105 protein-coding genes and 2 pseudogenes (1 of these 107 running past the window's edge) are annotated in these 114,149 nt (G+C 71.5%); 62 read left to right on the top strand and 45 right to left on the bottom strand.

Annotation, left to right across the window (positions count from 1 at the left end):
• From H295_RS0100530 to H295_RS0100510, 5 genes are all read left to right on the top strand, one after another.
• On the top strand, positions 1-101 hold the 3' portion of the coding sequence (locus H295_RS0100530; protein WP_020133383.1) for an inositol monophosphatase family protein. The gene continues 745 nt to the left of window position 1, outside the view; 101 of the gene's 846 nt are visible here — the last part of the coding sequence; its start codon lies beyond the left edge, outside the window; the stop codon is at positions 99-101.
• A 240-nt stretch (positions 102-341) separates the two neighbouring features.
• On the top strand, positions 342-1,754 hold the full coding sequence (locus H295_RS0100525) for a phytoene desaturase family protein (protein WP_020133382.1): 1,413 nt from the start codon (positions 342-344) through the stop codon (positions 1,752-1,754).
• A gap of 72 nt (positions 1,755-1,826) precedes the next feature.
• Complete coding sequence (locus H295_RS0100520) at positions 1,827-2,336, top strand: O-acetyl-ADP-ribose deacetylase (protein WP_020133381.1); 510 nt, start codon at positions 1,827-1,829, stop codon at positions 2,334-2,336.
• Positions 2,337-2,520: 184 nt separating this feature from the next.
• Positions 2,521-3,108, top strand: a complete 588-nt coding sequence (locus H295_RS0100515) for a hypothetical protein (RefSeq protein WP_020133380.1) — start codon at positions 2,521-2,523, stop codon at positions 3,106-3,108.
• A gap of 253 nt (positions 3,109-3,361) precedes the next feature.
• Entirely contained in the window at positions 3,362-7,222 is a 3,861-nt protein-coding gene (locus H295_RS0100510; protein ID WP_020133379.1) for a glycoside hydrolase family 2 TIM barrel-domain containing protein, read from the top strand.
• Positions 7,223-7,276: 54 nt separating this feature from the next.
• On the opposite strand, the gene H295_RS0100505 is transcribed toward H295_RS0100510, so the two are convergent.
• On the bottom strand, positions 7,277-7,645 hold the full coding sequence (locus tag H295_RS0100505; protein WP_028808904.1) for an ArsR/SmtB family transcription factor: 369 nt from the start codon (positions 7,643-7,645) through the stop codon (positions 7,277-7,279).
• 35 nt (positions 7,646-7,680) lie between these two features.
• On the opposite strand from H295_RS0100505, the gene H295_RS0100500 reads away from it, so the two are divergent.
• The 5 genes from H295_RS0100500 (at position 7,681) to H295_RS0100480 (ending at position 13,120) form a co-directional block, all read left to right on the top strand.
• Positions 7,681-9,660: a heavy metal translocating P-type ATPase gene (locus tag H295_RS0100500; protein WP_199788544.1), complete on the top strand. Its 1,980-nt coding sequence runs from the start codon at positions 7,681-7,683 to the stop codon at positions 9,658-9,660.
• A gap of 100 nt (positions 9,661-9,760) precedes the next feature.
• Entirely contained in the window at positions 9,761-11,281 is a 1,521-nt protein-coding gene (locus tag H295_RS0100495; protein ID WP_020133376.1) for an AlkA N-terminal domain-containing protein, read from the top strand.
• A gap of 9 nt (positions 11,282-11,290) precedes the next feature.
• A complete protein-coding gene (locus tag H295_RS0100490) occupies positions 11,291-11,773 on the top strand; it encodes a methylated-DNA--[protein]-cysteine S-methyltransferase (RefSeq protein ID WP_020133375.1) in 483 nt (160 codons plus the stop codon).
• Between the two features lie 73 nt (positions 11,774-11,846).
• Positions 11,847-12,716: an FHA domain-containing protein gene (locus tag H295_RS44595; RefSeq protein WP_078616528.1), complete on the top strand. Its 870-nt coding sequence runs from the start codon at positions 11,847-11,849 to the stop codon at positions 12,714-12,716.
• A gap of 20 nt (positions 12,717-12,736) precedes the next feature.
• A complete protein-coding gene (locus H295_RS0100480) occupies positions 12,737-13,120 on the top strand; it encodes a hypothetical protein (protein ID WP_020133373.1) in 384 nt (127 codons plus the stop codon).
• 45 nt (positions 13,121-13,165) lie between these two features.
• Here the strand turns inward: H295_RS0100480 and H295_RS0100475 are convergent, their stop codons facing one another.
• Positions 13,166-13,903: an SIR2 family NAD-dependent protein deacylase gene (locus H295_RS0100475; RefSeq protein WP_020133372.1), complete on the bottom strand. Its 738-nt coding sequence runs from the start codon at positions 13,901-13,903 to the stop codon at positions 13,166-13,168.
• 219 nt (positions 13,904-14,122) lie between these two features.
• On the opposite strand from H295_RS0100475, the gene H295_RS47065 reads away from it, so the two are divergent.
• A complete protein-coding gene (locus H295_RS47065; protein ID WP_158691000.1) occupies positions 14,123-14,335 on the top strand; it encodes a hypothetical protein in 213 nt (70 codons plus the stop codon).
• Between the two features lie 15 nt (positions 14,336-14,350).
• On the opposite strand, the gene H295_RS0100465 is transcribed toward H295_RS47065, so the two are convergent.
• The 8 genes and pseudogenes from H295_RS0100465 to H295_RS44590 form a co-directional block, all read right to left on the bottom strand.
• Positions 14,351-15,592 (bottom strand): sugar transferase, encoded by a 1,242-nt coding sequence (locus H295_RS0100465; RefSeq protein ID WP_020133371.1) that lies wholly within the window; start codon positions 15,590-15,592, stop codon positions 14,351-14,353.
• A complete protein-coding gene (locus H295_RS45110) occupies positions 15,589-16,149 on the bottom strand; it encodes an RNA polymerase sigma factor (RefSeq protein WP_158690999.1) in 561 nt (186 codons plus the stop codon). Before H295_RS45110 ends, H295_RS0100465 begins: the two co-directional genes overlap by 4 nt.
• A 595-nt stretch (positions 16,150-16,744) precedes the next feature.
• On the bottom strand, positions 16,745-17,239 hold the full coding sequence (locus H295_RS0100455; RefSeq protein WP_020133369.1) for an NUDIX domain-containing protein: 495 nt from the start codon (positions 17,237-17,239) through the stop codon (positions 16,745-16,747).
• A gap of 279 nt (positions 17,240-17,518) precedes the next feature.
• Positions 17,519-18,001, bottom strand: a pseudogene (locus tag H295_RS42510) (ADP-ribosylglycohydrolase family protein); the annotation flags it as partial.
• Between the two features lie 222 nt (positions 18,002-18,223).
• Positions 18,224-19,798: a hypothetical protein gene (locus tag H295_RS0100445; protein ID WP_020133367.1), complete on the bottom strand. Its 1,575-nt coding sequence runs from the start codon at positions 19,796-19,798 to the stop codon at positions 18,224-18,226.
• Between the two features lies 1 nt (position 19,799).
• On the bottom strand, positions 19,800-21,428 hold the full coding sequence (locus H295_RS0100440; protein ID WP_020133366.1) for a hypothetical protein: 1,629 nt from the start codon (positions 21,426-21,428) through the stop codon (positions 19,800-19,802).
• 59 nt (positions 21,429-21,487) lie between these two features.
• Positions 21,488-22,021 carry a hypothetical protein gene (locus H295_RS0100435; RefSeq protein WP_158690998.1) on the bottom strand — a complete coding sequence of 178 codons (534 nt, stop codon included), beginning with the start codon at positions 22,019-22,021 and terminating at the stop codon, positions 21,488-21,490.
• A 38-nt stretch (positions 22,022-22,059) separates the two neighbouring features.
• The gene (locus tag H295_RS44590; protein ID WP_028808902.1) at positions 22,060-24,669 is read right to left on the bottom strand and encodes a TIR domain-containing protein; all 2,610 of its coding nucleotides are present in this window, start codon (positions 24,667-24,669) and stop codon (positions 22,060-22,062) included.
• A 219-nt stretch (positions 24,670-24,888) separates the two neighbouring features.
• On the opposite strand from H295_RS44590, the gene H295_RS0100425 reads away from it, so the two are divergent.
• Complete coding sequence (locus H295_RS0100425) at positions 24,889-25,071, top strand: hypothetical protein (protein WP_020133364.1); 183 nt, start codon at positions 24,889-24,891, stop codon at positions 25,069-25,071.
• A 140-nt stretch (positions 25,072-25,211) separates the two neighbouring features.
• Complete coding sequence (locus H295_RS0100420) at positions 25,212-26,585, top strand: helix-turn-helix domain-containing protein (RefSeq protein WP_199788543.1); 1,374 nt, start codon at positions 25,212-25,214, stop codon at positions 26,583-26,585.
• A 283-nt stretch (positions 26,586-26,868) separates the two neighbouring features.
• On the opposite strand, the pseudogene H295_RS47720 reads toward H295_RS0100420, so the two are convergent.
• Positions 26,869-27,038 (bottom strand): annotated as a pseudogene (locus tag H295_RS47720) (ADP-ribosylglycohydrolase family protein); the annotation flags it as partial.
• A 218-nt stretch (positions 27,039-27,256) separates the two neighbouring features.
• On the opposite strand from H295_RS47720, the gene H295_RS0100415 reads away from it, so the two are divergent.
• Positions 27,257-28,375, top strand: coding sequence for a glycerate kinase (locus H295_RS0100415; RefSeq protein ID WP_020133362.1), 1,119 nt, complete (start codon positions 27,257-27,259; stop codon positions 28,373-28,375).
• Between the two features lie 136 nt (positions 28,376-28,511).
• On the opposite strand, the gene H295_RS0100410 is transcribed toward H295_RS0100415, so the two are convergent.
• On the bottom strand, positions 28,512-29,741 hold the full coding sequence (locus H295_RS0100410) for a PucR family transcriptional regulator (protein WP_020133361.1): 1,230 nt from the start codon (positions 29,739-29,741) through the stop codon (positions 28,512-28,514).
• Between the two features lie 180 nt (positions 29,742-29,921).
• On the opposite strand from H295_RS0100410, the gene H295_RS0100405 reads away from it, so the two are divergent.
• Genes H295_RS0100405 through H295_RS0100385 form a run of 5 tightly spaced genes read left to right on the top strand, consistent with a single transcriptional unit; the run spans position 29,922 to position 34,724 of the window.
• Positions 29,922-30,716: an ABC transporter ATP-binding protein gene (locus tag H295_RS0100405; RefSeq protein ID WP_020133360.1), complete on the top strand. Its 795-nt coding sequence runs from the start codon at positions 29,922-29,924 to the stop codon at positions 30,714-30,716.
• A 4-nt stretch (positions 30,717-30,720) separates the two neighbouring features.
• Positions 30,721-31,485: an ABC transporter ATP-binding protein gene (locus H295_RS0100400; protein WP_020133359.1), complete on the top strand. Its 765-nt coding sequence runs from the start codon at positions 30,721-30,723 to the stop codon at positions 31,483-31,485.
• Positions 31,482-32,372, top strand: a complete 891-nt coding sequence (locus H295_RS0100395) for a branched-chain amino acid ABC transporter permease (protein ID WP_020133358.1) — start codon at positions 31,482-31,484, stop codon at positions 32,370-32,372. The genes H295_RS0100400 and H295_RS0100395 overlap by 4 nt, the downstream gene beginning before the upstream one ends.
• Complete coding sequence (locus tag H295_RS0100390; RefSeq protein WP_020133357.1) at positions 32,365-33,456, top strand: ABC transporter permease subunit; 1,092 nt, start codon at positions 32,365-32,367, stop codon at positions 33,454-33,456. The genes H295_RS0100395 and H295_RS0100390 overlap by 8 nt, the downstream gene beginning before the upstream one ends.
• Positions 33,453-34,724, top strand: a complete 1,272-nt coding sequence (locus H295_RS0100385; protein ID WP_020133356.1) for an ABC transporter substrate-binding protein — start codon at positions 33,453-33,455, stop codon at positions 34,722-34,724. Before H295_RS0100390 ends, H295_RS0100385 begins: the two co-directional genes overlap by 4 nt.
• Before the next feature lie 253 nt (positions 34,725-34,977).
• Here the strand turns inward: H295_RS0100385 and pssA are convergent, their stop codons facing one another.
• The 9 genes from pssA to H295_RS0100340 all read right to left on the bottom strand — a co-directional run bounded on the left by pssA (position 34,978) and on the right by H295_RS0100340 (position 45,896).
• Positions 34,978-35,796, bottom strand: a complete 819-nt coding sequence (pssA, locus tag H295_RS0100380; RefSeq protein ID WP_028808900.1) for a CDP-diacylglycerol--serine O-phosphatidyltransferase — start codon at positions 35,794-35,796, stop codon at positions 34,978-34,980.
• 22 nt (positions 35,797-35,818) lie between these two features.
• The gene (locus tag H295_RS0100375) at positions 35,819-36,475 is read right to left on the bottom strand and encodes a phosphatidylserine decarboxylase (RefSeq protein WP_020133354.1); all 657 of its coding nucleotides are present in this window, start codon (positions 36,473-36,475) and stop codon (positions 35,819-35,821) included.
• 170 nt (positions 36,476-36,645) lie between these two features.
• A complete protein-coding gene (locus tag H295_RS0100370) occupies positions 36,646-37,851 on the bottom strand; it encodes an acyl-CoA dehydrogenase family protein (protein WP_020133353.1) in 1,206 nt (401 codons plus the stop codon).
• A 5-nt stretch (positions 37,852-37,856) separates the two neighbouring features.
• Entirely contained in the window at positions 37,857-38,363 is a 507-nt protein-coding gene (locus H295_RS0100365) for a MaoC family dehydratase (RefSeq protein ID WP_007385824.1), read from the bottom strand.
• Between the two features lies 1 nt (position 38,364).
• Positions 38,365-39,324, bottom strand: a complete 960-nt coding sequence (locus tag H295_RS0100360; RefSeq protein ID WP_020133352.1) for an HpcH/HpaI aldolase/citrate lyase family protein — start codon at positions 39,322-39,324, stop codon at positions 38,365-38,367.
• The gene (locus tag H295_RS0100355; RefSeq protein ID WP_028808899.1) at positions 39,321-41,369 is read right to left on the bottom strand and encodes a protein meaA; all 2,049 of its coding nucleotides are present in this window, start codon (positions 41,367-41,369) and stop codon (positions 39,321-39,323) included. Before H295_RS0100355 ends, H295_RS0100360 begins: the two co-directional genes overlap by 4 nt.
• 17 nt (positions 41,370-41,386) lie before the next feature.
• Positions 41,387-42,730 carry a crotonyl-CoA carboxylase/reductase gene (ccrA, locus tag H295_RS0100350; RefSeq protein WP_020133350.1) on the bottom strand — a complete coding sequence of 448 codons (1,344 nt, stop codon included), beginning with the start codon at positions 42,728-42,730 and terminating at the stop codon, positions 41,387-41,389.
• 390 nt (positions 42,731-43,120) lie between these two features.
• Positions 43,121-43,951: a TetR family transcriptional regulator gene (locus H295_RS0100345; protein WP_028808897.1), complete on the bottom strand. Its 831-nt coding sequence runs from the start codon at positions 43,949-43,951 to the stop codon at positions 43,121-43,123.
• A gap of 139 nt (positions 43,952-44,090) precedes the next feature.
• On the bottom strand, positions 44,091-45,896 hold the full coding sequence (locus H295_RS0100340) for a 3-hydroxyacyl-CoA dehydrogenase family protein (protein WP_020133348.1): 1,806 nt from the start codon (positions 45,894-45,896) through the stop codon (positions 44,091-44,093).
• Positions 45,897-46,274: 378 nt separating this feature from the next.
• On the opposite strand from H295_RS0100340, the gene H295_RS0100335 reads away from it, so the two are divergent.
• The gene (locus H295_RS0100335) at positions 46,275-46,850 is read left to right on the top strand and encodes an adenylosuccinate lyase (protein WP_028808896.1); all 576 of its coding nucleotides are present in this window, start codon (positions 46,275-46,277) and stop codon (positions 46,848-46,850) included.
• Positions 46,851-47,016: 166 nt separating this feature from the next.
• On the opposite strand, the gene H295_RS0100330 is transcribed toward H295_RS0100335, so the two are convergent.
• The 4 genes from H295_RS0100330 to H295_RS0100315 all read right to left on the bottom strand — a co-directional run bounded on the left by H295_RS0100330 (position 47,017) and on the right by H295_RS0100315 (position 50,793).
• Positions 47,017-47,556 carry a GNAT family N-acetyltransferase gene (locus H295_RS0100330; protein ID WP_020133346.1) on the bottom strand — a complete coding sequence of 180 codons (540 nt, stop codon included), beginning with the start codon at positions 47,554-47,556 and terminating at the stop codon, positions 47,017-47,019.
• 40 nt (positions 47,557-47,596) lie between these two features.
• Positions 47,597-47,995, bottom strand: a complete 399-nt coding sequence (locus H295_RS0100325; RefSeq protein WP_020133345.1) for a RidA family protein — start codon at positions 47,993-47,995, stop codon at positions 47,597-47,599.
• A gap of 56 nt (positions 47,996-48,051) precedes the next feature.
• The gene (locus tag H295_RS0100320) at positions 48,052-49,620 is read right to left on the bottom strand and encodes an alpha/beta hydrolase (RefSeq protein WP_020133344.1); all 1,569 of its coding nucleotides are present in this window, start codon (positions 49,618-49,620) and stop codon (positions 48,052-48,054) included.
• Positions 49,621-49,755: 135 nt separating this feature from the next.
• Entirely contained in the window at positions 49,756-50,793 is a 1,038-nt protein-coding gene (locus H295_RS0100315) for an Rv2578c family radical SAM protein (RefSeq protein WP_020133343.1), read from the bottom strand.
• A 134-nt stretch (positions 50,794-50,927) separates the two neighbouring features.
• On the opposite strand from H295_RS0100315, the gene H295_RS0100310 reads away from it, so the two are divergent.
• From H295_RS0100310 to H295_RS0100295, 4 genes are all read left to right on the top strand, one after another.
• Positions 50,928-51,371, top strand: a complete 444-nt coding sequence (locus H295_RS0100310; RefSeq protein WP_020133342.1) for an SRPBCC family protein — start codon at positions 50,928-50,930, stop codon at positions 51,369-51,371.
• 166 nt (positions 51,372-51,537) lie between these two features.
• Positions 51,538-53,895 (top strand): DHA2 family efflux MFS transporter permease subunit, encoded by a 2,358-nt coding sequence (locus tag H295_RS0100305; protein WP_020133341.1) that lies wholly within the window; start codon positions 51,538-51,540, stop codon positions 53,893-53,895.
• Between the two features lie 132 nt (positions 53,896-54,027).
• Positions 54,028-56,493 carry a SpoIIE family protein phosphatase gene (locus H295_RS0100300; protein ID WP_020133340.1) on the top strand — a complete coding sequence of 822 codons (2,466 nt, stop codon included), beginning with the start codon at positions 54,028-54,030 and terminating at the stop codon, positions 56,491-56,493.
• 135 nt (positions 56,494-56,628) lie between these two features.
• On the top strand, positions 56,629-57,354 hold the full coding sequence (locus H295_RS0100295; protein WP_020133339.1) for a class I SAM-dependent methyltransferase: 726 nt from the start codon (positions 56,629-56,631) through the stop codon (positions 57,352-57,354).
• A gap of 21 nt (positions 57,355-57,375) precedes the next feature.
• On the opposite strand, the gene H295_RS0100290 is transcribed toward H295_RS0100295, so the two are convergent.
• Entirely contained in the window at positions 57,376-58,518 is a 1,143-nt protein-coding gene (locus tag H295_RS0100290) for an acyltransferase family protein (RefSeq protein ID WP_020133338.1), read from the bottom strand.
• 146 nt (positions 58,519-58,664) lie between these two features.
• Here H295_RS0100290 and H295_RS0100285 point away from each other — a divergent pair, with 146 nt between their 5' ends.
• The 6 genes from H295_RS0100285 (at position 58,665) to H295_RS0100260 (ending at position 64,792) form a co-directional block, all read left to right on the top strand.
• A complete protein-coding gene (locus tag H295_RS0100285; RefSeq protein WP_020133337.1) occupies positions 58,665-59,498 on the top strand; it encodes a M55 family metallopeptidase in 834 nt (277 codons plus the stop codon).
• Complete coding sequence (locus H295_RS0100280; protein WP_020133336.1) at positions 59,491-60,795, top strand: M20/M25/M40 family metallo-hydrolase; 1,305 nt, start codon at positions 59,491-59,493, stop codon at positions 60,793-60,795. Before H295_RS0100285 ends, H295_RS0100280 begins: the two co-directional genes overlap by 8 nt.
• A 16-nt stretch (positions 60,796-60,811) precedes the next feature.
• Positions 60,812-62,761 carry an LpqB family beta-propeller domain-containing protein gene (locus H295_RS0100275; protein WP_020133335.1) on the top strand — a complete coding sequence of 650 codons (1,950 nt, stop codon included), beginning with the start codon at positions 60,812-60,814 and terminating at the stop codon, positions 62,759-62,761.
• Positions 62,758-63,681: a S66 peptidase family protein gene (locus H295_RS0100270; protein ID WP_020133334.1), complete on the top strand. Its 924-nt coding sequence runs from the start codon at positions 62,758-62,760 to the stop codon at positions 63,679-63,681. Before H295_RS0100275 ends, H295_RS0100270 begins: the two co-directional genes overlap by 4 nt.
• A gap of 290 nt (positions 63,682-63,971) precedes the next feature.
• Positions 63,972-64,211, top strand: coding sequence for a LapA family protein (locus tag H295_RS0100265; RefSeq protein WP_028808895.1), 240 nt, complete (start codon positions 63,972-63,974; stop codon positions 64,209-64,211).
• Positions 64,212-64,228: 17 nt separating this feature from the next.
• On the top strand, positions 64,229-64,792 hold the full coding sequence (locus tag H295_RS0100260) for a GNAT family N-acetyltransferase (protein WP_020133332.1): 564 nt from the start codon (positions 64,229-64,231) through the stop codon (positions 64,790-64,792).
• Here the strand turns inward: H295_RS0100260 and H295_RS0100255 are convergent.
• Entirely contained in the window at positions 64,764-65,111 is a 348-nt protein-coding gene (locus H295_RS0100255) for a DUF6204 family protein (RefSeq protein WP_028808894.1), read from the bottom strand. The genes H295_RS0100260 and H295_RS0100255 overlap by 29 nt on opposite strands.
• Positions 65,112-65,169: 58 nt before the next feature.
• Between H295_RS0100255 and H295_RS0100250 the strand changes: the two genes are divergently transcribed.
• On the top strand, positions 65,170-66,069 hold the full coding sequence (locus H295_RS0100250; protein WP_020133330.1) for an arginase family protein: 900 nt from the start codon (positions 65,170-65,172) through the stop codon (positions 66,067-66,069).
• A 40-nt stretch (positions 66,070-66,109) separates the two neighbouring features.
• Entirely contained in the window at positions 66,110-68,038 is a 1,929-nt protein-coding gene (locus H295_RS0100245; RefSeq protein WP_020133329.1) for a DUF5107 domain-containing protein, read from the top strand.
• Here H295_RS0100245 and H295_RS0100240 read toward each other — a convergent pair.
• Positions 68,035-68,385, bottom strand: coding sequence for a VOC family protein (locus tag H295_RS0100240; protein WP_020133328.1), 351 nt, complete (start codon positions 68,383-68,385; stop codon positions 68,035-68,037). The two genes, H295_RS0100245 and H295_RS0100240, sit on opposite strands and share 4 nt — an antisense overlap.
• A gap of 128 nt (positions 68,386-68,513) precedes the next feature.
• Here H295_RS0100240 and H295_RS0100235 point away from each other — a divergent pair, with 128 nt between their 5' ends.
• Positions 68,514-69,002 carry a phage holin family protein gene (locus tag H295_RS0100235; RefSeq protein WP_020133327.1) on the top strand — a complete coding sequence of 163 codons (489 nt, stop codon included), beginning with the start codon at positions 68,514-68,516 and terminating at the stop codon, positions 69,000-69,002.
• 33 nt (positions 69,003-69,035) lie between these two features.
• Positions 69,036-70,052 carry an SDR family oxidoreductase gene (locus tag H295_RS0100230; RefSeq protein ID WP_020133326.1) on the top strand — a complete coding sequence of 339 codons (1,017 nt, stop codon included), beginning with the start codon at positions 69,036-69,038 and terminating at the stop codon, positions 70,050-70,052.
• 70 nt (positions 70,053-70,122) lie between these two features.
• On the opposite strand, the gene H295_RS0100225 is transcribed toward H295_RS0100230, so the two are convergent.
• Positions 70,123-71,214: an enolase C-terminal domain-like protein gene (locus H295_RS0100225; RefSeq protein ID WP_020133325.1), complete on the bottom strand. Its 1,092-nt coding sequence runs from the start codon at positions 71,212-71,214 to the stop codon at positions 70,123-70,125.
• A 3-nt stretch (positions 71,215-71,217) separates the two neighbouring features.
• Positions 71,218-72,177 (bottom strand): LLM class F420-dependent oxidoreductase, encoded by a 960-nt coding sequence (locus H295_RS0100220; RefSeq protein WP_020133324.1) that lies wholly within the window; start codon positions 72,175-72,177, stop codon positions 71,218-71,220.
• A 167-nt stretch (positions 72,178-72,344) separates the two neighbouring features.
• Between H295_RS0100220 and H295_RS47055 the strand changes: the two genes are divergently transcribed.
• Genes H295_RS47055 through H295_RS0100155 form a run of 13 tightly spaced genes read left to right on the top strand, consistent with a single transcriptional unit; the run spans position 72,345 to position 80,675 of the window.
• A complete protein-coding gene (locus H295_RS47055; RefSeq protein WP_020133323.1) occupies positions 72,345-72,509 on the top strand; it encodes a hypothetical protein in 165 nt (54 codons plus the stop codon).
• Positions 72,506-74,362, top strand: a complete 1,857-nt coding sequence (locus H295_RS0100210) for a transketolase (RefSeq protein WP_020133322.1) — start codon at positions 72,506-72,508, stop codon at positions 74,360-74,362. Before H295_RS47055 ends, H295_RS0100210 begins: the two co-directional genes overlap by 4 nt.
• A complete protein-coding gene (ligD, locus tag H295_RS0100205; RefSeq protein ID WP_020133321.1) occupies positions 74,359-75,288 on the top strand; it encodes a non-homologous end-joining DNA ligase in 930 nt (309 codons plus the stop codon). Before H295_RS0100210 ends, ligD begins: the two co-directional genes overlap by 4 nt.
• Positions 75,289-75,333: 45 nt before the next feature.
• Complete coding sequence (locus H295_RS42500; protein ID WP_028808893.1) at positions 75,334-75,702, top strand: gas vesicle protein; 369 nt, start codon at positions 75,334-75,336, stop codon at positions 75,700-75,702.
• A gap of 55 nt (positions 75,703-75,757) precedes the next feature.
• Positions 75,758-76,183 (top strand): gas vesicle structural protein GvpA, encoded by a 426-nt coding sequence (locus H295_RS0100195; RefSeq protein WP_028808892.1) that lies wholly within the window; start codon positions 75,758-75,760, stop codon positions 76,181-76,183.
• Complete coding sequence (locus H295_RS0100190; RefSeq protein WP_020133318.1) at positions 76,180-76,950, top strand: GvpL/GvpF family gas vesicle protein; 771 nt, start codon at positions 76,180-76,182, stop codon at positions 76,948-76,950. The genes H295_RS0100195 and H295_RS0100190 overlap by 4 nt, the downstream gene beginning before the upstream one ends.
• Before the next feature lie 6 nt (positions 76,951-76,956).
• The gene (locus H295_RS0100185; RefSeq protein WP_020133317.1) at positions 76,957-77,220 is read left to right on the top strand and encodes a gas vesicle protein GvpG; all 264 of its coding nucleotides are present in this window, start codon (positions 76,957-76,959) and stop codon (positions 77,218-77,220) included.
• Complete coding sequence (locus tag H295_RS0100180; RefSeq protein ID WP_028808891.1) at positions 77,217-77,954, top strand: hypothetical protein; 738 nt, start codon at positions 77,217-77,219, stop codon at positions 77,952-77,954. The genes H295_RS0100185 and H295_RS0100180 overlap by 4 nt, the downstream gene beginning before the upstream one ends.
• Positions 77,954-79,111 carry an SRPBCC family protein gene (locus H295_RS0100175; protein ID WP_020133315.1) on the top strand — a complete coding sequence of 386 codons (1,158 nt, stop codon included), beginning with the start codon at positions 77,954-77,956 and terminating at the stop codon, positions 79,109-79,111. The genes H295_RS0100180 and H295_RS0100175 overlap by 1 nt, the downstream gene beginning before the upstream one ends.
• Positions 79,108-79,443: a gas vesicle protein gene (locus H295_RS0100170; protein WP_020133314.1), complete on the top strand. Its 336-nt coding sequence runs from the start codon at positions 79,108-79,110 to the stop codon at positions 79,441-79,443. The genes H295_RS0100175 and H295_RS0100170 overlap by 4 nt, the downstream gene beginning before the upstream one ends.
• Entirely contained in the window at positions 79,440-80,210 is a 771-nt protein-coding gene (locus tag H295_RS0100165) for a GvpL/GvpF family gas vesicle protein (RefSeq protein ID WP_020133313.1), read from the top strand. The genes H295_RS0100170 and H295_RS0100165 overlap by 4 nt, the downstream gene beginning before the upstream one ends.
• Positions 80,207-80,389, top strand: a complete 183-nt coding sequence (locus tag H295_RS0100160) for a gas vesicle protein (protein ID WP_020133312.1) — start codon at positions 80,207-80,209, stop codon at positions 80,387-80,389. Before H295_RS0100165 ends, H295_RS0100160 begins: the two co-directional genes overlap by 4 nt.
• A gap of 1 nt (position 80,390) precedes the next feature.
• On the top strand, positions 80,391-80,675 hold the full coding sequence (locus tag H295_RS0100155; protein WP_020133311.1) for a gas vesicle protein K: 285 nt from the start codon (positions 80,391-80,393) through the stop codon (positions 80,673-80,675).
• A gap of 38 nt (positions 80,676-80,713) precedes the next feature.
• Here H295_RS0100155 and H295_RS0100150 read toward each other — a convergent pair whose 3' ends face one another.
• The gene (locus H295_RS0100150; RefSeq protein WP_028808890.1) at positions 80,714-81,547 is read right to left on the bottom strand and encodes a class I SAM-dependent methyltransferase; all 834 of its coding nucleotides are present in this window, start codon (positions 81,545-81,547) and stop codon (positions 80,714-80,716) included.
• Between the two features lie 122 nt (positions 81,548-81,669).
• Between H295_RS0100150 and H295_RS0100145 the strand changes: the two genes are divergently transcribed.
• The gene (locus H295_RS0100145; RefSeq protein WP_020133309.1) at positions 81,670-83,292 is read left to right on the top strand and encodes an ABC-F family ATP-binding cassette domain-containing protein; all 1,623 of its coding nucleotides are present in this window, start codon (positions 81,670-81,672) and stop codon (positions 83,290-83,292) included.
• Positions 83,293-83,322: 30 nt separating this feature from the next.
• Here H295_RS0100145 and H295_RS0100140 read toward each other — a convergent pair whose 3' ends face one another.
• On the bottom strand, positions 83,323-84,438 hold the full coding sequence (locus tag H295_RS0100140) for a Vms1/Ankzf1 family peptidyl-tRNA hydrolase (RefSeq protein WP_020133308.1): 1,116 nt from the start codon (positions 84,436-84,438) through the stop codon (positions 83,323-83,325).
• 65 nt (positions 84,439-84,503) lie between these two features.
• Between H295_RS0100140 and H295_RS0100135 the strand changes: the two genes are divergently transcribed.
• Complete coding sequence (locus H295_RS0100135) at positions 84,504-84,785, top strand: DUF6158 family protein (RefSeq protein WP_020133307.1); 282 nt, start codon at positions 84,504-84,506, stop codon at positions 84,783-84,785.
• Positions 84,786-84,892: 107 nt separating this feature from the next.
• On the opposite strand, the gene H295_RS0100130 is transcribed toward H295_RS0100135, so the two are convergent.
• From H295_RS0100130 to H295_RS0100110, 5 genes are all read right to left on the bottom strand, one after another.
• Entirely contained in the window at positions 84,893-87,034 is a 2,142-nt protein-coding gene (locus H295_RS0100130) for a catalase (RefSeq protein WP_020133306.1), read from the bottom strand.
• Positions 87,034-87,576: a type 1 glutamine amidotransferase domain-containing protein gene (locus tag H295_RS0100125; protein WP_020133305.1), complete on the bottom strand. Its 543-nt coding sequence runs from the start codon at positions 87,574-87,576 to the stop codon at positions 87,034-87,036. The genes H295_RS0100130 and H295_RS0100125 overlap by 1 nt, the downstream gene beginning before the upstream one ends.
• 49 nt (positions 87,577-87,625) lie before the next feature.
• Positions 87,626-88,078 carry a CBS domain-containing protein gene (locus H295_RS0100120; protein ID WP_020133304.1) on the bottom strand — a complete coding sequence of 151 codons (453 nt, stop codon included), beginning with the start codon at positions 88,076-88,078 and terminating at the stop codon, positions 87,626-87,628.
• On the bottom strand, positions 88,075-88,461 hold the full coding sequence (locus H295_RS0100115; RefSeq protein WP_020133303.1) for a DUF2795 domain-containing protein: 387 nt from the start codon (positions 88,459-88,461) through the stop codon (positions 88,075-88,077). The genes H295_RS0100120 and H295_RS0100115 overlap by 4 nt, the downstream gene beginning before the upstream one ends.
• 277 nt (positions 88,462-88,738) lie before the next feature.
• A complete protein-coding gene (locus H295_RS0100110) occupies positions 88,739-90,535 on the bottom strand; it encodes a thiamine pyrophosphate-requiring protein (RefSeq protein WP_020133302.1) in 1,797 nt (598 codons plus the stop codon).
• A gap of 247 nt (positions 90,536-90,782) precedes the next feature.
• Here H295_RS0100110 and H295_RS0100105 point away from each other — a divergent pair, with 247 nt between their 5' ends.
• The 4 genes from H295_RS0100105 (at position 90,783) to H295_RS0100090 (ending at position 95,036) form a co-directional block, all read left to right on the top strand.
• Positions 90,783-91,580: an RNA polymerase sigma factor SigF gene (locus tag H295_RS0100105; RefSeq protein ID WP_028808889.1), complete on the top strand. Its 798-nt coding sequence runs from the start codon at positions 90,783-90,785 to the stop codon at positions 91,578-91,580.
• 281 nt (positions 91,581-91,861) lie between these two features.
• Positions 91,862-92,554 carry a hypothetical protein gene (locus H295_RS0100100; protein WP_020133300.1) on the top strand — a complete coding sequence of 231 codons (693 nt, stop codon included), beginning with the start codon at positions 91,862-91,864 and terminating at the stop codon, positions 92,552-92,554.
• A 191-nt stretch (positions 92,555-92,745) separates the two neighbouring features.
• Positions 92,746-93,990 carry an aminotransferase class I/II-fold pyridoxal phosphate-dependent enzyme gene (locus H295_RS0100095; RefSeq protein WP_020133299.1) on the top strand — a complete coding sequence of 415 codons (1,245 nt, stop codon included), beginning with the start codon at positions 92,746-92,748 and terminating at the stop codon, positions 93,988-93,990.
• Positions 93,987-95,036: an MBL fold metallo-hydrolase gene (locus H295_RS0100090; RefSeq protein ID WP_020133298.1), complete on the top strand. Its 1,050-nt coding sequence runs from the start codon at positions 93,987-93,989 to the stop codon at positions 95,034-95,036. The genes H295_RS0100095 and H295_RS0100090 overlap by 4 nt, the downstream gene beginning before the upstream one ends.
• Positions 95,037-95,115: 79 nt before the next feature.
• Here the strand turns inward: H295_RS0100090 and H295_RS0100085 are convergent, their stop codons facing one another.
• Together H295_RS0100085 and H295_RS0100080 are read right to left on the bottom strand one after the other, a co-directional pair.
• Positions 95,116-95,736 (bottom strand): DedA family protein, encoded by a 621-nt coding sequence (locus H295_RS0100085; RefSeq protein WP_020133297.1) that lies wholly within the window; start codon positions 95,734-95,736, stop codon positions 95,116-95,118.
• A complete protein-coding gene (locus H295_RS0100080; protein ID WP_020133296.1) occupies positions 95,733-96,506 on the bottom strand; it encodes an MBL fold metallo-hydrolase in 774 nt (257 codons plus the stop codon). The genes H295_RS0100085 and H295_RS0100080 overlap by 4 nt, the downstream gene beginning before the upstream one ends.
• A gap of 83 nt (positions 96,507-96,589) precedes the next feature.
• Here H295_RS0100080 and H295_RS0100075 point away from each other — a divergent pair, with 83 nt between their 5' ends.
• From H295_RS0100075 to dnaK, 7 genes are all read left to right on the top strand, one after another.
• A complete protein-coding gene (locus H295_RS0100075) occupies positions 96,590-96,991 on the top strand; it encodes a hypothetical protein (protein WP_020133295.1) in 402 nt (133 codons plus the stop codon).
• Between the two features lie 73 nt (positions 96,992-97,064).
• Complete coding sequence (locus H295_RS0100070) at positions 97,065-99,113, top strand: phage holin family protein (protein ID WP_106960730.1); 2,049 nt, start codon at positions 97,065-97,067, stop codon at positions 99,111-99,113.
• 178 nt (positions 99,114-99,291) lie between these two features.
• Entirely contained in the window at positions 99,292-100,353 is a 1,062-nt protein-coding gene (locus H295_RS0100065; protein WP_020133293.1) for an ATP-binding protein, read from the top strand.
• A gap of 56 nt (positions 100,354-100,409) precedes the next feature.
• Positions 100,410-102,143 (top strand): DUF2201 family putative metallopeptidase, encoded by a 1,734-nt coding sequence (locus H295_RS0100060; RefSeq protein WP_078616542.1) that lies wholly within the window; start codon positions 100,410-100,412, stop codon positions 102,141-102,143.
• A 62-nt stretch (positions 102,144-102,205) separates the two neighbouring features.
• Entirely contained in the window at positions 102,206-102,634 is a 429-nt protein-coding gene (locus H295_RS0100055; protein ID WP_020133291.1) for an OsmC family peroxiredoxin, read from the top strand.
• Positions 102,635-102,717: 83 nt separating this feature from the next.
• The gene (locus tag H295_RS0100050; protein ID WP_020133290.1) at positions 102,718-104,100 is read left to right on the top strand and encodes a hypothetical protein; all 1,383 of its coding nucleotides are present in this window, start codon (positions 102,718-102,720) and stop codon (positions 104,098-104,100) included.
• Positions 104,101-104,222: 122 nt separating this feature from the next.
• A complete protein-coding gene (gene dnaK, locus H295_RS0100045) occupies positions 104,223-106,109 on the top strand; it encodes a molecular chaperone DnaK (protein ID WP_020133289.1) in 1,887 nt (628 codons plus the stop codon).
• Between the two features lie 12 nt (positions 106,110-106,121).
• On the opposite strand, the gene H295_RS0100040 is transcribed toward dnaK, so the two are convergent.
• The 4 genes from H295_RS0100040 to H295_RS0100025 form a co-directional block, all read right to left on the bottom strand.
• Positions 106,122-106,586 carry a nitrate reductase molybdenum cofactor assembly chaperone gene (locus tag H295_RS0100040; RefSeq protein ID WP_020133288.1) on the bottom strand — a complete coding sequence of 155 codons (465 nt, stop codon included), beginning with the start codon at positions 106,584-106,586 and terminating at the stop codon, positions 106,122-106,124.
• Positions 106,587-106,865: 279 nt separating this feature from the next.
• Entirely contained in the window at positions 106,866-107,660 is a 795-nt protein-coding gene (locus H295_RS0100035; protein ID WP_020133287.1) for an SAM-dependent methyltransferase, read from the bottom strand.
• Positions 107,661-107,704: 44 nt separating this feature from the next.
• Positions 107,705-108,568 (bottom strand): helix-turn-helix domain-containing protein, encoded by an 864-nt coding sequence (locus H295_RS0100030; RefSeq protein ID WP_028808888.1) that lies wholly within the window; start codon positions 108,566-108,568, stop codon positions 107,705-107,707.
• Between the two features lie 123 nt (positions 108,569-108,691).
• A complete protein-coding gene (locus H295_RS0100025; RefSeq protein ID WP_020133285.1) occupies positions 108,692-109,516 on the bottom strand; it encodes a helix-turn-helix domain-containing protein in 825 nt (274 codons plus the stop codon).
• A 213-nt stretch (positions 109,517-109,729) separates the two neighbouring features.
• On the opposite strand from H295_RS0100025, the gene H295_RS0100020 reads away from it, so the two are divergent.
• Both H295_RS0100020 and H295_RS0100015 read left to right on the top strand, forming a co-directional pair.
• A complete protein-coding gene (locus H295_RS0100020) occupies positions 109,730-110,035 on the top strand; it encodes a 4a-hydroxytetrahydrobiopterin dehydratase (protein WP_020133284.1) in 306 nt (101 codons plus the stop codon).
• Positions 110,036-110,039: 4 nt separating this feature from the next.
• Positions 110,040-110,783, top strand: a complete 744-nt coding sequence (locus tag H295_RS0100015) for a class I SAM-dependent methyltransferase (protein WP_020133283.1) — start codon at positions 110,040-110,042, stop codon at positions 110,781-110,783.
• A gap of 22 nt (positions 110,784-110,805) precedes the next feature.
• Here the strand turns inward: H295_RS0100015 and H295_RS0100010 are convergent, their stop codons facing one another.
• The gene (locus H295_RS0100010; RefSeq protein WP_020133282.1) at positions 110,806-113,463 is read right to left on the bottom strand and encodes a cellulose binding domain-containing protein; all 2,658 of its coding nucleotides are present in this window, start codon (positions 113,461-113,463) and stop codon (positions 110,806-110,808) included.
• Positions 113,464-113,744: 281 nt separating this feature from the next.
• Positions 113,745-114,149, bottom strand: a 405-nt coding sequence (locus tag H295_RS42495; RefSeq protein ID WP_043216834.1) for a glycoside hydrolase family 48 protein, incomplete at its 5' end; no start/stop codon positions are given.

Raw genomic sequence — 114,149 nt, 5'->3', positions numbered from 1 at the left:
AGCCCTTCCGCGTCACGGGAGGCAACACCCTGCCCTTCACCGCGGCCCGGGACGCGGCGACGGCGAGGAGGATTCGGGGGGTGCTGGCGGGGGAGGGCTGACGGGGAGGACTGAGGGAGGCTGCTGACGGGGGTGCGCACGGAAACCCGGGCTCACCGCCCGCGCACGGAAACCCGGGCTCACCGCCCGCGCACGGAAACCCGGGCTCACCGCCCTCCAGCCCTCCCCCCGAGGGCCCGGAGACCCCTCCCGAATTGCCCCCGAACCCCAGGACTGTCGGTCCCCCGGCATATCCTGATCCTCTGGCCATCGGCTGACGAAGGGGTCCGAAGGTGCCGTCGATGCTCGATGCGGTCGTGGTGGGTGCGGGGCCGAACGGACTGACGGCCGCCGTGGAGCTGGCCCGGCGCGGCTTCTCCGTGGCCGTCTTCGAGGCCCGCGACACCCTGGGCGGAGGCGCCCGCACCGAGGAGCTGACCCTCCCCGGTTTCCGGCACGACCCCTGTTCCGCGGCCCACCCCCTCGGCATCAACTCCCCGGCGTTCCGCGCGCTGCCCCTGGAGCGCTACGGACTGGAGTGGCTGCACGCGGAGCTGCCCATGGCGCACCCGTTCACCGACGGCACCGCCGCCGTCCTGTCGAGGTCGGTCGCCGAGACGGCCGCCTCCTTCGGACCGCGTGACGCGGGGACGTACCGAAGGCTCGTCGAGCCGTTCCTGCCCAAGTGGGACACCCTGGTCCACGACTTCATGTCCCTGCCCCTGACCGCGCTGCCCCGCGACCCGGTCACCCTGGCCCGCTTCGGCCTCGCCGGACTGCCCCCGTCGACCCTGCTGATGCGCCGCTTCCGCGACGAGCGGGCCAAGACCCTGTTCGCCGGCCTGGTCGCGCATGTCATGGCCCCGCTCAGCGGGTTCGCCACCGGTGCCATCGGCCTGGTCTTCGCCCTCGCGGCACACGCCCGGGGCTGGCCCGTCGCCCGCGGCGGCTCCCAGTCCATCTCCGACGCGCTCGCCGCGTATCTCAAGGACCTCGGCGGCAGCGTGCACACCGACTACGAGGTCAAGCGGCTGGACGACCTGCCACCGGCGCGCGCCTACGTCTTCGACACCTCACCCACCGCGCTTGCCCGCATCGCCGGCTTCGGCGACTACTACCAGGGCTACCGCTACGGCCCGGGTGTCTTCAAGGTCGACTACGCCCTCGACGGCCCGGTGCCGTGGACCGCGAAGGAGGCGCGCAGCGCGGGCACCGTGCAGATCGGTGCGAACAGCGCGGAGATCGGCAGGGCGCTGCGGGCCGCGTCCCGGGAGGGCCGGGCCCCCGACAGGCCGTTCATGATCACCGTGCAGCCGAGTGTCGTGGACCCGGGCCGGGCCCCCGACGGAAAGCACGTGTTCTGGGCCTACGGCCATGTCCCCAGCGGCTGGACCGGCGATCTGACCGACGCCCTGGAGCGCCAACTGGAGCGTTTCGCACCGGGGTTCCGCGACCGGGTCCTCGCCCGCGCCACCGCGGGACCGCCCGAACTGGCCGCCCGCAACGCCAACTACGTCGGCGGCGACATCGGCTCCGGCGCGGTCACCGGCCTCCAGATCATGCTGCGCCCCAAGCTCTCCCTCTTCCCCTACGGCACTCCTCACCCGGCCGTCTTCATCTGCTCGTCGGCGACCCCACCGGGTCCCGGTGTGCACGGCATGTCGGGCCACAATGCCGCGAAGGCCGTGTGGCGACGGCTCCGGCAGGAGACCTGAAGCGCAGCCGGCCCCTTGCACAAGCCCCACACCGAGCCGACCTGAAGCGCACCCTGCTGGAAGAGTGGGTGCATGACCACCATCCGACTCGTCCAGGGCGACATCACGCGGGAGAGCGCCGACGCGATCGTCAACGCCGCGAACTCCTCCCTCCTCGGCGGCGGAGGCGTCGACGGTGCCATCCACCGGCGCGGCGGCCCCGCGATCCTGGCGGAGTGCCGCAGGCTGCGCGCCGGGCACTACGGCAAGGGCCTCGCCACCGGCCAGGCCGTCGCCACCACGGCGGGCGACCTGGACGCGCGCTGGGTGATCCACACCGTCGGCCCCCGGTACAGCCACGAGGAGGACCGGTCGGCGCTGCTGGCCTCCTGCTACCGCGAGTCCCTGCGCGTCGCCGACGAACTCGGGGCCCGGACGGTCGCCTTCCCCGCCGTCTCCGCCGGCATCTACGGCTGGCCGATCGACGACGCCGCCCGGATCGCGGTGGAGACGGTGCGGGAGTCCGGGACCACGGTCGAGGAGGTCCGGTTCGTGCTGTTCGACGAGAAGGCGTACGACGCGTTCGCCCGGCAGCTCGACTGACATCCGAGTCCCCTGACGGCGGAACGCGCCCAAGGGCGCACAGCGGGCCTGTGTCTCAGGAAAATACCTGGTCAGAGCCGTCCGGCCAGGAGGTGCGGGGCAGGGGCGGGTCACCTGACCGGTTGCGCGCCACGCGGGCGCTTCCCACGGTGGGGCCAACGAAGTCATTTCGAAAGGAACGTGCATGCGCCCCCTCGTCTCCCGCGGCCTTCTCCTGCCGCCCCTGGTCTGTGCCGCGCTGATCCTGGGCCCGGTCGGCACCGCGGCCGCCGTCACCGACGCGGGCCGCGCAGCGTCGAATCCCGGGGTGTCGCAGCCGGTCGCCCCGTCCGACCAGGCCACCCTGGTGGACCGCCTCGACGCACTGGACCGTGCCGAGCACGGCACCGTCCTCGCACCGCTCCTGGACGCGGTCACCGACGTCACGGCGCTGGACGCCACCACCCTCGACGCGGACAGTGTGGCCACCCACGCCAAGGCCGTGGCGGCCGCCAGCGCGCGGGTCCAGCAGGAGCTGCGGCGGCTGAGCGCCACCGACCGGTCCGCGGTCGCCGCCGCCGACCCGGTCTCCGACCTCCTGGCCTCGCTCCAGTCCACGGTCGACGACCTCCTCGGCTCGCTGACCTCGCTGGACCTGGGCGGCATTCTGAGTGCGGTCACAGGACTCCTGGGGGACGTGCTCGGGGCCGTGACCGGACTCCTGGGCGGCGGCCTGCCCTCGCTGCCCGCCCTGCCGGAGGTGCCCGCCCTGCCGGAGCTGCCGGCCACCTGATCCACCGGCAACACCACCGGCAACACCGCACCGCACCACGGCACCCCCGCGTGATCACACGCGGGGGTGCCGCCTGTCGTCATGTCCCCAGGACCTCACAGAATCCTGCACAGTCATTGCCAAGTCATTGCCTGGCGGGCCTTCGGGATCTAGGTTGAGTCGCATCCTGTGCCTCAAAGTCACCATTAGCGCACAGGAATTGACGCTCCCTCAGTACGTACACCGCACTGTCGTCCCGAGGAAGGTTCCGCTCATGCCCCACCCGTACCTGCCCGCCCCCATCAGCCGCAGGCGCCTGCTGGAGGGAGGGGCGGCCGTCCTGGGCGCCCTCGCCCTCTCCTCCGGTCCCCTGGCCGGCCGCGGCCACGCGGTGGACGGTTCCCCGGAGTGGAACGGCGCCATCGACCTCTTCCGGGTGGGAACCGAGCCCCCGCACTCCACCCTGATGCCGTACGCCACCGTGGGCCAGGCGCTGGCCGCCGACCGCACCCGCTCGCCGTACCGGCTGAGTCTCGACGGCAGGTGGAAGTTCGCCTACGCCGACCGGCCCGCCGACCGTGACACCGACTTCTACCGCACCGACGTGGACGACAGGGACTGGGACACCATCCCCGTCCCTTCGGCATGGCAGGTGCATGGCTACGACTTCCCGATCTACATCAACATCACCTATCCCTGGTGGGGCCCCAACGGCCTGGGCGAGGAAGCCCAGCCGCCCGCCGCTCCCACCCGCTACAACCCCGTGGGCCAGTACCGGCGCACCTTCACCGTGCCGAAGGACTGGTCGGGGCGGCGGACCTTCCTGCACTTCGAGGGCGTCAAGTCGGCGCACTACGTGTGGATCAACGGCGCACTCGTCGGCTACCACGAGGACTCCTACACGGCCGCCGAGTACGACATCACCCCGCATCTGAAGCCCGGCACCAACCAGATAGCCGTCGAGGTCTACCGCTACTCCGACGGCGACTGGCTGGAGGACCAGGACATGATCCGGCTGAGCGGCATCTTCCGCTCCGTCTACCTGTACTCCACCCCGGCCGTGCACCTGCGCGACTTCAAGCTGGACACCCCCCTCGGCGACGACTACACCTCCGCGCAGCTCTCCGTCACCGCGAGCGTCCGCGACTACGGCGGCGGCGACGCGGGCCGCTACACGGTCGAGACCCAGCTCTACGACAGCGGCGGCCACGCCGTCTGGTCCCGGCCCCTCCAGCAGGCCGTGACCCTCGACGCCGGCGCCGAGACGACCGTACAGGCGTCGAAAGCCGTGCCCTCGCCGAAGCTGTGGTCGGCCGAGCACCCGAACCTGTACACCGCCGTCCTGCGGCTGCGCGATCCCGCGGGCAAAGTGATCGAGACGCTCTCGCACCGGGTCGGACTGCGGGAGTTCGCGCTCAAGGACGGGCTCATGCGCATCAACGGCAGGCCCGTCTCCTTCCGCGGCACCAACCGTCACGAGATGCACCCCGACCGCGGCACCGCGCTCACCCGTGCGGACCTCGTGAAGGACATCACGATCATCAAGCGGCTGAACATCAACTCGGTGCGCACCTCGCACTACCCCAACAACCCGCAGTGGCTCGAACTCGCCGACGAGTACGGCCTCTACCTCGTCGACGAGACCAACCTGGAGACCCACGGCATCCGCGGCGAGTACCCCGGCGACCACCCCGACTGGAGCAGGGCCTGCGTGGCCCGCGCCCAGAACATGGTCCACCGCGACAAGAACCACGCCTCGGTGGTCATCTGGTCACTGGGCAACGAGGCCGGCGGCGGCAGCACCTTCGTGAACATGCGCGACTGGATCAAGTCGTACGACCCCACCCGTGTCGTCCAGTACGAGGGCGACGACCGGCCCACCATCAGCGACATCCGCTCGGAGATGTACGACAGTCCCGCACGGGTCGAGCAGCACGCCAGGAACACCGCCGACACCCGGCCGTACGTGATGATCGAGTACTGCCACGCGATGGGAAACTCCAACGGCAACTTCAAGAAGTACTGGGACATCATCCGCCGCTATCCCGTTCTCCAGGGCGGCTGGATCTGGGACTTCGTCGACCAGTCCCTCACCGAGCCCGTTCCGGTGCGGCAGTTGCTCACCGAGAGCGGCCCGGGCGCGCTGACGGGTGAAGTCCTGCCCGCGAGCGCCCGGTTCGACCGGGACAAGGGGGTCTCCGGGGCCACCGTCTTCGCCCGCGACCCCCGCCTCGACCTCACCGGCTCGCTGACCCTGGAGGCCTGGGTCACCCCGAAGGTGACGGGCTATCACCAGCCCATCATCGCCAAGGGCGACACCCAGTACGCCCTCAAACAGTCCGACAGGACACTGGAGTTCTTCATCTATGGCGGCGGCCAGTGGATCACCGCCACCTGGGCGCTCCCGGACGACTGGACGGGCCGGGAACACCACGTGGCCGGGGTCTTCGACGCGGCCGCGGGCACCCTGACCCTCCATGTCGACGGCCAGGTCAGGGCCACCCGGACCACCACCCAGAAGCCAAGCCGCACCACCGCCCCGCTCGCGCTGGCCGTCGATGTCGACAACCCCACCAGGGAGTTCAGCGGCACGATCAGGAAGGCGCGCGTCTACGCCCGGGCCCTGAGCGCCGCCGAACTGGCCTCCGACAGCCGGGGACCCGGCGACGAAGGCGTGCGCTTCTGGTTCGACGCGGCGACCGTGGGGCTCACGGAGAAGCGGGCCGCGCAGAAGACCTTCTTCGCGTTCGGCGGCGACTGGGGCGACAACCCCAACGACGGTGCCTTCGTCGCGGACGGCATCGTCACCGCCGATCGCGGCCACACCGGCAAGGCCGCCGAGGTCAAGCGGATCTACCAGGCGATCCAGGCGAGCTGGGCCCCGGGCGGGACGGCGGTGACCCTCACCAACGAGTACCTCTTCACCAACCTCCGCGAATACGAGGGCAGTTGGACGCTGTCCGCCGATGGCAAGGTCGTCCAGCGCGGCAGGCTCACCCGGGACCAGCTGAACGTGGCCCCGCTGTCGAGCAAGGACATCACTGTGCCGTACCGGCTCCCGAGCGCCCCCGCGCCCGGCACCGAGTACTTCCTCCGGCTCTCCTTCACCACCAGGGAGTCCACGCCCTGGGCCCGGTCAGGCTTCGAGGTCGCCGCACAGCAGCTCGCGGTGGACGCGGGAAGCCCGGCGGTGACTCCGGTGCCGCTCGCGGAGGTGCCGGCGCTGACGTACAAGGACACCTCCGCCCAAGTGGCCGTCAACGGCAAGGACTTCTCCCTCGTCGTCGACAAGGGCAGCGGAACCATCACGTCGTACCGGGCCCACGGCACCCGGCTCCTCACCTCCGGTCCCGTGCCCAACTTCTGGCGGGCGCCCACCGACAACGACCACGGCAACGGGCAGCACGTCCGCAACCAGACCTGGCGCGACGCCGGCGCCCACCGCACGGTGACCGGCGTCAGCGTGCGGGCGGTGGGGGAGCGGGCCGTCGAGATCAAGGTGAGCGGCACCCTGCCGACGACCACCGAGTCGTCGTACACCACGACCTACACGGTCTTCGGCAACGGCGAGATCAAGGTGGACAACACCCTGCACCCGGGGGCGAGTTCACTGCCGTACATCCCGGAGGTCGGGACGATCCTGTTCCTGCCGCGCGCGCTCGACCGGCTGCACTGGTTCGGACGCGGCCCCGAGGAGAACCACTGGGACCGCAACGACGGTACGGACGTGGGTCTTTGGTCCGGGACCGTGGCCGAGCAGTGGACGCCCTACATCCGCCCGCAGGAGAACGGCAACAAGACCGACGTGCGCTGGGCCGCGCTGACCGGTCGCGACGGTGTGGGGCTGCTGGTCTCCGGCGAGCCGCTGCTGGAGGTCAACGCCTCGCACTTCACCCCGGAGGACCTGTCCAACGGGGTGCGCCACGACTACCAGCTCACCCCGCGCGACGCCGTGGTCCTCAGGGTGAACCACCGGCAGATGGGTGTCGGCGGTGACAACAGCTGGGGCGCGCACACCCACGACGAGTACAAGCTGTTCGCCGACCGTGACTACGCCTACACCTACCGGCTGCGGCCCCTTACGGATGTGAGCTACGCCACGGCAACCTCGCGGCGGCCGACGGCAACCAACTGACACGACAGGAAGCACGCGGCGTGCGAGGAGTGAGGCGTCCCGTTCAGGGGCGCCTCACTCTGTTTCCGCCTCGGCCGGGTCGCTGAGCCCCAGCCTCAGATGCTCCACGTGGTAGACGGCCTGGTCGAGGAGTTCGGCGACATGGTGGTCGTGCAGCGCGTACACCACCGACCGGCCCTGGCGCTCTCCCACGACAAGACCCAGGTTGCGCAGCAGGCGCAGCTGGTGCGAGCACGCCGACTGCTCCATGCCCACCTCGGCGGCCAACTCCGTGGCGGGCAGCGGCCCTTCGCGCAGCCTCGCGAGGATCAGCAGCCGGGACGGCGTGGAGAGGGCCTGGAGCGTGGTGGCCACCTTGGCGACATTGGCCGCGTCCAGGCGCACGCGCTCTTCGTCGGTGGTGGTGACGGCTCCATGACCCATGGGCGGTATCTTACCCATCACGCATGAACGAATGAATGAGTCTTCATGTGTTCCTGTATGGTGCCGGGGTGTCCACGACTCTCACCCCTGTCCGTGTCCCCCCGACCGCACACCAGGCACCCCGGCACCGCACCCGCATCCTCGCCCTGGCCGAGGCCCGCTGGGCGCTGGCCTCGACCGTCGCGTTCCTGCTCGGCCTGGCGCTGGACCTGAGCGGCATGCCGTGGTGGGCGTACGGCCCGCTCTACGCCGTCGCCTATGCGACCGGCGGCTGGGAGCCGGCCCTGGAAGGGCTCAGGGCGCTGCGCGAGCGGACCCTGGACGTCGACCTGCTGATGATCGTGGCGGCACTGGGAGCGGCCGCGATCGGGCAGGTCCTGGACGGCGCCCTGCTGATCGTCATCTTCGCCACGTCGGGCGCCCTGGAAGCCCTGGCCACCGCCCGTACGGCCGACTCGGTGCGCGGCCTGCTGGACCTCGCGCCCACCCTGGCGACCCGGGTGACGCGGGACGGCGAGGAGACGGTCCCGACAGCCGAACTCGCCGTGGGGGACGTCCTGTTGGTCCGCCCTGGCGAGCGCATCGGCGCCGACGGAGTGGTGGTGGACGGGGCGAGCGAGGCCGACCAGGCCACCATCACCGGCGAACCCCTGCCGGTCGCCAAGGGCCCCGGCGACGAGGTCTTCGCCGGCACCCTCAACGGCACCGGAGCGCTGCGCGTCCGCGTCGGGCGCGACCCCGCCGACTCCGTCATCGCCCGCATCGTGACGCTCGTGGAGGAGGCGTCCCGCACCAAGGCGCCCACCCAGCTGTTCATCGAGAAAGTCGAGCAGCGGTACGCGGTGGGGATCGTGGCCGCCACCCTCGCCGTGTTCGGGGTGCCCCTGCTGTCCGGCGCCGACCTCGCCGACGCGCTGCTCCGTGCGATGACCTTCATGATCGTCGCCTCGCCGTGCGCGGTCGTCCTCGCGACCATGCCGCCCCTCCTCTCCGCCATCGCCAACGCCGGCCGGCACGGCGTCCTGGTCAAGTCCGCGGTCGCGATGGAGCGGCTCGGGGAGGTGGACGCGGTGGCCCTCGACAAGACGGGCACGCTGACCGAGGGAGCGCCGGAGGTGACGGCCGTACGACCGCTGCCGGGGGCCGGCCTCGACGAGGACGAACTGCTCGCCCTGGCCGCCGCGGCCGAGCACCCCAGCGAGCATCCGCTGGCCCGGGCGATCGTCGGCGCGGCACGGGCCAGGGGGATGCGGATCGAGAACGCGACGGACTTCGTGGCCGCGCCGGGGCGTGGGGTGACGGCGGTGGTGGACGGCCGCGAGATCGAGGTCGGCCGGACGGGCCCGGAGGACATCTCCGGCCCCGGTCGTGTGCCCGCGGACGGGGACACCGTCGTCCTGGTGACCCGGGACGGTGTCCCGCTCGGGACCCTCGCCCTCTCCGACCGGCTGCGCTCCGGCGCCCCCGCCATGACCGCCGCGCTCACCGCCCTGACCGGTACCGCCCCCGTCCTGCTCACCGGGGACAACGCGCGGGCCGCCGCCCGGGTCGCCGGGGCCACCGGGCTCACGGACGTCCGCGCGGACCTGCTGCCCGAGAACAAGGTGGAGGCCGTACGGGAGCTTCAGGACGCCGGGCGCAAGGTGCTGTTCGTCGGTGACGGCGTCAACGACGCGCCCGCGCTCGCCGCCGCCCACTCCGGCGTCGCGATGGGCAGGGCGGGCTCCGACCTGGCGCTGGAGACGGCGGACGCGGTCGTGGTGCGCGACGAGCTCGCGACCGTCGCCGCGGTCGTACGGCTGTCCCGGACCGCCCGCCGGCTGGTGGTCCAGAACCTGGTGATCGCGGGGACCTTCATCACCGGACTCGTCCTGTGGGACCTCCTCGGCCACCTCCCGTTGCCGCTCGGCGTCGCCGGGCACGAGGGCTCGACGGTGCTCGTCGGGCTGAACGGGCTGCGGCTGCTGCGCGAGTCCGCGTGGCGGCCCGGACGGGGCCGGGATCTGCGAGGCTGAGCGCGCCGGACCGGCCCGGGCCCAGGCCCCGGCCCTGCTGGGCGAGGTTGATGTCGGATTCTCGCCAGCCCGGGCCCGGGCGGTGGCCCATGCTGGACGTATGCAGACGGGGATGTACACCGAGACCGAGCGCTGTGTGCGCGCCGTGCAGTCCAAGGACGCACGGTTCGACGGCTGGTTCTTCACGGCTGTTCTGACGACCCGCATCTACTGCCGGCCGAGCTGTCCGGTCGTCCCGCCCAAGCCCGAGAACATGACGTTCCATCCGAGCGCGGCGGCCTGCCAGCAGGCGGGTTTCCGGGCCTGCAAGCGGTGCCGGCCCGACACCAGCCCGGGCTCGCCCGAGTGGAACCAGCGGGCCGACCTGGTGGCCCGCGCGATGCGGCTGATCGCCGACGGGGTGGTCGACCGCGAGGGCGTACCGGGCCTCGCCGCCCGGCTCGGCTACAGCACCCGGCAGATCGAACGCCAGCTGCTCGCCGAACTCGGCGCGGGCCCGCTCGCGCTCGCCCGCGCCCAGCGCGCCCAGACGGCGAGGATCCTCATCGAGACCACCCCGCTCCCGATGGCGGACGTCGCCTTCGCGGCCGGCTTCTCCGCGATCCGCACCTTCAACGACACCGTGCGCGAGGTCTTCGCGCTGTCCCCGAGCGAGCTGCGTACCCGGGTGCGGGGGAGGGCGGCGGCGACCGCGGTGGCGGACCCGGTGCCGGGGGCGGCCGGTCCCGGCACACCCGGAGTGCTGAACCTGCGGTTGCCGTTCCGCGCCCCCCTCAACCCCGACAACCTCTTCGGCCACCTCGCGGCGACCGCCGTCCCGGGTGTGGAGGAGTGGCGGGACGGCGCCTACCGACGCACGCTGCGACTGCCGTACGGACACGGTGTGGTGGCCCTCGCCCCGCGGCCCGACCACATCGCCTGCCGGTTGCGGCTGAGCGACCTGCGGGACCTGACCGTCGCCATCAGCCGCTGCCGCCGGATGCTCGACCTGGACGCCGATCCGGTCGCGATCGACGACCAACTGCGCGGGGACCCGGTGCTGGCCCCGCTGGTGGACAAGGCGCCCGGCAGGCGCGTCCCGCGCACGGTGGACGAGGCGGAGTTCGCCGTCCGGGCTGTGCTGGGGCAGCAGGTCTCCACGGCGGCGGCCCGCACCCATGCGGGCCGCCTGGTCACCGCACACGGCGAGCCGGTGGACGACCCGGAGGGCGGTCTCACCCACCTCTTCCCCACGCCCGAGGCCCTGGCCACGCTCGACCCGGCCTCACTCGCGATGCCCCGCACCCGCCGGACCACCTTCACCACCCTGGTGCAGCAACTGGCCGACAGCACGCTCCAGTTGGGCGTCGAGAGCGACTGGTCGGACACCCGGGCCAGGCTGCTCTCGCTGCCCGGCTTCGGCCCCTGGACTGCCGACATCATCGCCATGCGCGCCCTCGGCGACCCGGACGCCTTCCTCCCGACCGACCTCGGAATCCGCCGTGCCGCCCGGGAACTCGGCCTGCCCTCCACCCCGGCCGCGCTCACGGCCCGCGCCGCGGCCTGGCGGCCCTGGCGGGCGTACGCGGTCCAGTACCTGTGGGCGACCGACAGCCACCCGATCAACTTCCTTCCCGTGTGAGGATGTTCCGTGAAGCAGCACACCGTGATCGACAGCCCCTACGGCCCGCTGACCCTCGTCGCCGACGACGGCGTCCTCTGCGGCCTCTACATGACCGACCAGCGCCACCGTCCACCGGAGGAGTCCTTCGGTGTGCCGGACGCGAGTCCCTTCGGTGAGGCCGAGGAACAGCTGGACGCCTACTTCGCGGGCGAGTTGAAGGAGTTCACCCTCGAACTACGGCTGCACGGAACGGAGTTCCAGGCCGCAGTCTGGCAGCAGCTCCGCCGGATCCCGTACGGCGAGACCCGCAGCTACGGCCAACTCGCCGACACCCTCGGCAACTCCAACGCCTCCCGGGCGGTCGGCCTCGCCAACGGCAAGAACCCGATCGGCATCATCCTCCCCTGCCACCGGGTCGTGGGAGCGGACGGCGGCCTCACGGGGTACGGCGGGGGGCTGGACCGGAAGCGGCGGTTGCTGGACTTCGAGCGGGGCGCGGCGCTGTTCTGAGCGGCACCGCGAGGCAGGGAGTCCGCGCGGCACTCCCTGCCCGGCGGTGTATTATGGTGATGAATGGCACGTTATGTGGTGGTTTATGCCTCAACCGCCATGGACAGTACGAGACAGTACGAATCCTCCGTCCACTCCTCACGGGGGTGGGATCATGGCGACTTCTCCAGATCGCTCCGGTCCCCAGCTCACTTTCATTCGTCCCTCGCGTCTGTACGGATCCCCGCTTCGCCTGTCCGCCGCGAGATCGGTGCTCGGGAGGGATCCCGGCTGCGACATCCGGATAGACGATCCGTATGTGAGCGGGAGACACGCGATCCTGAGCCGCTCGGGCGCGGATGTGGTGTTGGAAGACCTCGGCTCAGCCAACGGCACGTCGGTGAACGACCGCCCGCTCGCCGCCCCGCAGGCCCTGCACGACGGTGATGTGCTCACCCTGGGAAGCGTGAGCATCCGCTACGAATGGCCGGAAGGTGCCGCGCGAGAGCGCGAAGCCGCACAGGGCACCGTGATGATGCCGACGGTGGGCAGCGCCCCGCGATTCGACGTGGGTCGGCAGTACGGGGCCAACATCAACAATGTGGGCGGTCACCAGTACGTCGACCAGAGACAGGAGAGCTTTCTCCGGCAGATCGCGGCAGCTCGCACCAGAGCCCGAAGAGTCATTCTGTTCGGGTTCGTCCTGTGCCTGATCGGCTGCGCTGTCTTCGCCTACGGACTTCTGCGATTCATGGGCCGTATCGGGGAGCCGGTGTCCGACAACCCCGATGAATGGCCCGATCCGGGAGACATGTTCGGCGCGGAGATCGGTGGCTTCCCGGTGTTCCTTCTGGGTTGGGTGGCCGCCGGCATCGGCTCGGTCCTGATGATGACCGGGCTGGTGATGCACATCGTCGCCGCCTCGCGTCAACGCTCGTTCGACGCGGCCGTGCGCCGCCAGTGACTCACGGGAGAGGACATCCGGTGACCTTCAACATCGGCAGCCAACAGGGCAACATCAACAACGTCGCCGGCGACCAGACCATCCACGGCGGCCAGCACGGTCAGTTCGCGGCGACCGCGGATCCGCGTGCCATGCTCGGGGTGCTGCGTACGGAACTCGACCGGCTCGCCCTGCCGCCCGATGTCGCGCGGCAGGTGAACACCGAGGTCGAGTCCCTCGACGCCGAACTCGCCTCCCCTGCTCCGGACCGCCCCACCATGGCCGACCGTCTGGTGCGGATCACCAGGCTGGTGACCGCCGCGGGTGCGGCCGTCACCGCCGGCGGGACCCTCGCCGGAGCTCTCACCTCCTTGGCGGCCTGGCTGGGGCCGATCGGTGACTCCGTGCTCCGTGTCATCGGGTAGTGCTCGCGGTAGGGGTCCCAAGCCCCGCCGCCGGGCCGTTTTCGGTCACGGGCGCCCGAACGCCGGGATCCTGTGCAGGAGTTCCGGCAGTGCCGTCCCGATCGGCTCTCGGATCACCTCGTCCGCGCGGTCGTCGTACGGCGTCGGGTCCGCGTTGACGACGACGAGCCGGGCGCCGTGGTCGGCGGCGACTCCCGCGAGGTCCGCCGCCGGCTGGACCTGGAGCGTGGTTCCGACGGCGACGAAGATCTGGCAGGCCTTGCTGATGGCGGCCGCCTGGCCGAGGACGACCGGGTCCAGGCGCTCCCCGAACATCACGGTCGCCGGCTTCAGGACGCCGCCGCAGGACAGACACGGCGGGTCCGGCTCACCGGCCTCGACCCTGCGCAGCGCGTCCTCCATCGGCCCGCGCACCTGGCACGTCGTGCACACCACCTGGCGTGCGGTGCCGTGCAGTTCGAGGACCTTGCGGGCGGGCATCCCGGCGAGCTGGTGCAGCCCGTCCACGTTCTGCGTGATCACCCGCACCGGGACCCCGGACCTCTCCAGCTCGGCGACCGCCACATGCGCGGCGTTCGGCTCGGCGTCGAGGGCCCCGTTCGCGCGCCGCATCTGCCACGAGCGACGGCGGATCTCCGGGTCGCCCATGTAGTAGTCGTACGTCACGAGCTTCTCGGCCTCGGGGTCCTTGCGCCACAGCCCGTTCGGACCACGGTAGTCGGGGATCCCGGAGTCGGTGGAAATACCGGCACCGCTGAGGATCGCGACGAGGGGCTTGGTCATGGTGGCGAGGGTAGGGCGGCGGCTCGGCGAGGGCCAGCGGATATCCGGAGTGCCGTCGGCCCGCCGCCGCGTATAACAAGTTCGCGAGTTCCGGCTCGGTGCCGTCGGGCGTTGCACATAACGACGGGCCCGCGTCACTCACTTGCAACAAGCAAGAAATCGCGGCCCGGGTCGGTCGAGGACCCGAGCCGCGATCTGTACCCCTTGGAGAGGGTCGGCATGGAAAAGGCCGTCAACCGCCAGAAAACAAACGGGAATTCCGCGCGTTCGAAGATCACCCCTGGATCGGTCGGAGCGACTTTCAGTTCGGTCACCGTCAGCGTGGCCAGTGCTTATGCTGCCACCGGGTCGGTCGTGATCACCTGTGTGGCCGGTGGCCTGGGCCTCGCAGTGGTGATCATGCTTCTCATGATATTCGCGGCCGTTCGTTAGACCGTGACCCCGGGGTCACCGCCACACGGTGAGGCAGAGCTGATGCTGATGTGCCAGGCGGTGGCCTCGGGCCGGATCGGGATTGCTGATGAAGGGATTGGAGCCGAACAGCATCCGGGCCACGAGGCGTCCGGTCATCAGTCCGGAAAGACCCTCGTAAAAGGCTCTGTTCGCTGTGACGCGGTGCGGTACCACAATGTCTAGGTAATAGCGCCAGGCATCCGAGCCTTTCGGCAGACCAGCATCGGGTCCGACCGGTTCGTTCCACAACGGTCCGACGATTCCAGGACGGCACGCGAACACCCAGCGGTATTTCTCGGGGTAGGCCTCGGCCATCGCCGGATGCTCGGCCGGTGGTCCGAGCAGGGTGACATCGCCACGGAGCAGGTTCCACAGACGTGGCAACGCGTCCAGACCGGACTCCTGTAGCAGCGCGCCGACCCGGGTCTTGTTCCCCGTGCTGTCCTGAGTTCTGAAGTCGTACAGATGAAAGAGGCGCCCTCCGGCTCCCACCCGGGGACGTCGGACCAGCGTGGGCCCCACCGACGTCATCCGAATTCCGGCCGTGGCGGCCAAGAGCATCGGAAGGGATGTCCACAGCAACGACAGAGAGACGATCACGTCCAGGGCGCGCCGGCCTCTACGCAGGGGCGCAGGGCTGTCGGCCTCCGCGAGCCGTCCGGAGTCGTCTGCCGTCAGCGCCTCGGGCCGGAGGTCTTCCGTCCGGCGCTCGCGCAGCCCTCGGACATGGATGACCGTGAGCAGGACGGCGGGCCCGGACACGCCGAGAGCGACACTCGGAAGCAAGATGTCACGCCACTGGGGCAGGAATCCCTGCCCCAGTGGCGTGAGCCCCAGGCCGAGCAGTGCGACCAGCAGGGCTGTCCCCAGCCGGAACCACCAGTGCCTTCTGCCGGCCCGGGCCGGCGGTGTCCGCGGGGGACGCCGCTTCGGCCTACCCCCGTCACGTTCCGCCGCCGAGGCCAGGTTGAGGAACTCCTGAAGTGCAGTGCTCCCCGACTCGTGATCCCGGAGCACGGCTCGACGAGCCGCCTCCACCTTGATCTCCAGGAGTTTCTGATCGACCTCGGTGTCCGAGATCTCCGTCTCGATCCGCGCGTCCAGCGCATCCCGGAAATCCTGGATCCGATGTCCCACACCGCCGTCTTCCAGCCCGGGGCCCGGAGCGTGTGCGCCGATCGATGTAAGGAGATCATGAATCGTCGCGGCGATGTTGTCGTCGTTACGGGTGCTCATCGTTCCTCCTTACTGCCGTGTCCTTCGACCGCAGCGTTGCTTTCCTGAAGAATGCGATCGAGGTTGATTCTTGCCGACCGCAGGTTGGACCGGACCGTGGCCGGGTTGTCGCCGATGAGGTCGGCTATTTCCGTCGGGCCGAATCCGTCGATGTAATAGGCCATCACCTGTCGCTGCTTGTAGCCGAGTTTGCCCAGGAGTACGAGGACCGACTGTTCCTCGTCCCTCGACGGCGATTCGGGAGAGGCGAGTTCCTCGCTGACGCCCCAGCCTCCCCTGATCGCCCGGGTGGGGGCGTCGAGGTCCCGGACCGCGGAGCGCAGGAAGTGCCGCTCGGCGGCGGTGCGGACCCATGCTCGCGGATGTTCGATCTCGGTCCACTTTTCGAGCGCCTTGAGCATTGCGGTCTGCGCCGAGTCCTCCGCTTCCTCCTGCGAGGCGCCGATCCATCGAAGAAACCCGACCAGTTTCCGGTATTCCCGCCGGAAGAAGCTGTCGAAGTCGTCGCCACTCGGTCCCTGTCGACGCCCCACCGTGCATCCCTCCTCAATGGTCATGCACACCTGATGCAAAGGAGTGACATGACCAAGAGGCATCGTGTGATGCGGATGGCGGCGTTCGACCGCAAGTTCCTTAAACCGTGAGTCAGTTCGGGTTCTGGTGCGCTGGTGATCGGTTCGGGGGCGACATCGGAACGCGGGCTGTTCGATTTCGAACAAACGCTGGAGTTCGCGATATCGCGGAAGGAGGCCGGGTCCGCGGGACGCCAAGGGGTGTGCCGTCGGTCCGACGGTGAACCTCATGGCGTCCCGACTCGGCGAACTGTCCACGGTCGGTCTCCTCCCCCCGTTCGTTCCGAGCCCGGTCTCAGGCGGCTGTCGGGCGTCGCTGCCGCGTGGCACCGCCGCCGGCCGCTGCCGGGTGAGGCGACTGCCTGTTGCCTCCACACGTGAGTGGCACGGGGCGCGCCGAACGTGCAGTGGCGTCCGGACCTTTTTTGAAATACACAGCGTCCGGGCGCGGATTCAGGGAGTGACGGCGATGGGCAAGCAGTGTCAGGAGGGGCTTGTCGGGGCCGAGTGGCGGGGCTCGGACGGGGGCGAGGACGACGCTCTGAACCCGGGATTCGGTCTACCGGCCCGGCCTGGTGGATCAGCCCACCCGGTGCCCGTTCTCCAGTTCCACCGCCCCGGACCCTTCCGCCAGGACGTCCAGCGCGGTCACGACTCGGCGGCCGAGGGCGCCCGGAAGGTGGTCGGTGAGTTCCTCGCGCGGGACGAGGCGCCAGGACAGCAGCTCCTCCTCCTGGAGGCGGATCGACTTGAAGTCGCTGTCGGCGAGGACTCCGCCGTCGTACAGGTAGGCGACCAGCGGCGGCCGGGCCTGCGTACCGGGCACCCAGTCCACCGCCAGCAGGCGCCCGAGTTCGCGGTCCAGGCCGATCTCCTCCGCGGTCTCGCGGCGCGCGCCCTGACGCGGGGTCTCGCCCTCGTCGGACTCGACCGTACCGCCCGGAAGCGCCCAGCCCTCCCGGTAGTTGGGCTCGACGAGCAGCACCCGTCCCTCCGCGTCACGGAAGAGGGCGGCGGCACCGGCGAGGACCCGTGGGAGACCGGCGATGTACGTGGCGAAGTCCTGAATGGTCACCCTCGAAGGGTAACCAGCCCTTGCGAACCCCTCCGGCGGCCCAGCGGCGGCACCCCCACCGGCTCCCACCGGCTTCCCCTGCCCACCAGCGGATCTCCGGTGCTCATCGGCACCGTCGGCTCATGGCTCACCTCAGCCGGTAGTGGTCACCGCGAAAGGGGGCTGCGGGCCCGGGGAGTATGTGACGGCACCCCCAGCGGCTCCCTCCGCCCTCGTCGGCTTCCCGGGTTCCCAGCCGCCCCGACGAACCCCCTCAGCCAGCCCCCTCCGTCCCCACCACCGCACCGTCCGCTCCGCCAGTTCGCTGATGCGGGACCCGTCGAAGCCGAACACCGCACTGCGCACCCGGTCCTCCAGCGGTTCCTTCCTCTGCGCCGGGATCGTCTCCGCGCCGTTGAGCACCTCGGCCACTGAACCCGCCTTCGCACCGTTGGAGTCGGTGTCCAGGCAGCCCCGGACCGTCAGCGTGATGGAGCGGGTGAAGTCGCCGTCGCCGTAGAGGAGTTCGGCGGTCAGGACGGCCGCGTCGGGGATCGTGTGGATCGAGCCGACCCCCGCGGTCTCCTCCGCGACCGTCGTCAGGGTTTCCTCCCAGGTCAGGCGGGTGTCATGGAGGGAGACCACCCACCGTACGGTCCGGGCAAGCCGGCCGTTCGCGGGGATCACCGCGAACGCCGGGCCCATGGCCTGCCGCACGGTGTCGACCGTGAACGCGGCTGAGATCAGTGCCGCCGCCCACATAGCCCCGTACACGCTGAAACCCCGTTCTCAGAGCTCCCCTGGAAGGGTCAGGAAACGACTCAGGGGGGAACGATGACACCCCCTGAGTCAACCTCACACTGATTGAGCCAGGTCGGGTAGAGCCGAGAAGCCTCTCGCCGCATGGTGTCGTGCGGGTGGTCCATGCCGCGGGCCGCTCTTGGCCGCGACTCGGTCGGCTTGCGTCGGAACAGAGCCTGTAAGCGGTCCCGCTGCTTGGGGATCCTACGGCTGGTACTGCATCCGTGTCGTCGACGGGCCGAAACGGACTTCCTCTCCGGCGAGATGAGCGAGGCTGAGGTTCAGCAGTTCCTGGCGCTCGGCGAGGAAGCCGGCGTCCTCCACGAGCGCCGGGCTGTCGACGTACATCTCGGCGAACGCGGCCTTGTGCACCCGTACACCCGCGTGGGACAGCGGTCGGATCAGAAGGGCGGGGAGGCTCTCGTCGGGAGTCTTGACTGTGCCCACCAGGAAGGGGACCACGCGGCCGAACGACTCGATCCGCAGGAACACGTGGTGGAAGCGGGCGTCGGGTCGGCTGAGCCACAGGTCCAGGTGTGGGGCGAGCGGCACATCGAGCAGGAGCGCGGTGGTGCGTGGCCAGGTGCCCTGTAGCCAGGGTGCCAGGTGGGGTTCGGCGAACAGGGACAGGGGAGCGACGGAGAACACGAGGAGCGCCAGGTCCGTGAGCGCTTCGGGGCCGGGGAGCTCCAGCAGTTCGACGACGTGTCCCGTCGGCTCGACCACCGTGCGCCGGGCCACCGTGGTGATGCCGGCGGTCCAGGGCGAGGAGTCCGGCGTCATCGTGTAGTTGGCGGCGAGCGCGGCGGTTCGGCGGTGGGTGAGGAACAGATGGGGGTCGGTCAGGTCGGCCACCATCAGTTCCGGATTCGTGCCGCGCGGCAACAACCGCGCCGGGAGTGGCGGTGCCACGGTGAACGCCTCGCTCTCCGCGTTCCCCAGCACGACACTCGCGACCTCCGACTGCCGTCTGCGGTGGCCTGGTCGGAGGTCCAGCCGACCGCCGACGCGGTGGGCCTCGGCGAGCAGCGCGGGGGTCAGTTCGAGGTGTTCGTCGAGCGTCAGCGTCAGGAGCCCGGCTGTGCGCAGCGCGTCCGCGGTGGTGTCGTACATGACCTGATTGACCCGCTGCCACACGTCCTCCAGCGCGGGATCGAACAGCTTGGCGGAGAGAGATGCGGCGGTGATCAGTTCGTGCAGTCGGTCGTCCTGTTCCGCCTCGGCGGTCAGCAGGGTCACGGCCTGCTCCCAGTTGGGCGGGCGTCTGCGGAGGAGCGCGAACCGGGAGTCGGGCAGGTCACGGTCACGGATGTCCGCGAGCGAGAAGTTGCGCAGACCGGCGCGGAGAGCGGTGGCGATGGCGGTCGTCTGCATGCAGGCACGGCACAGCGTGTGCGCGGCGTGAAAACGGAGATAGGGGCTCTTGACGCCGCCGACCAGGCTCTCCAACGCGTCGTAGTGGGGGCCGTATTCTGGATACCCGCGCACGAGGTCGGCACGCGTCCAGGCGAGCGCGGCGGCGGGCAGCCAGGACGCGAAGGCCTCCTGCACGTTGGTGCTCGCTCGGGTCAGCAGCCCGGCCGACTCCCTGTACCGTGCCTGCCCGGTGGCCTTGCCCAGCTCGTGGTAGACACGGGCGACAGCGCCGTAACTCGTCGAATCCTGCAGCTGTTTGTGGTGTGACTCGTGCGCCGAAGCGAACTGCGTGCTCCTGGGATCGTCGCCGGGCTGGGAGATCCACCAACCGTCGTGGTCGAAGGCGCCCGAGGATGTACCCATGTCAGGCCGCCCAGAAGCCGATGACGGCTTCCTCGCCGACGAGATGACCGACCACGACGGGGACCAGATGCTGCTCGTCGCGGCCGAGCACAGCGAGATCCGACCGCAGCCGCTCGCCCGAGGCGTAGTGGATCCAGCTCGCCATCGCCTGGCCCGCGGCGAAGCTGCACGGCAGCAGCAGAAGCGGATCGTCGCCCAGCCGCACACATAGGACGAAGGACTCGTGCCCCCCGTCACGTACGGCGATCAGCGCGTACCGCAGGGGATGACCGGACTCCAGCAGGAGCGGCACGGTACGTCGGGGGAGGGTGTCGAACAGCGCCGTCGTCTCGCCCAGTGTGCGCAGCCTCGGCAGCCAGGCGGTGGCCCAGGTTCTCCGAAGGCTGCACGCGAGCGAGTAGTTCACCACGACGCCCAGGTCAGTGCCCGCCGCCGGGATCTCGGCGAGCTGCCCCGGGTCGTCGACGACGAAGAGCTCCACCGGGCGCCCGGTGCGCTCGTCCGCCGGCACCAGGACGGCCACCACGGGAGTGAGGGGGGCGAGATCCGCGAGATGGCCGGCGTCGAGGTCGAACTGCACTCGCAGGCGCTCCAGGGAGCGGACGCAGACGTACACATGCGTACGAGGGGACGCGCCCGATGTCAGCGCGGTGGCCCCGCGGTCGGCCCAGCGCCGGACCCTCGCCGGGCGGGGCGTGCGCAGCGTGAGATTCTCCAGCTCGAACAGGCTCAACGCGTCCGTGTGGAAACTGCCGGGCGGGACGAAGATCCGCTCCGCCTCCGGGACGACCCCGCGCAGGATCTTCAAAGTCTCCTCACTGGCCGCCATCATTGCCTCGATCGTCGGTGTGGCGAAGCCCAGTTCGCGCAGCGCGCTGGACGCCGTGGTGAATGTGACCGCCTGGAGCCGGTTCCAGACCTCGGTGCCGAAGGCGCCGACACCCTCGATGTCGGCGGTGGCCGTGTGCCGTAACTGCTCCCACACTTCGGAGCCGAGGGCGTCGGCCAGCATCCGTTCCAACTCCGTCCACAGGCCGGTGTTCTGCCTGCGCAGGGCGCGGAAACGGGCGTCGGGACTGTCTGAGTCGCGCAGGACCCGTGCGGGCGGGGAGAATCTCGCGAAGCCGCACTCGGCCAGCCGGTCCAGGATCGGCGTCTGCATGCACGCCATCAGCGCGCTCTCGACCGCGACGCCGTGCCAGTAGGGGAGCGTCTCCGGATCAGGGCCGGTCCGCTGGGCGAGTTCATGGAAGCGGACGTACTCCGGATAGTCGGCGAGCAGCTCCTCCGGCGTCAGCTCGGAACGTGAGCAGATCCCGAGGACCGAGGCGTGGGTGGCGTACGCCTCATGGGTGGTACGGCAGCGCTCGACCAGCTCTCGAAGCGTGTCGAGGTAGGTCGGATCGCCGGTCTTGAGGTGGGCGACATGGAAGGCGAGCAGCGCCGTGCCCCAGGCACTGGAGGCATTGAGCGCGGCATGCTCCGCCTCGTGCTGGGTGGGCATCATGGCACGCAGGAGGCCTGTCCCGGCTACGTGGACCACGTTCCAGCCACTGTAGGCGTACGAGCCGGTCATGACATGGGCGTCTGGACTGGTCAGGCCCAGGACATGCGAGAGGTGGCCGTCCACCGGGACTCCTTTCTGTACGAGTCCGTACGAGTCGATCGTCGACGAGTCGGCCCGACGCCTCAGTTCCGGTCTTGGGCGGCCGGCGGCGGTTGCACGCTCAGCGTGGTGCCGCTGCTCGCGGCGAAGGAGGAGTGGAGCCCGGAGGCTGCGAGTTCCTCGCCGAACTCCCTGAAGTCCTCGGCGTTGATCTCCGTCACGAGATCGTCGGGGAGAACGAACGGCCCCGGGCGCAGCCGCAGTTCGAGCCGGAGCCCCGTCTCTCCCACCGTGACGGAACTGGCCTGCAGATACGCGACCGCGGGCAGGCAACGGGCCGCCAGCGTGACGGAGGTGGTGTCCGACACGGCGCCGGAGTTGACGATCGCCGCGGCGAACACCGCTTGCAGCAGCCGTTCCCGATTGCCCGGTGTGCCGAGGTCGACCCAGCTTCGGTCATCGGTCAGCTCCAGTCGCTCCTTCGTGTGTTCGCGTCCGCTCTCCCACGACAGTCCGCACACGCGGGTGACCGCGTGAATGAACTCACCGTCGTCCACGGTCGTCACCGTGGCGGCAATGCGCTCGAGTTCCGCGCGGTGCAGGCGGTCACCGTCCACCTGGGCGGCCTTCTTGAGGGCGTCGATAGAGTCGTCGGTCACTGTTCCGTGCTGCCTTTCTTCGGGTTCGGCCGGTCGAGCCACCGGCGTACGCGGGCCAACTCCTCCTCGAAGCGCCCAGGATGACGTTCCGAGACCCGCTCGTAGTGGACAAGCGCCGCTGCCGCGAACTCCCGGGCGTCCGTGGGACGCCCTGCCCGCGCCGACAGCAGGGCGAGGTTGTACGAGGTCGCCGCGAGTTGCGGCTCATAGGCGTCTGGGCGTGCGGTGGCCAGTTCCTCACGCAGACAAAGGGCCTGCATGCCGACCTCCAGGGCCTCCTGCGGGTCGGTCGTCAGGGTGGCGAGGGTGTCCAACGCGTCGGCGCGCAATGACAGATGGGCCGGCCGGTTGGCCTCGACCAGCGTGCCGGTGAGCCACACCGCCTGCCGCGCGTGTGCGAGCCCGGTCACCAGGTCGCCCTGGTGGCCCGCCCGGATGGCTTGGTTGTTGAGGGCGGTCGCCAGTCCCGCTGAATGCCGTCGATCGGTGCTCGGCGGAAGAGCGCGGTACCGCTCCACGGCAGCTGCGCCCGCAACGAGGGCTTCCGTGTGTCGGCCGGTGTCGCTCAGCAGCAGGGCCAGAACGGCCTGTGCCTCGGCGAGTTCGGGCAGGAGCAACGGGTCGGTGGTACTCAGCGAGGAGTAGAGGCCGACCGCCTCCTCGGCTGCCGCCAGAGCCTCCTCCAGGCGTGTGCCCAGATAGCTGTGGCGCCCTGCGAACCGGCGGGCGAGCAGCGCGGCCTTGCGTGGATCGCCGTCGGCGCGGGCGTAATGCGCGGTGCGTGCCCACCGGGTGATGTCCGCCGCGAGTTCGGCCAGGACCACGCTGCGCTGCGGCAGCGCCGCCAACGCCGCCTCCAGTACGGCCGGTTCGGCATCCCGGAGCGTGGCGGCGATCTCCGCGACGAACGCGGCGGGTTCCTCCAGGGTGAGCGTGACATCCAGCGCCAGCGGCGCCAATCGGCCGGGATCGGTGCGCAGGGAAGCCGCGATACGGCCCTCCATGCGGCGATCCCGGGCGATCGCGCGCCCCAGGACGGTGAGCGCCCTGACGGCCTGTGTGTCGGACACCGACCGCAGACACTCCAGGAAGTCCGGATACCGGATCACCACCTGCGCGGCTTGGACCTCGCCGAGCCGACTCGGCCGCAGGGCGTTGAGCGCTGCCGGCCCTTGGTACATCGACTGGGCCCATCCGATGTACTTCTCCACGGTCCACCCCTCGGCCCCACGGAACGCCGGCAGCGCGCCCAACGTCCTGACGGCCTCGGTGTGGTCGGCAGCACCGAAGAGCGTGGCGGCGGCGGCCGTCTGGTGGAACCGGCCGGGATCCGCGGGCGCCAGCTGAAACGCCTCGGCCGTGCGCAGCCAGTATCCGCGTTCGAGATCCAGCAGGCGGCCGAAGACGTCGGGCCGCGCCACTGACGAACCGTTCACCCGGCCCCCGTTCAGGTCCAACACGCTTTCCAGTGCGGCGCTGTGCAGATCGAGTGGGCTCTCGAAGGGCTGCCGTGCGGGGACCGGCGGTGGGAATGCGGGCAGGGCGATGTTCAGCCGGGTGGCGAAGGCATCCATGGCGCGAGCGAACTCCCGCTCGCGTGCCGCTTGTTGTAAGTCCGGCGCGGACAGCGACATGGTTTCGACCCGGCCGTGCAGATCCGCCGCCCGGTCGTCGTCGACCTGGATCCGGTCGAGCCAGTCCCCACCCGAGCGCGCGAGCAGCAGCAGCCGGACCGGCGGCGCCGCACCAGGCCGCCGGGCCAGAGCGGTGAAGGCGGCGGACAGTTCCTCCTGGCGCGACTCGGCGGCGTCGAACACGAGGAGGGTGGGCCGGACCAGGCCGTGGATCCGCTCCAGGACCGACGGCGAGGCGCCCGGAGCGACGAATCCCGCCGTCCACTTCTCCCTCCGTACTCGCTCGCACACCTCGCGGGCCAGCCGGCTCTTGCCCTGCCCCGCGCCCCCGGTGAGCAGGAGCACAGGCGCCGACGCCTCCCCCTCGCACCAATTCAGCAGGGCCTCCAGCCCGCGCCGCCCCGTGGGCTCTTCGAAGGGGACGACCTGGTGCTCGGGACGCAGCAGGGCGCTGGGCAGACCCCAGGGAGGTGCGACGGGAGGGCGTTCCAGCAGGACGTCCAGCCGGAGGTCCGGAACCCACCGCTCCACCACAGCGGCCAGGCGCTCCAGATCGGTGTCGGCGGAGCGGTGATGCAGCCGTACACCGTGTTGGTGGGCCAACTGCTGTATCTCCGGTGGGAGTTGCTCGGCCTGTGGGGCGGGTGCGCCGGTGACGTACACGGGGATGACGTGCAAGCCCTCCGCGAAGGCCAGTTCGATCTCCCGGCGTACCCAGTCCTCCGGCTGCCACAGGCGCCGCCCGCCCTCGGCGTCGCGGGTGTCCAGCCAGCTCCTGCCGATGACGGCGATCAGCACGGAGCACTCCTTGAGGCGGCCCAGGATCTGGTCCCGGAAGTCCCTGCCCGGAGTGTTGGAGCGACTGGCACGGAACACGTTGTCGGGGCCGAGCCGCTCCTTGAGGAGCCGGTCGACGAGGACCGCCACGTAGGGCTCGTCGGAGTTGCGGTAGTTGATGAAGACTCCGGTCACCCCGACGGCACCTCGCATCGAGTCGGATCGAGTCGGACCGCGTTCGGTGAACGCTACTCGTAGTGGCAGATCACCTCCAATGATCCGTTATCACCGGCGGTTTGGAAGCCCCTGCTCGGTGTTGCCTGTTGCCAGTTCGGCCTGACGATTGGCAACCCCTTCAGCCGGGTGGGGAGCGAGCAGACGCTGAAGGCACCTACCAGGGGAGGTGGCAGCTCCGTGGAACGGATCCCGAGCGGAAACAAAGGCCTGATCGCCACATTGGGGTGGCTGGTCAACGCACACCAGCTGGTCGCCCTGTTCACCTACGCGGGACGGTCGGGCCACGGCACCGAAATGGTCCTCGGCGGGCTCGCCCTGTGGCTTCTGCTGCGCGGCGGATCGCGGTCCGACTCCCGATGAACGGGCCGTCGAGCACGTCTTGTCCGGAGAGATCTCTTGTGTCACCGTTCAGTGACACCCCGTGTTCATGGCGGCGTGGTCCCGTGGGCCGCTTCCCCGCCGGGGGTTCGGGGACGCCTCGTCGTGAGCCGGGAGCCGTGGTGGACGTCAGGGATTCCTTCGGACCAGCGCTTCGGCAGCGCCGGATGGCGGTCGGTGTGTCACTGGCCGTGCTGGCCGGCCGAACCCACTACAGCAAGGGCTACTTGAGCCGCGTGGAGACCGGGGGCAGGCGGCCCACGGCAGCGCTGGCCCGCCGCTGCGACGCGGCCCTGGGCGCCGAGGGCGAACTGGCCGCCCTGGTTCCCCCGGACCGCACCGACGCCGGACCGACGGCTCCGGCGCCCGGCACCGAAAGCATCGCGGGCCTCGACGTCCACGCGGGCCTCGAAGCCGACGCAGCCAACGATGACGAGATATGGATCATGGGCATGGGCCAAGGCGGTTCGATCTGGTTTCAACCCGCCGACCGGCGGCAGGTGGTCGGCATCGGCGCGGCCTCCCTGCTGTCGCTCGGCCTGGCGGCCCCCGGGGCGTCGGCACCGAAGGGGCTGGACGCGGAGACGACGGTGTCCACGTTCGCCGAACTCTTCCCGCTCGTGCGGCGCCTGGGCCAACGAGCGAGCCCTGCCGCCGTCCTGCCCTCTCTCATCGCCCAGACCCACACGCTCCAGACCGTCGCCGAACACGCCGACGGCTGTTGGCGGTCGGAGAGTTACCTGCTCGCCTCGCGTTATGCCGAGTACGCGGGCTGGATGGCGCAGGAGGCCGGACGGGACGACATGGCGATGTGGTGGACCGACCGGGCCGTCGTCCTCGCCAAACGCGGCGGCGACCTCGAACTCGCCGCCTACGGACTCGTCCGCCACGCCCTGATCAGGATGAACGCCGGGGACGCCCTGGCCACGATCGCCCTGGCCCGGCGGGCCCAGGACGCACCCGCGGCGGGTCCCCGGGTCCGGGGCCTGGCCGCCCTGCGCGAGGCACAGGGACACGCACTGGCCGGCGCCTACGGGGAGTGCCGACACGCGCTGGACCGGGCACGCTCCCTGCTCGACGACTCGCCGAGCGACGAACCCACTCGCGTCCTGGGCACGTCGAGCGGCGGGGACCCGGTGTCGCTGGCCACCGCCGGATGCCTGTACGACCTCGGCAGGCCCGCCGAGGCGGCCGAGATGTTCGACCGGGAACTGAGCGCCATACCCGACGAGTCCCGTCGGCTCAAGACCCGTTGGGCGACTCGGCAGACGCTCGCGCGGGCGGCCGCGGGGGACATCGACCACGCCTGCGTGCTGCTGCGCGAGCTGCTCCCCGGTTTCGCCGCCACCGCTTCCTGGAGCATACGGACCGATCTCCTGGCTCTCGCCCGGGTGTTGGCCCGCCGCTGCGACCAGCCTGCGGTGCGGGAGGTGTATCCCCTGCTCACCGCGATGCTGCACACCCCGCACCCCGACGACCGTGCGAGTGGATCATGACCGTTGCCGAAACAGGCCCGACGGCAACGAGAACGACCCAGCAGCTTCCAGCCCTCGGTTGCCCGGCTGTCGGAGGACTCGCTTGCCGGAGAGGTCGCCCAGGACTCGGCACCGGGGTCGATCGGCCACAATGCCCAGCTGATTCGGTCGGCATCGAGTACGGCGTTGGCTCGACGAACGATCGAAAGGGGGCTACGGGCGCAGGGCGAAGGAGGCCAGCCGGTCGAGGTCGACGACTGCCGCGGTGGGCCGGCGGGAGGTTGGAAGCTCGACGTCGGACGCGGTAGTCGGTCAGGGGCAGGGCGGCGGCCCGCCGCAGAGAGCGGTCGATCCGGTCCCGCGTCCAGAGGTCGCGCTGCTCGACGGGCTTGTGGAACATGTGCCCGCCATCCGGCCCAGCCGGCCGCCGAGGACGCGGTCGGCGAGCTCCGGCTCGGGCGGCCGGGTGTCCACTGGGGTCGTAGCTCCGGTTTACCCCATTCCGGCGAGCCGCACAGAGGGGCGCAGTAACCGCCCGGTGCCTTCGCGGTGCCGTCTCAGCGCCTCTCAGCGCCTCTCAGGGACTGGGCGGTGCATGACGCCAGGGGTGGTCTCCGGTTAAGGTCGCAGCGGCGCGACTGGCCTTGACGTGCGCGAGGCCCGGAGAGCAAGGGGAAGACGTGACACAGCGCGTGCTCATCGCCGCGGACAAGTTCAAGGGCTCGCTCACGGCCGTACAGGTCGCGGAGCGGGTGACGGCGGGGCTGCGCCGGGTCGTGCCCGACCTGGAGGTCGAGGCGCTGCCCGTCGCCGACGGCGGTGACGGCACCGTCGCCGCCGCGGTCGCGGCCGGATTCGAGCGTCGGGAGGTGGCGGTCGCCGGGCCCCTCGGGCAGGAGATCACCGCCGCCTTCGCGGTGCGCGCGGAGACCGCCGTCGTCGAGATGGCCGAGGCCAGCGGCCTTCAGCGGCTGCCGGCAGGCGTCTTCGCCCCGCTCACGGCATCGACGTACGGCTCCGGAGAGCTGCTGCGCGCCGCGCTGGACGCGGGTGCCCGCACCATCGTGTTCGGGGTCGGCGGCAGCGCCACGACCGACGGCGGCGCCGGCATGCTCTCGGCCCTCGGCGCGCGCTTCCTGGACGCCGACGGCGAGCCCGTCGCCCCCGGCGGCGGAGGCCTCGCCGACCTCGCCACGGCCGACCTGTCGGGCCTGGACCCGCGGCTCGCGTCCGTCGAGTTCATCCTCGCCAGCGATGTCGACAACCCGCTGACCGGCCCGAAGGGCGCTCCCGCGGTCTACGGCCCGCAGAAGGGCGCTTCCCCGGACGACGTCCAGGCCCTCGACAGCGCCCTCGCCCACTACGCGAAGGTCCTGGAGGCCGCCGTCGGTGCGAAGGCCGCCGAGTACGCGGCCTCGCCGGGCGCGGGTGCGGCCGGCGGCATCGGCTACGGCGCCCTCCTCGTAGGGGCCCGGTTCCGGCCCGGCATCGACGTCATGCTCGACGTCCTCGGCTTCGCGCCCGCGCTGGAGTGGGCCGACCTGGTGATCACCGGGGAGGGCTCGCTCGACGAGCAGACCCTGCACGGAAAGGCCCCTGCGGGCGTCGCCGCCGCCGCCCGCGCCAAGGGCAAGGAGGTCGTCGCCGTGTGCGGTCGCCTCGCGCTGCCGCCGGAGGCCATCGGCAGGGCGGGCATCCGCCGCGCCTACCCGCTCACCGACGCCGAGCCCGACATCCAGAAGTGCATCTCCGAGGCGGGCCCGATCCTGGAGGACGTGGCGGAGCGGATCGGCCGGGACTTCCTGGTCTGAGGCCGGCCGGGCCGGTCGCCTGCCGGACTTCCACGTAGGCGAGGCCGCGGCAGGCGAGGCCGGGCCCCGCCAGGTCAGCGTGCCGGCTGCACTCCGCGGCCGAGCTCAGCCCGTCGCCTGCGCCCCCCGTCCGAGCTCAGCCCGCCGTCTGCACTCCCCGTCCGAGCTCACCCCGCCGCCCGCCCGACAACCGGTACGCGTCCAGCGCCAGCGTCATCTCGATCAGGTCCCGTGGCCGGGCCAGCGAGCGGGACGTCAGCTGCTCCAGCCGCCGTAACCGGTTGAAGACCGTGTTGCGGTGGCAGTACAGGCGGCCCGCGGCCCGCCCCGCCGAGCCTTCGCACAGCAGCCACACGTCGAGGGTCTCCAGGAGCACGGCCCGGTCGGCGGGCTCCAGCTCCAGGAGCGCCCCGAACACGTCCGACACCAGCCGGTCGGCCAGCTCCGGCTGGCTCACCACGAGCGCGGTCGGCATCCGCTGATCAAGGCGTACGACCGCGCTGTCGTCCGGCGGACACGTGCGCAACGCCAGCTCGGCGAGCCGCCGGGCCCGCCCCAGCTCGGCGAGGCCCGGCACCACCGGACTGATCCCGCCCGGCCCCGAACAGCGCCCCTCCAACGCGCGCGCCACCCCCTCCAGGCCCTGACCGGGTGCGAGCGCCACGACCGCGACCTCGCTGTCGGCCCGCATCCGCCAGATGAACCGGAACCCGGCACCCCGCAGCGGCCGCTCGGCCGACTCCCGCCGCTCGGCCCGCAGCACCACCACCGCGTACGGCCCGTGCTCCGGCAGATCGAGCCCCGCCGCCGCCCGGGCCGCGAGCCCGGGAGTGGCCTGCCCCTCCAGCAGGGCGTCCAGGAGCGCCTGCAACTGCTCGTCCGTGCGTCGCCGAAGCTCCGCCTCGGTCGCCCGGTACGCCTCCGAGGCCGCCTGCGCCTGCGCGTCCACCGCCGACCACACCATCGTCGTCGACCGCATCAGCGCCGCCAGCCGCTCCGGCTCCCGCCCGGTCGCGCCCTCCACGAGCGCGTCCCACACCAGGTAACCGGCGTTGCGGTAGGCGTGCACCAGGAGACCCAGCGGCAACCCCTGGTGCGCCCGGCGGCGGCCCGCGTCCTCGGCGTACTCCAGGTCGCGCCGGGGTGAGTCCCGGGGCGCGGAGATCGTCTCGATGCCGATCCGTATCGCCTCCTCGGCCTCCCGCCACTGCTGGTCGTACGGCAGCACCTGCCCGTAGACGCGGGAGTGGTCGGTGAGTTGTCGCAGGTGCTCGTCGACGAGTTCCGGCACCCGTTCCAGCAGAGCCGTGCAGGACTCCGCGAGCAGCTTCCAGTCATGACCGGTCCGCGGCCGTCGCCCTCCCATTCCCGGAGGATGCCACCGGCACACCGCCTCGCACAGGCCCCTGACACGCGGTGTTGTGCGCACGCACAACGACGGCACCGGCCCGATGGGCACGCGCAGCGATTCCGTCGGGGCCCGTGGACGGAGCCGCCACCGGGTGCTGGGGTGAGCGCCACACCGAGAACGGACGAGGGGGAGCCCATGACCGGAGCCGGACTGGCCGTCCAGGGCCTGTCGGTCGGATACGGCCCCGTGCGCGCCCTGCGCCGGGTGTCCCTGGACGTGCCCGAGGGGGCCGTGGTGACGGTGCTCGGCGGCAACGGCGCGGGCAAGTCCACCTTGCTCAGGGCGATCAGCCGGACCCTCTCCTTCCACGGCGGCGCGGTCACCGAGGGCACGGTGACCCTGGACGGCCGCCGCCTCGACTCCCTGGCGCCGGACCGGGTGGTCGCCGCCGGAGTCTCCCAAGTGCCGGAAGGCAGACGGGTCTTCGCCCGCATGACGGTCGCCGACAACCTCCGCGCGGGCGCCCTCGGCGGTAGCGGACGCGGGCGCGCACAGGCCCTGGACCGGGTCCACGCACTGTTCCCCGTGCTCGCCGAACGCGCGCACCAGCGCGCCGGCCTCCTGTCCGGCGGCGAACAGCAGATGCTCGCCGTCGCCCGCGCCCTGATGGCCGCGCCCCGGGTCCTCCTCCTCGACGAACCCTCCCTCGGGCTCGCCCCGCTCATGGCCCGGCGGATCGCCGACACCGTCCGCGAGATCAACGCCCAGGGCACCTCGGTCCTCCTCGTCGAACAGAACGCGGCACTCGCCCTGCGCCTCGCCACGCACGCGTACGTCCTCGAGGTCGGCGAGGTCACCCTGTCGGGCCCGGCCGGGGAACTCGCCGCCTCCGACGAGGTCCGCCGCCGCTACCTGGGCGTGGTCGACGAGGACGCGGCGGCGGACGCGGGCACGACCGGCGCACGGACCCTCACCCGGTGGGAGGGATGACCCGGTGGACCTCCTCGACGTACGCGATCTGACCGTCCGCTTCGCCGGGCTCACCGCCCTCGACGCCGTCTCCTTCACCGTCCGCCCCGGCACCGTGCACGCCCTCATCGGCCCCAACGGGGCAGGAAAGTCAACCTGCTTCAACGTCATCTCCGGCGTCTACCGAGCCACCTCCGGCAGCGTCCGCTTCGGCGGCCGCGAACTCACCGGCATGCCCGCGCACCGCATCGCCGCGCTCGGTGTGGCCCGCATCTTCCAGAACCTCGCCCTGCCGCCCCGCGCCTCGGTCGAGGACTGTCTGCTGCTGGGCCGTCACCGGCTCACCCGAACCGGCTTCCTGGCCGCGGGACTTCGGCTGCCGTCCGCGGCCGGGGAAGAGCGCCGACACCGCGAACGCGTCCGGGAGATCGCCGAGTTCGTGGGCATCGCGGACTGTCTGGACCGCCCGGCGGGTTCGCTCCCGTACGGACAGCAGAAGCTCGCCGAACTCGCCCGCGCGCTCTGCATGGAACCCCGCCTGCTGCTCCTCGACGAGCCGGTCGCGGGCATGACCGCCGACGAACGGCGCCGGACGGCCGCGGTGATCGCGGGAGTCCGGGACGGCCTCGGCATCTCGATCGTGCTGGTGGAACACGACATGGGGGTGGTGATGCGGCTCGCGGACGCGGTGACCGTACTGGACTTCGGGCGCCGCATCGCCGACGGCGCCCCCGCCGACGTACAGAACGACCCGGCCGTCGCACAGGCCTACTTGGGGACGGCGTCATGAGCACCTTCGCCGAAATCCTGCTGAACGGCGTCTCGTTGGGGTCGGTGTACGCGCTGATCGCGCTCGGGTTCGTGGTGATCTTCCGGGCCACCGAGGTCGTCAACTTCGCCCACGCGTCCCTGCTGCTGGCGGGTGGGTACGTCACCGCGACCCTCCACGACGACCTCGGCTTCTGGCCCGCGCTGCTCGTGGGGATCGCGGGTGCCGCGCTGGTCGGGGCCGCCGTGGAGTTCCTGGTGATGCGGCGGTACCGGGGCAGCGACCACAGCGTGGCGGCGATCGTCACCATCGGCGTCGACATCCTGCTCACGACCGAACTGACCCGCCGTATCGGCACCGACGTGCTGGCGCTCGGCGACCCCTGGGGCGACGCCGTCCTGAAGCTCGGGCCGATCTCCCTTGCGCACACCCGCATCGCCGCCTTCGTGGCCGCCGCGCTGCTCATCACGGCCTTCCTGCTGGCCTTCCGGTACACCTCGTGGGGCGTGGCGATGCGGGCGGCGGCGGAGAGCGCGGAGACCGCCGCGCTGATGGGCGTACGGCTCGGGCGGGTGTCGCTCGGGGCGTGGGCGGTGGCCGGCGGACTCGCCGCCGTGGCCGCCCTGTTCCTCACCGTATTCCCGACGCCGGGCCTGGAGCGGGCGACCTCGCTGGCCGCGCTCAAGGCGTTCCCTGCCGCCATCCTCGGCGGGCTGGACTCCACGACGGGCGCGCTCGTGGGCGGCCTGCTGGTCGGGGTCACGGAGTCCCTCGCGACCGGCTACCAGAGCGATCTGGCTTTCCTGGGACGGGGGTTGGGGGACCTGGCCCCCTACGTGGTGATGGTCGCGATCCTGCTCGTACGGCCCTCGGGGCTGTTCGGTACCAAGGAGCTCGCCCGTGTCTGAGGCCCTGGTGAGACCGCTCAGGCTCCTGAGCGCACGGACGTACCTCTGGACCGCGGTGGCGGTCCTGCTTCTCGCCCTGCCCTTCTACCTGGACCGGTTCTGGCTCCAGGCGGGCCTGTTCGCGATGGCCGCGGCGATCGGCGCCATCGGCATCAACCTCCTCACCGGCGCGACCGGCCAACTCTCCATGGGCCACGCCTTCTTCCTCGCCGTCGGGGCCTACGGCTACTGCGTGTTCGCGGCCGACGGCGGTGACGGACTGGCCGGGCTCGGCCTGCCGACCTGGCTCGCGGCCGTGCTCGCCATCCTCGTCACCGGGATCGCCGGCGGGCTGTTCAGCCCCATCTCGGGGCGGCTCAGCGGCGCCTACCTCGGCATCGCCACGCTCGCGCTCGTCTTCATCGGCCAGCACGTGATGTTCAACGCGCACGACCTGACCGGCGGCGCCAACGGCCGGGACGTACCGCCGCTGAGCCTGTTCGGCCTCACCTTCGACGACAGCGAACTCCTCGTCGCCGCCGTACCGTTCGGGTCGGCGGAGAAGCTCTGGTACGCGGGTCTCGTCCTGCTGGCGGCGGGCGCGCTGTTCGCCCGGGGTGTCCTGCGCGGCCGCCCGGGCCGGGCGATGAACGCCGTCCGGGACCACCGCATCGCCGCCGGCGTGCTGGGGGTGCCGGTCGCCCGGCAGCGGGCCGCGGTCTTCGTGCTGTCCTCGATGTACGCGGGCCTGGCGGGCGTCCTGCTCGCGCTGGTCTTCCAGCGGACCGTGCCCGACTACTTCGGCATCACGCTCTCGCTGGAGTACCTCGCGATGATCGTCATCGGCGGCCTCGGCTCGGTCTCCGGAGCGGTGGCGGGAGCCGTCTTCGTCTCCTTGCTGCCGCAGCTGCTGACCCGCTGGAGCGACGCGCTGCCGCTCGTCTCCGCCCCCGGCACGGGCGGGATCGCACCGGGCGAGGCCTCCCGGTACCTCTACGGCGCCGCCGTCGTGCTGGTGGTGCTCTTCCTGCCCGGCGGCCTGGTCGGCACGGCCGCCCGGCGTCGCACCGGAAACGACACGGGAACCCACACGGAGGAACGATGAGCACGACGACGTACATGACCAGGACCGCCGCCGGTGCCCTCGCCGCCCTGCTGCTGGTGGCCGGGTGCAGCTCCAAGGCCAAGGACGCGGGCGGGGACGGCGACAAGGCGGGCGCGGGCGGGGTGCGGACCGGGGAGGGCGTCTCCGGGAAGACCATCACTCTCGGCGCGCTCACCGACATGACCGGCGTCTACGCGACCCTCGGCAAGAGCGTCACCCAGGCCCAGCAGCTGTACGTGAAGCAGCTCAACGCCGCCGGGGGCGTCTGCGGCTACCAGGTGGCCCTGTCGGTTCGCGACCACGGCTACGACCCGCAGAAGGCCGTCTCCGGCTACACCGAGCTGGAGCCGAAGGTGCTGGGCTTCACCCAGTTCATCGGCTCGCCCTTCGTCGCGGCGGTCAAGCAGCGGATCGACGGCCAGGACAAGGCGCTGGTGCTGCCGCAGGCCTGGTCCTCGGCACTGCTGGGCAGCCCCTACATCCGGGTCATCGGGTCGACGTACGACGTCGAGACGATCAACGCGGTCGACTTCCTGATCAAGGAGAAGGGGATCAGCAAGGGCGACAAGATCGGCCACGTCTACTTCGAGGGCGACTACGGCGAGAGCGCGCTGGCCGGTTCGAAGCACATCGCGAAGGAGGCCGGCCTGACCGTCGTCGAGCAGAAGATCAAGCCGACCGACAACGACATGACGGCCCAGGTCACCGCGCTCAAGCAGGCCGGGGTCAAGGCGGTCGTGATCAGCGCGGGGCCGCGGCAGGCGGCCTCGCTGGTGGGAGTGGCGGCGGCGAGCGGCTTCGACGTGCCGGTGATCGGCAACAACTCGGCGTTCGCGCCGCAACTGCTCGCCACCCAGGCGGGTCCGGCCCTGACGAAGAACTACTACGTGGCCTCGCCCTCGCTCCCCATCGGCGCGGACACCCCGCAGGCGGAGAAGCTGGTCGCCGACTACCGCGCCGCCTACCCGGACGACGCCCTGGACAACGGCATCGTCGCCGGCTGGACCGCCGCGTCCGCCTTCGGCGAGGCCCTGAAGAAGGCATGCACCAGCAAGGACCTCACCCGGGAGGGCGTCGACAAGGCCCTGCTGTCGATCAACTCCTACGACATCGGCTTCGGCGTCACCCAGGACTTCACCGACCCGAAGTCCCCGTCGTCCCGGGAGAGCGTGATCCTCCAGCCCGACAAGAACGTGACGGGCGGCATGAAGGTCGTACGGGAGGCGGGGGCGTCGGAGACGGCGGAGGGGTACACGCCGGGGGCGTGAGCGACTGAGGGTGGGTGCTGGGCGGACCAGGTGAGGGGCCGTATCCCGGTCGCGGTGCCGGAGGTGCGCTCGGCGGCCGAGACGCGGATCCCTCCGAACGCCTCCAGGGCTCCTGGGGCTCCTGCGGTCGGCAGCCCGCTGTACTCCCCGCCCCTGTTACCGGGCACCCCGCCACATAGGCTCACCCGGACCGCAACGACGAGGGGCCCGAACCGGTAGCGGTTCGGGCCCCTCGAAAAGTGTGCCGCGGAGGCTACGGCAGCTGTGCCGCCCTCGCCTCGCGCCTGTTGTCGCGGAAGTTGTTCACCCGGCGGGCCGTGGCGAACAGGGGGATCACCGCGCCCATGACCAGCTGGAGCGCGCACCCCGTCTGCAGCAGCAGCTGGCCGCCCGGGGCGCCGAACGCCCAGGCCGCGAGCAGGCCCATGCCCAGGACGATCCAGGAGAGCATCCCGACCGCGAGGCGGCCCCGCGGCTTCGGGTACTCGACCCGGCTCACCATCAGCCACGCCGTCCCCAGGATCGCCAGGAGCGTCGCCACGAACGGCAGCTCCAGCAGGACGATCGACACCACGGTCAGCGCGCCGAACGGCGACGGCATGCCCTGGAAGGTGCCGTCCTTCACCGTCACACAGGAGAACCGCGCGAGTCTCAGCACCACCGCGAGCAGCACCACCACGGCCCCGACCGCGGCCACCTTCTGCGAAGCGTCGTCCGCCACCATGCCGTAGACGAGGACGAAGTACGCCGGCGCGAGGCCGAAGCTGATCAGGTCGGAGAGGTTGTCCAGCTCCGCGCCCATCGGCGAGGACCGCAGCTTGCGCGCCACCAGGCCGTCGAACAGGTCGAAGACCGCCGCGCACAGCATCAGGATGACCGCGGTGGCCGCGCTGTTGCGCGCCATGCCGGATTCCTGGCTGTCGGTGAGGTGCGGGATCAGGATGCCGGTGGTGGTGAAGTACACCGCCATGAAGCCGCACGTGGCATTGCCGAGGGTGAGGGTGTCCGCTATCGACAGGCGGAGAGAAAGAGGCATCTCCTCCTCGTCGTCGACCTCGTCGGCCTCGGGCACCCAGCCCGCCTGGGTCTCGGGATCAATCACGGTCAATGCGAGTCACCCCAGCCACCGTCTTCTGTCCGACCTCGACCGCGACCTCCACGCCCTCGGGCAGGTAGATGTCGACACGCGAGCCGAAGCGGATCAGCCCGATGCGGTCACCCTGCTCGACCTTCGTCCCCTGCGGGATGTACGGCACGATGCGACGGGCCACCGCGCCGGCGATCTGGATCATCTCGATGTCACCGAGTTCGGTGTCGAAGTGCCAGACGACGCGCTCGTTGTTCTCGCTCTCCTTGTTGAACGCCGGAACGAACCCGCCGGGGATGTGCTCGACCGACGTCACCGTGCCGGAGAGCGGCGCGCGGTTGACGTGGACGTTGAGCGGGCTCATGAAGATCGCGACGCGGGTGCGACCGTCCTTCCACGGCATGATGCTCTGCACCACGCCGTCGGCCGGGGAGATGACCCGGCCCGGGGCGATCTCGCGCTCGGGGTCGCGGAAGAACCACAGCATGCCCGCCGCGAGCGCGGTGGTGGGCACGGCGACGGCCTTCGCGACGCCGGAGCGGCGTGCGCGCAGCAGGCTGACGGCTGCGGTGGCGACGGTCGGAAGGAGCCACGGCGATGCTCCGCGGGCCAGGCGTACGCCTGCCAGGCTGTCGCGAGGTGCAGAGGTTTGGCTGTGGGGCATGGATGACCTTCGTAGCGGATGATGCCGCGCACTAGACGGGGGACGGCGGCTTTCCGGGATCGTACCGGTCGTGGGCCACAACTGGGCAAGCCAGGAAGCCGAGTCGGCGGCTGAAGTCCATGCACGGGGTGTGATCTTCTTCTCCAAGAAAACACCCCGTATCCGGACATCTAACCCTGGAACCGATACTCTTCGAGCAGCCTGCGACCGATGATCATTTTCTGGATTTCGGCGGTACCTTCACCGATCAGCAGCATCGGGGCCTCACGGTAGAGACGCTCGATCTCGTACTCCTTGGAGAAGCCGTAGCCGCCGTGGATCCGGAAGGCGTCTTCCACGACCTCCTTGCAGTACTCGGAGGCGAGGTACTTCGCCATCCCTGCCTCAAGGTCGTTTCGCTCCCCGGAGTCCTTTTTGCGTGCCGCGTTGACCATCATCGCATGCGCGGCCTCGACCTTGGTAGCCATCTCGGCCAGCTTGAACTGAATCGCCTGGTGCTGGGCGATCGGCTTGCCGAAAGTGTGACGCTGCTGGGCGTACTGGACGCCCAGCTCGAAGGCACGCTGAGCGACGCCGCAACCACGCGCCGCCACATTCACGCGGCCCACCTCCACGCCGTCCATCATTTGGTAAAAACCTCGGCCGGTGGTCCCGCCGAGCACCCGATCGGCGGGAAGCCGCAGGCCATCCATGATCAGCTCGGTGGTGTCGACACCCTTGTAGCCCATCTTGTCGATCTTCCCGGGGATGGTGAGGCCCGGACGGACCTCTCCGAAGCCGGGCTCCTTCTCGATCAGGAAGGTGGTCATCGACTTGTGGGGCGCGGTGCCCTCAGGGTGTCCTTCATCACTTCGGACGAGAACGGCGACCAGACTTGACGTTCCGCCGTTCGTCAGCCACATCTTCTGGCCGTTGAGGACGTATTCGTCACCGTCCTTGACCGCCTTGGAGGTGATGGCGGACACGTCCGAGCCGAGACCCGGCTCCGACATCGAGAAGGCGCCCCGGATGTCGCCGGCCGCCATCCGCGGCAGGAAGTGGTCCTTCTGCTCCTGCGTGCCGTGCTGCTTGAGCATGTACGCCACGATGAAGTGGGTGTTGATGATGCCGGAGACCGACATCCAGCCGCGGGCGATCTCCTCGACGCACAGCGCGTACGTCAGGAGGGACTCGCCCAGACCGCCGTACTCCTCCGGGATCATGAGGCCGAACAGGCCCAACTCCTTGAGCCCGTCGACGATCTGCTGCGGGTACTCGTCGCGGTGCTCCAGTTCGGTCGCGACCGGGATGATCTCCTTGTCCACGAAGTCGCGGACCGTGGACAGGATCTCCTGCTGGATGTCGGTCAGACCGGCGGTCTGGGCGAGGCGTGCCATCGGGCTCAGCCCTCCTGAAGTTCCGGGCGGCCGGGCTGCTCGCCGCCGCGCTCCTTGATGTAGGTCTCGGTGGGCACCATGACCTTGCGGCGGAACACGCAGACCAGCGTGCCGTCCTGCTTGTAGCCCTTGGTCTCGACGTAGACGATCCCGCGGTCGTTCTTCGACTTGGAGGGCCACTTGTCGAGCACGGTCGTCTGGCCGTAGATCGTGTCGCCGTGGAAGGTCGGCGCCACGTGCTTCAGCGACTCGATCTCCAGGTTGGCGATCGCCTTGCCGGAGACGTCCGGCACCGACATGCCGAGCAGCAGGGAGTAGATGTAGTTCCCGACCACCACGTTCTTGCCGAAGTCGGTCGTCTTCTCGGCGTAGTTGACGTCCATGTGGAGCGGGTGGTGGTTCATGGTGAGGAGGCAGAAGAGGTGGTCGTCGTACTCGGTGACCGTCTTCCCGGGCCAGTGCTTGTAGACCGCCCCGACCTCGAACTCCTCGTAGGTGCGTCCGAACTGCATCTCAGGCCTCCGGGATCTCGAACTTGGAGGTGCGCTGCATGCCCGCCGCACGCCCCTTGCCGGAGATGACCAGCGCCATCTTGCGGCTGGCCTCGTCGATCATCTCGTCGCCGAGCATCGCCGAGCCCTTCTTGCCGCCCGCCTCGGACGTGTAGTAGTCGTACGCGTCCAGGATCAGCTCGGCGTGGTCGTAGTCCTCCTGCGAGGGCGAGAAGATCTCGTTGGACGCCTCCACCTGGCCCGGGTGCAGCACCCACTTGCCGTCGAAGCCGAGCGCAGCGGCGCGCTGGGCGACCTCGCGGTAGCCGTCGATGTTGCGGATCTGGAGGTACGGGCCGTCGATCGCCTGGAGGTTGTTGGCGCGGGCGGCCATCAGGATCTTCATCAGGATGTAGTGGTAGGCGTCCGCCGGGTAGCCGGGCGGCTGCTCACCGACCACCAGCGACTTCATGTTGATCGACGCCATGAAGTCGGCCGGGCCGAAGATGATCGTCTCGACGCGCTGCGAGGCCGTCGCGATCTCGTTGACGTTGTTGAGGCCCTGCGCGTTCTCGATCTGCGCCTCGATGCCGATCTTGCCGACCTCGAACCCCATGGTCTTCTCGATCTGCGTCAGCAGGAGGTCGAGGGCGACGACCTGCTCGGCCGTCTGCACCTTCGGCAGCATGATGCAGTCGAGGTTCTGGCCGGCCCCCTCGACGACCGTGACGACATCGCGGTACGTCCACTCGGTCGTCCAGTCGTTGACGCGCACGACCCTCGTCTTGCCGGTCCAGTCACCCTCGTTGAGGAACTTGACGATGGTGTGCCTCGCCTCGGGCTTGGCGAGCGGGGCGCACGCGTCCTCCAGGTCGAGGAAGACCTGGTCCGCCGGGAGACCCTGCGCCTTCTCCAGGAAGCGGGGGTTGCTTCCCGGTACCGCGAGACACGAGCGGCGGGGACGCAGACGGTTGACGGTCATGCGGGGACCTCCAGGGGGTCGAGCTTGTTCGCGTTGCGGATCTCGTCGACGATGCGGCCGATGATGCCGGTGATGTCGAAGTCCTTCGGGGTGAAGACGGCGGCCACTCCGGCGGCCCTGAGCTGCTCGGCGTCTCCATTGGGGATGATCCCACCGGCGATGACGGGTATATCTGTGGCACCGGCCACACGCAGCCGCTCCAGCACGTCCGGCACCAGCTGGGCGTGCGAGCCGGACAGGATCGACAGGCCGACCGCGTGCACGTCCTCCGCGAGGGCCGCGTCCACGATCTGCTCCGGGGTGAGCCGGATGCCCTGGTAGACCACCTCGAAGCCGGCGTCACGCGCGCGGACGGCGATCTGCTCGGCCCCGTTGGAGTGCCCGTCCAGGCCCGGCTTGCCGACCAGGAAGCGCAGCTTGCCGACGCCGAGGTCCTTCGCCGTGGTGTCGACCTTCCGGCGGACGTCGGCCATGGCCGAGCCCTCCTCCGCGGGCACCGCGACCGGCGCCGAGGAGACACCCGTGGGCGCCCGGAACTCGCCGAACACCTCCCGCAGGGCCCCGGCCCACTCCCCGGTCGTGGCACCCGCGCGGGCGCACTCCAGGGTGGCCTCCATGAGGTTGCCGGTACCGCGCGCGGCCTCCTTGAGCTTCTCCAGCGCCTTGCAGGGACGCGGGTGGTTGAAGGGCGGCTGGTAGCGGGTGTCGCGCCAGGTCTGCAGGGACTGGATGACGCGGGCCTCGACAGCCGGATCGACGGTCTGGATGGCGGTGTCGAGATCCGCGGTGAGGGGATTGGGCTCGGTCGTGTTGAAGATGTTGACGCCCACGATCTTCTCTTGACCGGACTCGATACGAGCGCGCCGCTCGGCGTGCGAGGAGACGAGCTGCGACTTCAGATAGCCCGACTCGACGGCCGCCATCGCGCCGCCCATCTCCTGGATCCGCTCGATCTCCGCGAGGGACTCCTCGACGAGCCTTGCGACCTTCGCCTCGATGACGTGCGAGCCGTCGAAGATGTCCTCGTACTCCAGCAGGTCGCTCTCGTGGGCGAGGACCTGCTGGATGCGCAGCGACCACTGCTGGTCCCAGGGCCGGGGCAGCCCCAGGGCCTCGTTCCAGGCCGGCAGCTGGACGGCACGCGCGCGTGCGTCCTTGGAGAGCGTCACGGCCAGCATCTCGAGGACGATCCGCTGGACGTTGTTCTCCGGCTGCGCCTCGGTCAGCCCGAGGGAGTTGACCTGGACGCCGTAGCGGAAACGGCGGTGCTTGGGGTTCTCGATGCCGTAGCGCTCACGGGTGACCTGGTCCCAGATGCGGCCGAAGGCGCGCATCTTGCACATCTCCTCGACGAAGCGGACGCCCGCGTTCACGAAGAAGGAGATCCGGCCGACGACGTCGCCCATGCGCTCCTGCGGCACCTGGCCGGAGTCCCGGACGGCGTCCAGGACCGCGATCGCCGTGGACATCGCGTACGCGATCTCCTGGACCGGCGTGGCGCCCGCCTCCTGCAGGTGGTAGCTGCAGATGTTGATCGGGTTCCACTTCGGCATGTGGGAGACCGTGTACGCGATCATGTCCGTCGTCAGGCGCAGGCTCGGCCCCGGCGGGAAGACGTGCGTCCCCCGGGACAGGTACTCCTTGACGATGTCGTTCTGGGTCGTGCCCTGGAGCTTGGTGATGTCCGCACCCTGTTCCTCGGCGACGACCTGGTAGAGCGCCAGCAGCCACATGGCGGTGGCGTTGATTGTCATCGAGGTGTTCATCTGCTCCAGGGGGATGTCCTGGAACAGCCGGCGCATGTCACCGAGGTGCGCGATCGGCACGCCGACCCGGCCCACCTCGCCGCGGGCGAGGATGTGGTCGGAGTCGTAGCCGGTCTGCGTCGGCAGGTCGAAGGCCACCGAAAGGCCCGTCTGCCCCTTGGCGAGGTTGCGCCGGTACAGCTCGTTGGACGCCTCGGCCGTGGAGTGCCCGGCGTACGTGCGCATGAGCCACGGCCGGTCCTTCTCCCTTGCCCCGTCGGCGTTCTGACGCTCAGTCATCTATGACCCCGGGTGTCTCAGACGTTGCGGAAGCGGTTGATGGCGTCGATGTGCGTGGCGCGCATCTCCTCGTCGCGCACGCCGAGACCCTCCTCGGGGGACAGGCAGAGCACGCCGACCTTGCCCTGGTGGAGGTTGCGGTGCACGTCGTAGGCCGCCTGGCCGGTCTCCTCCAGGGAGTAGACCTTCGACAGGGTCGGGTGGATCTTGCCCTTCGCGATGAGCCGGTTGGCCTCCCAGGCCTCGCGGTAGTTGGCGAAGTGCGAGCCGATGATGCGCTTCAGGGACATCCACAGGTAGCGGTTGTCGTACTCGTGCATGTAGCCCGAGGTCGAGGCGCAGGTGGTGATGGTGCCGCCCTTGCGGGTGACGAACACGGAGGCGCCGAAGGTCTCACGGCCCGGGTGCTCGAAGACGATGTCGATGTCCTCGCCGCCGGTGAGCTCACGGATGCGCTTGCCGAAGCGCTTCCACTCCTTGGGGTCCTGGGTCCGCTCGTCCTTCCAGAACTTGTAGCCCTCGGCGTTGCGGTCGATGATCGCCTCGGCGCCCATCGAGCGGCAGATGTCCGCCTTCTGGTCGCTGGAGACGACACAGATCGGGTTGGCGCCGCCGGCGAGGGCGAACTGCGTGGCGTACGAGCCGAGTCCACCGCTCGCGCCCCAGATCAGGACGTTGTCGCCCTGCTTCATGCCGGCGCCGTTGCGGGAGACGAGCTGCCGGTACGCGGTCGAGTTCACGAGCCCCGGGGCGGCGGCCTCCTCCCAGCTGAGGTGGTCCGGCTTCGGCATCAGCTGGTTCGACTTGACAAGTGCGATCTCTGCCAGGCCGCCGAAGTTGGTCTCGAAGCCCCAGATGCGCTGCTCGGGGTCGAGCATGGTGTCGTTGTGGCCGTCGCTCGACTCCATCTCGACCGACAGACAGTGCGCGACGACCTCGTCACCGGGCTTCCAGGCGTTGACGCCGGGGCCGGTGCGCAGGACGACGCCCGCGAGGTCGGAGCCGATGATGTGGTACGGCAGGTCGTGGCGCTTGGCCAGGTCGTTGGTGCGGCCGTAGCGCTCCAGGAAGCCGAAGGTCGACAGCGGCTCGAAGATCGAGGTCCACACCGAGTTGTAGTTGACACTCGATGCCATCACGGCGACCAGGGCCTCGCCCGGGCCGAGTTCGGGCACGGGGACGTCGTCGAGGTGGATCGACTTGCGCGGGTCCTTGTCGCGGGTCTCCAGGCCCGCGAACATCTCCGTCTCGTCCTTGTGCACGGTGATCGCGCGGTACGACTCGGGGAGCGGCAGGGCGGCGAAGTCGGCCGGAGTCGAGTCCGGCGACTGGATCGCGTCCAGGATGTCCTTCACGGTCACGGTGTTGCCTCCGGCGATACGCGCCCTGAGGGAGGGGCGCTGAGGGTTACGTCGGTGCCGTCGGTTCGGCGGTCTTGCTGTGCGGCAGCGCTTTGTGGCGCGGGAGGTTGCCTGTGACGCAGGCGTCCGGGCGGGCAGCTCGATGAGTTGCTGGGACAGCCGACGTGCGAAAGGTCTCTGCACGCCGGCCGCCCGGACACCCTCAACGTAAGACACCGCGTGCCACCGTGCAAGGCACTGAGTGCCAGAGATTGCTCTCAGATGAAATCTTTACGTAACAAATGAGCGATGATCGATCGAACGGGGGTTGAAAGCCGCCTAAAAAGGGTCTCTGACATGCCAAAACGGCCACCCCGAAGGGTGGCCGTCGTCACAGCGTCGAAGAGCCGCTCAGCGCTCCTTGAGTGCCTGCTCGATGGTGCGCATGACCTCGTCCAGCGGGGCGTCGGTGCGGGCGAGGGCGACCAGGACCTCGCCCTGCGCGGAGACCGTCGCGGCTGTCGGCGGCTGGGCGTTCGCGGTGCGGCCCGCGCCGATCCCGGTCCCGAACGTCTTGCGCACGATGGCGAAGGCGTGGTCCAGCTGGGCCTCGACGTCCCCCTGCCCGCCGGCCCGCAGCCAGCGCCGCAGCACGTGGTTGTGGGCCGTGACCACGGCGGACGCGGCGACCTCGGCCAGCAGCGGATCGTCGTTGGCGTCGTCGTCGTGCGCGTGCTCGTCGAAGTGTCCGAGCAGATACCGCGTGAACAGCCGCTCGTAGCGGGCGACCGACGCGATCTCCGCCTCCCGCAGCGTCGGCACCTCGCGCGTGAGCTTGTAGCGGGCGACCGAGATCTCCGGCCGGCCCGCGTACATCTTCATGACTTCCTTGATGCCGCGGCACACCGTGTCCAGCGGATGCTCGTGCGCCGGGGCCGCGTTCAGCACCGCCTCGGCGCGGATCAGGGTGTCGTCGTGGTCGGGGAAGATCGCCTCTTCCTTGGAGCGGAAGTGGCGGAAGAAGGTGCGACGGGCGACCCCGGCCGCGGCCGCGATCTCGTCGACGGTGGTCGCCTCGTACCCCTTGGTGGAGAAGAGCTCCATCGCGGCGGCCGCCAGTTCGCGGCGCATCTTGAGCCGCTGGGCGGCCGCGCGGCTGCCGGCGGCACTCTCCGGCGCGTCGGGTGTGGCTGGCGTACGGGACGACTTGGCGGGCTGGGGCATGCCCCGAACGTACTGCATGTGTGCAGGTTGGCGCGCCTGTCCGGGGTTCGTCCCGCCCCGGGCCGGCGGAGCGCCGCCCGCCCAGGGCGGCGGGAGCGGGCTGCCCGGGCCGAGCAGCCCGCCCCAGTCCTCGCCGTCGAACCAGTCGCCGGCGTGCTCAGCGGCGGGCATATTCGCGGAAGCCACGGCCGGTCTTGCGGCCGAGGCAGCCCGCGGCCACCAGGTGCTCCAGGAGCGGGGCCGGAGCCAGGCCCGGGTCGCGGAACTCCCGGTGCAGGACCTTCTCGATCGCGAGCGAGACATCGAGCCCGACGACGTCGAGGAGCTCGAAGGGCCCCATCGGGTAGCCGCCGCCGAGCTTCATCGCCGCGTCGATGTCGTCGAGCGACGCGTAGTGCTCCTGCACCATCTTGATCGCGTTGTTGAGGTACGGGAACAGCAGCGCGTTGACGATGAAGCCGGCCCGGTCCCCGCAGTCCACCGCGTGCTTCCTGATCCGCACACAGACCTCGCGGACCGTCGCGTGGACGTCCTCGGCCGTGAGCACCGTCCGGACGACCTCGACCAGCTTCATCGCGGGCGCCGGGTTGAAGAAGTGCATGCCGATCACGTCCTGCGGGCGCGAGGTGGCGCGGGCGCAGGCGACGACGGGCAGCGAGGAGGTCGTGGTCGCCAGGACCGCGCCCGGCTTGCAGACCTTGTCCAGCGTGGCGAACAGCTGCTGCTTGACCTCCAGGTCCTCGGCGACGGCCTCGACCGCCAGGTCGACGTCCGCGAAGGACTCGTAGGAGCCCGCCGGGGTGATCAGGTCCAGGGTCCGCGCGGCGGCCTCGGCGGTCATCCGTCCCTTGTCGACAGAGCGCGAAAGCGACTTGCCGATACGGGCCTTCGCCGTCTGTGCCTTCTCCTCGCTGCGGGCGGCGAGCACGACCTCGTAGCCCGCCTTGGCGAACACCTCGGCGATGCCGGACGCCATGGTCCCGGAACCGGCGACCCCGACCGAGCGGACCTCGCGGCCCGCGGCCTGCTCCGAGCTCTCCAGGGGCGTCAGCGCGTCCCGCACGACCGTCGCGCTGCCCGGGGCCTCGTACGTGTAGAAGCCGCGTCCCGACTTACGGCCCGTCAGGCCCGCCTCGCTGAGCTGCTTGAGGATCGGGGCGGGGGCGTGCAGCCGGTCGTGGGACTCGGCGTACATGGCCTCCAGGACCGTGCGCGCGGTGTCGACGCCGATCAGGTCGAGCAGGGCGAGGGGGCCCATCGGCAGACCGCAGCCGAGTCGCATCGCCGCGTCGATGTCCTCGCGGGAGGCGTACTTCGCCTCGTACATCGCGGCCGCCTGGTTGAGGTAACCGAACAGCAGCCCGTCGGCGACGAATCCGGGCCGGTCGCCGACCGCGACGGGCTCCTTGCCCAGGTCGAGCGCGAGGTCGGTGACCGCGGTGACCGCGGCCGGCGCGGTGAGCACCGAGGAGACGACCTCGACCAGCTTCATCGCGGGCGCCGGGTTGAAGAAGTGCAGGCCGAGGACCCGCTCCGGGCGGGCCGAGTCGGCGGCCAGACGGGTCACGGACAGGGCGTTGGTACCGGTCGCGAGGATCGCCTCGGGGCGCACGATGCCGTCGAGCTCGCGGAAGATCTGGTGCTTGATCTCGTACGACTCCGGAGCCACCTCGATGACGAGGTCGGCGTCGGCCGCCGCACGCAGATCGGTGGAGGTGCGGACGCGGGCGAGGACGTCGGCGCGCTCCTGCTCGGTGAGCCGGCCGCGCTCCACGGCACGGGCGGTCGCGGCCTCCAGGGCGGCGACGGCCCTGGCGGCCTGCGCCTCGCTGATGTCGATGCCGACGACCTCGCGGCCGGCCTTGGCGAGGACCTCGGCGATACCGGTGCCCATGGTGCCGAGGCCGACGACGGCGATCGTCCGGAGCGGGGACAGGGAGGGGTCGGACAGGGGAGTGGCCATCGCGGAACTCCAGGAATGAGGGTGACGACTGGGAGCGCGACCCGGTACGCCGAGGGGCGCACCGGGTGCGTGGAGGAACTGCGGAATGCGGGTGTTGCCGGGCTGCGAGCGCACACGCCCGGGCCGTCGTCGCGGGCGCTGCACACGCCCGGAGAACGGGGGAAGCCGACCGGCCCTGTCCCAGGCCGGGTCGTACTGGTGGTACCCGAGGTACCGAACCGACTGCTCTCACGGCGGCTGCGTCACCAGGCCACCGCAAGGAGTTCCGCGAGTGGGTAACTCGCTCGTCTGAGCTTAACCGGTGGGTAACGAGCGCGCCAGCCCCCGGATTTGTGATGTACGTCCCGCGCTCCCGGCCGTCCCCCTAACCTCGGGTTCATGGACGAAGAGTTGCGAACGCTCACGGAGCGTTTACGGCGGGAGGCGGGAGCGTCGGCCGCCCTGGACCGGCTGGCGGCGACCGGGGACCTCCACGAACTGGCCGAGGTGCTCACCGCGCCCGGGCAGCCGTTGTGGGCCAGGGAACTGGCCGCGTTCCGGCTCGGACTCGCCGGGGACCGCCGGGCCTTCGAGGCGCTCGTCCTGCTGCTCAACCACCGTGATCCGCCGCGCTGTGCCACCGCCGCGTACGCGCTCGCCCGCCTGGGAGACCCGCGCACCGCCCGCGCGGCCGCCGCCCTCGCCACCAACGAACTCCGCGTCGCCTACGCCCTGCACCCCGTGCGCCTCCTCGCGCAACTGCGCGCCCCCGAGTCGGTGCCCGCGCTGATCACCACGCTGGAACGGCGACTGAACCCGCACGACCCCTATCGCCGGGTCGCCCTGGCCTGTGTGGAGGGGCTCGGCACCCTGGCCGACGCACGGGCCAGACCCGTCCTGAACGAGGCCCTCGCGCACCCGGTACTGGCGGAGGCCGCGGTGCGGGCACTGGCACGGATCCCCCGGCAGCGTTAACCGTCGAGCATTCCCCGGCAGCGGTGAGCCGTCGCGGATTCCCCGGCCGGTGAGCCGTCGCGGATTCCGGGGGCGGTGAGCCGTCGAGGAATCGGCGGGCCGGTGAGTCGTCGCGCGTTCTCGGGCAGTGGTGAGTCGCCGCGGATTCCCCGGCAGCGGTGAGCCGTCAGGGGGTGAGGGTGCGGACGTACCGGACCTCCGGCACCGGGACGCCGTCCGCCTCGAAGGGCTCTTCGGTGCCGTCGGCCTCGAAGCCCGCCCGTTCGTAGAAGCGGCGGGCGCCGGTGTTGTCCTTCAGGACCCACAGGTACATGCGGTCGTGCCCGAGGGCCGTGCGGTTCCACAGGGCTTCCCGGAGCAGGGCCTGTCCGATGCCGGTGCCGTACCGCCGCGGGTCCACGTAGACGGCGTACAACTCGGCGTCGGCGGTGCGGACTTCGCCGTCCCGGTACGGGCCGTGACAGGCCCAGCCCACGACGTCGCCGTCCCACTCGGCCACGAGGTTCACGATGTCGGGGTTCCCCTGCCCGAAGCGGGCCCGGTGCCGTTCGGCGTCCTGCGCCGGGCTCATCGCGTCGAGGTACGACTGGGGGACCAGGCCGCGGTAGGCGCTCTGCCAGCCGCGGACACGGATCTCGCCCACGCGGTCGCAGTCGGCGAGGGCCATGGGGCGGACGAGGAAGCGCTCGTCATCGTCGTCGATCATGGCGGCACCATAGGCGCGCCCGGCCAACTTGGGCCTCGCATTATTCGGCGAGCACCGCGAACGCCTCGACCTCCATGAGGAACTCCGGCCGCACCAGCCCCGCCACCTGCACGGCGGAGGCCGCCGGCAGCCGGTCGTCGGGTATGTGCTCGGCGCGGGCCGCGCGCAGGGCCGGCAGGTCGGCCAGATCCGTGACGAAGTAGGTGAGCTTGACGACGTCGTCGAAACCCGCGCCCGCGGCGGCGAGGCAGCGGCGGAGGTTCTCGAAGACCTGGCGGGCCTGGGCCCCGGCATCGCCCTCGCCGACCAGCTCGCCGTTCTCGTCCAGGGCCACCTGGCCGGACACGGCGACGAAACGGCCGCGGCCCAGCACCACATGGGAGTACTGGGCCGCGGGGGCGACCCCGTCGGGGGCGGCAATCCTGGTCAGCTCGCTCATGGGTCCATGGTGGACCACACCACTGACAACGCCGTCCCCGACGGAGTCCCGGGCAGTCAGCCGCGGAAGCCCAGCAGCCCGTGCAGCGTCGCTCCCCGCGAGGACGTCGACGCGGCCTTGGCGGTCAGCGGCTTGGGGTCGGGCAGAGCCTTGCACACCGCGTCGGCCTCGCCGTGACCGCGCGGCACCCTGCCGTCGGTCAGATACGCGGCCAGGTGCTTGTCCAGGCACGCGTTCCCGCTCAGCGTGATGCCGTGGTTCCCGCCCCCCTGCTCGACGACGAGGCTGGAGCCGGCCAGCAGGCGGTGGACCGTCGCGCCGCCCTGGTACGGGGTGGCCGCGTCGTTCGTCGCCTGGAAGAGCAGCACCGGCGGCAGCTTGCCGTTGGCGATGTTCACCGGCTTCAGGGAGTCCGTCGGCCAGAACGCGCACGGTGCGTTGTACCAGGCGTTGTTCCAGGTCATGAACGGCGCCTCCTCGTGCACCGCCCAGTTGTCCTTCCGCCACTGCCGCCAGTCGCGCGGCCAGGAGGAGTCGCGGCACTGCACGGAGGTGTAGACGCTGTAGCCGTTGTCACCGGAGGCGTCCACGGCGGCGAAGTTCTCGTACGCCTCGACCAGCGGTTCGGCGTTCTTCTTGTTCACGTACGCCGAGAACGCCTCGGCCAGATAGGGCCAGTAGCCGTTGTAGTAGCCGCCGGGCATGAAGGTGTCCTCCAGCTCCGAGGCACCCACCTTGCCGCCCGCGGGCTTCTTGGCGAGGGCGGCCCGCATGGCGTACCACTTGGCCTCGATCCGTTCCGGGTCGGTGCCGAGCCTGTACGTCCCGTCGTACTTGGCGATCCAGGTCATCAGGGCGCGGTGCCGGTCGTTGAAGGCGTAGTCCTGGCCGAGGTTGTCCTCGTACCAGACGCCGGTCGGGTCCACGATCGAGTCGAGGACCAGGCGGCGCACCTGGTGCGGGAAGAGCCTGGCGTAGACCGCGCCCAGGTAGGTGCCGTAGGAGTAGCCGAAGTAGTTGATCCGCCGGGCGCCGAGTGCCTGCCGGATGGAGTCCATGTCCTGCACGGCGCTGACGGTGTCGATGTACGGCAGCACGCTCGCGTACTTCCGGCCGCAGGCGGCGGCGAAGGCCTTGACGCGCTTGAGATTGGCTGCCTCGATCGCGGGCGTGACCGGCACGGAGTCGGGGCGCACCGGGTTGAAGTAGCCCGGCTTGCAGTCGAGGGCGGGCTTGCTCTTGCCTACACCGCGCGGGTCGAAGCCGATGACGTCGTACTGGGAGGCGACCGCCTTCGGCAGCGCGCCCGCGACGAACGCGGCGAGGGTCAGACCGCTGCCGCCCGGACCGCCCGGGTTGACCAGCAGCGGGCCCTGGTACGTCTTCGCGGTGTGCGGGACGCGGGACAGTGCGAGGGTGATCTGCCGCCCGCGCGGGTTCGCGTGGTCGAGCGGCACCTTCAGGGACGCGCACTGGAGCGTCGGGTGATCAGTGGTGCCGCACTTCTTCCAGGCGAGGGCGGCGGGTTGCGGGGGCTGTGAGGTGCCGGCCTCGGCGGGGGCCGCGGTGACGGACCCGGCCACGACGACCGCGGCGCCGCACAGCACGGCTGCGCGCTTCTTCATGAAGTCCTCCCAGGACGGAGGGTTTCTGGCCGCGAGGGTCACGGTCCACGCCGCATCGTCCCGGAAAGTCCGCCCGGAAGAACCTGATCTGACAATAGTTGACCCGATTGGGCCGAATGATGCGCTCGAACGCTCTCAGAGCAACGTGAGTTGGGTCGGTTCGGACACCGGCTCGGCCTCGGGCTCCGGTTCGCGGATCCGTCGCGGCATCCCGGCACCCGCCGGACCGATGCCGTACTCCCGGGCCAGCTCGTGGACCTGACGGGTGATCCGGCGCTGGTACCACTTCGGGGCGTAGGCGCCGTCCGCGTACAGCCGCTCGTACCGGCGCACCAGATACGGGTGCTCCCGGTCCAGCCAGGCCATGAACCACTCGCGGGCGCCCGGCCGCAGATGCAGCACCAGCGGGGTGACCGAGGTGGCCCCCGCGGCGGCGATCGCGCGCACGGTGGCCCGCAGCTGCGCCGGATGGTCGCTCAGGAACGGGATCACCGGCGCCATCAGCACCCCGCACCCGATGCCGTGCTCGCCCAGCGTCCGTACGACGTCCAGGCGCCGCTCCGGCGCGGGGGTGCCCGGCTCCACGGTGCGCCACAGCTCGCGGTCGGTGAAGCCGACCGACACCGAGACGCCGACGTCGGTCACCTCGGCGGCCTGCTTCAGCACCTCCAGGTCGCGCAGGATCAGCGTGCCCTTGGTCAGGATCGAGAAGGGGTTCGCGTGGTCGCGCAGGGCGCCGAGGATGCCCGGCATCAGCCGGTACCGCCCCTCCGCGCGCTGGTAGCAGTCGACGTTGGTGCCCATCGCTATGTGGTCGCCGGTCCAGCGGCGCGAGGCCAGCTGCCGGCGCAGCAGCTCGGGCGCGTTCACCTTGACCACGATCTGCGAGTCGAAGCCGAGACCGGTGTCCAGGTCCAGGTAGCTGTGCGTCTTGCGGGCGAAGCAGTACACACACGCGTGCGTGCAGCCCCGGTAGGGGTTGACCGTCCACTCGAAGGGCATGCGGGAGGCGCCCGGCACCCGGTTGATGATCGAACGGGCCCGGATCTCGTGGAACGTGATCCCGGCGAACTCGGGGGTGTCGAACGTCCGGCTGACCACCGCGTCGGCGCCGAAGAGGGCGGCGTCGGCCCGTCCGTGTTCCGCGGACTCGGTGAGGTTCTCCCAGCGCATGAGGCCTCCTCGGTAGCACTACCCTTCGAGTGAAACACTTGTTCGATTTTCTGTGCAACCCCGATTTGGGGGGCCGTGGGCCGGGGTGGTTGGCTTGCCCCGACCCCGAGAACTTGAAGTCCTGGAGGAAGTCGATGGCGCAGGTCGAGGCCACTACGGAGCGGATCGTCGCGGCGGACGCGGAGAAGGTGTTCGACGCCGTCGCCGACTACAGCGGCACCCGCGGCAAGGTGCTGCCCGAGCAGTTCAGCGAGTACGAGGTGCGCGAGGGCGGCGACGGCGAGGGCACCCTCGTGCACTGGAAGCTCCAGGCCACCAGCAAGCGGATCCGCGACTGCCTCCTGGAGGTCACCGAGCCCACCGACGGCGAGCTCGTCGAGAAGGACCGCAACTCCTCCATGGTCACCACCTGGCGGGTCACCCCGGCCGGCGAGGGCAAGTCCCGCGTCGTCGTGACCACCACCTGGGACGGCGCCGGCGGCATCGGCGGCTTCTTCGAGAAGACCTTCGCGCCGAAGGGCCTCGGCAGGATCTACGACGCCCTCCTCGACCGGCTCGCCGCCGAGGTCGAGAAGTAAGCCGAGGTGGAGAAGCAAGTCGTCCGCACGCGGCGGATGTTGATCTCGGTCACCTGATCGAGTGGATCTTCGCCCGGCCCGCCGATCTGCCGTAACTCGTCGCGCTTGTTCGTAGTTGTCGCCCAAAGCGGGAATTGCGTGACAGGCGTGACGAGGGGAGCGGCAGGTGGGCGTGACGACTCCGGCGTACCGGGAACGGGTCGAGGCGGCGCCCCCGCCGGCTCCCGTGCGCACCGCCGAACTCGGGCCGCGCCGCGTCCGGTTGGTGTTCTTCGGGCTCATGCTCGCGCTGCTGCTGGCCGCGCTGGAGCAGATGATCGTCGCCACCGCGCTCCCGAAGATCGTCGGTGAGCTGCACGGCCTGGACCGGATGTCCTGGGCGATCACCGCCTACCTGCTCACCGCCACGATCGGACTCCCGGTCTACGGCAAGCTCGGCGACCTGCTCGGTCGCAAGGGCGTCTTCCAGTTCGCGATCGTCGTCTTCGTCATCGGCTCGGCACTGGCCGGACGGGCGCGGACCATGGACCAGCTGATCGCCTTCCGCGCGGTCCAGGGCGTCGGCGCGGGCGGCCTCATGATCGGTGTGCAGGCGATCATCGCCGACATCGTGCCGCCCCGTGAACGCGGCCGCTTCATGGGACTGATCGGCGCCGCCTTCGGACTCGCCTCCGTCGCGGGACCCCTGCTCGGCGGCTACTTCACCGACCATCTCTCCTGGCGCTGGTGCTTCTACGTCAACGTGCCCTTCGGACTCCTGACCCTCGCCGTCGTCACCGCCGTCCTCAAGCTGCCCAGGCCCGCCGCCAGGCCCCGCTTCGACGTCCTCGGCACGCTCCTGCTCGCCGCCGCCTCCACCTGCCTGGTGCTGCTCACCAGTTGGGGCGGCATCGAGTACGCCTGGACCTCCCGGGTCGTCCTCGGACTCGGCGCCGGAGCGGCCGCCTGCGCCCTGCTCTTCCTCGTCGCGGAGCACTTCGCCGCCGAACCCCTCATCCCCCTCCGGCTGTTCCGGGACTCCGTCTTCAACGTCACCGGCCTGGTGGGCCTGGTGATCGGCGTCGCGCTCTTCGGCGCGGCCAGCTATCTGCCGACTTTCCTCCAGATGGTCGACGGCGCCAGCGCCACCGAGTCCGGACTGCTGATGCTGCCCATGATGGCCGGGATCGTCGGCGCCTCCGTCGTCTCCGGACAGCTCATCAGCCACACCGGCCGCTACAAGATCTGGCCGGTCCTCGGCAGCGCCCTGTCCGTCCTCGGCATGTGGCTGCTGTCCCGCCTCGAAGCCGACACGCCCCGGCTGCACTACAGCCTCTGGATGGCCGTACTCGGCGCCGGGATCGGCATGGTGATGCCGGTCCTGGTCCTCGCCGTGCAGAACTCCGTCCGCCCCGCCGACCTCGGCACCGCGACCAGCGCCAACACCTACTTCCGGCAGATCGGCGGCAGCGTCGGAGCGGCGGTCTTCGGCACCCTGTTCGCCCACCGGCTCGCCGACGCGCTCGCCGCCGAACTGCCCGCAGGCACCGGGCTGCCCGACCCCGAGTCCCTCACCCCGCAGCTCGTCCACACGCTGCCCCCGGCGCTGCGCGACGGCTATGTCCGGGCCTACGCCGACGCCATGCCGAGGATCTTCCTCTACCTCGTACCGGTGCTCGTCCTCGGCCTGCTCATCGCCTTCTTCCTCAAGGAGAAACCGCTGATGTCGCACCACGCCCCCGAGGCGGAGACCGCGCCGGTCCCGCAGGCGCGCGCGGCGCACTCCGGCCGGCTCCTCGTGCACGGCACCGTCCGGCACTCCGACGGCACCGCCGTGGCGGGGGCCGCCCTCACCCTCGTCGACATGGCCGGAGCGCAGACCGGGCGGGTCACCGGCGGTGCGGACGGGCGGTACGCGCTGTCCACGCCCGGACCGGGGCCGTACGTCCTCATCGCCGCCGCGGGCGGCCACCAGCCGCAGGCGGTCTCCGTGACCGTGGGCGAGCTGCCGGTCGAGCTCGACATCGTGCTCGGCGGCGCCGGACGGCTCACGGGCCGGGTGCGGACCGCCGACGGCACCCCCGTGCGGGACGCCGCCGTCACCCTCACCGACGCCCACGGCGAGGTCGTCGCCACCACCCGCAGCGGGCCGGAGGGCACCTACGTCATCACCGAACTGCTCGCCGGGGAGTACACCCTCGCCGCCGGCGGGGCCGGACTGAGCCCGGCCGCGCTCCCGGTCGCCGTCCGGGCCGCCCGGGAGACCCGCCAGGACGTCGAGCTCACGGGCGGGGCCGTGCTGCGCGGCACCGTACGGGCGGGCGGGGCACGCCCGGTCGAGGACGCGCGCGTGACCCTCCTGGACGCGGCGGGCAACGTCGTGGCCACCCTCACCACCGGGCCCGACGGCACCTTCCGCTTCCTCGGCCTGGCCGCCGGCGACTACACCGTCATCGCCACCGGCTACCCGCCCGTCGCCACCGTGGTGCGCATGGCCGGGGGCGACCGCGCGGAGCGGGACGTCCGGCTGGGCCACGAGGACTGACAGGGCGTCAGCGCGGGGCGTGCGCCGGGGCGGACCGGACCGGACCAATTCCCGCATTGCCGCACACCGTGACCGACCGGCGCCGTACGGTGGAGCAGGCGGCACAGATCTTGCGGAGAGAGGGCCTGGGCCATGGACCGAGGCACCGAGCGGGGCGCACCTCCCAGCCGCTGGGCTGGACCGGGCGCGGCGGACGGCCACGCCCCGGCCGGACGCGTACCGCTGGCCGTGGTGGTGGTCGACCGCGTCGGCCTGGTGTCCCACTGGAGCCGGGGCGCGGGGCGGCTGTTCGGCGTGACCAGGGAACAGGCCATCGGCCGCCCGGCCGCCGACCTGCTGCCCGTCTCGGGAGCGCTCCCCGACGACGAGGACACCCCGCCCCACGGCCACGCGGTCGACGACGGACTGGGCCCCGACCTGGAGTCGTCCCTCGACGGCGGGCTCTCCTACCCGGCGGCCGGCCGCGCCCGGCTCACCGTGCCGGGAGCGGACCGCGTCGACGTCCTGTGGTGGGCCTATCCGCTGGTGGGCCCCGGCCAGGAGCGCCTGCTGGTCCTCGCCGCCGACGCGGACGCCCTCCGCCAGGACCTGGAACTGGACGACGGCGCCGTCGCGGTCGAGCGGATCGCGCCCGCCTTCGCCCTGCACACCGACTTCCCCGGGGCCGACGAACTCGCCCGCAGGCTCCCCGAGATCCTGCCCAGCATGAGCGTCGGCGAAAGCGCCCGCATCGTCGCCCAGATCCTCGAACTGGGCTACCCCGTGCTGGAGTTCAGCCAGAACGACCGGGTGCCCGTGACCCCCGACTGGGGTGTGCCGCGGCGCGCCGAGCGCAAGGCCCGCCGCGAGCGGGCGGCGCGGGCGGTGGCCGAGGGACGGCCCGTGCCGCCGGACGAGGCGGACGAGGGCGAGGACCTCGAGTACGTCGCCGTGCGCGAGCGTCTGGAGTTCCTCAACGAGGTCAGCGGCAGGATCGGCACCTCCCTCGACCTGTCCCGCACCATTGTCGAGGTCAGCAAGGCGGTCGTACCCCGCTTCACCGACGTCGCCGGCACCTATCTGCGCGAACAGGTCGTCGCCGGCGAGGGCTTCCCCGACGGCGTGCCCGACACCACCACGATGTGGCACCGGGTGGCTCTCGAACACACCGACGAGCCCGGCCGCTGGGACGACGTGGTGCCGGTCGGGGAGGCCATGCCGTTCCCCGCCCACACCCCGTTCTTCCAGTGCATGACCAGCGGCGAACCCGTGCTGGTGCCGCGGATCAGCGAGCAGATGGGCCATGCCATCGCCTCGCAGTTCGAGAAGCGCGACATCAGGCCGCTGATCACCGGCCGCTCGATGCTCGTGGTCCCGCTCAAGGCCCGCAATGTGGTCCTCGGGTTCATGATCCTGCTGCGGCACCCCGAGCGCGTCGAGTTCAACGACATGGACCGCGTCACCGGTGCCGAACTCGCCGCCCGCGCGGGCCTCGTGCTCGACAACGCACGCATGTACACCTTCCAGGAGTCGGTCGCCGAGACCCTCCAGGACAGCATGCTGCCGCACATCGCGCCGCGCATGGCGGGCTGCGACATCGCCACCCGCTATCTGCCGGGCACGCTCCTCGGCCGCGTCGGCGGCGACTGGTTCGACTCCGTCAAACTGCCCGGCGCGCGCACCGCCCTGGTCGTCGGCGACGTCATGGGGCACGGGCTCAACTCCGCCGCCATGATGGGCCAGTTGCGGACGGCCGTGCAGACCATGGCCGCGCTCGACCTGCCGCCAGGACAGCTGCTGCGCAACCTCGACGACCTCGCCCAGCGGCTCGGCGACACCTACCTCGCGACCTGCCTCTACGCCGTCTACGACCCGATCGCGGGCGAGCTGCTGATCGCCAACGCGGGCCATATCCCGCCGGTGATCGTGCGGGCCTCGGACGGGCGCAGCGAGCTGCTCCAGCTGCCCACCGGTGCGCCCATCGGCGTCGGGGGAGTGCCCTTCGAGGCCGTACGCGTGCGCGTGGAGCCCGGCGACCGGCTGCTCATGTGCACCGACGGGCTGGTGGAGGTGCGCGGCGAGGACATCGGGGTAGGGCTCGCCACGCTCACCGAGTCCGCCGCCCACCCGGCCGCGTCGATGGACGACGCCTGCGACACGATCATCCGGGCGCTCAACACCCGCGGCGGCCGCAAGGACGACGTCGCCCTGCTGATGGCCCGGCTCAACGGCATCGAGCCCGACGACGTCGCCGAGTGGCGGATCTCCCTCGACCCGGCCGAGGTGGGGCGGGCCCGGGCCGTGGTGCGGGAGCAGCTCCATGACTGGGGGCTGGCGAAACTCGCCGACAGCGCCGAGCTGATGGTGAGCGAGCTGGTCACCAACGCCGTACGGCACGCGCACCGGCAGCCCGTCCAACTGCGGCTCGTGCGGGGGGACACCCTGCTGTGCGAGGTGGACGACGACGACCACGACCTGCCGAACCTGTCGAGCGCCGGGCCCACCGACGAGCGGGGGCGGGGGCTGCGGGTGGTGAGCACGCTGGCGCGGGAGTGGGGCACGAGCCGTACGAGGACGGGGAAGACCGTGTGGTTCGAACTGACCCTGCCGCGGCGCTGAGCCGTTCCTCGAAGGGCACGTTTCTCGAACTGAGCGTGAAGGAATACGCCATGCGCTTGTTCGCGTGACCCCGGCGCGATACACCGTACTGGCCCGCCAAGTGTGGCGGGTTTGTCACATCCTGGGGAGTTGGGCATGAGCGTGACGGGTCGGTACCGGGAGTCCTGGGAGGGGTTCTGGCGGGAGGCTCCGGGGCGGCAGGGGGCCGTGTTCTGGGACGCGGAGCCGGTGTTGACCTCCGGGGTCCACCTCGCCCACTTCGAGCCGCTGCTGCTCGATGCCGGGCTGCCGCTCGTGGACCTGGGCTGCGGCAACGGTACCCAGAGCCGCTTTCTCGCCGCCCACTTCAGCCAGGTGATCGGCGTCGACCTGTCCGCCGCCGCCCTGGACCGCGCCCGGGACGCCGACCCCGACGGACAGGTGACCTACCGGCAGCTGGACGCCTCGGACAAGGGCGAGCCGGAGAACCTGCACGCCGAACTCGGGGACGCCAACGTCTACATGCGGGGGGTGCTGCACCAGGCCGCCCCCGAGGACCGGCAGCAGATGGTCGACGGGATCGCCACCCTCGTCGGGGAGCGGGGCCGGGCCTTCCTCGTCGAGCTGTCCGAGGCGGCCAAGCCCGTCCTCCTGGGCCTCGCGCAGGGCGCCGACGGGCCGCCCGACAAGCTGGAGCCCATTTTCCGCCACGGCATCGCGCCCGGCGAGGTGGCCGACGACGCGGTGCCCGTGTACCTCGGCGCGGCCGGGCTGAAGATCGTGACGAGCGGTGAACTCCCGCTGATCACCACGGAGTACCGCGCCGACGGCACCCGGATCGAACTGCCGTCGAAGTGGTGGGTGGTGGGACGCGCCGCCTGACGGTCCGGCGGGGGCCGCGTCCTACCGGCGCACCTGGGCCGGCACCGGCGCCCCGCCGGCCTCGGACGGGGCCTTTCGGAACGCCCACTCCATCTTCGGTTCCATCACGCACCGGAAGACCCGCCGCACCGGTGCGGTGCACAGTGCGGTCACCACCGCCCCGGCGACCAGGGTGACGGCGATCTCGCCGAGCGGGGTGTGCGGCCAGCGGTGGGCCGCCCAGTCGACGTGGTTGCCGGCCTGGACGACGAAACCGTGCAGCAGATAGCCGTACAGCGTGCCCGCGCCCAGAGACGTGAACCACATCCGGCGCCCCGGCACCCAGGACAGGAAGCAGGCGACCAGGATCAGGGAGCAGCCGAAGAGGCCCAGGGTCATCAGCGGGCCGTACCAGGAGGGCACCCCGAAGTGCTCGGCGGCGTCGCGGTGGAAGAACCACGCGTAGTCCATGCGCGGCACCGCCCAGTAGGAGAACACCACCGCGGCCGCGAACACCGGGACCGCGAGCAGCCGTACCCGCCACCGCCGCACCAGCGAGAAGTGCTCGGGCCGCAGGCACAGGCCGAGCACGAAGTACGGCAGGAACTGAAGGGTGCGCTGGAGGTCGAGGTCGTCGCCTATGGACGGGCTGAGGGTGGCCAGCGCGGCGACCGCGAGGGCGATCGGCAGCGGCCACCGCAGGCTCCGCCAGATCGGCGTGGTCAGCCGCCAGATGAACAGGGCGGCCAGGAACCAGGTCAGGTACAGCGGGTCGAGCAGGCTGATCGGACGGTCCGGGACACCGTCGGACCAGCGGGTGAAGAGGGTGTACGCCGTCTCGAACACGACATAGGGGACGACGACCCCGGTGACCAGCCGCTTGATCTTCGCCGGGCTCGCGTCGAAGGTGCGGGAGAAGTAGCCCGAGATGATGATGAACGCCGGCATGTGGAAGGCGTAGACGATCGTGTAGAGCGCGGTGACGGCCCGGCTGCCGGAGCGCAGCGGCTCCCAGGCGTGGCCCATGGCGACCAGCACGATCGCCAGGTACTTGGCGTTGTCGAAGAACGCGTCGCGCTGCTTCGGGCGGCCCTGCGGGTTCCCCGGCGCCGGCGCGGCGGTCGCGGGGGGCGTCGCCGCCGTCCGTCGTACCGACTGCTGTGCGGGCTGTGCGGTGTCGCTCACGCTTCTCCCTGTCCGTCTTCTGTGGAACCCGCGAGGGAGAATACGCGTCTTCCAGAAGTGGCCTGTGCGGCGGGGGTGAGCCGCACGCGACTCGCCTCACCCCGCGCGGGCGACGTAAACCTCTGCGCCGCGTAACGTGGCGCACCATGAAGATCCTGATCAGCGCCGACATGGAGGGCGCCACCGGCGTGACCTGGCCGGCCGACGTGCTGCCGGGGACGCCGCAGTGGGAGCGGTGCCGGTCCCTGTTCACCTCGGACGTGAACGCGGCCGTGCTGGGCTTCTTCGACGGGGGCGCCGACGAGGTGCTCGTCAACGAGGCCCACTGGACCATGCGCAACCTGCTCCTGGAGCGGCTGGACGAGCGCGCCGAGATGCTGACCGGGCGGCACAAGGCGCTGTCCATGGTCGAGGGCGTCCAGCACGGCGACGTCGACGGCATCGCCTTCCTCGGTTACCACGCGGGGGCGGGCCAGGAGGGCGTCCTCGCCCACACCTACCTCGCCAACTCCATCACCGGGGTCTGGCTGAACGACGTCCCGGCGAGCGAGGGGCACCTCAACGCACACGTGGTCGCCGAGTACGGGGTCCCCGTAGTTCTCGTCACGGGCGACGACGTGGCCTGCGAGGACGCCCTCGGCTACGCCCCCGGGGCGCTGAAGGTCGCGGTCAAGGACCATGTCTCGCGGTACGCCGCCGTGTGCCGCACACCGGCCCGGACCGCCGCCGACATCAGGGCCGCCGCCAAGGAGGCCGCACGGCTGGCGGTCCGTCAGGAGCCCGTCCAGGCGGGCCCGTTCACCGTCGCCGTCGAGTTCGACGCCGAGCACCTCGCCATGGCCGCCACCGTGGTGCCGGGCGTCGAGCGGATCGGGGCGCGGAAGGTGGCGTACACGAACGAGACCATGTACGCGGGAATCCGTACCTTCAAGGCGGTCACCACCATCGTCTCGGCCGCCGTGGAGGAGCAGTATGGCTGACCAGCAGGCACTGGACGAGGTCGTCCGGTTCACCTCCGACCTCATCCGCATCGACACCACCAACCGGGGCGGCGGCGACTGCCGGGAGCGGCCCGCCGCCGAGTACGCGGCCGAGCAGCTGGCCGGGGCGGGCCTGGAGCCCCTGATGCTGGAGCGCACCGAGGGCCGTACGAACGTCGTCGCCCGGATCGAGGGCAGCGACCCGTCGGCGGACGCGCTGCTCGTCCACGGTCATCTGGACGTGGTGCCCGCCGAGGCCGCCGACTGGAGCGTGCACCCCTTCTCCGGGGAGATCCGCGACGGGGTCGTCTGGGGGCGCGGCGCGGTCGACATGAAGAACATGGACGCGATGATCCTGGCCGTGGTGCGGTCCTGGGCCCGGCAGGGCGTACGGCCCCGGCGGGACCTCGTGATCGCGTTCACCGCCGACGAGGAGGCCAGCGCCGAGGACGGCTCCGGGTTCCTCGCCGACGAGCACCCCGAACTCTTCGAGGGCTGCACGGAGGGGATCAGCGAGTCGGGGGCGTTCACCTTCCACGACGGCGCCGGCCGGGAGATCTACCCGATCGCGGCGGGGGAGCGCGGCACGGGCTGGCTCAAGCTCACCGCGCGCGGCCGGGCCGGACACGGCTCCAAGGTCAACAAGGAGAACGCGGTCACCCGGCTCGCCGCCGCCGTGACCCGCATCGGCGAGCACGAGTGGCCGCTCCGGCTCACCCCGACGGTCCGTGCGGCCCTCACCGAACTCGCCGCGCTCTACGGCATCGCGACCGACCTCACCGACGTGGACGCGCTCCTGGAGAAGCTGGGTCCGGCGGCCAAGCTGGTCGAGGCGACCGTGCGCAACAGCGCCAACCCGACCATGCTGGAAGCCGGTTACAAGCTCAACGTGATCCCGGGGGAGGCCGTGGCCTACGTCGACGGCCGGTATCTGCCCGGCGGCGAGGACGAGTTCCGCACCACCCTCGACCTGCTCACAGGCCCCGACGTGGACTGGGAGTTCAGCCATCGCGAGGTGGCCCTCCAGGCACCGGTCGACTCGCCGACGTACGCCAACATGCGGGCCGCGGTGGAGGAGTTCGCCCCCGAGGGGCACGTGGTGCCGTACTGCATGTCCGGCGGCACGGACGCCAAGCAGTTCTCCCGGCTCGGCATCACCGGGTACGGGTTCGCGCCGCTGAAGCTGCCGGAGGGATTCGACTACCAGGCCCTCTTCCACGGCGTCGACGAGCGCGTGCCCGTGGAGGCCCTGCACTTCGGGGTCCGGGTGCTCGACCGCTTCCTGCGGACGGCCTGAACGAGTGGGGGAGAACATGCACACGTCGCCATACGGTTCCTGGCCCTCGCCCATCGACGCGGCCCTCGCCGCCGCGCACGACGGACACCCGGAATGGCTGGGCTTCGTCGGGGACGAGGTCTGGTGGACCGAACCCCGCCCCGCCGAGGGCGGCCGCCGCACCCTGGTGCGCCGACGCGCCGACGGCACCGAGGAGCCGGTGCTGCCCGCGCCGTGGAACGTGCGCAGCCGGGTCATCGAGTACGGCGGCCACCCCTGGGCCGGCGCGGTCGTGGCGGGCGAACCGCTCGTCGTGTTCGTGCACTTCGCCGACCAGCGGCTGTACCGGTACGAGCCCGGGGGCGAGCCGGTGCCCCTGACGCCGGTCTCCCCGGTGGGCGGCGGACTGCGCTGGGTGGAGCCGCAGCTGCGGCTGGATCTCGGCGAAGTGTGGTGCGTCCTGGAGGAGTTCACCGGCGACGGGCCCACCGACGTGCGCCGGGTCCTCGCCGCCGTCCCGCTCGACGGCTCCGCGGCGCAGGACCGGGACGCGGTGCGCGAACTCACCGCCGAACGGCACCGGTTCGTCACCGGCCCCTGCCTCTCGCCGGACGGCTCCCGCGCCGCCTGGCTCGCCTGGGACCACCCGAGGATGCCCTGGGACGGCACCGAGCTGATCGTCGCCGAGGTGCACGAGGGCACACTGCGGGAGCCCCGCACGGTGGCGGGAGGCCCGGAGGAGTCCGTCGCGCAGGCCGACTGGTCGCCCGACGGCCGGCTCCTGTACGCGAGCGACCGCACCGGCTGGTGGAACCTCTACCGCGACGGCGAGCAACTGTGCCCGCGCGAGGAGGAGTTCGGCGGCGCCCTGTGGAAGCTCGGCCACCGCTGGTTCGCCCCGCTGGCCAGTGGCCTGATCGCCGTCGTGCACGGTACCGGCTCGACCGCCCTCGGGATCCTGGACCCCGAGACCGGTGAACTCGTCGACGCGGCGGGCCCCTGGACCGAGTTCGCCCCCACTCTCGCGGTGCACGGAGAACGGGTCGTCGCTGTCGGCGCCAGCCCGCGCACCGCCTACGAGGTCGTCGAACTGGACCCCCGCACCGGCCGGTCCCGGGTGATCGGCGCCGCACACGAGGACCCCGTCGACCCCGCCCACTACCCCGAGCCCCAGATCCGCACCTTCACCGGACCGGGCGGCCGGGACATCCACGCCCACGTCTACCCGCCGCACCGGCCCGGCCACCTGGCCCCCTGCGACGAACTGCCGCCCTACGTCGTCTGGGCGCACGGCGGACCGACCGGGCACGCGCCCCTCGTCCTCGACCTGTCGATCGCCTACTTCACCTCGCGCGGCATCGGCGTCGCCGAGGTCAACTACGGCGGCTCGACCGGATACGGGCGCGAGTACCGCAACCGGCTGCGCGAGCAGTGGGGCGTGGTCGACGTCGAGGACTGCGCGGCCGTCGCGCTCGCCCTCGCCGACGAGGGCACCGCCGACCGCGACCGCCTCGCCGTCCGCGGCGGCAGCGCGGGCGGCTGGACCTCGGCCGCCTCGCTCACCATGACCGACGTCTACGCCTGCGGCACGATCATCTACCCGATCCTCGACCTGGCCGGCTGGGGCACGGGCGAGACCCACGACTTCGAGTCGCAGTACCTGGAGGGCCTGGTCGGACCGCTCGCCGAGGTCCCCGGCCGGTACGCGGAACGCTCGCCCGTCGAGCACGCCGACCGGGTCACCGCGCCGTTCCTGCTGCTCCAGGGCCTGGACGACGTGATCTGTCCGCCCGCGCAGTGCGAGCGGTTCCTGGCGAGGATCGCCGGGCGGCGGATCCCGCACGCCTACCTCGCCTTCGAGGGCGAGGGCCACGGATTCCGCCGCGCCGACACCATGATCCGCGCCCTGGAGTCCGAACTCTCCCTGTACGCCCAGGTCTTCGGGTTCGACCCGCCCGGCGTCCCGACCCTGGAGCTCACCAAGTGACCGCACTCGTACGGCCGTCCCGGCTCGCTCCCGGCGCACGCGTGGCCGTCGTCGCACCGAGCGGCCCGATCGTGGAGGAACGACTCCAGGCCGGGCTCGACATCCTGCGCGGCTGGGACCTCGACCCGGTCGTGACCCCGCATGTCCTGGACCGGCACGGCGAGTTGGGCTACCTCGCCGGATCCGACGCGGACCGCGCCGCCGACCTCCAGGCGGCCTGGTGCGACCCCGCGGTGGACGCGGTGCTGTGCGCCCGGGGCGGCTACGGCGCCCAGCGGATGGTCGACCTGCTCGACTGGGACGCGATGCGGGCGGCCGGCCCGAAGGTGCTCGTGGGCTTCAGCGACGTGACCACCCTCCACCAGGCCTTCGCCACCCGCCTCGGCCTGGTCACCCTGTACGGCCCCGCCGCGGCCGGTGCCGACTTCGTCAAGAACGCCGTCGCCCAGGAACACCTCAGGGCCACGCTCCTCGCCCCGGAGACGGTCCGCACCCTCACCTCCCGGGGGCCCGCCCTGGTCCCCGGCCGGGCCCGCGGAGTCACCCTCGGCGGCTGTCTCAGCCTGCTCGCCACCGACCTCGGCACCCGGCACGCCCGCACCGGCGCCCGGGACGGACTTCTCCTGATCGAGGACGTGGCGGAGCAGCCGTACCGCGTCGACCGCATGCTGACCCAACTCCTGCGCACCGGCTGGCTGGACGGGGTCCAAGGGATCGTCCTCGGCTCCTGGGCGAGCTGCGGGCCGTACGACGTGCTGCGGCCGGTCCTCGCCGAGAGGCTCGGCGGACTCGGCGTGCCCGTCGTCGAGGAGTTCGGATTCGGACACTGCGAGGGGGCCCTCACCGTGCCCTTCGGGATGGCGGCCGAACTCGACACCGAGACAGGCACGTTGAAGCTGGACGAGCCTGCCTTGAGCTGAGTCCGCGCGAGATACGGGGGCTGCGGGCACTCCGGCGGCCGGTCACCCGACCAGGACGGCGGCCCCGGAAGACAGCTCGCGTGCGGTCGGCGGGGGCCGTACCCGGAACTCCTCCGGAGCCGGGAGCCGGGAGCCGGGAGCCGGGTGTCTGGTGCGCACCCGGTCTCCGGTGCCGGTCGCGAGCGCGCCGCCATGGGCGAGCAGCAACCGGCCGGCCGGCCGTGGCCGCGGCCCACCCGGAAGGCAGCGCCCGCCGTGCGGGCCGTGGGCTCCGGGCTCACCCTGGTCGCATGAGCCCGAAGACCGCCGAGAGCGGCACGACCAAAGGCAGGAGCGGGGCGGTGACCCCCGCGCGGCTCGCCGTCCTGCTCCTCGCCGCCGTCGCCCTGACCTTCGTCTTCGAGAACACCCGGGCGACCAGGATCCGGCTGCTGGTCCCCGAGGTGACCATGCCCCTGTGGACCGCGCTGCTCGCCACCGGCCTGATCGGAGCCCTGTGCGGGGCGTACGCCATGAGGCGGCGGGGCTAGCGTCGTAGGGTGGCGGGATGCCGCACACCGCTTCCCGCTATCTCGCCGAGGGCCCCCGCGTGGGCATACGCCCCTTCACCTACGAGGACGCCGCCGAGTTCACCGCCCGGGCCCGGGAGAGCAAGGAACTGCACCAGCCCTGGCTGTTCCCGCCGGACAGCGAGAGCGCGTACCTCGCCTACGCGGGCCGGCTCATCGAGGACCGGACCAAGGCCGGGTTCCTGGTCTGTGAGAAGGACGGCGAGCGGGGCGACGGGGCCATCGCCGGGTTCATCAACATCAACAACATCGTCGAGGGCGGCTTCCGGTGCGGGGCCCTCGGCTACGGCGCCTTCGCGCACGCCGCCGGGCGCGGGCTGATGCGCGAGGGACTGGACCTCGTGGTCGACCACGCCTTCGGGCCCATGCGGCTGCACCGCCTGGAGATCAACGCGCAGCCCGGCAACACCGGCTCCCTCGCCCTCGCCCGCAGCTGCGGCTTCCGCCTCGAGGGGTTCTCCCCGAAGATGATCTGGATCGACGGGGACTGGCGGGACCACGAGCGCTGGGCGATCACCGCCGAGATGCGGACTTCCGGTTGATCTTCATGGTGTCGAGGTCGGTGACCGTCGACCGCAGGTCCCTGAAGCCGTAGCCGAGGCCGCGCAGCGCCGTCTCCGCGCGGTCCTCCGCGAGCGCGCCCGCCATCTCCTCGCCGTCCGCCGCGTCGGAGACCACCACGTACCGCATCGAGAAGTGCTTCAGCGGCGCCGGCTCGTACGACAGCGAGCCCTCCTCGGAGAACCGCATGCTCGCCATGCCGTGGTCCGCCGCCTCGGCGAGGAGCCGGGCGCGGGCCTCCTCGGTGAGCCCGTCCCAGGTCCCCCGCACGATCACCCGGTAGGTGTGCTGCTCACTCACTGTCGCTCCCTCGCGTATTCCGTGGACGGTCGAGGGTACGTCGGCGAGGATGATCCGCATGCGGAATATCGTCGTGCTGGACGCCCCCTCCAACCTCGGCCTGCGACCGCCCGCCCCCGGTACCGTGCCCGGCTGCCACAAGCTCGCCGGCGCCCTGCGGGAGCAGCGGATCGTGCAGCGGCTCGGGGCGCTGGAGGGCGGCGTGGTGGTGCCGCCGCGCTACGACCGGGGGGACTGGCAGGAGGGCGACGGGGTGTTCAACGCCGCCGCCCTCGCCGACTACACCGTCAAGCTCGCCGACCGCATCGAGCGCCATGTACGGGCCGGTGACTTCCCCGTGGTCCTCGGCGGCGACTGCTCCATCCAGCTCGGCGCCTCCCTCGCCCTGCGCCGCGTCGGCCGCTACGGTCTCGCGGCCATCGACGCCTCACCGGACTTCCGGCACACCGGCAACTCCGACCGGATCGGCGCGGCGGGCGGTGAGGAGGTCGCGCTGGCCACCGGGCGCGGGCAGGACGACCTGACGGACCTGGAGGGGCTGAAGCCCTATCTGCGGGACGAGGACGTGCGGTTCTTCGGGATCCGCGACGCGTTCGAGGAGGACCGGGCCGAACTCGCCGCCCTGAAGATCCCGGTCGTGACCGTCGGGGACCTCCGGGAGTGGGGCGCCGACGCGCTCGCCCGGGCCACCGCGCAGGCCTTCGAGATCCCGGAGATCGACGGATTCTGGGTGCACCTGGACGCCGACGTCCTCGACCCGTCCGTCATGCCCGCCGTCGACAGCCCCGACCCCGAGGGCCTCCAGCCCCGCGAACTCACCGATCTCCTCAGGCCGTTGCTCGCTTCCCCTGCCTGCGTGGGGCTCAACGTCACCATCTACGACCCCGATCTGGACCCCGACGGCACGGCGGGCGCGCTCCTCACCGACATCGTCGTGGACGCCTTTGCGCAATCCTGACCGGTAGCTCCCCTGGCCGACTCCGGGCCGAGCGGCTTCCATGGTGATCGTGACGACGATCCGGCGAGACGTACTCACCCTGCCCGCCGCACCGCTGGGCCCGGACAACCCGCTGCCGCCGCTGCGGCTCCCGCACGAGATTCACTGCATGGACCTACGGGACCGGGACGACCTGCCCCGGGACATGGCCCGGCAGGCCGGCTACGGGCCCCTTCGGAGCCTGCTGCCGGTGCCCGTCCGGGACGGCTACGGCAGAGCGCGCGAGCCGCGCGAGTTCGACACGATCGTGATCGAGAACGACCGGCTCAGGGCCACCGTCCTGCCCGCTCTGGGCGGCCGGATCGCCTCCCTCCTCCACAAGCCGACCGGGCGTGAACTCCTGTACCGCAACCCGGTGTTCCAGCCCGCGAACTTCGCCCTGAACGGCGCCTGGTACTCCGGCGGCATCGAGTGGAACATCGGCGCCACCGGACACACCACCCTGGCCTGCGCACCCCTGCACGCCGCCCGCGTGGCCGCCCCCGACGGCGGGGAGATGCTGCGCCTGTGGGAGTGGGAGCGGCTGCGCGACCTGCCCTTCCAGGTCGACCTGTGGCTGCCGCCGGACTCGGACTTCCTGTACGCCGGCGTCCGGATCCGCAATCCGCACGAGCGGCCGGTACCGGGCTACTGGTGGTCCAACACCGCCGTACCGGAGGGCCGCCGGGTGCTCGCCCCGGCCGAGGAGGCCTGGCACTTCGGCCACGAGCGCCGGCTGCACCGGGTGCCCGTCCCGGCGCACCCGCAGACCAGCCCCTACGCCGCCGACTGGTTCTACGACCTGCCCGACGGCGCGCGCCGCTGGATCGCCGCCCTCGACGCCGACGGCCACGGACTCGTGCAGACGTCCACCGACGCCCTGCGCGGCCGCAAGCTGTTCGTGTGGGGGACCGGCACGGGCGGTCGCCGCTGGCAGGAGTGGCTCACCGAGCCCGGCACCGGCGGCTACTGCGAGATCCAGGCCGGGCTCGCCCGCACCCAGCTGGAGCACGTACGCCTGGACCCGGAGAGCGAGGTCTCCTGGCTCGAGGCGTACGGCCCGCTCAGCGCGCCCCCCACGGTGCCCGAGGCGGCGGCACGTCTGGAGGCCGCACTGCCACGGGCCGCCGTCGACGAGGCCCACGCCGCCTGGAAGCCGTACGCCGACGCCGAACCCGGCGAGATCCTGGCCTCCGGCTCCGGCTGGGGCGCCCTGGAGGTCCTGCGGGCCGGCTGGAAGCTGCCCGGCACACCCTTCGAGGAGAGCACGCTGGGCGAACCGCAGGCGCCCTGGCTGGAGTTGCTGCGCACCGGGTCCCTTCCCGAGCCGCGCCGGGTACGGCCGCCCGGCGGCACCCTGGTCGCGCCGCACTGGCGGGACATGCTGGAGACCGCACCCGCCACCCCGCTCACCGAGTACCACCTGGGCGTCGCCCAGTGGCACGCCGGTGACCGGGCCCAGGCAGTGCGCAGCTGGGAGCGCGGGCTCCAACTCGCCCCGTCCCGCTGGCCGTTGCTGCGCTGCCTCGCCGTCGCCGACCAGGAGGGCGGCCACCGCGAGCGGGCCGCGGAGCGGTACGCCGAGGCCTTCGACGACCTGTGCCAGGAGCGGCGCGACGACGGCGAGTCATGGACGGCGGCGACGGCCGCGCTGGGCCGCGAGGCACTGGAGGCCCTGCTCGCGGCCGGGCGCACGGCCGAGGCACGCGCGGTGTGGGAGCGGCTGCACGCCTCGACCCGGGCCCGCGGGCGGTTCCGGCTGATCGAGGCGCGGCTGCTGCTCGCCGAGGGGCGGCCCGAAGCCGCCCGGGCCGTCTTCGACGAGGGCTTCGAGGTCGCAGACCTGCGGGAGGGCGCCGAGGCGATCGGCACCCTGTGGAACCGCCTCGGCGACGAACCGCTCCCGCCCGCCCACGACTTCCGTATGCGCCCGGAGAACGGGTCGCCCTAGGTGACGTTGCGGTCGACGTACTCGTACACCACGCCGTCCGGGTGCATCGCGATCAGGTTGCGGCCCACCGGGGTCGGCACCGGGCCCGCGATGATCCGGGCGCCCAGCTCGTCGAGGAGCCGGCGGGCCTCGTCGACGTCCTTCACGGCGATGGTCGCGGCGACCTTGCGCAGCACCTCCAGCTCCGCCTCCGGCCCGCTCATCAGCAGGAAGCAGCCCACCGCGGCCACCTGGACGCCGCCGCGCTCGAAACGGAGGGCCGTGGCGCCCGCGAGCCGTTCGTAGAAGACGACCGCGCTGTCCAGGTCGTCGACGCAGACACGCAGCGTGGTTCCCAGAATCTCCATGCTCCGAGCCTAGTTCGGGCGGCCTGCCGCGCGAGATCGTTTCACGCGATCCTCCCGACCCGGCCGCCGGTGCCGCACAGCCCGCCGGGCGGGCGTTATGCGTACGCCCGTACGGGTACCCGGCGGCCATGGACCGCTTGGATCACCTGGAGCATCTGGACAAGCATCTGGTCGACGAACTGGCGCAGGTGGCACGCGAGACCGTACGGGACGAACTGCGCGAACAGACGCGCAAGCAGCGCCGTACGGCCATGCTGTACGCCGCGTCCGGTGCCGCCGCCCTGTACGCGGGCGCCGCCCTGGCCCTGGCCGTGGGGCTCGCCCTCGCACTCGGGCTGCCCGACTGGGCCGCCGCACTGATCACCGCCGTCATCCTGGGCGCCGTGGCCTATGTGCTGCGCGGCGCGGCGAGGCCCGGAGGATCCCGGCCCAAGGCCGGACAGGGTGCCGGTGCGGGCGTCGCAGGCACCGCACCGGTGGCCGCCCCGCCGACCGGGCCCGGCACCCCGTACCCGCCCATGCCGCCGGTCGCGCCCGGAGCGACGGGCACGCCGGAGCCCGGTACGGCCCCGGCACAGGGCGGCACCGATCCCGAGCAGCCGCACCACCGCGCATAACGCCCGGTGCACGATCCATGGGAGGAATCGCGCGTGAAGCACGGCAAGGTCGTGGTGGTGACCGGGGCCAGTGGCGGAGTGGGACGGGCCACGGCCCGGGCCTTCGCCGAGCGCGGCGCCCGGGTCGCCCTCCTCGCCCGGGGACGCGAAGGCCTCGCCGCGGCCGCCGACGAAGTGGAGCGGGCCGGGGGTGAGGCGCTCGTCGTGAGCGTCGACGTGTCCGACGCGAAGGCCGTCGAGGACGCCGCCCAGCAGGTCGTCGACGCCTTCGGGCACATCGACGTGTGGGTCAACAACGCCTTCACCGGCGTCTTCGCCCCGTTCACGGAGATCACCCCGGACGAGTTCCGCAGGGTCACCGAAGTGACCTACCTGGGCTATGTGTTCGGCACCCGGGCCGCCCTGCGGCACATGCAGCCCCGCGACCGCGGGACGATCGTGCAGGTCGGCTCGGCGCTGGCCTACCGGGGCATCCCGCTCCAGTCGGCGTACTGCGGGGCCAAGCACGCCATCCAGGGGTTCAACGAGTCCCTGCGGTGCGAGCTGCTCCACTCGGGCAGTGGCGTCCGTACCACGATGGTCCAGCTGCCCGGCCTCAACACCCCGCAGTTCGACTGGGTGCTGAACCGGATGCCCGGGCGGGCCCGGCCGGTGGCGCCGGTCTACCAGCCCGAGGTCGCCGCCCGTGCGGTCGTGCACGCGGCCTTCCACCCGCGGCGGCGCGAGTACTGGGTCGGCGGGTCCACGGCGGCCACGCTCATCGCCAACGCGGTGGCGCCGGGGATCCTGGACCGCTACCTCGCCCGCACCAACGTCGAGGCGCAGCAGGAAGAAGGGGAGCACGGCGGCCCAGGCAACCTGTGGGCTCCCGCGGACGGACCGCACGGGCGGGACCACGGGGCGCACGGCCGCTTCGACGACGAGGCCGTGCACCGCAGCCCCCAGGACTGGCTCTCCCGCAACCGCGCCCGGATGGGCGTGGGGCTCGTGGCGGCCGCGGCCGGGGCGCTGGGGGTCGTCGCGGCCTCCGGGATACGCCGCCGGGGCTGAACGCCGGGAACACGTGATGAGCGGCGGGGGCAACGGCCCCGCCGCTCAAGGTTGTTCAGGTAACTGGTGGTCACGCCACGCGGTACTCCTCCACCTCGTCCGTCCGCAACGTCAGCCCGTTCCCCACCCCTGCCAGCGGGCGGACCGTGCCGCCCGTCGGGTCGAGGGCTCCGTCGAAGAACATGTCCTCGATGCGGACGTGGTCGTGGAACCACTCCATGTGGCGGATGTTGGGGATCGAGGCGGCCGCCGCCGCGTGGGCGTGCGGGGCGCAGTGCGTCGAGACCTCCAGGCCGTGCGCCTGGGCCAGGGCCGCCGCGCGCAGGAACTCCGTCAGGCCGCCACAGCGGGTCGCGTCGATCTGGAGACAGTCGACCGCGCCGGCCGCGATCATGCGGGCGAAGTACGGCAGGTCGTAACCGTATTCACCGGCCGTCACATCGCACACGAGCGCGTCGCGGACCAGCCGCAGCCCCGTCAGGTCGTCCGAGGAGACCGGCTCCTCGAACCAGCCGACACCCTCCTCCACCAGCGCCCCGCCCACCCGGACCGCCTGCTTGCGGGTGTACGCCCCGTTCGCGTCGACGTACAACTCCGCGTCCGGGCCGATGACTTCGCGGGCCGTGCGGACCCGGGAGAGGTCCCGGGCCACCGCACGGCCCCAGCTCTCGCCGATCTTCAGCTTGACGCGCGGGATGCCCTGGCCGTGCACCCAGCCGTTGAGCTGCGCGGCCAGATGCGTGTCGTGGTACGTCGTGAAGCCGCCGCTGCCGTAGACCGGGACCCGTTCCCGGGCCACGCCCAGCAGACGGGCCAGGGGGAGTTCGAGGATCCGGGCCTTCAGGTCCCACAGGGCGATGTCCAGCGCCGAGATCGCGCCCGCCGCGATGCCCGGACGGCCCGCGTTGCGGACCGAGCGGCACATCGCGTCGTGCAGCGCCGGGATGTCCAGCGGATCGTGGCCCTCGACCAGCGGTCCGAGGTGCTCGGTGAGGAAGTCGCCGACCGCGGCCGGGCCGTACGTCCAGCCCGTGCCGGTCTCCTCACCCGTGGACACCTCGGCGATCACCATGGTCGTGGTGTCCCAGGCGAGCGTCCCGTCCGCCTCGGGGGCGTCCGTCGGGACCGTGTACACCGAGACGCGGGGCCTGAGCAGTTTCATCGCTCACCCCTGCTGGAGCTGGGGCAGCACCTTGGTGCGGTAGAAGTCGAAGAAGCCGCGCTGGTCGGGCCCGATCTGGTTGACGTAGATCCGGTCGAAGCCCGCGTCGGCGAAGGCGCTCAGTGCGGACACGTGCTCGTCGACGTCGTCCCCGCACACCGTCTTCTCGGTCACCATGTCCTCGGTGACCAGCGGCTCCAGCTGCTCGAAGTGGCTCGGCGAGGGCAGGATCTGGCCCATCTCGCCGGGCAGGAACTGGTTGAACCACAGCTTGCGCACGGTCCGGACGCACTCCGCGCGGTCCGAGCCGTAGCAGACCTTGGTGCCGCCGCTGACCGGCTTCCCGGCCCCGCCGCCCTTGCGGTACTGCTCGACCATCGACGCGTCGGGCATCATCGTGATGTAGCCGTCGCCGACCCGGGACGCCAGCGCGGTGGCCGCCGGGCCGAAGCCGGAGATGTCGATGGGGACGGGCTCGTCCGGGACCGTGTAGAGGCGCGCGTTCTCGACCGTGTAGTGCGTGCCGTGGTGGTTGACCTCCTCACCCGTGAACAGGCGCCGCATCACCTGGATCGACTCCTCCAGCATCTCCAGCCGGATGTGCGCGGGCGGCCAGACATGGCCGAGGACGTGCTCGTTCAGGGCCTCGCCGGAGCCGACGCCGAGCCGGAAGCGGCCGTTCGTCATGACGGCCGAGGTGGCCGCGGCCTGGGCCACCACCGCCGGGTGGATCCGCACGGTCGGGCAGGTCACGGCCGTCTCGACGGGCAGCGACACCGCCTCCGAGAGCGCGCCGATCACCGACCAGACGAACGGGCTCTGGCCCTGTGCGTCGTTCCACGGGTGGTAGTGGTCGGAGATCCACAGCGCGGTGAAACCGGCCTGTTCGGCCATTCGCGCCTGTTCGACCAGCTCCGCGGGTCCGAACTCCTCGCACGACAGGAAATAGCCGTATTCGGGCATGGGGGGTACCTCCGGCGGTTCCGCATACAACGGGCCTGCCCCGAGTACCCGGCGACCCGTACGGAAACCGGCGTTTGGGCGCCCTGGCCAGGGGGACGCGGAAGGCTCCCGAGGTATGCCACAGCGGGCCGACGAAGGGGACGAGGCAAGTGAAGGAGCCGACGGAAGTGAAGGACGTCGAACCGAGCGCGGGCGAGGCGGTGATCGCGGAGGCGAAGGCCCGTGAGGCCCGGTCCGACGCCGAACCCGTGAAGAACCAGCCCGACTCCGAGCCCGCGAAGAACCAGCCCGGCGGGCACACCGACGCGGACTCCTCGGAAGGAGACTCATGAACACCGGTGAACTCGTCGAACTCGCCCAGCAGTTGCGTGTGGACAGCGTCCGCGCCTCGGCCGCCGCGGGCTCCGGGCACCCCACCTCCTCGATGTCCGCGGCGGACCTGATGGCCGTGCTCTTCGCGCACCACTTCCGCTACGACTTCGACCGCCCCGCCCACCCCGGCAACGACCGCTTCGTGCTGTCCAAGGGCCACGCCTCACCGCTGATGTACGCCGTCTTCAAGGCGGCCGGTGCCCTCGACGACGAGGAGCTGCTGACCTTCCGCAAGCTCGGCAGCCGCCTCGAAGGGCACCCGACCCCGCGCCGGCTGCCCTGGGTCGAGACGGCGACCGGTTCGCTCGGCCAGGGACTGCCCGTGGGCGTCGGCATCGCGCTCGCCGGACAGCGCCTGGACCGCAGCGGCTACCGCGTGTGGGTGCTCTGCGGCGACAGCGAACTCGCCGAGGGCTCCATCTGGGAGGCCGCCGAGCAGGCGGGAGCCGAGCACCTCGACAACATCACCGCGATCATCGACGTCAACCGGCTCGGCCAGCGCGGCGAGACCCGGCACGGCCACGACCTCGACGCCTACGCGCGCCGCTTCCAGGCGTTCGGCTGGCACACCGTCGAGATCGACGGACACGACGTGGACGCCATCGACCGCGCCTACGGGGAGGCCGCGTCCACCAAGGGCCAGCCCACGGCGGTCATCGCCCGCACCCTCAAGGGCAAGGGCGTCGAGGACGTCCAGGACCGCGAGGGCCTGCACGGCAAGCCGCTGAAGAACGCCGACGACGCCATCGAGGAACTCGGCGGCGTCCGCGACCTCCGCGTCAAGGTGCAGGAGCCGCCGGCCGCCCGCATCCTGCACGCCGTGCGCGCCGGACACGTCGAACTGCCCCGGTGGGACAAGGGATCCCCGGAAGAGGGAGTCGCCACCCGGGACGCCTACGGCCAGGCCCTCACCGCCCTCGGCACCGGACGCGGCGACGTCGTCGCCCTCGACGGCGAGGTCGGCGACTCCACCCGCACCGAGTACTTCGCCAAGGAACACCCCGAGCGCTACTTCGAGTGCTACATCGCCGAACAGCAGATGGTCGCGGCCGCCGTCGGACTCGCCGCACGCGGCTGGGTGCCGTACGCCGGAACCTTCGCGGCCTTCCTGACGCGCGCCTACGACTTCGTGCGGATGGCGTCCATCAGCGGGGCGGGCATCAACCTGGTCGGCTCGCACGCGGGAGTCGCCATCGGGCAGGACGGGCCGAGCCAGATGGGCCTGGAGGACCTGGCGATGATGCGGGCGGTGCACGGCTCGACCGTGCTGTACCCGTGCGACGCCAACCAGACCGCGCACCTGGTCGCCGCCATGGCCGACCTGGACGGCATCCGCTATCTGCGCACCGGCCGCGGCGAGAGCCCGGTGATCTACGGGCCCGAGGAGGAGTTCCCGATCGGCGGCAGCAAGGTGCTGCGGTCCTCCGCCGACGACCGGATGACGATCGTCGCGGCGGGTGTCACCGTGCCCGAGGCACTCAAGGCCGCCGACGCGCTGGACCAGGAGGGCATCCGGGTGCGGGTGATCGACCTCTACTCGGTCAAGCCCGTGGACCGGGACACCCTGCGCCGGGCCGCCGAGGAGACCGGCTGTCTGCTCACCGTCGAGGACCACCACGAGGAGGGCGGTCTCGGCGACGCCGTCCTCGACGCCTTCACCGACGGCCGTCCCGTGCCGCGGCTGGTGCGGCTCGCCGTGCGGTCGATGCCGGGCTCGGCCTCGCCCGAGGAGCAGCTGCACGCCGCCGGTATCGACGCCGAGTCGGTCGCGGCGGCCGGACGGCTCCTCGTGGAGCAGGCGATCGTGCCGTGAGCAGCGACGACGTACGGACCGTACGCGCCGGGAAGCACACCGTGGAGGTGCACCGGCCGGACAAGGTGCTCTTCCCCGGCGGTGACGGCGCCAAGGAGTACACCAAGGGCGACCTCGTCGCGTACTACCGGTCCGTGGCGCCGTTCATGCTGCCGCACCTGCGCGGCCGTCCGCTGATGCTGGAACGGCATCCAGACGGCCTCGCGGGCCCCCGGTTCATGCAGAAGAACACCCCGGACTCCTACCCGGAGTGGATCCACCGCGTCGAGGTGACGAAGGAGGGCGGCACCGTCTGCCACACCGTCTGTGACGACACCGCCACCCTGCTGTACCTCGCCGACCAGGCCTCCCTCACCCTGCACCGCTGGCTGTCCCGGGCAGGCAGCGTCGAGCGGCCCGACCGGATGGTCTTCGACCTCGACCCCTCCGGGGACGACTTCGAAGCGGTGCGCGAGGCGGCCCGCCTGCTCGGGGAGCTGCTCGACGAGCTGCGGCTGCCCTCCGCGCTGATGACCACCGGCTCGCGCGGACTGCATGTGATCGTGCCCCTCGACGGCCGGCACGACTTCGACGAGGTGCGCGAGTTCGCCAAGGACGTCGCCGACACCCTGGTCGCCGACCACCCCGCGCAGCTCACCACCGCCGCCCGCAAGAAGGACCGCGGCGACCGCCTCTACCTGGACGTCCAGCGCAACGGCTACGCGCAGACCGCCGTCGCCCCCTTCACCGTACGGGCGAAACCCGGAGCTCCCGTGGCCACGCCGATGGCCTGGAGCCAGCTCGACGATCCCGGACTGGACGCCCGCCGCTGGACCGTCGCCGACGCCGTGGAGCAGGCCCGCACCGATCCCTGGGCCGGGATTCCGGCGCGAGGACGGGCGCTCGGACCGGCCCGTCGCAGGCTGAACGCGTTGATGTCCTCCTGAAGGTTTGGCGAACGTGTGAACGGCCACCCGAGGTGAGAGGTGGCCATGGCGAACACAAGAGACACGTCGGCATCACAGAATTCACGGAAGCCCCCCAGAGGGGAAGAAAAGGACACGGACGAGAACGTGACGGAGCAGCGACGGCCCAAGCCGATGGAGGTGCTGCGCCAGGCGCGCGCCCAGCTCTCCGAGCTGACCGGCATGACGGCCGAGAACGTCTCCTCCTTCGAGCAGACCGAGGACGGCTGGTCGGTGGAGGTCGAGGTCCTCGAGCTCTCCCGTGTTCCCGACACGATGAGCCTGATGGCGAGCTACCAGGTCGAACTCGACCCCGAGGGTCAGCTCACCGGCTACCGCCGCGTCCGCCGCTACGAACGCGGCCGGGCCGACGCACACAGGCCGGGCGGTCGCTAGACCGCCCGCATCGGACATCCGTTCACGACACCACCGACAAGGAGGCATGGTCGGCATGACCGTAGTTCCGGCACAGCAAGGCGGTGGAGGCGGCTCCAGCGGTCTCTACGACGTCCTGGAACTGGTCCTCGACAGGGGGCTCGTCATCGACGCATTCGTGCGCGTCTCCCTCGTGGGGATCGAGATCCTGAAGATCGACGTACGGGTCGTGGTGGCCAGCGTCGACACCTATCTGCGCTTCGCCGAGGCGTGCAACCGGCTCGACCTGGAGTCCGGGCCGCACAAGAGCCCGGGCCTGCCCGACATCATGGGCGAGATCACCGAGTCCGGCGCGCGCGGCAAGTCCAAGGGCGCACTCTCCGGCGCCGCGGAGACCATCTCCGACGCCTTCAAGCAGGCGCGTGAGGGGGACGGCCAGAGCGAGTCCCGGCCGCGCACCCGTAAGTCCACCGCCTCGCGCAGGAAGGAGGAGCAGGAGTGAGCACGTACGTGTACGGCATCACCGCCGCCTCCCACCCCGCTCTGCCCGAGGGCCTGACCGGGGTCGGCGACCCCGCACGTGAGGTGCGGGTGCTGAAGGAGGGCGAGCTGGCGGCCGTCGTCAGCGAAGCCCCCGAGGGGCTGCGGCCCAAGCGCCGTGACCTGCTCGCCCACCAGAACGTGCTGAGCGAGGCGGGAGCGCTGGGTTCCGTGCTGCCCATGCGGTTCGGCAGCGTGGCGCCCGACGACGACACCGTCGCCGGGGTGCTCGCGGAACGCGCCGACCACTACAAGGAGCGGCTGCGCACCCTCGACGGCAAGGTCGAGTACAACGTCAAGGCCACGCACGACGAAGAGGCCGTACTGCACCGCGTGATGTCCGACAACCCGGAGATCCGCTCCGCCACCGAGGCCAACCGGCAGGCGGGCGGCGGCAGTTACGAGGACCGCCTCCGGCTCGGCGAGATGGTCGTGGCCGCGGTCAAGGCCCGTGAGGCCGAGGACGCCGACGAGGTGCGCCAGGCCCTGGAGCCGGTCGCCGAGGCGATCAGCGTCGGGCCCGAGTCCAGCGGCTGGCTGGCCAACGTGTCCTTCATGGTGGAGCGCGACTCCGCCGCGTCCTTCCTGGAGGCGGTGGACCAGCTCCGCGCCAGCCATCCGCACCTCGACCTGCGGGTCAACGGGCCGCTCCCGCCGTACAGCTTCGTCGAACCCGGACCGGGCGAGCCCGCGGGCACCACGGTGGGCATCGACCACGCGGAGGAGTGAGCCGGTGTGGGTCTCATCGGAGAGGTACTGCTCCTGCCCTTCGCCCCGGTGCGCGGCAGCGCCTGGGTGATCAGACAGGTGCTGAACGAAGCGGAGCGCCTCTACTACGACCCGGCGGCGGTCCGGGCCGAACTCGCCCAGCTCGAGGAGCGCCTTGAGGCGGGCGAGATCGACGAGGAGGAATTCGACCGACAGGAGGACGAGCTCCTCGAACGACTGGAGATCGGCCTGCGCGGCGGCGCGGGGACTGGCGACGGGACGACACGATGAACCGAGTGGGAATGGGCCTCGCGGTAGGGGCCGGATACCTCCTAGGACGTACGAAGAAACTGAAACTGGCCTTCGCCGTCGGCACGATCGTGGCCGGCAAGCGGATGCACCTCAGCCCGAAGGCAGTGGCCGATCTGGTCTCCCAGCAACTGCTGAAGAACCCGCAGTTCAAGGAGATAGGGGACACGCTCCGGGAGGATCTGAGGGGCGTCGGCAAGGCGGCCTCGGGTGCCATGGTGGAGCGGCAGATCGACGCGCTGGCCGACCGGCTGCACGGCCGGACCGCCCAGGTCCGCGACCAGCTCTCCGGCGTGGCGCCGGAGGTGCCCGGTCTCCAGGACGGTGAGGACTCCGAGGAGGACGAGGAGCCGGACGAGGAGGAGACTGGCACCAGGGGCCGCAGGGCCGACCGGGCCGACCAGGAGCCCTCGGACGAGGACGAGGCCGACGACGACGCCGAGGCGGAAGCCGACGACGAGGACGACGACGAGTCGGACGAAGCCCCGGCCGCCGCGAAGAAGACGGCCAGGAGGGTCCCCGCGAAGAAGTCGGCGGCCAAGAAGGCCCCCGCGAAGAAGGCGCCGGCCAAGAAGGCGTCCCAGAGCCGGACGGCCGGCCAGAAGACCGCGGCCAAGAAGACCACGGCGAAGAAGGCGGCCGCCAAGAAGACGACCGCGGCCAGGGGAGCCGGCCGAGGCACCCGGGCCCGCATGCCGAAGGGAGGCGGTGAGTGATGACCGATACCGTCGGATCCGCACGTGACGCCACCGACAAGGCGAAGAGCAACCCGCTGACCGAGGTGGCCCACAGCGAGGCCGCCGACCGGCTCAAGGCCGAGGTGCAGGAGTACCTCTCCGCACAGGTCCAGCGGATGCTGGTCGGCGTAGGACACAAGCTGGGCGAGACCACCGGCAAGCTGAACGACATCGCCGAGGGCAACAGCCCCGGGTTCGCCAAGCTCGCCCTCGACGGCGGCAAGAAGCTCGCCGAGGGCAAGGGGCCGCTGCGCAGCGCGCTGGAACTCGGAGCGGGCAAGGCCAAGGACAGCGTGGTCGGCGCCTTCAAGAACCTCGGCGGCGGCAAGGGCAAGAAAAAGGGCGGCGCGGGCCAGAAGCCCACGGTGATCATGGAGTTCATCGACGTGGGCGTGGACCTGCGCACCGCCTACGACCAGTGGACGCAGTACCAGGACTTCTCCACCTTCGCCAAGGGCGTCAAGAGCGCGAACCGCGCCGACGACACCCACACCGACTGGCAGGCGAAGATCTTCTGGTCCAGCCGCAGCTGGAAGGCGACCACCACCGAACAGGTTCCCGACGAGCGGATCCAGTGGACCTCGGAGGGCGCCAAGGGCACGACCAAGGGTGTCGTCACCTTCCACAAGCTCGCCGACAACCTCACCCGCGTCCTGCTGGTCATCGAGTACTACCCCACGGGGCTCTTCGAGAAGACCGGCAACATCTGGCGCGCCCAGGGCCGCCGGGCCCGTCTCGACCTCAAGCACTTCGCCCGCTTCATCACCCTCAAGGGCGAGGCGGAGGACGGCTGGCGCGGCGAGATCCAGGACGGCGAGGTCGTCAAGAGCCACGAGGACGCGGTGGCCGAGGAGGAAGAGGAGAGCGCCGAGGACGAGGAAGGCGCCGAGGCCTCCGAGGACGAGGACACCGAGCCGGACGACGAGCTCCGGGACGAGGAAGAGGAAGAAGAGGACGAGGAAGCCCCGGACGGGGAAGCCGAGGACGAGTACGAGGAGTACGACGAGGACGAGCCGGAGGACGAGCTCGCCGAGGACGAGGAGCCTGAGGACGAGGAGCCCGAGGACGAGTACGAGGAAGAGGAAGAGGCTCCGGAGGACGAGGAAGAGTACGCCGAGGGCGGGAGCCGACGATGAGCATGCCCAGCCGGCTCCCGGATCCGTACGGCCAGGGGAGCGGAGCGAACCTGGCGGACATCCTGGAGCGAGTGCTGGACAAGGGCATCGTGATCGCGGGCGACATCCGCATCAACCTGCTCGACATCGAACTGCTCACCATCAAACTGCGGCTGATCGTCGCCTCGGTCGACAAGGCCAAGGAGATGGGCATCGACTGGTGGGAGGACGACCCGGCCCTGTCCACCAAGGCCCGCCGCGACGAACTGTCGCGGGAGAACGCCGAGTTGCGCGAGCGCCTGGCCCGGCTGGAGGAACTGGAGCCCCGCCGGGCCCAGGAGGAGGGTTCATGACCGGACTGCGTTACGTCTACGCCGTGTGCCGTCCCTTCGGCGCCGCCCTCCAGTCCCAGCTGACGGGACTGGGGGGCGATCCGCCGCGGCTGCTCACCCACCACGGTCTGATCGCCGTGGTGAGCCATGTGCCGGAGCGGGACTTCGCCGAAGCCCCGCTCCGGGCCCATCTGGAGGACCTGGAGTGGCTGACCGCCACCGCCCGGACCCACCAGCTCGTCATCGACGCGCTGACCGCCGTCACCACCCCGCTGCCGCTCCGGCTCGGCACCGTCTTCCGGGACGACAGCGGCGTACGGACGATGATGGAGGCGCGCGAGGAGGACTTCCACCGCATCCTCGACCGGGTGCAGGGCCGGGTCGAATGGGGCGTGAAGGTGTACGCCGAGTCCGAGAAGCACGAGCAGGAGCAGGAGAAGCCCGCGCAGCCGGCGTCCGGCCGGGACTATCTGCGGCTGCGGCGGCAGCAGACCAGGGCGACCGAGGACAGCTGGCAGAAGGCCGAGTCCTTCGCGACCCGTATTCACGACCTGCTGTCCGCCCACGCCGAGGACTCCCGGCTGCACGCCCCGCAGAACGCCACGCTTTCCGGCGCCCCCGGACGGAACGTCCTCAACGCCGCCTATCTCGTACCGCGCACGGCCTCCGAGGAATTCGTGGAACGGGTGGACCGCATGAAGGACGACACCCCGGGAATGCGCGTGGAACTCACGGGCCCGTGGGCCGCGTATTCCTTCACGCAGCTCAGCGAGGAGGAGCGCCCGTGACCGTGATCGAACGGCGCGAGGTGGCCCTCGTCGACCTCCTCGACCGGCTGCTGGCCGGCGGGGTCGTCATCACGGGGGACATCACTCTGCGCATCGCGGACGTCGACCTCGTCCGTATCGACCTGAACGCGCTGATCAGCTCGGTCAACGCGCAAGTGCCCTCACCCTGGGGAGACTGACGTGACGGCCCGACCCAACCGGCTGGACCTGGAGCCCGACACCGTCGAGCGGGACCTGGTCAAGCTGGTCCTGACCGTGGTGGAGCTGCTGCGGCAGCTCATGGAGCGCCAGGCGCTGCGCCGGTTCGACGAGGGCGACCTGAGCGAGGAGCAGGAGGAGCGGATCGGGCTCACCCTGATGCTGCTCGACGACCGCATGACCGAGCTGCGCGAGCGCTACGGGCTGCGGCCCGAGGACCTGAACCTCGACCTCGGGCCGCTGGGACCGCTGCTTCCCCGGGAGTGACCCGGACGAGTCCGTGGGTCACCGCCTGGTGCGGTGCTTCAGGCTCCCTTCCTGCACAGGATTTCCCCGTGCAGGACAGCGAACCAGCCGTCCTCCTGTTGTCCCCATTCCCGCCAGGCGTCCGAGACCGCCCGCAGTTCCCGCGCGGTGGCGTGGCCGCCCTCGGTGGCCCGCTCCGCGTACGCGGAGGCCAGCGTGCGGTCCGCCCACAGCCCGCTCCACCACTGGCGTTCATCGGCGGTCGAGTAGGTCCAGGTGCTGGAGGTCGCCGTGATGTCCGTCAGCCCCGCCCGCAGCGCCCAGGACTTCAGCCGGCGCCCGGCGTCCGGCTCCCCGCCGTTGGCGCGGGCCACCCGCCGGTACAGGTCCAGCCAGTAGTCGAGCCCCTCGGACGCCGGGTACCAGGTCATCGCGGCGTAGTCCCCGTCGCGGACGGCGATCCAGCCGCCCGGCTTCGTGACCCGCGCCATCTCGCGCAGCGCCCGCACCGGGTCGCCGACGTGCTGGAGCACCTGGTGGGCGTGGACCACGCAGAAGGTGTCGTCGGGATAGTCGAGGGCGTGCACGTCGGCGACCGCGAAGTCGACGTTCGTCAGGCCCCGCTCGGCCGCCGTGGCCCGTGCCTGGTCCAGGATGCCCGGCGCGTGGTCCACGCCGGTGACGTGCCCGTCGGGGACCAGCGCGGCCAGGTCGGCGGTGATCGTGCCCGGACCGCAGCCGATGTCGAGGATCTTCATGTGGGGCTTCAGCGAGCCGAGCAGATAGGCCGCCGAGTTGGCGGCGGTGCGCCAGGTGTGCGAGCGCAGCACGGACTCGTGGTGCCCGTGGGTGTAGACGGCGGTCTCCTGCGGTCTGTCCTGAGGATTCGACATGACCGAACCGTACGCCCGCATGTCGCATGGTGAGACCCGTGTATCGCTATATGGACTGATGGTTCGTCAGGGATCGCATATGCGTTTGCCCGGCTCCTGTCCTTCCCCCGACAATGCCGCCCATGGGACATCTGGAAGCCGCGCACCTCGAGTACTACCTCCCCGACGGGAGGGCCCTGCTCGGCGATGTGTCGTTCCGGGTGGGGGAAGGGGCCGTCGTGGCGCTCGTCGGGCCCAACGGGGCCGGCAAGACGACACTGCTGCGGCTGATCTCCGGGGAGCTGAAACCGCACGGCGGGACGGTCACCGTCAGTGGCGGCCTGGGGGTCATGCGCCAGTTCGTCGGGTCCGTGCGGGACGAGACGACCGTACGGGACCTGCTGGTGTCGGTGGCGCCGCCGCGGATCCGTGAGGCCGCCCAGGACGTGGACCGGGCCGAGCACCTGATCATGACCGTCGACGACGAGGCCGCCCAGCTGAAGTACGCGCAGGCCCTCTCCGACTGGGCCGAGGCCCGCGGCTACGAGTACGAGACGCTGTGGGACGTGTGCACCACCGCCGCCCTCGGCGTGCCGTACGACAAGGCGCAGTTCCGGCAGGTGCGCACGCTCTCCGGCGGCGAGCAGAAGCGGCTCGTCCTCGAGGCGCTGCTGCGCGGCACGGACGAGGTGCTGCTGCTCGACGAGCCGGACAACTACCTCGACGTGCCCGGCAAGCGCTGGCTGGAGGAGCGCCTGAAGGAGACCCGCAAGACGGTCCTCTTCGTCTCCCACGACCGCGAGCTGCTGTCCCGGGCCGCCGAGAAGATCGTGTCGGTGGAGCCCTCGCCGACCGGCGCGGACGCCTGGGTGCACGGCGGTGGTTTCGCCACCTACCACGAGGCACGGCGTGAACGCTTCGCCCGCTTCGAGGAGTTGCGCAGGCGCTGGGACGAGAAGCACGCCCAGCTGAAGAAGCTGGTGCTGAACCTCCGTCAGGCCGCCTCCATCAGCCATGAGTTGTCCTCCCGCTACCAGGCCGCCCAGACCCGCCTGCGCAAGTTCGAGGAGGCCGGGCCGCCGCCCGAGCCGCCGCGCGAGCAGGACATCACGATGCGGCTCAAGGGCGGCCGTACCGGCGTAAGGGCCGTCACCTGCAAGGGACTTGAACTCACCGGCCTGATGAACCCCTTCGACCTGGAGGTGTTCTACGGCGAGCGGGTCGCCGTCCTCGGCTCCAACGGCTCCGGCAAGTCGCACTTCCTGCGGCTGCTGGCCGGGGACCCCACCGTGGCGCACACGGGGGAGTGGAAGCTCGGCGCGCGGGTCGTGCCGGGGCACTTCGCGCAGACCCACGCCCACCCCGAGCTCTTCGGCCGCACCCTCCTCGACATCCTGTGGAAGGAGCACGCCCAGGACCGCGGCGCCGCGATGTCCCGGCTGCGTCGCTACGAGCTGACCGGCCAGGCCGAGCAGAGCTTCGACCGGCTCTCCGGGGGCCAGCAGGCCCGCTTCCAGATCCTCCTCCTGGAGCTCCAGGGCGTCACCGCGCTGCTCCTGGACGAGCCCACGGACAACCTGGACCTGGAGTCCGCGGAGGCCCTCCAGGAGGGCCTGGAGGCCTTCGACGGCACGGTCCTCGCGGTCACCCACGACCGCTGGTTCGCCAAGTCCTTCGACCGCTTCCTCGTCTTCGGCTCGGACGGGCGGGTGCGCGAGACCGACGAGCCCGTGTGGGACGAGCGACGCGTGGAAAGGGCCCGGTGACCGACGGTCACCGGGCCCCTCCGGGGCGTCTCAGGCCCAGCGCAGCAGCGCGCCGAGGCCGCCCACCGGCGTGTCCTCGGCCGGACCGCCGTCGGCCGCCGTCACCGAGAGCGCGGGCGCACCCGTCGCCACCGCCGACCTGATCAGCGCGTCGTCCGCACGGGCCGACCAGGAGTTCTGCTCGCCGAGGATCTTCAGCTCGGTCCGGCGGGCCGCCAGCTGGTCGGGGTCCTCGCCGATCCACACCGTGCGGTGCGCGTCGGGGCCGTCCGGGCGGATCAGGAGTTCGCCGATACGGTGCTCACGCGCCGCCTCGACCAGCGCGGGCACGCCCTCCACGGCGCCGGGACGCCCGTCCTCGCCCGGCGCCCGGGCCGTGAGGAACCGTTCCAGCTCCCGTTCCGCGCGCTGCCGTACGTGACCGGTGCGGGCCCGCTCCACGTCCTCGTCGAGCAGCCGGCTGCCGGCGCCGTGCTCGGCCTCCACGACCAGGTCGTGCAGCCGCTTCGGGAGCCGGTCGTGCACCGACCGCTTCTCGCGCTCGTCACCGACCAGGATCAGCAGGTCGGCGCCGGTCTCCTCCTGGCAGACGGCCAGCGCGTCGGCGATCTCGGCCGCGTTGTGCTCCCAGGTGTTCTCCACCCGCAGCTGGAAGTGCCGCTCCGACCAGTCGGCGGTGCTCGTGCGGTGCACCGGCCACTGCTTCCCGGTCACCGAACCGGCGTCCTCGCGGCCCAGCGCCCCGCGCAGCTCGAAGTCAGCGCCCTTGCGGTCGACGTACGCCACCACGCAGACCGGGTCCTCCCCGGCCAGCTCCAGCAGCGGCGCGGTGTGCGGCAGCGTGCCCCAGCGGACCACGTCGGCCTCGGGGGACCTGGTCAGCGGCGGTTCCAGGACCACCTCGCCGGCCCGGGCGAAGACGGCCCTGCCGTGCGGATCCGACGAGTACCGCAGCTCCTCCAGCGCCTCCCGCACCGCCACGCAGGTGTCCTCGTCGGCCCCTTGCGCGGACAGCTCCCGGGCGACCGCGACCGCCGCGAGATGCCGTTCGTGGGGGGCGTCCTCCGTGCGAGGCGGGGTGCCGACGTACACGGAGGCCCAAGGGCCCTGATGTTCGTAGAGTGGATGCAGAAAGGCGAGATCCATGATTCCCTCCCGGATGCCGTTCGGGGGCAGTGCGGTAGTGCTCGCCGGGCGGGTACCCGAAGCGGATGGACGAACACGACGAGCGGGGTACCACCATGAACGGAGTCGACCCCAGCCGGTTGGACGACCAGCAGCTGATGAAGGAGCTGGAGACGATCCACCGCACGCGGCACGACACACTGCTCTACGGCTCGAACGACGCGCTCAGGGCGCACAACGACCGCATGGCGGGCCTGGAGGGCGAGTACCTGCGCCGCAACCCCGACCGGACCGTGGCCGCGGGCCGCACCCGGGAAGGGGCGCGGGAGCGGAAGCCGGGGGAGTCGGTTGCTCCGGGGGAGGGCTGACCGGGGCCGGTCGGCCGTTCCGGGGGAGGCCTGACCGGGCCCGGCACCGCGAACGGTGACCCGCCGATCGCATGATCAGCAGGTCACCGTCGACGTGCCACGAGCGTTCAGTGGCGCGTGGGCAGCCGGTCCCAGTGCCGGTGCGCGGCGATCGCCGCCACGAACGCGTCCAGGAACTCCTCGCCCGCCGCGCCCGGCGACGTCTCCGTCACCACGCCCCGGTCGGACTCCACGTGATGGAACTCGGCGGACAGCCGCAGCCCCTCCGGTTCCAGGGCCGACAGGATCCCCACACCCGAACCGAGCGCGCCGATCGGCTTGCCGTGCCGGTAGGCGTCCCGGACGAACCGCATCGCGTCGGGGTCGGCGGCGGCCGGCGGGGTGCCCACGGGCCCGCCCGGCAGCAGGACGGCGTCGTACAGCACCGACGCCACGGTCGGCAGCGCGCGGTCGACGGTGTACAGCTCGCCGTCGGCTCCCCGCACCTCCCCGTCGACCGGGGCCAGCGCCTCCACGATCGCGCCCTCGGCGGCCAGCCGCTCCCGCACCGAGGTCACCTGCTCGGCGTCGATCCCGTCGGTGACCAGGACCGCGATCTGCCGGGTGCGGATCGAGCCGTCGCCGCGCTGCGCCTCCAGACTGAGCGCGGGGGAGGCGGACTTGGAGGCCTCGGCTTCGGTGGCCTCGGCGGCCGGTCCTGACGGCTGCGGTACGCCGATGCCGCGGGCCACCCCGGCCGCCAACTCGCCGTTCACCTTGGCGAGTTGCTCGACCGTGCGGGCCCGTACCGCCCGGGCGTCCACCTTGCCCAGCTCGAAACGGAACGCCTCGACGATGTGCTGCTTCTCCCAGTCGCTCATGCTGTTCCAGAACAGCGCCGGCTGGCTCCAGTGGTCCTGGAAGCTCGGGCTGCGCCGCCGGATCTTGTGCCCGTCGACGCGCTCGGTGTAGTGGGTGAACGCCTTCCCGTTGACGCCGGCGTGGGCCGGGCAGCCACCGCCGAGGGAGTTCGGGGAGTAGTTGGTGCCCCGGTGGATCGCGCTCTGGTGGGCGCCGTCGCGCTGGTTGGTGCGCACCGGCGCCACCGGCCGGTTCACCGGCAGCTGCGCGAAGTTGGGTCCGCCGAGGCGGGTCAACTGGGTGTCCAGGTAGGAGAAGTTGCGGGCCTGGAGCAGCGGGTCGTTGGTGAAGTCGATGCCCGGCACCACGTTCGCGGTGTGGAACGCGACCTGCTCGGTCTCCGCGAAGAAATTCTCCGGGTTGCGGTCGAGCACCATCCGGCCGATCGGCCGTACCGGCACCAGCTCCTCCGGGATCAGCTTCGTGGCGTCGAGGAGATCGAAGTCGAACGCGAACTCGTCCTCCTCCGGCACCAGTTGCACCCCCAGCTCCCACTCCGGGTACTCGCCGGCCTCGATGGCGTCCCACAGGTCACCCCGGTTGAAGTCCGGGTTGCGGCCCTGGCACTCCTGCGCCTCGTCCCACACCAGCGAGTGCGAGCCCAGCCTCGGCTTCCAGTGGAACTTCACGAAGGTGCCCCGGCCCTCCGCGTTCACGAAGCGGAAGGTGTGCACGCCGAAGCCCTGCATCATGCGGTAGCTGCGCGGGATCGCGCGGTCCGACATCAGCCACATGATCGCGTGCAGGGTCTCCGGCTGGAGCGACACGAAGTCCCACAGGGTGTCGTGCGCGGAGGCGCCGGTGGGCATGTCGTTGTGCGGCTCCGGCTTCACCGCGTGCACGAAGTCCGGGAACTTGATGCCGTCCTGGATGAAGAAGACCGGGAAGTTGTTCCCGACCAGGTCGTAGTTGCCCTCGGACGTGTAGAACTTGGTGGCGAAACCGCGCACGTCCCGCACGGTGTCCGCGGAGCCCTTCGGCCCCTGCACGGTCGAGAACCGCACGAAGACGGGGGTGCGGACCGCCGGGTCCTGGAGGAAGGCGGCCCGGGTGAACTCGGCGCAGGACTCATACGGCTGGAAGTACCCGTAGGCGCCCGCGCCCCGCGCGTGCACCACCCGCTCCGGGATCCGCTCGTGGTCGAAGTGGGTGAGCTTCTCCCGGAAGTGGAAGTCCTCCATCAGCGTCGGACCGCGCTCACCCGCGGTGAGCGAGTCGTCGGTGTGGTCGACCTCGACACCCTGGTCGGTGGTGAGCGGCCCGGCGGCCGGGTCGTCGGCGTGGAAGTCCGCACGCTGACGCTGCTTGCGGTCGGCGGACGCGGCGGCGTCCTGGTCGGTGCCGTCCATCAGGCGGCCTCCTGGGCGAACACGTCGAGGAACGTCTGGCAGAACGCCTTGAGGTCGTCCGGCTTGCGGCTGGTGACCAGCTTGTTGTTCCCGTGGTCGCAGACCTTCACCTGCTCGTCCACCCAGGTGCCGCCCGCGTTGCGGATGTCCGTCCGAAGACTCGGCCACGAGGTCAGCACCCGGCCCCGGACCACGTCCGCCTCGATCAGCGTCCAGGGCGCGTGGCAGATCGCGGCCACCGGGCGCCCCTGGGTGAAGAAGTCCCGCACGAACGCCACGGCCTTCTCGTCCGTCCGCAGGAAGTCCGGGTTGGCCACCCCGCCGGGCAGCACGAGGCCGCCGAAGGAGTCCGCGGACGTCTCGCCCACGACCTCCTGCACGGGGAAGGTGTCCCCCTTGTCGAGATGGTTGAACGCCTGGATCTTCCCCGGCTCCGTCGAGACGAGCACGGGCTCGTGCCCCGCGTCCAGCGCGGCCTGCCACGGATCGGTGAGCTCGACCTGCTCGACGCCCTCGGGTGCGGTCAGAAACGCGATACGCATGAGACTCAACGTCCTTTCCTTGAAAGCTCTTTCCCTGTACGGCGGTCCCTCACGGCAGGTCCCGCCGGTCCGCCCCGGGCTCCGGGCCGGGCGCGGCGCGGCTGATGTCGGCCAGCGCCGAGCCGGGGTCACGGTCCGCGGCGAGGTCGCCGAGGCTGACCATGCCGACGGGCAGGCCGTCCTCGACGACCGGAAGCCGCCGCACGGCGTGCGCCCGCATCAGCGCCGCCGCCTGCGTCACCGGGTCGCCCGGGGCCACCGTCACCGGATCCGGGGTGCACACCGACCGGGCGCTCACCGTCGACGGATCGGTGCCGTCGGCGACGGCCCGGATCGTGATGTCCCGGTCGGTGAGCACCCCGACGACCTCCTGGCCGTCGGCCACCACCACGTCGCCGATGTCCTGCGAGCGCATCAGCCGCGCCGCCTCGACCAGCGAGGCGTCCGGGCGGACGGCCACCACCCCGGGCGTCATCACGTCCCGTACGAGCGCGGCCGTCACGGCGTGCCCTCCGTCCGGGTGAGGGCCCGCGCGAGCTCCTGGACGTTGGCGTACCGCTCCTTGCGCGGCAGCCCTGCCACCGCCTCGGTGAGGGCGTCGGGGGCGTTCTGGCGGCGCAGCACCCGCACCAGCTCCACGGGGCCGGCGGGGAACGAGCTGCGGCCCAGGATCCGGGCCAGTTCCAGCCGGACGCCCTCCAGGGACGCCCCCTCGTCGCCCGGTACCACGGGGCCGCCCCAGACCTGCGGATCGTCGTCGGCGGTCGGCTCCGGGTCGTTCCACTCCTCGCTCCGGGTGGGGTGCCCGGAGCGGAGCAGACCCTGGAGTTCGTGCTTCATCTCGTCGTCGCGGTGGCGGCTCAGCCGGTCGCTGCCTCGCTGCATGTCTCCACTCCAGATCCTCGGGTCCGCACCGCGTACCCGAGGACCGGAGGCCGACACGGGGTTCGTCCAGCCGAAGCGGGGGGTTTGTCCGGCGCAGGCGGGGAGACCCGATGCGAACCCCCCGCGCACCTCCCCTGGGAAGGACTGGCGATGGTCGTCCTCGCCGCGCTCATACCGATCCTGATGCTCGCAGCCTTGCTCGCGCTCGGCCGCTACGAGGAGCTGATGCTCCCGGCCCCGGAGGACGACCGGCTCGAACCGGCCGCCCTCTCCGTGGCTACTTCTTCTCCCGCCCCGGCAGGAACTCCTGCACCTTCGCCTTGAAGCCCTGCTTCACCATCGACCCGGCGTCGGCGTCGCCCTTGAGGATCGCGGCGGCCGTGGCCTCCATCTGCTCCCAGGTCGCGTGCGGCGGGATCGGCGGCACGGCCGGATCGGTCAGGAACTCCAGCACCGCGGGCCCGTCCGCCGCGAGACCGGCCCGCCAGGCCGCCTCGACGTCCTCGGGCTTCTCCACCCGGATCCCGGTCAGGCCGAGCGAGCGGGCGAACGCGGCGTACTGCACGTCAGGAAGCTGCTGAGAGGGCAGGAACGACGGAGCGCCCTCCATGGCCCGCATCTCCCAGGTCACCTGGTTGAGGTCGTGGTTGTTCCAGACGGCGATGACCAGCCGCGGATCCTCCCACAGCTCCCGGTACTTGGCCGCCGTGATCAGCTCCGCCATGCCGTTCATCTGCATCGCCCCGTCCCCGACCAGGGCGATCGCGGGGCGGTCCGGGTGCGCGAACTTCGCGCCGATCGCGTACGGCACTCCGGGACCCATCGTGGCCAGCGTGCCGGACAGCGAGGAGCGCATGCCGGGCCGCATGGTCAGGTGCCGGGCGTACCAGTTGGCGGTGGACCCGGAGTCCGAGGTGACGATCACGTCGTCCGGCAGCAACGGGTCCAGCGCCCGGGCCACGTACTCCGGGTTGATCGGGTCGGCCGACTGCTGCGCCCGCCGGTCCATCACGTCACGCCAGCGCCTGACGTTGTCGCGCACCGTCCCGTACCACTCGCGCTCACCGCGCTCCGCGTCCAGCATCGGGATCAGCCGCTGGAGGGTCGCCTTCGCGTCGCCGACCAGGTTCACCTCGTACGGGTAGCGCATCCCGATCATGTGCGGGTCGATGTCGATCTGCACCGCCCGCGCCTTGCCGAACTCCGGCATGAACTGCGTGTAGGGGAACGACGACCCGATGGTCAGCAGGGTGTCGCAGTCCCGCATGAGCTCGTACGACGGACGCGTGCCCAGCAGCCCGATCGAGCCGGTGACGTAGGGGAGTTCGTCGCTGAGGACGTCCTTGCCGAGCAGCGCCTTGGCGACACCGGCGCCGAGCATCTCGGCGACCCGCTCCACCTCGGCCCGTGCCCCGGCGGCGCCCTGACCGATCAGGATCGCCGGCTTCTCACCGGAGTTGAGGATCTCCGCGGCCTGCTGGAGCGACTCCTCGGAGGGCACCGTGGTCCAGTTGCTGCGGCCCAGGCTGGACGGCACCATCTTGAACTCGTGCGTGGGCGGCGCGTAGTCGAGCTCCTGGACGTCCCCCGGGATGATGATCGCGGTGGGACAGCGGCGGGCGTACGCGGTGCGGATCGCCCGGTCCAGGACGTTCGGCAGCTGCTCCGGGACCGTCACCGTCTCCACGAACTCCGAGGCGACGTCCTTGAACAGGGTGTGCAGATCGACCTCCTGCTGGTACGACCCGCCCATCGCCGTGCGGTGCGTCTGGCCGACGATCGCCAGTACCGGCACATGGTCCAGCTTCGCGTCGTACAGGCCGTTGAGCAGATGGATCGCCCCGGGCCCCGACGTGGCCGCGCACACTCCGATGCGCCCGCTGAACTTGGCGTAACCGACCGCCTCGAACGCGGACATCTCCTCGTGCCGGGACTGCACGAACCGCGGCTGGTTGTCGGCCCGTCCCCAGGCCGCCAGCAGACCGTTGATGCCGTCGCCCGGATAGCCGAAGACATGGTCCACACCCCACTCGCGCAGCCGCTCGAGGATGTGATCGGACACCTTGGTGCTCATGTGCTGACCTCCCGGACATAGATGGCACAGGCAGCAGCCCTACGAGTCACCCTGCGTGCGCCGGGAAAACCTGCCCCCGGTGTTTGGCGCCACGGGCCGGGGGCAGGCGCACACCCAGTGCTTCGGACCGGAGGCACGCCCGTGGAGCGGCCCCTGCCGCCATGGTCGCGCCCGTCCGGTCACCCCTCACGGACGCGCTCCCACCCCGACCGTCCAACCCGGAACCCTCCAGGGAGTTGCGACGCTGATGCCCCTTCCAGTGAGCGCGAAGCACCACCCGCACGACGACGCCCCCGACACCGCCGAGGCCTTCCGCAGGCTCGCCGCCCTGCCCCCGGGGCCCGAGCGCGACGCACTGCGCGGACGGCTCGTGGAGGCCTGGCTGCCCATGGCCGACCGGCTCGCCGGCCGCTTCCGCAACCGGGGGGAGACCCTCGACGACCTGCGCCAGGTCGCCGCGCTCGGCCTGGTCAAGGCCGTCGACCGCTACGACCCCGCCCTCGGCAACGCCTTCGAGAGCTACGCCGTGCCCACGATCACCGGCGAGATCAAGCGGCACTTCCGCGACCACATGTGGACCCTGCACGTGCCGCGCCGGGTCCAGGACCTGCGCAACCGGGTCCGTCACGCCGTCCAGGACCTCGCGCAGACCATCCCGGGCCGCGGGCCCACCGTCGCCGAGATCGCCGGGCACACGCGCATGAGCGAGGACGAGGTCCTGACCGGCCTGGAAGCCCTGGAGAGCTTCACCGCGCTCTCCCTCGACGCCGAGCTGCCCGGCAGCGAGGACGGCTACTCCCTCGCCGACGCCCTCGGCTCGGCCGACCCCGCACTGGACACCGTCGTCGACCGCGAGTCCGTCAAGCCCCGCCTCGCCGCGCTCTCCGAGCGGGAGCGGGCGATCCTCTACATGCGGTTCTTCTCCGACATGACCCAGAGCCGCATCGCCGAGCAGCTGGGCGTCTCCCAGATGCACGTCTCCCGCCTGATCAGCCGCTGCTGCGGCCGGCTGCGGGAGCAGATCATGCGGGACGCGGGGGCGTGAGCACGGCGGGTGTTCCCTGAGGGGAGCGCCGGGGGCGGTTCTGCCTGGTAGCGGGGGGTGCCGGCGTGGGTTTGCCTGCCGGTGACGGGCGGGGCGGTCCCCGTCGGCTTCGTGTCACCCGGTCGGCCCCCGCCGTCCCGCCAATGGACTCCGGCCGCGCGCGGGACCGGGGAGGGCGGGCTGTGATGGCTGTGGGTGCGACCGTCGTGCCCCGGTCCAGTCGTCGTATCCCCGACGCCCGACGACGGGCCCCGCAGCCGTCGGCCGAAGGAGTCCGCCCCATGCGCCGCACCGCCCGTCTCCGGGCCCTGTCCGTCGTCCTTCCCGCGCTCGGGATCGCCCTGGGCGGCACCGCGCCCAGCGCCTTCGCGGATCCGTCCGCAGAGGTCAGCCCCAGCAGTGTCCAGCCGGGCGGCAGCGTCACGGTGTCCGTGTCCTGCGACCCCGGCACCGGTACGCCCCCCGCCACCCTCGACGCCACCTCCGAGGCCTTCGAGACGGAGACCGTACGGCTGCAACTGGTCCCCGGCAACGAGGACGCGGTCACCGGCCCCGCCTACAGCGGCACCGCGCAGGTCTCCGCCGACCAGGAGCTCCAGGAGGGTGCCGGCGGTGTCGGACCGGACTCCGCGTGGACCGTCGACGGCACCTGCCCCACCGCCGACCGCGCGCCCGGCAAGGCATGGAGCGCCACGTTCACCGTCACCCGCGGCACCGGCACGGGTACCGCCACCGACAGCGGCAGCCACCGCCCCTGCGCCGAGCCGAGCGTGGAGCCGTACACCACGCAGCACACCGAGCCGCGCACCGACGCCTGCGCCGCCGCCGTCATCCAGCGCCCGGTCCGGGCCGGCGACGGCGGCAGCTTCACCGACAGCGTGCCCGCCCTGGTCGCGGGCGGACTGCTGATCACGGGCGCCGGCGCCGGCGCGGTGTACCGGCTGCGCCGCAAGGTCCCGACGAGAGACGCCTGACCGGCCCCACGGTTCGGGCAGGCCCCGGCCGAAACGTCAGGCCGGTGTGACGGGCGCAACCCGCACGGGTGGCCATGGCCCCTCGGCCCCGTGGGTACTCAGATCGCGAGGAGCGCGACAGACGCGACAGGCGGGGCAGAACGAGACGGCGGACCCGACGAGCCACCGCGGAGCGGCTGACGGAGGTGACCATGCGGACCGACCCGAAGGACCACGGCCCCGTCCGCTACGGCCCCCCGCTCCCCGACGACGGCCTGCCCGTACTGCCCGAGCTCACCGCCGTCCTCGCCGCCGCGGCCACCCGCCCCCGCGCCGAACCGGTCGGCGGCGGCACCCCGCTCCTGGAGGCCGCCTGCGACTACACCGCCCGGCGCGGCCTGCTCGCCCGGCCCGACCACATGGCCGCCGCCCCCGGTGCCCCCGCCCTCCTGCTCGCCCTGACCGCGGTGCTCGGCGGTGACGTCCTGGTGCCCCGGCCCTGCGCCGCCTGGTGGGCGCCGTACGCGCGCCTGCTGGGCAGACCCGTCTTCCACGTGGCGACACCGGCCGAGTGCGGCGGTGTCCCGGACCCCTACGCCCTCCTGGAGACCGTGCGCCGGGTGCGTGCCGAGGGCGGAGACCCGCGGCTGCTGGTGCTGTCCGTCGCCGACGACCCCACCGCCACCGTCGCCCCGCCCGAGGTGCTCCACGAGACCGTCGAGGCCGCCGCGGGCGAGGGCCTGCACCTGGTCAGCGACGAGACCTGGCGCGACACCGTGCACGCCCCGCACGAGACGGTCCCGCTCAGCCCCGCCGACATGCTGCCCGACCGGGTCACCGTCGTCACCGACCTGGCCGGGGCTCTGCTGCCCACCGGCTGGCCGGCCGCGATCGCCCGCTTCCCGGCGAACGGCAGCGGGGACGGCCTCCGCGCGCGCGTGCTGGACGTCCTGACCGCCCTGGGCGCCCGCGTCGCCGCCCCGGTCGCCGCGGCCGCGGCCCACGCCCTCACCGAGCCCGGGACGGTCACCGCCCACCGCGCGGCCGTCGTGCAGCTCCACGCGCGCGTGGCCGCCGCCGCGCACACGGCCGTCGTCGGTGCCGGCGCCCTCTCGCTGCCCCCGCGGGCCGGCCGCCACCTCTACGTCGACCTCGGCCCGCTGCGCCCCGCCCTCACCGCCCAGGGCGTCGGCGACGCGCAGGACCTGGAGGACCTCCTCACCACCCGGCTGGGCATGCCCGCGCCCGGCGGCCACCGCTTCGGCGACGAGCTCGGCGCCCTGCGCGTACGGCTGGCCACCGGCCCGCTGCTCGGCGACTCCGACGAGGAACGCGCGGAATGCCTCACGTCACCCGCCCCGTTGGAACTGCCACACGTGCAACGCAAGTTGATGACCTTGAAGTCGGTCTTCGACGACCTCCGCGACGACGCTCAGCGATGGGAGCCTCCTCGATGACGCAGCAGTCCGAGTCGACCACCAGCACCCGGGTGGCCGACGAACCCCCGGCCCCGTCCTCCGTCGCGCCCGCCACCCCGCCGCTCGCCGAACCCCGGCCGCTGGGGGAGCGCAGAGTGTGGCCGCGGTCCTTCCACGACCGTCTGACCGCCCCGCTGCCCGGCCTCAAGGCCATGGCCCGCTTCGCCCGCGAGGGCGCCGTACGCCCCGGACCCGACGGCCTCGCCGACATCCCGAAGCTGCCCTACGCACCCGGCCCGCTGCCCGCCGTCGACGCCTGCACGGTCGCCGTCTCCTGGGCGGGACACGCCAGTTGGGTGGTCCGCATCGGCGGGCTGACGGTCCTCACCGACCCGGTCTGGTCCCGCCGTATCCTCGGCACCCCGGCCCGGGTCACCCCGGTCGGCATCGACTGGCACGCGCTGCCCCGCGTCGACGCCGTCGTCATCAGCCACAACCACTACGACCACCTCGACGCCCCGACCCTGCGCCGCCTGCCGCGCGACACCCCGGTCTTCGTCCCGGCCGGTCTCGCCCGCTGGTTCCACCGCCGCCGCTTCACCGCGGTCACCGAGCTGGACTGGTGGGAGGCGGCCGAACTCCAGGGCGTCCGCTTCGACTTCGTCCCCGCCCACCACTGGTCCAAGCGCTCCCTGACCGACACCTGCCGCACGCTGTGGGGCGGCTGGGTCCTCACCGCGCAGGACGGACAGCGCGTCTACTTCGCGGGCGACACGGGCTACGGCCACTGGTTCTCCCGCATCGGCGACCGCTACCCCGGCATCGACCTCGCCCTTCTCCCCATCGGCGCATACGACCCCCGCTGGTGGCTCAGCGACGTCCACTGCGACCCGGAGGAGGCGGTCCGGGCGGCCCAGGACCTGGGCGCGCAGCGCATGGCCCCTATGCACTGGGCCACGTTCGTACTCTCGGCGGAACCGGTACTGGAGCCACTGACGAGGGTCCGGGCAGCATGGGAGAAAGCAGGCCTCGACCGCGAGAACCTGTGGGACCTGCCAGTGGGAGGTTCCAGGGTCCTGTCATAGCAAGGGGCGAGTGGATCTCCCTAGGGGCGCGGGGAACTGCGCGACAAGCCCCCACGCACCGGCACTCCGCGACGAAACCTCACTTGGCAGGCCGAACCCGTTTCCAAACTGTAGGCGCCGCACTGATCGCCACAGTCAGCACCACCGCCGCCAGCACACCCTCCCAAGGCTCCTCGAACAACGAACCCCCGAGAATCCCGATCAACTGATACGTCACCGCCCACGCCAGACACGCCGGCAGATTCCCCCGCGCGAACCGCCGCAACGGCCACTCCGCCATGAGACAGGCCAGCATCACCGGAAGCCGCCCCGCCGGCACCAGTCGGGACAGCACCAGCACAGCCACCCCGTGATCCGCCAGCTTCCCCTGCGCCTGCGCGAGCCGGTCCTCCGGCGCCCGGGACCGGATCGCCTCCAGCCACCGCGACCCGTTCTTCGACTTCATCCCGCGCCGCCCCAGCCAGTACAGCGCGATGTCCCCGAGAAACGCCGCGAGCGAAGCGGTGACGAACACCAGCGCCAGGCTCAGCGGCTCCGTCCGGTGAAAGGCCACCACCGCGGCCGAACTCACCAGCGCCCCCGTCGGCACCACGGGCACCAGCGCCCCCAGAAACACCAGCAGGAACAGCGTCGGATAGCCGATCGCCTGCCCCGCCGCCCCCGGCGTCGCCCCCGTGGAGGCGGCTGCGAGCCACGTCACCGCGCGACCTCCAAGCGCACACTCTCCCCGTGTTCCAGCCGGTGCACGTCCACCTCCGGCGCGAACTCGGCCGCCCACCGCACGAACTCGGCGCCCGGCGCGTGGAATTCGTGCGGCCGCACCGCGTCCATCCCGATCGGCCAGTACGTCCCGTAGTGCACCGGCACCGCACTGCGCGGCGAGAGCTGCGCCAGCGCCCGGGCCGCGCGCCCCGCGTCGAGATGCCCCTCCCCGAGGTACGGCCCCCACCCGCCGACCGGCAGCAGTGCCACGTCGACCGGGCCGACCTCCTTGGCCATGTCGTCGAACAGCCCGGTGTCCCCGGCGAAGTACGTCCGTGCCGAGCCCTCGACGACGTAACCGAGCGCGGGGGAGCGGTGCGGGCCGACCGGCAGGCGCCGCCCGTCGTGCAGGGCGGGAACCGCGCGTATCAGGAGGTCGCCCACTCGGCGTTCGTCCCCGGGCGCCACCTCGTCCACCCGCAGGTGGGTGAGCCGGCGCAGCCCCGGCACCTGGCGTGGTGCGCCCCGGGGCACGAGCAGGCGCGTGCCCGGCGAGAGCCGGGCCAGCGAGGGAACGTGCAGGTGGTCGGCGTGCAGATGGGAGACGAGCGCGACCTCCGCCTGCCAGGCGTCCGGGGGCGGTACCGCTCCGCGGCGCCGACGCAGATGGGCGAGCCGGCGTGCGAACAGGGGGTCGGTGAGCACACGTACGTCCGCATCCGTGACCGTGCAGGTCGCGTGACCCCACCAGGTGATCTCCACCGGCACCTCTTTGCCTCCTCCGCGCGACTCCCCGAAGCCTACGGGCTGGAGTAGGGTCGGCGGCGAAACCCGGAGGTGAGGGGGACACCATGGGATCGGTCCGTGTCACGGCGATCGCGAGTCTGACGCCGTTGGAAGAGCTGGACGCCGATCCCTTCCTGGTGGACTCCCGCAGCCAGCACGCGATGTGCGCGCGCTGGGCCGCCGAACGCGGGTACACCGTGCGGCGGGAACTGCTGGTGCGGGGGCTCAGAGCCGACCACTGCGTGCTGTGGGACGGGGTGCGGGCGGGCAGCGACCTGTTCGTGGCACCCAGCCGCCGGGTCCTGGAGAGCGCCCTGTCGTCGGTGGAGGAGTTCGCCGCCGAGTGCGCCCGGCGTGGGGTGCGGGTGGAGACGGTGGGCTTCGCCGAGCCCCGCTACGACGCCCAGATGAAGGCCCGGGTGCACCGCAGGCTGTCGATGCCGACCGCGGGATACGACGGGCGGTGACTGTCCGACCCGTGTGACACGCTGGTCCCAGCGCCCGCACCGACGACGGGCCAGGACGTGAGGTGTACGGGGCGTGGTGGCGGGGCGTTGGCGGCGGGTGGCCAGTCAGGTCGGGCGGAGCGTCACGGTATGGGCGGTCTCCACGCTCACCATGCTTGTGCTGGCCGGTATCCTGCCGGACTTCCAGATCCAGTCCCCCGACGGGGACAGCGCCACCCGGATCGCCGTGACGGCCGCGTTCGGCGCGGGCGCCTTCGGCCTGCTGTCGGCCGTGGTGTGGCCGCTGCTCGTGCGGCTCTTCCTGCTCGTGCCCACCCTCGTCCTCGGGCTGCTGGTCTTCGTGCTCAACGGCTCCCTGCTGCTGCTCGCCCTGCGGATCAACCCGTCCGGGCGGGGCGAGGTGGCCCCGGAGACGGCCGTGGTGGTGGCCGCCGTGATGTCGGCCGTGGCCTCCGCGACCGGCGGCGCGCTCGCGGTACGCGACGACGACGCCTACCGGCGCCGGCTCTACCGGCTCGCCGACCGCCGCCGAAGAAGCCACCCGCCCGGCACCGCCACCCCCGGCACCCTCTTCCTCCAGCTCGACGGCGTCGGGCACGACGTCCTGCTCGCCGCCGTCGGCAAGGGCCTGATGCCCACCGTCGCCCGCTGGCTGGAGCGCCCCACCCACCGGCTCACCTCCTGGCGCACCGACTGGTCCAGCCAGACCGGCGCCAGCCAGCTCGGCATCCTGCACGGCAGCAACCACGACGTCCCCGCCTTCCGCTGGTACGAGAAGGACCGCGGCGAGGTGATGGTCTGCAACCGGCCCACCAGCGCCGTCGAGCTCCAGCGCCGGGCCGTGGAGCGGGCCGGACACGGCGGACTGCTCGCCGTGGACGGCGCCAGCCGCGGCAACCTCTTCTCGGGCGGTGCCGAGGAGCAGGCCCTCGTCCTGTCCATCGCCACCCGCCGCCGCAGCCGTGAGACCCGCTCCCGGGCGGGCTACTTCGCCTACTTCTCCGACCCCGCCAACGCGGTCCGCACGGCTCTGTCCTTCTTCGCCGAGGTCGGCCGCGAGATCGGCCAGTCCGTCCTCGCCCGCGCCCGCAAGGAGCGCCCGCGCGTGAGCCGCGGAGGCCTGTACCCGCTCGTGCGGGCCTTCGCGACCGTCGTGGAACGGGACGTCGTGGTCGCCGCCGTCATGGGCGACATGCTCGCCGGGCACACCGCGATCTACGCCGACCTCGTGGCCTACGACGAGGTCGCCCACCACTCCGGACCCATGAGCCGGGACGCCGGCAAGGTCCTCCAGCGTCTCGACCGCTCGCTCGCCCTGATCGAGAACGCCGCCGAGCACGCCCCGCGCCGCTACCGCATCGTGCTCCTCTCCGACCACGGCCAGAGCCCGGGCGAGACCTTCCGCACCCGCTACGGCCTGACCCTCGCCGACCTGGTCCGGGCCGGCTGCGGACTGCCCGTGCCGCGCAAGGCCGAGCGCACCCACAGCGGGGCCGAGGCCCGCGCCGCCGTCCGGGCCGCGCTCCGCAGGCCGGGCAAGGAGAGCCGCGAGCAGTACCGGCCCGCGCGGGACTCCGAGCCGGTCGTCCTGGCCTCGGGCAACCTCGGACTGGTGTCCTTCCCCGAGGTGCCCCACCGGATGACCAAGGAGGAGATCGACGCACGGCACCCGGCCCTGCTGACCACACTCGCCAACCACCCCGGCATCGGGTTCCTCCTGGTGCGCAGCGAGGAGCACGGCGGGGTGGTCCTCGGACCCTTCGGCACCGAGATACCGCTGGACCGACTCGACGAGAACCCGGGGCCGTTGGCCGACTTCGGGCCCGGCGCGGTCGAGGCGGTGCGCCGTACGCACTCCTTCCCGCACACCGCCGACATCATGGTCAACTCCTGGTACGACCCCGCCGAGGGCGAGGTGCTGGCCTTCGAGGAGCAGATCGGGTCCCACGGGGGGCTGGGGGGCGCGCAGGCCAAGCCGTTCCTGTTGTCGCCGCTCGCCTTGTCGGCGCCGCCGGAGGGACTCGCCGGGGCGGAGCAGGTCCACCGGGTGCTGCGTGGCTGGCTCGATGAAGCGGGGGGTCCTCAAGTGCCGGTGACTGCGCCAGAGGAGAAGGCCGCGTAGTCGTTCGGCTGCGGGCCGGTGGGGGCTGGTCGCGCCCACGCGGCGGAGCCGCACATCGATACAGCCCCGCGCCCCTGGGTGGGTGCAGGCACCCCTGGAAAATCAGCTGCGCGTGTTTTGCCTGAGGCAGACACTGTTCGAGTTGCCCCTTTCTCGAACACTCCCTGGAGCCACCGCTTTGCAGGCTGCCGTCACCGTCACGCCCTCCCGTATCCCCGAACTCCTTCTCGGCCTCGCCACCGTGCGGCCCGTCTTCGTCTGGGGCGCCCCCGGCATCGGGAAGTCCTCCCTCGTCCGGGAGTTCGCCGCCTCGCTGGGGCTGGAGTGCGTGAGCCTCATCGGTACGCAGCTCGCTCCCGAGGACCTGATCGGGGTGCCGCAGATCCGGGACGGCCGCTCGGTGTTCTGCCCGCCGGAGTCCATCGCGCGCGACGAGCCGTACTGCCTGTTCCTGGACGAGCTGAACGCGGCCACCCCGGATGTGCAGAAGGCGTTCTACTCGCTGATCCTGGACCGCCGGATCGGGGACTACGAACTCCCCGAGGGCTCCATCGTCATCGGCGCCGGCAACCGGGCCACGGACAACGCGCTGGCCCGCCCCATCGCCTCCGCCCTCGTCAACCGCCTCACCCATGTCCACCTGGAGGCCTCCGCGAAGGACTGGCTGGTGTGGGCAGGCGAGCACGGCATCCACCCCTGGATCCTCGACCACCTCACCGACCGGCCCGACCACCTGTGGTCCAAGCCGCCCAAGACCGAGGAGCCCTTCTCCACGCCCCGCTCCTGGCACATGCTCTCCGACGCGCTGCACTCCTTCGGCCGGGACCTCGACGAGGAGACCCTCAAGGTCCTCGCCCACGGCACGCTCACGCCCCGGCACGCCACCGCGTTCTGCGGCTACGTCAAGATCGTGCGCAGCCGGTTCGGCATCGAGGCCGTCATCAAGGGAGAGGCCCGCTGGCCGAACCGCCTGGAGGACCGGGACCTGCTCTACTACCTCGCCGAGTCCTTCCGCGGCCGTCTCATCAAGGAACTCCCGGCCGGAAAGGAGCACATGTCGGCCGCCGGCCGGCAGACCGCCTACCGCGCCAAGTCGCTGCTCGTCCAACTCGCCGAGATCTCCGTCGAGGTGGCCCAGACCGTCATCGCCTCCGACGAGGACGGAAATCCCGTACTGCCCTCCTGGTTCCTCGTCGAGGCCGCCCGGGACATGCCCCGGCTGGTGGAGGCGCGGCGGTGAAGCAGCAGCCCGCCAAGAAGAAGCGGGACCTCGCAGCCGAGGCCTTCGCCGAGGGGATGCGGCTGCTGAAGGCCAACCCGGCGCTCGCGGCCGTCGACATCGACATCTGCCGAGACGAGAAGTGCGAGTACGCGCCCCGGGACGGGCTCGTGGCCGTCGACTCGCACGGTGAACTGCACGTCAACCCGCACCGGCTGGCCGAGCCGGTCGCCTGGGCCTGGGCCCTCGCCCACGCCGTCCTCCACCTCGGCTTCGGGCACGTCCCAGCTGCGAAGGGCCCACGCGTCCAGCCGGACCGGTTCGAACTCGCCGCCCGCTGTGTCGTCGTCAACCGCTTCCTGCTCGGCTTCCCCGTGGGCGAGACCCCCGAGGACCTTCCCGCCTCCTACCCCGACGGCGACGAGGAGCGGCTCGCCGCGCGCTGGCGGCGCGACGGACTGCCCGCCGTGTACGAGCGCTGCGGCACCGCCCACGACCGCCCCGACCAGGTGCTCATGCCGTGGTACGGCTACTCCGTCCCGCCCCCCGACCACCAGCTGGCCTTCGCCACCGCGCTCACCCGGACCGTCTCGGCGGCCATGGACATGGCCGGCGGCCGCCGGGACTCCCTGACCGGCGAACGCCCGCCCCGTCGCCCCTGGGAGCGGGCCCTGAGCTGGTTCATCACCTCATACCCGCTGCTCGGCGGCATCGCGGCCGGCATCGAACTGGTCGCGGACGCCGAACTCGCCCGCGCCCACGGCATCGCGATCGCCGCCGTCAACACCGAGGCCGCCGAGATCTACGTCAACCCGCTGCGCCGCTTCGACGACGAGGAATGGCGGTTCATCCTCGCCCACGAGATGCTGCACGCCGCCCTGCGCCACGGCGACCGCTGCGGCACCCGCGACCCCTACCTCTTCAACATCGCCTGCGACTACGTCATCAACGGCTGGCTGAACGAGATGCGGATCGGCACCATGCCCGAGGGCCTGCTCCACGACCCGCAGCTGGCCGGACTGTCCTCCGAAGAGGTCTACGACCGCATCGCCGGCGACCTGCGCCGCATGCGCCGGCTGGCCACCCTGCGCGGCAAGGGCGTCGGCGACATCCTGGGCGGCCCCCTCGGCTCGCCCCGCGACTACGTCGACCTCGACGAGTTCTACCGCCGCGGCCTCGCTCGCGGCCTGGACCTGCACCAGCAGCAGGAGCGCGGCTTCCTGCCCGGCGGACTCGTCGAGGAGATCCGCGCGCTCAGCCACCCACCGCTGCCCTGGGACGCGCAACTCGCCCGCTGGTTCGACGAGTTCGTGCCGAGCCCACAGCCCCAGCGGTCCTACGCCCGTCCCTCGCGCCGCCAGTCCGCCACCCCCGGCATCCCGCGCGCCGGACGGTACTTCCCGCCCGAGGAGATCGCCCGCTGCACCTTCGGCGTCGTCCTGGACACCTCCGGCTCGATGAGCCGCACCCTGCTCGGCAAGGCGCTCGGCGCGATCGCCTCCTACGCCGGGGCCCGGGACGTACCGGCCGCGCGGGTCGTGTTCTGCGACGCGGCCCCGCACGACGCCGGCTATCTGCCCGTGACCGAGATCGCCCAGCGGGTCCGGGTGCACGGCCGCGGCGGCACCGTCCTCCAGCCCGGCATCGACCTGCTGCACCGCGCCGACGACTTCCCCGCGGGCGCGCCCGTGCTGGTGATCACCGACGGCTGGTGCGACGTCCTGCGGGTCCGGCGCGAGCACGCCTACCTGATCCCGCAGGGCGCCCGGCTGCCGTTCACCGCACGTGGGCCGGTCTTCCGGGTGAGCTGAGCCGTAGTGTGATCGGATGGGTCCCGCACCCCCGTCAGCGGGACCACAGGAAAGGACTGATCGTGGCTACCACGCGCTCCGCACACACCGTCTGGGAAGGCAACCTCCTCGAGGGGAGCGGTGTCGTCGACTTCGACTCCTCCGGTGCCATCGCGGCACAGCCGGTCACGTGGGCCTCGCGCTCCCAGGACGCCAACGGCAAGACCAGCCCCGAGGAGCTGATCGCCGCCGCGCACTCCAGCTGCTTCTCGATGGCGCTGTCGCACGCCCTGAGCGGCGCGGGCACCCCGCCCACCAAGCTCGTCACCTCGGCCGACGTCAGCTTCCAGCCGGGCGAGGGCATCACCGGCATCCACCTCACCGTCGAGGGCACCGTGCCGGGCCTCGACGAGGAGGGCTTCGCCGCCGCCGCGGCCGACGCCAAGGCCAACTGCCCGGTCAGCCAGGCCCTGAAGGCCGTACCGATCACCCTGGATGCGAAGCTGGCCTGAACCCTTTCGCGCAGGCCGCTCGTCCGGGGCGGTCTGCGCGAAGTCCGGTCCGGGACCGGACCGGTGGTGTGAAAGGAAGCGCGATGATTCCGGGAACGGCCGGCGGTACGGCGGCACTCGACTCCGGCACCCGTGAACTGACCCGTGTCGTGGCGCTGTTCAGCCTGACCGGACGGCTGGAGCCCCGACACCTCTCACCGGGCAGCCTCGTCGACACCTTCGACTTCGGCCGCTTCGCGCTGCACCTGACGTCCAGCGAGGCCGTGCTGCCCGTGCCGGTGCTCGTCGAGGACGTGCCGCCCGCGGAACTCGGGCTGCCGCACGGCGACCGCGGCCTCGACCTCGCCTCCCTCCAGATCGCCGTCGTCGCCACCCCGCGTGGGGACGTCACCCTGGCCCTGGACTGCGGATTCGCCGGGCAGACACCGCCCGAGGCCCTCGCGGCCTGGCTCGCCGACACCTGTTTCCACCGGGACCGGATCACCCTCGGCGCCGACAGCCTCCTCGACTCGCTCAACGGACGGCTCACCCCCGGCGAACCGCTCGCCTTCGGCCAGAACGTCCACCAACTGGTCTTTCCCGGCGGCGAGTTGAAACGCGACCTGCTGGACCCCGACGAGATCCGGCTGACCGGCCTGCTCCACGAGATCGTGTACCGCGGCCGGCCCTCCACGTCCGGGCCGCCCCACCTCAGGCGGAACGGCCGCACCCTGTCCGCGCACGGCCGCGGGGTCTCCGTGCACGCCGGCTGGGCCGAGCACGTGGAGAACGGGCTGACCCTGGTCGCCGTCGGCATGGTCTCCGCACTCGCCGTCCTCCAGCGCACCCGGCTGGCCGCCTTCGAGACCATGCGCGCCAACGAACGGGCCGCGGCCGAGTCGCCGTACGAGATCCGCAGGCTGATCTCCCGGCTCTCCGACGGGGTCAACGAACTCCAGCTGGACCTCGCCTTCGGGGTCGAGGCGTACGTCGACGGACTGCTGATCCCGGAGATGGTCATGCAGGCCTTCCAGTCCTCGCTGCGGGACGCCCTAGGCATCCCCGCCGGCCTTGACAACTCGGCCCGTATGGTCGAGCGCCTGACCTCGGTGATCAGCGCCCGTTCCGCGGCCCTGGACGCCCAGCTCGCGGAGCGCGACGACCGCAGGGACCGTACGGTCTCGGCGCTCGCCGCGGTGGCCACGGGTATCGCGCTGCCGCCGACGCTGCTGCTCGGGTTCTTCGGGGCCAACGCCTCCACCGTGGACAACCGGCGCTCCATCTTCGACGCCCACTACCTCCCGGCCTATCTGCTGGCCTGGCTGCCCTTCATCGCCCTCGCCGTGATCGGGTACGTGCTGCTCAGGCGGGTCAGCCGACGCTCCGGCTCCTTCCTGGCCGCCCCGCAGGTGAACGGGTCCGCGCCGGTGCCGGCTCCCCGGTCGCGGGGTACTCGTTCCCCTGAGCGGGGACCTGCGCGCCATTGACAAGTACGCGCTCAAGTTTTGTGCTGGAGTGCGGGAAGGCTCCCTGACGGGACTCCTGGCGCAAGCGGAACTCCTGGCGAAGCGGAACTCCTGGGCGGAACTCCTGGCGGAAGGGGACGGCGATGGGACGGGCGGTCGGGATCGATCTGGGGACCACGAACTCGGTGGTGGCCGTGCTGGAGGGCGGCGAGTCCACGGTCGTCGCCAACGCGGAGGGGGCCAGGACCACACCGTCGGTCGTGGCCTTCGCCAAGAACGGCGAGGTACTGGTGGGCGAGGTCGCCAAACGGCAGGCCGTCACCAACGTCGAGCGCACCGCGCGCTCCGTGAAACGGCACATGGGCGACGGGAACTGGCGCTTCCCCGACCAGGGCTCGATCGACGGCACCCGGTACCGGGCCCAGGAACTGTCCGCGCGGGTCCTCCAGAAGCTGAAGCGGGACGCCGAGTCCTATCTCGGCGAGGACGTCACCGACGCGGTGATCACCGTCCCCGCCTACTTCGACGACACCCAGCGCCAGGCCACCAAGGAGGCCGGCGAGATCGCGGGCCTGAAGGTCCTCAGGATCATCAACGAGCCCACGGCGGCTGCGCTGGCCTACGGCCTGGACCGGGGCGAGGAACAGACGGTCCTGGTCTTCGACCTCGGCGGCGGCACCTTCGACGTGTCCCTCCTGGAGATCGGCGACGGCGTCATCGAGGTCAAGGCGACCAACGGCGACACCCGCCTCGGCGGCGACGACTGGGACCACCGGATCGTGGAGCACCTGGTCAAGCGCTTCAAGGGGCAGTACGGCGTCGACCTCGGCAACGACAAGATGGCACTGCAACGACTCCGCGAAGGCGCCGAGAAGGCGAAGATCGAACTGTCGTCGTCCTCCGAGACCACGATCAACCTGCCCTACATCACCGCCTCCGCCGAGGGCCCCCTGCACCTCGACGAGAAGCTGACCCGCGCCCAGTTCCAGGAGCTCACCGCCGACCTGCTCGACCGCTGCAAGACGCCCTTCCACCAGGCGGTCAAGGACGCCGGCATCAAGGTGGGCGCGATTGACCACGTGATCCTCGTCGGCGGCTCGACCCGGATGCCCGCGGTGACCGACCTGGTCAAGGAACTCACCGGCAAGGAGCCGCACAAGGGCGTCAACCCGGACGAGGTCGTGGCGGTCGGCGCGGCCCTCCAGGCGGGCGTCATCCGCGGCGACGTGAAGGACGTGCTGCTGCTCGACGTCACCCCGCTGTCCCTGGGGATCGAGACCAAGGGCGGCATCATGACGAAGCTCATCGAGCGCAACACCACGATCCCCACCCGGCGTTCGGAGATCTTCACCACCGCGACCGACAACCAGCCCTCGGTGGGGATCCAGGTCTACCAGGGGGAGCGGGAGATCGCCGCGTACAACAAGAAGCTCGGCGTCTTCGACCTCACCGGTCTGCCGCCCGCGCCCCGGGGCGTTCCGCAGATCGAGGTCGCCTTCGACATCGACGCGAACGGGATCATGCACGTCTCGGCGAAGGACCTGGCCACCGGGCGCGAGCAGAAGATGACGGTGACGGGCGGATCGGCGCTCCCCAAGGACGACATCGACCGCATGATGCGCGAGGCCGAGCAGTACGCCGAGGAGGACCACCGCCGCCGCGAGGCCGCCGAGACCCGCAACCAGGCCGAGCAACTCGTCTACCAGACCGAGAAGTTCGTCCGGGAGAACGACGACAAGGTGCCCGCCGACACGAAGGGGGAGGTCGAGTCGGCGGTGGCGGACCTCAAACGCCTCCTGGAGGAGAACGCCGACACCGCCCCCCTCCGCGACGGCGTGGAGAAACTCGCCTCCGTCAGCCAGAAGATGGGCCAGGCCATGTACGCCCAGGCCCAGGCCACCCCGCAACAGCCGCCCCAGGACGAGCCGTCGTCACCGCCCCAGGACGAGGAGGGCGTCGTCGACGCGGAGATCGTGGACGACGACAGGAGCGAGGGAGACGCCAACGACCGCAGGGGCGGGGCCGCCTGAGGACCCGGGGACCTAGCGCACCCTCGTCGGGAGTGCGGCGCACACGGCGTCCAGGACCGACGCGTACGGGGTGCCGACGGTGGTGAGCCTGGAGCGCAGTCGCTCCAGGCCCTCCCGGTGTCCGGTGAGAAGGCCCGTGTCCCCGGTCCGGGCCGTGAACTCCAGCACCGCGGGCAGGAAGTCCGGCACCTGCTCACCGGTCAACTCCAGCCCGGCCGCCCGGAACACCTCCTGGAACCGCTTCCGGCTGCCCCCGCCCTGCCACCGGCTCAGATACAGGCTGTGCCGGTTCCCGGAGCCGAAGACCTGGCCGTAGTGCGCCGCCAGTTCCTGCGCGGACGTCACGGCCGCGTGGTCGACGAACTCCCGCAGCTGCGGGGCCGCTTCCCGCAACAGCGGCAGCCGGGCGCGGAAGTCGTCGTCGGGATACGTCAGGCAGAGCGCCGCCGCCTGGTACAACACCGCATCCGAGGGCATCGGGGCCGCCTCCTGGGCGTGGTCGGTGGTCCGCCGTGGGCGCGGCGCGTGGAGACCCTCCACCGACACGGACGGCAGCTGTCTGCACCTCGGGCCTTCCGAGCCGGTCGGGGCCCGTCCGCGCGGTCGAGGCATCTCCCCGCGCAGCTCGGCAGGGACGTGCCGCGTCCGCGGTGGTATCCAGGTGTCCGTCACGCGCGATCCCTCCTCGCCGGCCCACGGGTCCTTCGAACCTAGGGCGGGGTGCGGGAGCGCACCCGGTATCCGCACCCGTACGGGTCAGGCCTTCTGCGCGACCCCCGCGTACACCGGCACGATGCCCTCCGCCTGGGCCGCCACGTCCTCCGGACCCGGCCGCCAGCCCGACACCGGGATGACACCGGGCCCGAGCAGCTCCAGGCCGTCGAAGAAACGGGAGAACTCGGCCAGCGAGCGAGGGAAGAACGGCGTGCCGCTGCGACGGAACTGCTCGGCGGCCTTCTCGATGGCCTGGGGGCTGAGATCGGGCGTGACCTGCGAGAGGATCAGGAAACTGCCCGGGGCGAGCGCGTCGACGTACCGCGCGAGGAGGCCGTACGCCTCGTCACCCAGATAGTGGGTCAGCGCGACCAGGGACAGGGCGATCGGCTGCGAGAAGTCCAGGGTCTCGGCCGCCGGCCGCAGGATGGTGTCCGGATCGCGGACATCCGCGTGGACGTAGTTCGTGGACCCCTCGGGGGTGCTGTGCAGGAGCGCCTGCGCGTGCCGCAGGACGATGGGGTCGTTGTCCGCGTACACGACCCTCGACGACGGCGCGACCTCCTGGGCCACCTGATGCAGGTTGGGCTCGGTGGGGATACCCGTCCCGATGTCCAGGAACTGGCGGATCCCGGCCTCGGCGACCGTCCGCACCGCCCGCTGCATGAACCGGCGGTTGGCCCGCGCCCCACGCACCACCGTGCCGTCCACGGCGAGGATCCGGCGGGCCAGTTCCTCGTCCACCGGGTAGTTGTCCTTGCCGCCCAGCCACCAGTCGTACACCCGGGCCGGGTGCGGGCGGCTGGTGTCGATCCTGGGCGCGTCGGATCCGGTCATTCGGTGTCTTCTCCCCTTCGTCGGGTTCGTCAGCATGCCTGTGCTCAGAAGTCCGCGCGGCGCTCCCGCAGCAGCTTCTTCGTCCGCTCGGCCGACGCGGCCCGCGCCGACATGTGGTCGAGGACCTCCAGGTGCGTGGCGACCTCCTGGCGGGAGTCGAGGTACAGCGCGCCGGTCAGATACTCCGTGAAGACCATGTCGGGCAGCTCCGGTTCGGAGAAACGGAACAGCGAGAAGGGCGCGTACGTCCCCGGGTGCGGGCCCTCCTCGAACTCGCACACCTGGAGCGTGACCCGGTCGCGCTCGGCGAACTCCAGCAGTCTGTCCAGCTGTTCGCGCATCACCTCGGAGCGGATGCTCACCGGGCGGCGCAGCACCGTCTCGTCCATGATCGCCCACAGGTGGGGCGGGTTCGGGCGGTCGAGGAGCCGCTGGCGGGCCATCCGCAGCGACACGTGCCGCTCGATCGCCTCCGTCCCGGACTGCCCGATCGTCCCGGCCTCCATGACGGCCCGCGCGTAGTCCTCGGTCTGGAGCAGACCCGGCACGAAGTGCGGTTCGTAGGAGCGGATGATCGCGGCCGCGCCCTCCAGGCTCACGTAGAGGCTGAACCACTCGGGCAGCACGTCGTGGAAGCGCTGCCACCAGCCGGGCTTGTTGGCCTCCTCGGCCAGCCGGACGAAGTCCTCGACCTGTCCCGCGGGAACCCCGTAGGTCTCCAGGAGCACCTGGACGTACGGGATCTTCAGGGCGACCTCGGCCATTTCCATCCGCCGCACGGTCGCGGGGGCCACCCGCAGGACCTGGGCCGCCTCCTCGCGCTTGAGGCAGGCCGCCTCCCGCAGTTCCTGCAACCGCCTGCCGAGCACCACCTGGCCCACGGTCGGCGCAGGTCGCCGCTCACTCACGCCACGCCTCCCCTACGCGTCGAAGCTCGCGTGCAGTGTGTCATGTCCCGGTGTCCCCCTCACCGGTCACGCTCGCTTTGCTCCTCACCTCCTCCCTCCCGCGCACTCCGGCCCGGGACCCGTTCAGGGCCGCAGCGCGTGCAGGTACTTGACCGTCGCCGGGTCGGCCGGGAGGAACGTCTCGATGGCCAGCTCGGCGACGGTCACGTCCATGGGGGTGTTGAAGGTGGCCGTGGAGGAGATGAACGACAGCGTCCTGCCCTCGTGCTCGATCCGCATCGGCAGCGCGAAGTAGGGGACGGTCTCGTCCTGTTCGGCGCCGGTGTCCTCCTGCGGGTCCGGCACCGGATAGGCCGCCACTTCCTCGTACAGCTCACGCAGGTGCTCCGAGCGGCGCAGAGCGATCTGGCGCCGCATCTGTTCCAGCAGATGCCCGCGCCACTGCCGCAGATTGAGGATGCGCGGGGCGAGACCCTCTGGGTGCAGGGTGAGCCGCATGGTGTTGAGCGGTGGCCGCAGCAGCGACTCGGGGACGCCGTCGAGGAGCATCATGATCCCGCGGTTCGCGGCCACGACGTGGTACGAGGCGTCGAACACCAGGGCAGGGTAGGGCTCGTAGCCCTGGATCAGCCGCTCGATCCCCTCGCGCACGGCGTCCAGGGCCGGGTCGTCCAGCGGGGTCTCGGGGAAGCGCGGGGCGTAACCGGCGGCCAGCAGCAGCGCGTTGCGTTCCCGCACCGGCACCTCCAGATGCTCGGCGAGGCGCAGCACCATCGCCTCGCTCGGCCGGGCGCGGCCCGTCTCGACGAAGCTGATGTGCCGAGCGCTGGAGTCCGCCCGCAGCGCCAACTCCAGCTGGCTGACGCGCCGTTGCTCCCGCCAGGCACGCAGCAGCGGGCCGACTCCCTGGTCGGAGGGGGTGGTCGTGGTGGAGGGGGCAGTGGTCATGGGTACGACCGTAGTCGAGGGGGTCAGCAGGTGACCGGGCCCTGGCCCCCGGTCCCTCTCCGCGGGACCAGCCGTGATCGCCGCGGCGGCCGACGACCACGCCGGGACGGCATGGGTGTCCGCCTGTCACCCGGGGGAACCCTCCGACCAGGACCGCGGCACCCGTCCTGTGGCAGCCTGGACAGAAAGCCGACCCGAGGAAGGAGCGAGGCCATGCCCGTCGAACCCCTGTCGCAGAAGGAGATCGAGGACCGGCTCGCGGAACTGCCGGGCTGGTCCGTCGACGACGGCCGCCTCACCCGCTCGTACCGGCTCGGCGACCACTTCGCCGCGACCGCGATGGTCGTGCACATCGCCCAGGTCCAGGAGGAGCTCGACCACCACTCCGACCTCACGCTCGGCTACAACACGGTCGCGCTCGCCGTGCACACGCACAGTGCGGGCGGTGCCCTCACCGAGAAGGACTTCCAGCTCGCGCAACGGGTGGACGCCCTCGCCGCCGGTCACGGAGCCCAGTGAGCCCGTGCTCGACTACGACAAGGAGGCCCACGCCTACGACGACACCCGCGGCGGTGAGCCCAGGGCCGCCGCGGCCGCCGACGCGGTGCTCGGTCTGGTCCCGTCCGGCACCCGGCGCCTCCTCGACGTGGGCTGCGGCACCGGGATCGTCACCCGCAGGCTCGCCGCCGCCCGGCCCGCGACCCGGGTCACCGGCGCCGACCTGACCTGCGGCATGGCCCGCATGGCCGCCGTACGGCTGCCCGGCGCGGTCGTGCTCGCCGACAGCCGCACGCTGCCGTTCGCCGACGGGGTGTTCGACGCGGTGACCAGTGTGTGGCTGCTGCACCTCCTCGACCGGCCCGAGGACGTCCGGGCCGCGGTCGCCGAGTGCGCCCGGGTGCTCAGACCCGGCGGGGTGTACGTCACCACCGTCGACAAGGCCGCCGCCCACGACGTCGGCAGCGACGTCGACGCCGTCCTCGCCCCGCGCCCGCGCCGCCCGGCCCCGGACGCGGCACCGCTCGTGGAGTCGTACGCAGCCGCCCACCTGATGCACCCGGCGGGGCAGGCCCGTTTCCCGGGCCGGGGGCAGGGCCGCAGCCCCCGGCGCACCGCCGCGGACCTGCGACGCGGCTGGTTCACCCAGCTGCCGCCCGGCGACCCGCTCACCGAACGGTTCGCCGAGCGGCTGGAGGCCCTGCCCGACCAGGAACTCCCGCGCGCGGACCCGGTGTTCAGCGTCCGGGCGTTCCGAAAGGCCGGCTGACGTCCCTATAACATCCGCCGCCTCAGGACACCGTGCAGCTCCGGTCGCCCACCCGGAACGCCGTCGGTTTCCCGTTCGTCCCCGACCAGTTTCCCGTGAAGCCGAAGCCCACGGACGACCCCGCCGCCACGTTGGCGTTCCAGCCGACGTTCCTCGCCGTGACCGTCGAGGCGGACTGGGTGGTCTCGGCGTTCCAGGTCTGGCCGACCGTCTGGCCGTTGGGGAAGGTCCAGGCAAGTGTCCAGCCGGACCAGGCACTCGACCCCGTGTTGGTGAGCTGGACGTCGGCCTGGAAGCCGCCCGACCACTGGTTGGTGATCTTGTACGTCACCGCGCAGGCGCCCGTCGGGGGCGGGTCGGTCGGATCCGTGGGGCCGCCCCCGCCGGTGTCGGAGGTGTCGCCGTAGATCACACCCCGGCCGTTCGTCGACACGTACACGCGGCCGTACACCCGGGGGTCGCCCGTGATGGCCGCGCCGGTCCAACCCCACTGGTGGGCGTCGTCGTTGATGCGGGTCCAGCTCGCGCCCTTGTCCGTGGAGCGGAAGACGCCCCGGACCCCGCCGATCTTCGCGCTGGTGTAGAGCGTCTGGTACGACGCCCCCGGCGCCGCCTTCCCGAAGCCGACGGTGTCGGCCTGGTCGACGTTGGAGAGCCTGGTCCAGGTCGCGCCGGAGTCGGTCGAGTGCCACAGGCCGTACGCCCCGTCGGCGGCCCCGCCCGCCAGCCACACATCGCCCTTCACCCCGGGCAGCGCCTTGAAGCGCACGCTGTCACCGCTCGGCAGGCCGGTCGCCGCCGAGGCCGTGAAGGTCGCGCCGCCGTCCGTACTCACGTAGAACGTGCCGGACTTGAAGCCGTAGAAGGTCCTCGTGTCCACCCGGTCCGACTCCACGATCGCCCCGGCGGGGATCCCGCTCGACGCCGACCATGACGTACCGAAGCCCGTCGTGTACCGCACTCCCGTGCCGTCCGGGCTCCACACGAACCGGCTGCCGTCGGAGGAGGCGGCCACCGTGCCGCCCCCGCTCACCCCCGAAGGGTCGGTCCCCGCGAACCAGTTGGCCCCGTTGTCGGTCGAGAACCCGATGTGCGGACCGGAGTCGAGGTTCCCCACCCGCACCACCGTGTTCGGGTCGGTCTCGGCGAAGTCCAGGCTCGTGGTCGTGGTGAAGTTCGGCTGGGTGAACATCATCGGCGGGACCTTGGTGAGATCCGTGTGCCGGAAACCGCCGAGGTCACCGAGGGCGCTCAGCAGCGGGGCGCCGGCCGGCGGCGACGCCAGGTCGTTGACGGCCGTCTCCTCCAGGCCCTGGACCATCGGCCTGATGGTGAACTTGCCGCCGGAGTCCCAGTTCGTGAGGTTCTCCGTGCCGTAGAGGGTCGCTCCCGTGCCGTACATCATGCGGTTGGAGTTGAACGGGTCGATCTCCAACGACTCGGTCATCCAGCCGAGTTTGGGCGACTGCTCGGGCGGCGAGGGGTTCGCGCCCCAGGTCAGCCACGGGGAGGAGGAGACGTCCATCGTGAAGCGGTTCGCCCGGTCGGGGTACGACGTGTAGTCCCACGCCCTCGTCCAGGTCGCCCCGCTGTCCGTCGAGCGGAAGATCTGGGTGTCCGGCCACCAGGCGCTGTAGGCGGTCGCCATGACGGTCCTGGGTTTCTGCCGGTCCACCGTCAGACCGCTGAAGCCGTAGGAGGTGTCCGCCTCCGCGACCGGGCTGATGTTCGTCCAGGTGCCGGTCGCGGTCGCGTACCGCCACACCTGGCCCTTCCCGCCGTCGTAGGGCCCGCCCTTGTCGCTGTACGTGAGGTACAGATAGCCGTTCACCGCGTCCAGGACGCCCTTGTGCGCCAGGTACCCCGTCGGCTGCCCGGCGAGCCTGCTCCAGCTCGCACCGCCGTCCGTCGACCGGTACACCGAGTTCTGGAGGTCGGCGACCCCGACGTAGATCGACCGGGTGGCCGTCCCGGCCGTCCCCGTCGACTCGTCGAAGGTGACCCACACGACGCCCTGGTTGTCGCTGGCGTAGCCACTGGTGTCGCTCGGATCCTGCTGGTACGTGCCGGGGTTGGGGAAGGCGGTCACCTGGGACCAGCTGACGCCCGAGTCGGTCGAACGCCACAGCCCCTTGCCGCTGGGCGCGCCCAGGTACAGCACGCTGTTCCTGTTCGGGTCGACGGCGAGCCGCTCGCCCATGCCCCGCCCCGGCATGTTGCCGCCGAGCTTGAAGGGCAGCACGGTCTTCTGCCAGCTCGCACCCCGGTCGGACGACCGCATGACGGCGCCGTTCTTCGGGTCCCAGCTGTTGGTGTACGTCCCGACGGCCGCGTACACCCTGTCCGGGTCCACCGGGTCTGAGGCCAGGCCGACCACCCCGGTGTGCCCCCAGTCGTCCCAGCCGACCGAGTCCAGCAGCGGTGTCCAGGTCTTCGAGGACTCCTGCCAGCGGTAGGCGCCGCCGATGTCCGTGCGGGCGTAGGCGAGGTTCTTCTCCTTGCGGTTGAAGACGATGCCCGGCACGAATCCGCCGCCGTCGATTCGGGCGTTCTTCCAGGTGTACGTGTCGGCGGCGAGCGGAGCCTCGGAGGTGTTGCCGGCGGCCACCACGGGCGGGGTGCCCGCGAGCAGCCCGGCCGCGAGCGCGAGCACCGCCGTGAGGATGCGGGTTCTTCGCACGGGGGAGTCCTTTCCGCATGGAGTGGGGGGAGCGCTTTCCGTTGACAGCGAGAAGCGCCGGGCGACCCCCAGTGCGGGAGGGGGCCGCCCGGCCGGTCGGCCCCGCCGTCAGGTGGCGGGGCCTATACGCGGAGCCTTCGAGCGGCTCCGGGGGAGAAACGGTGCCTGTAGCGCTTTTAGGGGCGCGGGGCTGCATCCATGTGCGGCTCCGCCGCGTGTGCGCGACCAGCCACAACGGACCGCAGTCGACAACGGTCTCCCCACGGAGTGCTCGGCGGGGGCTATTCGAGAAGCTCCGCGTACGAACCCATGGCCAGGGCGATGTCCGCCTGGGCCCAGAACCGGTGGTAGGTGAACGACGGCACCGCGCCGCCCGCGAGATACGCCTGGATCTTCGACCAGGCCGGGTCGTTCTTGTAGAAGGACCGGATGGACTCGAACGTGGACGAGGAGTTGATCGCGTCCCCGTTCGGCATGGTCCCGGTCCACCCGCTCGGCACGTACACCGAGTCGTCGAACCGGTTGTAGTCCGCGCGGTTCTCCGGGACGGCGACGCCGAGGCTGTCCTGGTAGTTGTTCCACATGCCGTCCAGGAGTGCCTTGGCGGTGGTCTTCGCGGCGGTGTCGCCGGACTTGGCGGCGTAGTAGCTGAGCGTCTTGGCGTAGGCGGCGGCCACGCCGACGTC

This window comes from Streptomyces sp. 351MFTsu5.1 (genome assembly GCF_000383655.1).
Lineage (GTDB): Bacteria > Actinomycetota > Actinomycetes > Streptomycetales > Streptomycetaceae > Streptomyces > Streptomyces griseorubiginosus.
The sequence above is the reverse complement of the archived record's forward strand: the minus strand, read 5'-3'. Positions and strand labels throughout refer to the sequence as shown.

What these genes read in the sequence shown, in the direction of transcription:
- H295_RS0100525 (WP_020133382.1), top strand. Translation starts at nt 342, where the DNA reads ATGCTCGATGCGGTCGTGGTGGGTGCGGGGCCGAACGGACTGACGGCC.
- H295_RS0100520 (WP_020133381.1), top strand. Translation starts at nt 1,827, where the DNA reads ATGACCACCATCCGACTCGTCCAGGGCGACATCACGCGGGAGAGCGCC.
- H295_RS0100515 (WP_020133380.1), top strand. Translation starts at nt 2,521, where the DNA reads ATGCGCCCCCTCGTCTCCCGCGGCCTTCTCCTGCCGCCCCTGGTCTGT.
- H295_RS0100510 (WP_020133379.1), top strand. Translation starts at nt 3,362, where the DNA reads ATGCCCCACCCGTACCTGCCCGCCCCCATCAGCCGCAGGCGCCTGCTG.
- H295_RS0100505 (WP_028808904.1), bottom strand. Translation starts at nt 7,645, where the DNA reads ATGGGTCATGGAGCCGTCACCACCACCGACGAAGAGCGCGTGCGCCTG.
- H295_RS0100500 (WP_199788544.1), top strand. Translation starts at nt 7,681, where the DNA reads ATGAGTCTTCATGTGTTCCTGTATGGTGCCGGGGTGTCCACGACTCTC.
- H295_RS0100495 (WP_020133376.1), top strand. Translation starts at nt 9,761, where the DNA reads ATGCAGACGGGGATGTACACCGAGACCGAGCGCTGTGTGCGCGCCGTG.
- H295_RS44595 (WP_078616528.1), top strand. Translation starts at nt 11,847, where the DNA reads ATGTGGTGGTTTATGCCTCAACCGCCATGGACAGTACGAGACAGTACG.
- H295_RS0100475 (WP_020133372.1), bottom strand. Translation starts at nt 13,903, where the DNA reads ATGACCAAGCCCCTCGTCGCGATCCTCAGCGGTGCCGGTATTTCCACC.
- H295_RS47065 (WP_158691000.1), top strand. Translation starts at nt 14,123, where the DNA reads ATGGAAAAGGCCGTCAACCGCCAGAAAACAAACGGGAATTCCGCGCGT.
- H295_RS0100465 (WP_020133371.1), bottom strand. Translation starts at nt 15,592, where the DNA reads ATGAGCACCCGTAACGACGACAACATCGCCGCGACGATTCATGATCTC.
- H295_RS45110 (WP_158690999.1), bottom strand. Translation starts at nt 16,149, where the DNA reads ATGACCATTGAGGAGGGATGCACGGTGGGGCGTCGACAGGGACCGAGT.
- H295_RS0100445 (WP_020133367.1), bottom strand. Translation starts at nt 19,798, where the DNA reads ATGGGTACATCCTCGGGCGCCTTCGACCACGACGGTTGGTGGATCTCC.
- H295_RS0100410 (WP_020133361.1), bottom strand. Translation starts at nt 29,741, where the DNA reads ATGGGAGGGCGACGGCCGCGGACCGGTCATGACTGGAAGCTGCTCGCG.
- H295_RS0100405 (WP_020133360.1), top strand. Translation starts at nt 29,922, where the DNA reads ATGACCGGAGCCGGACTGGCCGTCCAGGGCCTGTCGGTCGGATACGGC.
- H295_RS0100395 (WP_020133358.1), top strand. Translation starts at nt 31,482, where the DNA reads ATGAGCACCTTCGCCGAAATCCTGCTGAACGGCGTCTCGTTGGGGTCG.
- H295_RS0100385 (WP_020133356.1), top strand. Translation starts at nt 33,453, where the DNA reads ATGAGCACGACGACGTACATGACCAGGACCGCCGCCGGTGCCCTCGCC.
- H295_RS0100375 (WP_020133354.1), bottom strand. Translation starts at nt 36,475, where the DNA reads ATGCCCCACAGCCAAACCTCTGCACCTCGCGACAGCCTGGCAGGCGTA.
- H295_RS0100370 (WP_020133353.1), bottom strand. Translation starts at nt 37,851, where the DNA reads ATGGCACGCCTCGCCCAGACCGCCGGTCTGACCGACATCCAGCAGGAG.
- H295_RS0100365 (WP_007385824.1), bottom strand. Translation starts at nt 38,363, where the DNA reads ATGCAGTTCGGACGCACCTACGAGGAGTTCGAGGTCGGGGCGGTCTAC.
- H295_RS0100360 (WP_020133352.1), bottom strand. Translation starts at nt 39,324, where the DNA reads ATGACCGTCAACCGTCTGCGTCCCCGCCGCTCGTGTCTCGCGGTACCG.
- H295_RS0100355 (WP_028808899.1), bottom strand. Translation starts at nt 41,369, where the DNA reads ATGACTGAGCGTCAGAACGCCGACGGGGCAAGGGAGAAGGACCGGCCG.
- H295_RS0100345 (WP_028808897.1), bottom strand. Translation starts at nt 43,951, where the DNA reads ATGCAGTACGTTCGGGGCATGCCCCAGCCCGCCAAGTCGTCCCGTACG.
- H295_RS0100340 (WP_020133348.1), bottom strand. Translation starts at nt 45,896, where the DNA reads ATGGCCACTCCCCTGTCCGACCCCTCCCTGTCCCCGCTCCGGACGATC.
- H295_RS0100335 (WP_028808896.1), top strand. Translation starts at nt 46,275, where the DNA reads ATGGACGAAGAGTTGCGAACGCTCACGGAGCGTTTACGGCGGGAGGCG.
- H295_RS0100330 (WP_020133346.1), bottom strand. Translation starts at nt 47,556, where the DNA reads ATGATCGACGACGATGACGAGCGCTTCCTCGTCCGCCCCATGGCCCTC.
- H295_RS0100325 (WP_020133345.1), bottom strand. Translation starts at nt 47,995, where the DNA reads ATGAGCGAGCTGACCAGGATTGCCGCCCCCGACGGGGTCGCCCCCGCG.
- H295_RS0100320 (WP_020133344.1), bottom strand. Translation starts at nt 49,620, where the DNA reads ATGAAGAAGCGCGCAGCCGTGCTGTGCGGCGCCGCGGTCGTCGTGGCC.
- H295_RS0100315 (WP_020133343.1), bottom strand. Translation starts at nt 50,793, where the DNA reads ATGCGCTGGGAGAACCTCACCGAGTCCGCGGAACACGGACGGGCCGAC.
- H295_RS0100310 (WP_020133342.1), top strand. Translation starts at nt 50,928, where the DNA reads ATGGCGCAGGTCGAGGCCACTACGGAGCGGATCGTCGCGGCGGACGCG.
- H295_RS0100300 (WP_020133340.1), top strand. Translation starts at nt 54,028, where the DNA reads ATGGACCGAGGCACCGAGCGGGGCGCACCTCCCAGCCGCTGGGCTGGA.
- H295_RS0100295 (WP_020133339.1), top strand. Translation starts at nt 56,629, where the DNA reads ATGAGCGTGACGGGTCGGTACCGGGAGTCCTGGGAGGGGTTCTGGCGG.
- H295_RS0100285 (WP_020133337.1), top strand. Translation starts at nt 58,665, where the DNA reads ATGAAGATCCTGATCAGCGCCGACATGGAGGGCGCCACCGGCGTGACC.
- H295_RS0100280 (WP_020133336.1), top strand. Translation starts at nt 59,491, where the DNA reads ATGGCTGACCAGCAGGCACTGGACGAGGTCGTCCGGTTCACCTCCGAC.
- H295_RS0100275 (WP_020133335.1), top strand. Translation starts at nt 60,812, where the DNA reads ATGCACACGTCGCCATACGGTTCCTGGCCCTCGCCCATCGACGCGGCC.
- H295_RS0100265 (WP_028808895.1), top strand. Translation starts at nt 63,972, where the DNA reads ATGAGCCCGAAGACCGCCGAGAGCGGCACGACCAAAGGCAGGAGCGGG.
- H295_RS0100260 (WP_020133332.1), top strand. Translation starts at nt 64,229, where the DNA reads ATGCCGCACACCGCTTCCCGCTATCTCGCCGAGGGCCCCCGCGTGGGC.
- H295_RS0100250 (WP_020133330.1), top strand. Translation starts at nt 65,170, where the DNA reads ATGCGGAATATCGTCGTGCTGGACGCCCCCTCCAACCTCGGCCTGCGA.
- H295_RS0100245 (WP_020133329.1), top strand. Translation starts at nt 66,110, where the DNA reads ATGGTGATCGTGACGACGATCCGGCGAGACGTACTCACCCTGCCCGCC.
- H295_RS0100240 (WP_020133328.1), bottom strand. Translation starts at nt 68,385, where the DNA reads ATGGAGATTCTGGGAACCACGCTGCGTGTCTGCGTCGACGACCTGGAC.
- H295_RS0100235 (WP_020133327.1), top strand. Translation starts at nt 68,514, where the DNA reads ATGGACCGCTTGGATCACCTGGAGCATCTGGACAAGCATCTGGTCGAC.
- H295_RS0100225 (WP_020133325.1), bottom strand. Translation starts at nt 71,214, where the DNA reads ATGAAACTGCTCAGGCCCCGCGTCTCGGTGTACACGGTCCCGACGGAC.
- H295_RS0100220 (WP_020133324.1), bottom strand. Translation starts at nt 72,177, where the DNA reads ATGCCCGAATACGGCTATTTCCTGTCGTGCGAGGAGTTCGGACCCGCG.
- H295_RS0100210 (WP_020133322.1), top strand. Translation starts at nt 72,506, where the DNA reads ATGAACACCGGTGAACTCGTCGAACTCGCCCAGCAGTTGCGTGTGGAC.
- H295_RS42500 (WP_028808893.1), top strand. Translation starts at nt 75,334, where the DNA reads ATGGCGAACACAAGAGACACGTCGGCATCACAGAATTCACGGAAGCCC.
- H295_RS0100195 (WP_028808892.1), top strand. Translation starts at nt 75,758, where the DNA reads ATGACCGTAGTTCCGGCACAGCAAGGCGGTGGAGGCGGCTCCAGCGGT.
- H295_RS0100180 (WP_028808891.1), top strand. Translation starts at nt 77,217, where the DNA reads ATGAACCGAGTGGGAATGGGCCTCGCGGTAGGGGCCGGATACCTCCTA.
- H295_RS0100175 (WP_020133315.1), top strand. Translation starts at nt 77,954, where the DNA reads ATGACCGATACCGTCGGATCCGCACGTGACGCCACCGACAAGGCGAAG.
- H295_RS0100170 (WP_020133314.1), top strand. Translation starts at nt 79,108, where the DNA reads ATGAGCATGCCCAGCCGGCTCCCGGATCCGTACGGCCAGGGGAGCGGA.
- H295_RS0100165 (WP_020133313.1), top strand. Translation starts at nt 79,440, where the DNA reads ATGACCGGACTGCGTTACGTCTACGCCGTGTGCCGTCCCTTCGGCGCC.
- H295_RS0100150 (WP_028808890.1), bottom strand. Translation starts at nt 81,547, where the DNA reads ATGTCGAATCCTCAGGACAGACCGCAGGAGACCGCCGTCTACACCCAC.
- H295_RS0100145 (WP_020133309.1), top strand. Translation starts at nt 81,670, where the DNA reads ATGGGACATCTGGAAGCCGCGCACCTCGAGTACTACCTCCCCGACGGG.
- H295_RS0100140 (WP_020133308.1), bottom strand. Translation starts at nt 84,438, where the DNA reads ATGGATCTCGCCTTTCTGCATCCACTCTACGAACATCAGGGCCCTTGG.
- H295_RS0100135 (WP_020133307.1), top strand. Translation starts at nt 84,504, where the DNA reads ATGGACGAACACGACGAGCGGGGTACCACCATGAACGGAGTCGACCCC.
- H295_RS0100130 (WP_020133306.1), bottom strand. Translation starts at nt 87,034, where the DNA reads ATGGACGGCACCGACCAGGACGCCGCCGCGTCCGCCGACCGCAAGCAG.
- H295_RS0100125 (WP_020133305.1), bottom strand. Translation starts at nt 87,576, where the DNA reads ATGCGTATCGCGTTTCTGACCGCACCCGAGGGCGTCGAGCAGGTCGAG.
- H295_RS0100115 (WP_020133303.1), bottom strand. Translation starts at nt 88,461, where the DNA reads ATGCAGCGAGGCAGCGACCGGCTGAGCCGCCACCGCGACGACGAGATG.
- H295_RS0100110 (WP_020133302.1), bottom strand. Translation starts at nt 90,535, where the DNA reads ATGAGCACCAAGGTGTCCGATCACATCCTCGAGCGGCTGCGCGAGTGG.
- H295_RS0100105 (WP_028808889.1), top strand. Translation starts at nt 90,783, where the DNA reads ATGCCCCTTCCAGTGAGCGCGAAGCACCACCCGCACGACGACGCCCCC.
- H295_RS0100100 (WP_020133300.1), top strand. Translation starts at nt 91,862, where the DNA reads ATGCGCCGCACCGCCCGTCTCCGGGCCCTGTCCGTCGTCCTTCCCGCG.
- H295_RS0100095 (WP_020133299.1), top strand. Translation starts at nt 92,746, where the DNA reads ATGCGGACCGACCCGAAGGACCACGGCCCCGTCCGCTACGGCCCCCCG.
- H295_RS0100090 (WP_020133298.1), top strand. Translation starts at nt 93,987, where the DNA reads ATGACGCAGCAGTCCGAGTCGACCACCAGCACCCGGGTGGCCGACGAA.
- H295_RS0100075 (WP_020133295.1), top strand. Translation starts at nt 96,590, where the DNA reads ATGGGATCGGTCCGTGTCACGGCGATCGCGAGTCTGACGCCGTTGGAA.
- H295_RS0100060 (WP_078616542.1), top strand. Translation starts at nt 100,410, where the DNA reads ATGCGGCTGCTGAAGGCCAACCCGGCGCTCGCGGCCGTCGACATCGAC.
- H295_RS0100050 (WP_020133290.1), top strand. Translation starts at nt 102,718, where the DNA reads ATGATTCCGGGAACGGCCGGCGGTACGGCGGCACTCGACTCCGGCACC.
- dnaK (WP_020133289.1), top strand. Translation starts at nt 104,223, where the DNA reads ATGGGACGGGCGGTCGGGATCGATCTGGGGACCACGAACTCGGTGGTG.
- H295_RS0100040 (WP_020133288.1), bottom strand. Translation starts at nt 106,586, where the DNA reads ATGCCCTCGGATGCGGTGTTGTACCAGGCGGCGGCGCTCTGCCTGACG.
- H295_RS0100035 (WP_020133287.1), bottom strand. Translation starts at nt 107,660, where the DNA reads ATGACCGGATCCGACGCGCCCAGGATCGACACCAGCCGCCCGCACCCG.
- H295_RS0100025 (WP_020133285.1), bottom strand. Translation starts at nt 109,516, where the DNA reads ATGACCACTGCCCCCTCCACCACGACCACCCCCTCCGACCAGGGAGTC.
- H295_RS0100020 (WP_020133284.1), top strand. Translation starts at nt 109,730, where the DNA reads ATGCCCGTCGAACCCCTGTCGCAGAAGGAGATCGAGGACCGGCTCGCG.